The sequence below is a fragment of the Streptomyces sp. NPDC030838 genome (assembly GCF_055572035.1).
This window is the reverse complement of sequence record NZ_JBVIED010000017.1, coordinates 1-114,344: the sequence shown is the minus strand read 5'-3', so window position 1 is coordinate 114,344 and position 114,344 is coordinate 1. Positions and strand designations below refer to the sequence as shown.

The 114,344-nt window shown below is 70.9% G+C and carries 97 protein-coding genes, 2 pseudogenes and 2 CRISPR repeat arrays (1 of these 101 running past the window's edge); of the genes and pseudogenes, 38 read left to right on the top strand and 61 right to left on the bottom strand.

The annotated features are described in order from the left end of the window. From ACZ42A_RS33720 to ACZ42A_RS33650, 15 genes are all read right to left on the bottom strand, one after another. Nucleotides 1-774: the 5' portion of a rhamnogalacturonan acetylesterase gene (locus ACZ42A_RS33720; protein WP_468531114.1), read on the bottom strand. It extends 30 nt beyond the left edge of the window; only the first 774 of its 804 coding nucleotides appear in the window; its start codon is at nt 772-774; its stop codon lies beyond the left edge, outside the window. Nucleotides 775-892: 118 nt separating this feature from the next. Next, complete coding sequence (locus ACZ42A_RS33715) at nt 893-2,236, bottom strand: ABC transporter substrate-binding protein (RefSeq protein ID WP_468531113.1); 1,344 nt, start codon at nt 2,234-2,236, stop codon at nt 893-895. Nucleotides 2,237-2,337: 101 nt separating this feature from the next. Then, nucleotides 2,338-4,320, bottom strand: coding sequence for a pectinesterase family protein (locus ACZ42A_RS33710; RefSeq protein ID WP_468531112.1), 1,983 nt, complete (start codon nt 4,318-4,320; stop codon nt 2,338-2,340). A 33-nt stretch (nt 4,321-4,353) separates the two neighbouring features. Further along, nucleotides 4,354-5,868: a glycoside hydrolase family 43 protein gene (locus ACZ42A_RS33705; RefSeq protein ID WP_468531111.1), complete on the bottom strand. Its 1,515-nt coding sequence runs from the start codon at nt 5,866-5,868 to the stop codon at nt 4,354-4,356. Next, nucleotides 5,865-6,710 (bottom strand): DUF6807 domain-containing protein, encoded by an 846-nt coding sequence (locus tag ACZ42A_RS33700; RefSeq protein ID WP_468531110.1) that lies wholly within the window; start codon nt 6,708-6,710, stop codon nt 5,865-5,867. The genes ACZ42A_RS33705 and ACZ42A_RS33700 overlap by 4 nt, the downstream gene beginning before the upstream one ends. Continuing rightward, nucleotides 6,707-7,876 (bottom strand): Gfo/Idh/MocA family protein, encoded by a 1,170-nt coding sequence (locus ACZ42A_RS33695; protein WP_468531109.1) that lies wholly within the window; start codon nt 7,874-7,876, stop codon nt 6,707-6,709. The genes ACZ42A_RS33700 and ACZ42A_RS33695 overlap by 4 nt, the downstream gene beginning before the upstream one ends. Next, nucleotides 7,873-9,171, bottom strand: a complete 1,299-nt coding sequence (locus tag ACZ42A_RS33690; RefSeq protein WP_468531108.1) for a pectate lyase family protein — start codon at nt 9,169-9,171, stop codon at nt 7,873-7,875. The genes ACZ42A_RS33695 and ACZ42A_RS33690 overlap by 4 nt, the downstream gene beginning before the upstream one ends. Continuing rightward, entirely contained in the window at nt 9,168-10,064 is an 897-nt protein-coding gene (locus ACZ42A_RS33685) for a carbohydrate ABC transporter permease (RefSeq protein ID WP_468531107.1), read from the bottom strand. The genes ACZ42A_RS33690 and ACZ42A_RS33685 overlap by 4 nt, the downstream gene beginning before the upstream one ends. After that, complete coding sequence (locus tag ACZ42A_RS33680) at nt 10,061-10,996, bottom strand: carbohydrate ABC transporter permease (protein WP_468531106.1); 936 nt, start codon at nt 10,994-10,996, stop codon at nt 10,061-10,063. The genes ACZ42A_RS33685 and ACZ42A_RS33680 overlap by 4 nt, the downstream gene beginning before the upstream one ends. 97 nt (nt 10,997-11,093) lie before the next feature. After that, nucleotides 11,094-12,827, bottom strand: a complete 1,734-nt coding sequence (gene araD, locus ACZ42A_RS33675; RefSeq protein WP_468531105.1) for an L-arabinonate dehydratase — start codon at nt 12,825-12,827, stop codon at nt 11,094-11,096. Next, complete coding sequence (locus ACZ42A_RS33670; protein WP_468531104.1) at nt 12,824-13,732, bottom strand: dihydrodipicolinate synthase family protein; 909 nt, start codon at nt 13,730-13,732, stop codon at nt 12,824-12,826. Before ACZ42A_RS33670 ends, araD begins: the two co-directional genes overlap by 4 nt. Further along, on the bottom strand, nt 13,729-14,397 hold the full coding sequence (locus ACZ42A_RS33665) for a GntR family transcriptional regulator (protein ID WP_468531103.1): 669 nt from the start codon (nt 14,395-14,397) through the stop codon (nt 13,729-13,731). Before ACZ42A_RS33665 ends, ACZ42A_RS33670 begins: the two co-directional genes overlap by 4 nt. A gap of 119 nt (nt 14,398-14,516) precedes the next feature. Beyond that, complete coding sequence (locus ACZ42A_RS33660) at nt 14,517-15,272, bottom strand: MBL fold metallo-hydrolase (protein ID WP_468531102.1); 756 nt, start codon at nt 15,270-15,272, stop codon at nt 14,517-14,519. Between the two features lie 421 nt (nt 15,273-15,693). Next, a complete protein-coding gene (locus tag ACZ42A_RS33655; RefSeq protein WP_468531101.1) occupies nt 15,694-16,287 on the bottom strand; it encodes a TIGR03086 family metal-binding protein in 594 nt (197 codons plus the stop codon). Nucleotides 16,288-16,372: 85 nt separating this feature from the next. Then, on the bottom strand, nt 16,373-18,070 hold the full coding sequence (locus tag ACZ42A_RS33650) for a M4 family metallopeptidase (protein ID WP_468531100.1): 1,698 nt from the start codon (nt 18,068-18,070) through the stop codon (nt 16,373-16,375). A 193-nt stretch (nt 18,071-18,263) separates the two neighbouring features. Here ACZ42A_RS33650 and ACZ42A_RS33645 point away from each other — a divergent pair, with 193 nt between their 5' ends. Continuing rightward, complete coding sequence (locus ACZ42A_RS33645; RefSeq protein ID WP_468531099.1) at nt 18,264-19,532, top strand: MFS transporter; 1,269 nt, start codon at nt 18,264-18,266, stop codon at nt 19,530-19,532. A 118-nt stretch (nt 19,533-19,650) separates the two neighbouring features. Here the strand turns inward: ACZ42A_RS33645 and ACZ42A_RS33640 are convergent, their stop codons facing one another. After that, on the bottom strand, nt 19,651-20,832 hold the full coding sequence (locus ACZ42A_RS33640; protein WP_468531098.1) for a hypothetical protein: 1,182 nt from the start codon (nt 20,830-20,832) through the stop codon (nt 19,651-19,653). After that, complete coding sequence (locus tag ACZ42A_RS33635; RefSeq protein WP_468531097.1) at nt 20,829-21,770, bottom strand: 5-dehydro-4-deoxyglucarate dehydratase; 942 nt, start codon at nt 21,768-21,770, stop codon at nt 20,829-20,831. Before ACZ42A_RS33635 ends, ACZ42A_RS33640 begins: the two co-directional genes overlap by 4 nt. A gap of 259 nt (nt 21,771-22,029) precedes the next feature. Here ACZ42A_RS33635 and ACZ42A_RS33630 point away from each other — a divergent pair, with 259 nt between their 5' ends. From ACZ42A_RS33630 to ACZ42A_RS33595, 8 genes are all read left to right on the top strand, one after another. Further along, entirely contained in the window at nt 22,030-22,839 is an 810-nt protein-coding gene (locus ACZ42A_RS33630) for an NAD-dependent epimerase/dehydratase family protein (RefSeq protein WP_468531096.1), read from the top strand. 263 nt (nt 22,840-23,102) lie between these two features. Then, the gene (locus tag ACZ42A_RS33625) at nt 23,103-23,870 is read left to right on the top strand and encodes a DeoR/GlpR family DNA-binding transcription regulator (RefSeq protein ID WP_468531095.1); all 768 of its coding nucleotides are present in this window, start codon (nt 23,103-23,105) and stop codon (nt 23,868-23,870) included. A 129-nt stretch (nt 23,871-23,999) separates the two neighbouring features. Next, nucleotides 24,000-25,373, top strand: a complete 1,374-nt coding sequence (locus ACZ42A_RS33620; protein WP_468531094.1) for an ABC transporter substrate-binding protein — start codon at nt 24,000-24,002, stop codon at nt 25,371-25,373. After that, on the top strand, nt 25,370-26,305 hold the full coding sequence (locus tag ACZ42A_RS33615; protein ID WP_468531093.1) for a carbohydrate ABC transporter permease: 936 nt from the start codon (nt 25,370-25,372) through the stop codon (nt 26,303-26,305). Before ACZ42A_RS33620 ends, ACZ42A_RS33615 begins: the two co-directional genes overlap by 4 nt. Then, nucleotides 26,302-27,126 (top strand): carbohydrate ABC transporter permease, encoded by an 825-nt coding sequence (locus ACZ42A_RS33610; protein ID WP_468531092.1) that lies wholly within the window; start codon nt 26,302-26,304, stop codon nt 27,124-27,126. The genes ACZ42A_RS33615 and ACZ42A_RS33610 overlap by 4 nt, the downstream gene beginning before the upstream one ends. After that, nucleotides 27,123-28,112 (top strand): zinc-dependent alcohol dehydrogenase family protein, encoded by a 990-nt coding sequence (locus tag ACZ42A_RS33605; RefSeq protein WP_468531091.1) that lies wholly within the window; start codon nt 27,123-27,125, stop codon nt 28,110-28,112. The genes ACZ42A_RS33610 and ACZ42A_RS33605 overlap by 4 nt, the downstream gene beginning before the upstream one ends. A 374-nt stretch (nt 28,113-28,486) precedes the next feature. Beyond that, the gene (locus ACZ42A_RS33600) at nt 28,487-28,708 is read left to right on the top strand and encodes a hypothetical protein (protein WP_468531090.1); all 222 of its coding nucleotides are present in this window, start codon (nt 28,487-28,489) and stop codon (nt 28,706-28,708) included. A gap of 65 nt (nt 28,709-28,773) precedes the next feature. Further along, entirely contained in the window at nt 28,774-29,997 is a 1,224-nt protein-coding gene (locus tag ACZ42A_RS33595) for a TerD family protein (protein ID WP_468531221.1), read from the top strand. Nucleotides 29,998-30,045: 48 nt separating this feature from the next. On the opposite strand, the gene ACZ42A_RS33590 is transcribed toward ACZ42A_RS33595, so the two are convergent. The 3 genes and pseudogenes from ACZ42A_RS33590 to ACZ42A_RS33580 all read right to left on the bottom strand — a co-directional run bounded on the left by ACZ42A_RS33590 (nt 30,046) and on the right by ACZ42A_RS33580 (nt 35,056). Continuing rightward, nucleotides 30,046-31,629, bottom strand: coding sequence for a TROVE domain-containing protein (locus ACZ42A_RS33590; RefSeq protein ID WP_468531089.1), 1,584 nt, complete (start codon nt 31,627-31,629; stop codon nt 30,046-30,048). 355 nt (nt 31,630-31,984) lie between these two features. Further along, nucleotides 31,985-33,466, bottom strand: a pseudogene (locus tag ACZ42A_RS33585) (alkaline phosphatase PhoX). Between the two features lie 156 nt (nt 33,467-33,622). Next, on the bottom strand, nt 33,623-35,056 hold the full coding sequence (locus ACZ42A_RS33580; protein WP_468531088.1) for a hypothetical protein: 1,434 nt from the start codon (nt 35,054-35,056) through the stop codon (nt 33,623-33,625). A gap of 340 nt (nt 35,057-35,396) precedes the next feature. Between ACZ42A_RS33580 and ACZ42A_RS33575 the strand changes: the two genes are divergently transcribed. After that, complete coding sequence (locus ACZ42A_RS33575; RefSeq protein ID WP_468531087.1) at nt 35,397-37,226, top strand: endonuclease/exonuclease/phosphatase family protein; 1,830 nt, start codon at nt 35,397-35,399, stop codon at nt 37,224-37,226. A 15-nt stretch (nt 37,227-37,241) separates the two neighbouring features. Here the strand turns inward: ACZ42A_RS33575 and ACZ42A_RS33570 are convergent, their stop codons facing one another. From ACZ42A_RS33570 to ACZ42A_RS33555, 4 genes are all read right to left on the bottom strand, one after another. Continuing rightward, on the bottom strand, nt 37,242-37,934 hold the full coding sequence (locus tag ACZ42A_RS33570) for an antibiotic biosynthesis monooxygenase (protein ID WP_468531086.1): 693 nt from the start codon (nt 37,932-37,934) through the stop codon (nt 37,242-37,244). A 148-nt stretch (nt 37,935-38,082) separates the two neighbouring features. Next, nucleotides 38,083-38,394, bottom strand: a complete 312-nt coding sequence (locus ACZ42A_RS33565) for a DUF3618 domain-containing protein (protein ID WP_468531085.1) — start codon at nt 38,392-38,394, stop codon at nt 38,083-38,085. Between the two features lie 55 nt (nt 38,395-38,449). Then, nucleotides 38,450-39,130, bottom strand: coding sequence for a hypothetical protein (locus tag ACZ42A_RS33560; protein WP_468531084.1), 681 nt, complete (start codon nt 39,128-39,130; stop codon nt 38,450-38,452). Beyond that, nucleotides 39,127-39,282 (bottom strand): hypothetical protein, encoded by a 156-nt coding sequence (locus tag ACZ42A_RS33555; protein WP_468531083.1) that lies wholly within the window; start codon nt 39,280-39,282, stop codon nt 39,127-39,129. The genes ACZ42A_RS33560 and ACZ42A_RS33555 overlap by 4 nt, the downstream gene beginning before the upstream one ends. A 164-nt stretch (nt 39,283-39,446) precedes the next feature. Between ACZ42A_RS33555 and dapA the strand changes: the two genes are divergently transcribed. Further along, complete coding sequence (dapA, locus tag ACZ42A_RS33550) at nt 39,447-40,361, top strand: 4-hydroxy-tetrahydrodipicolinate synthase (protein ID WP_468531082.1); 915 nt, start codon at nt 39,447-39,449, stop codon at nt 40,359-40,361. 13 nt (nt 40,362-40,374) lie between these two features. Here dapA and ACZ42A_RS33545 read toward each other — a convergent pair whose 3' ends face one another. From ACZ42A_RS33545 to ACZ42A_RS33535, 3 genes are all read right to left on the bottom strand, one after another. Further along, nucleotides 40,375-41,592 carry a WD40 repeat domain-containing protein gene (locus tag ACZ42A_RS33545; RefSeq protein WP_468531081.1) on the bottom strand — a complete coding sequence of 406 codons (1,218 nt, stop codon included), beginning with the start codon at nt 41,590-41,592 and terminating at the stop codon, nt 40,375-40,377. Continuing rightward, nucleotides 41,589-42,164, bottom strand: coding sequence for a SigE family RNA polymerase sigma factor (locus ACZ42A_RS33540; RefSeq protein ID WP_468531220.1), 576 nt, complete (start codon nt 42,162-42,164; stop codon nt 41,589-41,591). Before ACZ42A_RS33540 ends, ACZ42A_RS33545 begins: the two co-directional genes overlap by 4 nt. A gap of 186 nt (nt 42,165-42,350) precedes the next feature. Beyond that, nucleotides 42,351-42,590 (bottom strand): hypothetical protein, encoded by a 240-nt coding sequence (locus ACZ42A_RS33535; protein WP_468531080.1) that lies wholly within the window; start codon nt 42,588-42,590, stop codon nt 42,351-42,353. A gap of 171 nt (nt 42,591-42,761) precedes the next feature. Between ACZ42A_RS33535 and ACZ42A_RS33530 the strand changes: the two genes are divergently transcribed. Together ACZ42A_RS33530 and ACZ42A_RS33525 are read left to right on the top strand one after the other, a co-directional pair. Continuing rightward, complete coding sequence (locus ACZ42A_RS33530) at nt 42,762-43,559, top strand: 8-oxoguanine DNA glycosylase OGG fold protein (protein WP_468531079.1); 798 nt, start codon at nt 42,762-42,764, stop codon at nt 43,557-43,559. A 21-nt stretch (nt 43,560-43,580) separates the two neighbouring features. Then, nucleotides 43,581-43,805, top strand: coding sequence for a cold-shock protein (locus ACZ42A_RS33525; protein WP_468531078.1), 225 nt, complete (start codon nt 43,581-43,583; stop codon nt 43,803-43,805). A gap of 104 nt (nt 43,806-43,909) precedes the next feature. Here ACZ42A_RS33525 and ACZ42A_RS33520 read toward each other — a convergent pair whose 3' ends face one another. Continuing rightward, nucleotides 43,910-44,581 (bottom strand): DUF6415 family natural product biosynthesis protein, encoded by a 672-nt coding sequence (locus tag ACZ42A_RS33520; protein ID WP_468531077.1) that lies wholly within the window; start codon nt 44,579-44,581, stop codon nt 43,910-43,912. 164 nt (nt 44,582-44,745) lie between these two features. Between ACZ42A_RS33520 and ACZ42A_RS33515 the strand changes: the two genes are divergently transcribed. The 9 genes and pseudogenes from ACZ42A_RS33515 (at nt 44,746) to cas2e (ending at nt 56,998) form a co-directional block, all read left to right on the top strand. Continuing rightward, complete coding sequence (locus ACZ42A_RS33515; protein ID WP_468531076.1) at nt 44,746-45,597, top strand: helix-turn-helix domain-containing protein; 852 nt, start codon at nt 44,746-44,748, stop codon at nt 45,595-45,597. A gap of 17 nt (nt 45,598-45,614) precedes the next feature. Further along, entirely contained in the window at nt 45,615-46,181 is a 567-nt protein-coding gene (cyaB, locus tag ACZ42A_RS33510) for a class IV adenylate cyclase (protein WP_468531075.1), read from the top strand. A 1,058-nt stretch (nt 46,182-47,239) separates the two neighbouring features. Then, entirely contained in the window at nt 47,240-52,009 is a 4,770-nt protein-coding gene (gene casA, locus ACZ42A_RS33505) for a type I-E CRISPR-associated protein Cse1/CasA (RefSeq protein ID WP_468531074.1), read from the top strand. Then, nucleotides 52,006-52,854 (top strand): type I-E CRISPR-associated protein Cse2/CasB, encoded by an 849-nt coding sequence (gene casB, locus ACZ42A_RS33500; protein ID WP_468531073.1) that lies wholly within the window; start codon nt 52,006-52,008, stop codon nt 52,852-52,854. The genes casA and casB overlap by 4 nt, the downstream gene beginning before the upstream one ends. Before the next feature lie 91 nt (nt 52,855-52,945). Then, nucleotides 52,946-54,151 (top strand): type I-E CRISPR-associated protein Cas7/Cse4/CasC, encoded by a 1,206-nt coding sequence (cas7e, locus tag ACZ42A_RS33495; RefSeq protein WP_468531072.1) that lies wholly within the window; start codon nt 52,946-52,948, stop codon nt 54,149-54,151. After that, nucleotides 54,148-54,933, top strand: a complete 786-nt coding sequence (gene cas5e / locus ACZ42A_RS33490; RefSeq protein WP_468531071.1) for a type I-E CRISPR-associated protein Cas5/CasD — start codon at nt 54,148-54,150, stop codon at nt 54,931-54,933. The genes cas7e and cas5e overlap by 4 nt, the downstream gene beginning before the upstream one ends. Continuing rightward, nucleotides 54,933-55,664, top strand: coding sequence for a type I-E CRISPR-associated protein Cas6/Cse3/CasE (gene cas6e, locus ACZ42A_RS33485; protein ID WP_468531070.1), 732 nt, complete (start codon nt 54,933-54,935; stop codon nt 55,662-55,664). The genes cas5e and cas6e overlap by 1 nt, the downstream gene beginning before the upstream one ends. Then, nucleotides 55,661-56,639, top strand: a pseudogene (cas1e, locus tag ACZ42A_RS33480) (type I-E CRISPR-associated endonuclease Cas1e). The gene cas6e and the pseudogene cas1e overlap by 4 nt, the downstream one beginning before the upstream one ends. Beyond that, nucleotides 56,636-56,998, top strand: a complete 363-nt coding sequence (gene cas2e, locus ACZ42A_RS33475; RefSeq protein WP_468531069.1) for a type I-E CRISPR-associated endoribonuclease Cas2e — start codon at nt 56,636-56,638, stop codon at nt 56,996-56,998. The pseudogene cas1e and the gene cas2e overlap by 4 nt, the downstream one beginning before the upstream one ends. 115 nt (nt 56,999-57,113) lie before the next feature. After that, nucleotides 57,114-59,096: direct repeats of the CRISPR family, unit length 29 nt; unit sequence GTGGTCCCCGCGCACGCGGGGGTGGTCCC. A gap of 90 nt (nt 59,097-59,186) precedes the next feature. Beyond that, nucleotides 59,187-59,460: direct repeats of the CRISPR family, unit length 29 nt; unit sequence GTGGTCCCCGCGCACGCGGGGGTGGTCCC. 353 nt (nt 59,461-59,813) lie between these two features. On the opposite strand, the gene dapD is transcribed toward cas2e, so the two are convergent. The 10 genes from dapD to ACZ42A_RS33425 all read right to left on the bottom strand — a co-directional run bounded on the left by dapD (nt 59,814) and on the right by ACZ42A_RS33425 (nt 67,918). Continuing rightward, entirely contained in the window at nt 59,814-60,803 is a 990-nt protein-coding gene (gene dapD / locus ACZ42A_RS33470) for a 2,3,4,5-tetrahydropyridine-2,6-dicarboxylate N-succinyltransferase (protein WP_468531068.1), read from the bottom strand. Nucleotides 60,804-60,952: 149 nt separating this feature from the next. Continuing rightward, nucleotides 60,953-61,273 (bottom strand): DMT family transporter, encoded by a 321-nt coding sequence (locus ACZ42A_RS33465; RefSeq protein WP_468531067.1) that lies wholly within the window; start codon nt 61,271-61,273, stop codon nt 60,953-60,955. 93 nt (nt 61,274-61,366) lie between these two features. Then, nucleotides 61,367-61,699, bottom strand: a complete 333-nt coding sequence (locus ACZ42A_RS33460) for a metal-sulfur cluster assembly factor (RefSeq protein WP_468531066.1) — start codon at nt 61,697-61,699, stop codon at nt 61,367-61,369. After that, nucleotides 61,696-62,160, bottom strand: coding sequence for a Fe-S cluster assembly sulfur transfer protein SufU (sufU, locus tag ACZ42A_RS33455; protein WP_468531065.1), 465 nt, complete (start codon nt 62,158-62,160; stop codon nt 61,696-61,698). The genes ACZ42A_RS33460 and sufU overlap by 4 nt, the downstream gene beginning before the upstream one ends. 11 nt (nt 62,161-62,171) lie before the next feature. Further along, the gene (locus ACZ42A_RS33450; protein WP_468531064.1) at nt 62,172-63,428 is read right to left on the bottom strand and encodes a cysteine desulfurase; all 1,257 of its coding nucleotides are present in this window, start codon (nt 63,426-63,428) and stop codon (nt 62,172-62,174) included. Next, the gene (gene sufC, locus ACZ42A_RS33445) at nt 63,425-64,189 is read right to left on the bottom strand and encodes a Fe-S cluster assembly ATPase SufC (RefSeq protein ID WP_468531063.1); all 765 of its coding nucleotides are present in this window, start codon (nt 64,187-64,189) and stop codon (nt 63,425-63,427) included. The genes ACZ42A_RS33450 and sufC overlap by 4 nt, the downstream gene beginning before the upstream one ends. A 7-nt stretch (nt 64,190-64,196) precedes the next feature. After that, nucleotides 64,197-64,514, bottom strand: coding sequence for a non-heme iron oxygenase ferredoxin subunit (locus ACZ42A_RS33440; RefSeq protein ID WP_468531062.1), 318 nt, complete (start codon nt 64,512-64,514; stop codon nt 64,197-64,199). Then, on the bottom strand, nt 64,511-65,695 hold the full coding sequence (gene sufD, locus ACZ42A_RS33435; protein ID WP_468531061.1) for a Fe-S cluster assembly protein SufD: 1,185 nt from the start codon (nt 65,693-65,695) through the stop codon (nt 64,511-64,513). The genes ACZ42A_RS33440 and sufD overlap by 4 nt, the downstream gene beginning before the upstream one ends. Nucleotides 65,696-65,756: 61 nt before the next feature. Further along, nucleotides 65,757-67,178: a Fe-S cluster assembly protein SufB gene (gene sufB, locus ACZ42A_RS33430; protein ID WP_468531060.1), complete on the bottom strand. Its 1,422-nt coding sequence runs from the start codon at nt 67,176-67,178 to the stop codon at nt 65,757-65,759. Then, nucleotides 67,175-67,918: a helix-turn-helix transcriptional regulator gene (locus ACZ42A_RS33425; RefSeq protein ID WP_468531059.1), complete on the bottom strand. Its 744-nt coding sequence runs from the start codon at nt 67,916-67,918 to the stop codon at nt 67,175-67,177. Before ACZ42A_RS33425 ends, sufB begins: the two co-directional genes overlap by 4 nt. A 173-nt stretch (nt 67,919-68,091) precedes the next feature. Here ACZ42A_RS33425 and ACZ42A_RS33420 point away from each other — a divergent pair, with 173 nt between their 5' ends. From ACZ42A_RS33420 to ACZ42A_RS33405, 4 genes are all read left to right on the top strand, one after another. Then, the gene (locus ACZ42A_RS33420) at nt 68,092-68,889 is read left to right on the top strand and encodes an AAC(3) family N-acetyltransferase (RefSeq protein ID WP_468531058.1); all 798 of its coding nucleotides are present in this window, start codon (nt 68,092-68,094) and stop codon (nt 68,887-68,889) included. 45 nt (nt 68,890-68,934) lie between these two features. After that, the gene (locus ACZ42A_RS33415) at nt 68,935-69,858 is read left to right on the top strand and encodes an ABC transporter ATP-binding protein (RefSeq protein ID WP_468531057.1); all 924 of its coding nucleotides are present in this window, start codon (nt 68,935-68,937) and stop codon (nt 69,856-69,858) included. Nucleotides 69,859-69,911: 53 nt separating this feature from the next. Further along, a complete protein-coding gene (locus ACZ42A_RS33410) occupies nt 69,912-70,628 on the top strand; it encodes an ABC transporter permease (protein WP_468531219.1) in 717 nt (238 codons plus the stop codon). 78 nt (nt 70,629-70,706) lie between these two features. Then, a complete protein-coding gene (locus tag ACZ42A_RS33405) occupies nt 70,707-71,714 on the top strand; it encodes a COX15/CtaA family protein (RefSeq protein WP_468531056.1) in 1,008 nt (335 codons plus the stop codon). Between the two features lie 18 nt (nt 71,715-71,732). Here the strand turns inward: ACZ42A_RS33405 and ACZ42A_RS33400 are convergent, their stop codons facing one another. From ACZ42A_RS33400 to ACZ42A_RS33390, 3 genes are all read right to left on the bottom strand, one after another. Then, nucleotides 71,733-72,839, bottom strand: a complete 1,107-nt coding sequence (locus ACZ42A_RS33400) for an amidohydrolase family protein (RefSeq protein WP_468531055.1) — start codon at nt 72,837-72,839, stop codon at nt 71,733-71,735. Nucleotides 72,840-72,951: 112 nt separating this feature from the next. Then, on the bottom strand, nt 72,952-73,284 hold the full coding sequence (locus tag ACZ42A_RS33395; RefSeq protein WP_468531054.1) for a hypothetical protein: 333 nt from the start codon (nt 73,282-73,284) through the stop codon (nt 72,952-72,954). An 85-nt stretch (nt 73,285-73,369) separates the two neighbouring features. Then, nucleotides 73,370-74,338 (bottom strand): heme o synthase, encoded by a 969-nt coding sequence (locus ACZ42A_RS33390; protein ID WP_468531053.1) that lies wholly within the window; start codon nt 74,336-74,338, stop codon nt 73,370-73,372. A gap of 424 nt (nt 74,339-74,762) precedes the next feature. Between ACZ42A_RS33390 and tkt the strand changes: the two genes are divergently transcribed. Genes tkt through pgl form a run of 5 tightly spaced genes read left to right on the top strand, consistent with a single transcriptional unit; the run spans nt 74,763 to nt 81,395 of the window. Beyond that, a complete protein-coding gene (tkt, locus tag ACZ42A_RS33385; RefSeq protein ID WP_468531052.1) occupies nt 74,763-76,850 on the top strand; it encodes a transketolase in 2,088 nt (695 codons plus the stop codon). A 34-nt stretch (nt 76,851-76,884) separates the two neighbouring features. Next, entirely contained in the window at nt 76,885-78,003 is a 1,119-nt protein-coding gene (gene tal / locus ACZ42A_RS33380) for a transaldolase (RefSeq protein ID WP_468531051.1), read from the top strand. 4 nt (nt 78,004-78,007) lie between these two features. Continuing rightward, entirely contained in the window at nt 78,008-79,543 is a 1,536-nt protein-coding gene (gene zwf, locus ACZ42A_RS33375) for a glucose-6-phosphate dehydrogenase (RefSeq protein WP_468531050.1), read from the top strand. After that, nucleotides 79,540-80,616 carry a glucose-6-phosphate dehydrogenase assembly protein OpcA gene (gene opcA / locus ACZ42A_RS33370; protein WP_468531049.1) on the top strand — a complete coding sequence of 359 codons (1,077 nt, stop codon included), beginning with the start codon at nt 79,540-79,542 and terminating at the stop codon, nt 80,614-80,616. The genes zwf and opcA overlap by 4 nt, the downstream gene beginning before the upstream one ends. After that, the gene (pgl, locus tag ACZ42A_RS33365) at nt 80,613-81,395 is read left to right on the top strand and encodes a 6-phosphogluconolactonase (protein ID WP_468531048.1); all 783 of its coding nucleotides are present in this window, start codon (nt 80,613-80,615) and stop codon (nt 81,393-81,395) included. The genes opcA and pgl overlap by 4 nt, the downstream gene beginning before the upstream one ends. Before the next feature lie 74 nt (nt 81,396-81,469). Here the strand turns inward: pgl and ACZ42A_RS33360 are convergent, their stop codons facing one another. The 5 genes from ACZ42A_RS33360 to ACZ42A_RS33340 all read right to left on the bottom strand — a co-directional run bounded on the left by ACZ42A_RS33360 (nt 81,470) and on the right by ACZ42A_RS33340 (nt 88,069). Beyond that, nucleotides 81,470-82,309: a carbohydrate ABC transporter permease gene (locus ACZ42A_RS33360; RefSeq protein ID WP_468531047.1), complete on the bottom strand. Its 840-nt coding sequence runs from the start codon at nt 82,307-82,309 to the stop codon at nt 81,470-81,472. After that, nucleotides 82,306-83,664, bottom strand: a complete 1,359-nt coding sequence (locus ACZ42A_RS33355) for an ABC transporter permease (RefSeq protein ID WP_468531046.1) — start codon at nt 83,662-83,664, stop codon at nt 82,306-82,308. Before ACZ42A_RS33355 ends, ACZ42A_RS33360 begins: the two co-directional genes overlap by 4 nt. Before the next feature lies 1 nt (nt 83,665). Then, complete coding sequence (locus ACZ42A_RS33350) at nt 83,666-84,991, bottom strand: ABC transporter substrate-binding protein (RefSeq protein ID WP_468531045.1); 1,326 nt, start codon at nt 84,989-84,991, stop codon at nt 83,666-83,668. Nucleotides 84,992-85,036: 45 nt separating this feature from the next. Next, entirely contained in the window at nt 85,037-86,659 is a 1,623-nt protein-coding gene (locus tag ACZ42A_RS33345) for a glycoside hydrolase family 13 protein (protein WP_468531044.1), read from the bottom strand. A 135-nt stretch (nt 86,660-86,794) separates the two neighbouring features. Further along, on the bottom strand, nt 86,795-88,069 hold the full coding sequence (locus ACZ42A_RS33340; RefSeq protein WP_468531043.1) for an ABC transporter substrate-binding protein: 1,275 nt from the start codon (nt 88,067-88,069) through the stop codon (nt 86,795-86,797). Between the two features lie 129 nt (nt 88,070-88,198). Between ACZ42A_RS33340 and ACZ42A_RS33335 the strand changes: the two genes are divergently transcribed. Genes ACZ42A_RS33335 through ACZ42A_RS33325 form a run of 3 tightly spaced genes read left to right on the top strand, consistent with a single transcriptional unit; the run spans nt 88,199 to nt 91,959 of the window. Further along, nucleotides 88,199-88,714 carry a PadR family transcriptional regulator gene (locus ACZ42A_RS33335; protein ID WP_468531042.1) on the top strand — a complete coding sequence of 172 codons (516 nt, stop codon included), beginning with the start codon at nt 88,199-88,201 and terminating at the stop codon, nt 88,712-88,714. Continuing rightward, a complete protein-coding gene (locus ACZ42A_RS33330; protein WP_468531041.1) occupies nt 88,711-89,463 on the top strand; it encodes an ABC transporter ATP-binding protein in 753 nt (250 codons plus the stop codon). Before ACZ42A_RS33335 ends, ACZ42A_RS33330 begins: the two co-directional genes overlap by 4 nt. A 51-nt stretch (nt 89,464-89,514) precedes the next feature. Further along, nucleotides 89,515-91,959, top strand: coding sequence for an ABC transporter permease (locus ACZ42A_RS33325; RefSeq protein ID WP_468531040.1), 2,445 nt, complete (start codon nt 89,515-89,517; stop codon nt 91,957-91,959). Between the two features lie 22 nt (nt 91,960-91,981). Here the strand turns inward: ACZ42A_RS33325 and ACZ42A_RS33320 are convergent, their stop codons facing one another. The 13 genes from ACZ42A_RS33320 to uvrC form a co-directional block, all read right to left on the bottom strand. Then, a complete protein-coding gene (locus tag ACZ42A_RS33320) occupies nt 91,982-92,962 on the bottom strand; it encodes a hypothetical protein (RefSeq protein ID WP_468531039.1) in 981 nt (326 codons plus the stop codon). A gap of 92 nt (nt 92,963-93,054) precedes the next feature. After that, nucleotides 93,055-94,710, bottom strand: a complete 1,656-nt coding sequence (gene pgi, locus ACZ42A_RS33315; RefSeq protein WP_468531038.1) for a glucose-6-phosphate isomerase — start codon at nt 94,708-94,710, stop codon at nt 93,055-93,057. Nucleotides 94,711-94,762: 52 nt separating this feature from the next. Then, complete coding sequence (locus ACZ42A_RS33310; RefSeq protein ID WP_468531037.1) at nt 94,763-96,007, bottom strand: MFS transporter; 1,245 nt, start codon at nt 96,005-96,007, stop codon at nt 94,763-94,765. Between the two features lie 157 nt (nt 96,008-96,164). After that, nucleotides 96,165-96,500 (bottom strand): RNA polymerase-binding protein RbpA, encoded by a 336-nt coding sequence (locus tag ACZ42A_RS33305; protein ID WP_003957010.1) that lies wholly within the window; start codon nt 96,498-96,500, stop codon nt 96,165-96,167. Between the two features lie 225 nt (nt 96,501-96,725). After that, on the bottom strand, nt 96,726-96,953 hold the full coding sequence (secG, locus tag ACZ42A_RS33300; RefSeq protein WP_468531218.1) for a preprotein translocase subunit SecG: 228 nt from the start codon (nt 96,951-96,953) through the stop codon (nt 96,726-96,728). Between the two features lie 128 nt (nt 96,954-97,081). After that, a complete protein-coding gene (gene tpiA, locus ACZ42A_RS33295; RefSeq protein WP_468531036.1) occupies nt 97,082-97,858 on the bottom strand; it encodes a triose-phosphate isomerase in 777 nt (258 codons plus the stop codon). A gap of 6 nt (nt 97,859-97,864) precedes the next feature. Then, entirely contained in the window at nt 97,865-99,076 is a 1,212-nt protein-coding gene (locus tag ACZ42A_RS33290) for a phosphoglycerate kinase (RefSeq protein ID WP_468531035.1), read from the bottom strand. A gap of 173 nt (nt 99,077-99,249) precedes the next feature. Beyond that, complete coding sequence (gene gap / locus ACZ42A_RS33285; RefSeq protein ID WP_468531034.1) at nt 99,250-100,257, bottom strand: type I glyceraldehyde-3-phosphate dehydrogenase; 1,008 nt, start codon at nt 100,255-100,257, stop codon at nt 99,250-99,252. A gap of 207 nt (nt 100,258-100,464) precedes the next feature. After that, complete coding sequence (locus ACZ42A_RS33280; protein ID WP_468531033.1) at nt 100,465-103,419, bottom strand: M14 family metallopeptidase; 2,955 nt, start codon at nt 103,417-103,419, stop codon at nt 100,465-100,467. 145 nt (nt 103,420-103,564) lie between these two features. Beyond that, nucleotides 103,565-104,554: a DNA-binding protein WhiA gene (gene whiA, locus ACZ42A_RS33275; protein WP_043499846.1), complete on the bottom strand. Its 990-nt coding sequence runs from the start codon at nt 104,552-104,554 to the stop codon at nt 103,565-103,567. Next, complete coding sequence (locus tag ACZ42A_RS33270; RefSeq protein ID WP_468531032.1) at nt 104,545-105,612, bottom strand: gluconeogenesis factor YvcK family protein; 1,068 nt, start codon at nt 105,610-105,612, stop codon at nt 104,545-104,547. Before ACZ42A_RS33270 ends, whiA begins: the two co-directional genes overlap by 10 nt. Beyond that, on the bottom strand, nt 105,609-106,628 hold the full coding sequence (rapZ, locus tag ACZ42A_RS33265) for an RNase adapter RapZ (protein WP_468531031.1): 1,020 nt from the start codon (nt 106,626-106,628) through the stop codon (nt 105,609-105,611). The genes ACZ42A_RS33270 and rapZ overlap by 4 nt, the downstream gene beginning before the upstream one ends. After that, entirely contained in the window at nt 106,625-108,703 is a 2,079-nt protein-coding gene (uvrC, locus tag ACZ42A_RS33260; protein ID WP_468531030.1) for an excinuclease ABC subunit UvrC, read from the bottom strand. The genes rapZ and uvrC overlap by 4 nt, the downstream gene beginning before the upstream one ends. Before the next feature lie 305 nt (nt 108,704-109,008). Between uvrC and ACZ42A_RS33255 the strand changes: the two genes are divergently transcribed. Beyond that, nucleotides 109,009-109,965 carry a hypothetical protein gene (locus ACZ42A_RS33255; protein ID WP_468531029.1) on the top strand — a complete coding sequence of 319 codons (957 nt, stop codon included), beginning with the start codon at nt 109,009-109,011 and terminating at the stop codon, nt 109,963-109,965. A gap of 22 nt (nt 109,966-109,987) precedes the next feature. On the opposite strand, the gene ACZ42A_RS33250 is transcribed toward ACZ42A_RS33255, so the two are convergent. Further along, nucleotides 109,988-110,413, bottom strand: a complete 426-nt coding sequence (locus ACZ42A_RS33250) for a Rieske (2Fe-2S) protein (RefSeq protein ID WP_468531028.1) — start codon at nt 110,411-110,413, stop codon at nt 109,988-109,990. A gap of 235 nt (nt 110,414-110,648) precedes the next feature. Here ACZ42A_RS33250 and ACZ42A_RS33245 point away from each other — a divergent pair, with 235 nt between their 5' ends. Both ACZ42A_RS33245 and ACZ42A_RS33240 read left to right on the top strand, forming a co-directional pair. Continuing rightward, nucleotides 110,649-111,725 carry a LacI family DNA-binding transcriptional regulator gene (locus tag ACZ42A_RS33245; protein WP_468531027.1) on the top strand — a complete coding sequence of 359 codons (1,077 nt, stop codon included), beginning with the start codon at nt 110,649-110,651 and terminating at the stop codon, nt 111,723-111,725. After that, nucleotides 111,722-112,639 (top strand): carbohydrate kinase family protein, encoded by a 918-nt coding sequence (locus ACZ42A_RS33240; protein WP_468531026.1) that lies wholly within the window; start codon nt 111,722-111,724, stop codon nt 112,637-112,639. Before ACZ42A_RS33245 ends, ACZ42A_RS33240 begins: the two co-directional genes overlap by 4 nt. A 34-nt stretch (nt 112,640-112,673) precedes the next feature. Here ACZ42A_RS33240 and ACZ42A_RS33235 read toward each other — a convergent pair whose 3' ends face one another. Further along, a complete protein-coding gene (locus ACZ42A_RS33235; protein WP_468531025.1) occupies nt 112,674-113,537 on the bottom strand; it encodes a helix-turn-helix domain-containing protein in 864 nt (287 codons plus the stop codon). 100 nt (nt 113,538-113,637) lie between these two features. Between ACZ42A_RS33235 and ACZ42A_RS33230 the strand changes: the two genes are divergently transcribed. Continuing rightward, complete coding sequence (locus tag ACZ42A_RS33230; RefSeq protein ID WP_468531024.1) at nt 113,638-114,207, top strand: YceI family protein; 570 nt, start codon at nt 113,638-113,640, stop codon at nt 114,205-114,207. Nucleotides 114,208-114,344 lie beyond the last annotated feature (137 nt).

Genomic DNA, 114,344 nt, shown 5'->3' with positions numbered 1-114,344 from the left:
GGACTCCGGGATCTCCTCGTCGAGCCGGCGCACGTCCTGCGGGCCCAGCACCCGCGTGCGCAGCAGCTCCCGCACCACCAGCCGTGCCACGGCGATCGCGCCCGGCGGGTTGAAGTGCGTGTTGTCCTGCTCGGTCGCCGTCCAGTTGAAGTACTTCTTGCTCTCCTCGACACCCAGCTCCTGCCACAGCGCGAGCGACAGCGCCTGCACGTCGAGCAGCGCCACCCCCTCCTCCTGGGCGAGCGCGCGCATGGCCGCGGGATACTCACCGTGGCTCGGCAGGGCCTTGCCCTCCGCGTCGAACCGCCGCCGCTCCACGGCGGTCGCCAACACGGGCCGGGCCCCACGCGCCCGGGCCCCGTCGACGTACAGCCGGAGATGGTCCTGGTAGGTGGTCCAGGGCTCGGTGTACCGGGCGGGGTCGCTGCTCTTCTCGTCGTTGTGCGCGAACTGGATGATCAGAAAGTCCCCCGGCCGGATCTCCCCGAGAATGACATCCAGCCGGCCCTCGTCGACGAAACTCTTGGAACTCCGCCCATTCACCGCATGGTTGGCGACGGGCCGGTCCTTGTGCAGAAAGAAGGGGAACGCCATCCCCCACCCGGTCTCCGGCGCCGCGTCCGCGTACTTCTGCGCGGCGGTGGAATCCCCGGCGATGTAGATGGTCCGACGACGCTGCCCAGAGGAGGAGGCCTGCGCCACACCGTTCGCGGCAAGTGCGAGAGGAACAGCGGCGAGCGCCGCAGAAGCAACCTGTCTACGAGAAATGGACACAAGGGTGCCTTTCAAACAGGGGGTGATGGTCCTACCTAGGGGCGCGGGGAACTGCGCGAGAAACCAGGGACGGCCCGCAGCCTGCAAAACACAGGCCGCCCCACGGCGAATCCCAGAACTAACCGTTCCGCTGCTTCCACTCAGCCTGAGCCTCGTTCAACTGCTCAGCCAACGTGTCCAGAAACTCCTTCGCCGACATGTCCCCCAGCAGCACCTTCTGGAAGTTCGGCTCGTTCTCCGCCTTGGAAATCGTGTTCCAGTCCGGCAGGTAGTACGGCAGCTGCACGATCGTGGTGGAACCGTCACTCAACGCCTCCGCGGCCAGCTTCGTCGGCTCCGCCTCCGAAACCCACGCATCCTTCGCCGCGTCCGTGTTCGCCGGCACCTGCCCCGCCGACTCGTTGAACTTCGAGTTCTCCTCGTGCGACAGCGCGAACTCGATGAACTTCCAGGCGGCTTCCTTGTTCTTGGAGCTCTTGAACAGCCCGAGCCCGTCGACGGGGTTGGACACCTGGACCCGCTTGCCGCCGGAGCCGACCGGCTGCGGAATGCCCCGGAACTTGTCGGTGCCGAGCGCCTTCACGTGGTCCTGGTACGACCCGAGGTTGTGGTTGAGCATGCCGATCGTGCCGGAGTCCCACTGCGCGACCATCTTGGTGAAGTCGTTGTTGAGGTCGGCGGACGGCGTGACCTTCTTGTACAGCGCCGCGTACTTCTCCAGCGCCTCGACGTTCTTCGGGTCGTTGACGGTGGTCTTGTCGCCGTTCCAGAACGAGGTGATCCCGCTCTGCCCGTACATCGCGTCCAGGGCCTGCGCGATGGACCCGGCGCCACCGCGGATGGTGTACCCGAACTCGTTCTTCTTCGCGTCGGTCAGCTCTTCGGCCGCCTTGTAGAAGGCGTCCCAGGTGGTCGGCTCCTCCAGGCCCGCCTTCTTGAACAGGTCGGTGCGGTAGTACAGCACACCGTTGTTCGCGGAGGTCGGGATGGAATACAGCACCCCGTCACCGCCACCGGCCGCCTTCATCGACTCGACCATGTCCTCGTTGAGCTTGCCGTTCAGCGAGGACTTGCCGAGCCGGTCGTCCAGCGGCTCCAGCGCGCCCTGGGCGGAGAACCCGGCGAGCATCGCCGCGCCGACACCGCCGACGTCCGGCAGGCCGCCGCCCTGGATGGCGGTGTCGACCTTGGACTGGTACTCGGTGGAGGAGATGCCGACATACTCGACGTCGATCTCCGGGTTGGCCTTCTCGAAGTCGGCGATGACCTCCTTCCAGATGTCGGTGCGGACACCGCCGTTGTTGTCCCAGAAGACGATCTTGCCCTTGCCGCTGCCCTCGGAGCCCTCGCTGCCGCCCCCACCGCTGCCGTCGTCGCCGCAGGCGGTGGCGGTGAGCGCGAGAACGGAGCCCAGGGCGACGGCGATGGCAGCGCGCCTGCTTCTGCGGATGCTGTTCTTCATTGGTCGGCTCTCTTCTTCTGGTTCCAGCGAGATATGAAGTTGTGGGGGGTCTGTCGAGGCTCCACCGGGCCTCAATGGCGCTGTCGAGGCTCCACCGGGTCTCAGTGGCGGGTGTGCGGCGCCCAGCCGTCCGTGCCCCGGAGGTAGTGCGCGACGGTGTGCGTCGCCGCGTCCGCGTCGCTCATCTGCGGCCGGTCGTCGGTCACGGCCGCCCCCGGGCCGACGTTCCGGTACTCGGCGAACCGGGCGTCCTTCCACGAGAAGCCGCTCATGTCGGTCCACGGGGAGGCCTTGATCGCGGCGGGCAGCTCGGTGTTCCGGATGAGCACCTGGGCGATCGCGTCCGGCTCACCGCCCGGGTGCCAGGGCCGTCCCAGGTGGAAGGTGCCGGCCGGCGCGTCGCTGACGATCCTCGAGTCGGTGATCAGGAACCCGTAGGGGTTGCCCTTCCAGGTCGAGGCGGCGGTGATGTACCCGTTGTTGGTCGCGGACCCCCGGCTCAGCGCGCGGATCACGGACCGCTCGATCACCGTGGTGGCCCGCCCGTAGACGAAGTCGACATCGCCCTCGATGTACGAGTCGCGGATGTACACCCGGCTGACGGTGGTCAGCTTGGGGCTGTCGGTCATCAGGGTGTCCTGGTTGCCCAGGAAGGCGGTGTCCTCGAAGACGATCCGGTCGCCGGTCGTCTTCACCGCCAGCGCCTGCTCGCCGTTCAGCTCGTGCGCGGCCTCGTCGAAGTCGTTGCTGAAGGTGAGGTTGCGCGCCGTGACGTCATTGGCGGAGATCCGTACGGTCGCGCTCCCGGTGGAGCCGCCGTACGCGGCGGGCGTGTCGTAGACGATGACGGTGTCGGAGCGGTCCTGTCCAGTCCCCTGCAGCACGATGTTCGGCTTGCTCGCGGGGATGTGGACCTTGGCGCGGTAGGTGCCGGGCGCGACGGCGATGGTCACCGGGACGTCGTTGCCGTCCGGCACGGCGTCCACGGCGGCCTGCACGGTCGGGTGGTCGCCGGGGACGTGCAGCACGGTCCCGATCTGCTGCTGCGGCCCGGAGAAGCGCTGCACGAGCGCCGGCACGGCGGCCGCCGGGTCCAGCCGGTAGTCGTAGAAGTCCCGGGGATCGAAGGCGGCACCCCACGCGTCGTGCCGCCCGGTGGTGTTCTTCAGGATCGACCCGCGCTGCACCAGCTCGGCGGTGGCGTCGGCCTGGTAGGGATGCTGGACGTCCTCGTAGTACGAGTTCTCGATGACCATCCTGGTCCTGCCGCGCGACCAGTTCCCGTACGTCCACACGGGGTCGCCGCGGTCCGCCTGGGCCGTCAGGTAGTTGTTGTACAGATGGGCGTAGGCGGCGTTGTCGACCGACGGGTTGCGCTGCTTGGTGTTGCGGAACCAGTTGTGGTCGATGGTGATCTGCGTCTTGACGTTGGTCGTCCAGCCCAGGCCGAACGTCTTGTTGTTGTTCTCGAACCGGTTGTAGGAGACGGTGACGTACTCGCTGTCCTTGCGGACGTCGAGCTGCCCGTCGCAGATGTTCGAGAAGCGGTTGTGGTCGACCCAGACGTGATGGACGGTGTCCATCTGGATGCCGTCGAAGTCGGTGTCCTTGCAGTCCCAGTTGCCTTCGACGGCCGAGTCGCGGATCGTCAGATTGCGGATGATCACGTTGTGGGTGCCGGGGCTCAGATGGAACTCGCCCTGCACCAGCTCGCCGGTCGCCCCGACCCCGAGGATGGTCTTGTCCGAGGCGACCTCGATGCTCGCCCCGAACGGCTGCGCGGTGATGCTGCCCTTGACCCGGATGATGTACGGCTCGGGCGCGGCGGCGTACTTCGCCAGCGCGGCCTGGTCGGTGACGGTGACGACCTTGCCGCCGGCCCCGCCGGTGGTGCCGCCGGCGAGGGAGGCGAAGCCGTGCGGGCGGTCGGTCCAGCGGGACGGGCTCCCCGTCTCGGCGGAGGAAGGGGCGGCGTGGGCCTCCCCGAGGGACCCGAGACCCAGCGCGGTGACCAGGCCGAGCACGGCGGCCACCACCTTGCCGTGCCCCGGTCTCGACAAGCGCTTGCCAGGGGGGTACGTCATTGCGGCTCCCAACAGGCGTACGGATGAGGTGGGTTAGAGCGTGGTGATACGGAATCGCGTGAAGGTGGCCGCGCCCGCGTGTCCCCGCCCGTCGTCGCCGGGCGCGAGCGCGAAGAGACCCAGCAGGGCGCCGACCCAGCGCCACGGGGTGGCGGCGAAGACCTGGCCGGACGGACGCGGGCCGTCCCCGACGTCGTAGAAGAAGCGGCAGCGCGCTCCCGGCCGGATCTCGATCCGCAGCGTCGCCCGCCCGTCCGGTGCGAGCCTCGGGTGATCCGCGTCCCGCTCCCGTTCGGCGACGGCCTCGGCGAACCGGTGCACCAGGTGGACCGTCCCGTCGGCCCCTCGTTGCAGTCCGATCCAGCCGAACGCGTCCCCGAGCACCGCCAGTCCGGCTCGGGCACCCGGTTCCTCGCTGTCGAGGCGCAGCTCGACCTCGACGACCGAGGGGATGCCGGGCAGTCGCTGGGTGAGGATGTTCGGCAGTCTGCGCAGGTCGTGCGCGTCGGCCGAGCGGACGCAGGTGAGCCGGAGCCCGTCACCGGAGTGCTGGGTGGCCCAGCCGTCGCGCGGGTTGGCGGTCCACTGCCACTGGCGGCCGTACCGTCCACCGGGGAAGTCGTCGTCGGTGGCGGGCGCGGCGGGCGGCTGCGGCGGCAGGTCGGGCCTGCGGTGTACGGCGACGGGTGCGCCCTCATCGCCCATCACCGGCCAGCCGTCGGCCCCCCAGCGCACGGGCTGGAGGTGGACGACCCGGCCGTAGGCGCCCTTCTGCTGGAAGTGCACGAACCAGTCCTCGCCGGACGGGGTGCGCACCCAGCCGCCCTGGTGGGGGCCGTTGACGTCGGTGTCCTTCTGTTCGAGGACGACCTTCTCCTCGTACGGCCCGAAGAACCCTCGCGAGCGGAAGGCGCCCTGCCAGCCGGTCTCCACTCCCCCGGCGGGGGCGAGGATCCAGAACCAGCCGTCGTGCTTGTAGAGCTTGGGGCCCTCCAGGGTGAACCAGCCGGGGATGCGGTCGGCGTCGACGATCAGTTTGCCCTCGTCGAGCAGGGAGGTGCCGTCGGGGTGCATACGGTGGCCGGTGAGGCGGTTCTTGACGCCGGAGCGGGACTTGGCCCAGGCGTGCACCAGGTAGGCCTCGCCGGTCTCGTCGTCCCACAGGGGGCAGGGGTCGATCAGGCCCCTGCCCTCCTTCAGAAGGTGCGGGCGGGTCCACGGGCCGCGGATCTCCGGCGCGTTGACCTGGAAGACGCCCTGGTCGGGGTCGCCCCAGAAGATCCAGAAGCGGTCGTCGTGGTGGCGGATCGACGGGGCCCAGACACCGCAGTCGTGGCGCGGCCTCTCGAACTCCTCCGCCGGTTCCAGGCGGTCCAGGGCGTGGCCGACCAGCGTCCAGTTGACCAGGTCGCGGGAGTGCAGCAGCGGCAGTCCGGGGACGCGGCCGAAGCTCGAGGCGGTGAGGTAGAAGTCGTCGCCGACGCGGACCACGTCCGGGTCGGACCAGTCGGCGTCGAGGATCGGGTTGGTGTAGGTCTCGTTCGTCACTGGCTGACCGCCTTTCGCACCAGGGCCGCCGCCTCGCCCCGGTCGAGGCGGCCGTCGGCGACGACGGTGACGATCCGCCGGACGACCGTCTCGCCGGCCGGTACCGGCAGCCGCGCGTCGTGGGCCAGGGAGGAGCCGACGCCCGGGTACTCGGCGGTGCGCACGAACCACGGGTCGCGGCGGGTGGCGCCGGTGGCTCCGGCGAAGACCAGGGTCCAGGCGGAGCCCGCCAGCGCCAGCCAGTCGGCGGACCGGCCGTGCACCGCCGTCTCGCCCTCGGTGTCGGCGGTGAAGACGTCCGGCGCGGCCGCCTCCTTGCGGGCCCGCCAGAAGAAGCCGCCGTACGCCGCGCCGGGGCGCCCGTTGGTGGCGGGGCTGCCGATGGTCAGCGGCCCCGCGGTGGGGTTGGTGAGGGCGAAGGTGAAGTCCAGCGCCCAGGCGGTGTCGGTGAGCGCGGTGGCGGCGACGGTACGGCGCTCGCGCAGCACCTCCGTGCCGCCGGCCACCCAGCGCAGCTCCTCGACGAAGCCGTCCGGGTCGCGCAGCTGGAAGCCCACGTGCCGCTGGGCGCCGTGGTTGTCCAGCTCGGTGGGGCCCTGGTCGCGGACGAAGGTGCGGCCGCCCCAGAAGTTGTGCCCCTCGACGTCGGGAACGGCGACACCGACGCCGAGGTGGTGCGGGTGGTCGGCGGGGCTCAGTTCGGTGACCGAGACGCCGGACAGGGTGGTGACGGGGTGAAGGTAGGGGCGCGGGGAGAGCCGGGCGGGCAGTTCCGGCCGGGTGACGTACCGGCCGACGGGCCTGCCCGCGACTCGCAGCACTGTGGTGTCCACGCTGGTCATCGGGTGCTCACCTCTCTCGGGGCGGCCCAGGGGGCCGCCAGCTCGGAGTACAGGGCGAGGGTGTCGGCGGCGGCCGCGACCAGCCCGTCCACCCCGGGCACGACCCGGCGGTCCTCGCCCGGCGGCCGGTGCCAGGCGGACTCCGGCAGCGGGGCGGGGTCGGGGGCCAGCCGGATCGCCTCGACGACCTTCATGAAGGCGCCGGTCCGCGAGGGCGGGACCAGCAGCTCGGTGCCGTTCGCCAGGTGGCCGGCGAGGTTCTCCAGCAGGTCGGTGCGGCCGTACTCGAACTCCTCGGGGCCGTGGTCGGCGCGCTGGAGCAGCACCCGGTCCTGCTTGTACCAGAAGGTGATCCGGCCGCGGCTGCCGTGCACCAGGACGTACGGCTCGTCCGGGTGCTCGGCGCACAGGGTCGCGGCGACCGTGACCGGGCGGCCCTCGGCGGTGGTGATCCGGACGCAGGAGGTGTCGTCCGACTCGATGGCGTTGGCGCGCCACAGCTCGGTCTCGATCGCGGCGACGTCCTCGGCGCGGGTGCTGCCGGCCAGGGCGAGGGCGGTGGCGACGGCGTGCGCGAGGGGGTTGGTGAGCGCCCCGTCGATCACGTCGACGCCGTTCAGCCGCCGCTTGCCCGCCCACAGGGCCCGGCGGTAGTACGCCTCGTCGCGGGCCCAGGCGCCCGCCCCGCCGACGCCGGTGAGCGTGCCGATCGCCCCCTCGGCGATCAGTTCCCGGATCGCGGGCACGGCGTGCGAGCCCAGCGACTGGAACCCGATCTGGCAGGCCACGCCCGCCTCGGCGACCCCGTCCGCCATCCGCCGGAACTCGGCGTAGGAGGGCGCGGGCGGCTTCTCGAGGAGCAGGTGCACCCCGCGCCGGGCGGCGGCCAGGGCCAGGTCGGTGTGGGTGGGGATCGGGGTGCAGATCACCGCGGCGCGGGCGCCGGTGGCGTCCAGCAGGGCGCCGAAGTCGGCGGACTGGGGCGGGAGTTCACCGCCGAACTCCTCCTCGGTGAGCGGATGCAGCTCGCAGATCCCGACGAGCCGTACGACGCCCTTGTCCTGGAGGCGGCGGATGTTCGCCACATGCCAGCGGCCGTGGCCGCGGGCGCCGGCGAGGACGAGGGGCAGGGGTTCGGTCAGGGCACCGGCCTTGGCATCGGTCATGGGATCCTCCCCGCTCCCGCACCGCGCGCCACCGCCCGGTCGGCCGCTTCCGCGCCGTCGATCGTGCCGTGCAGGACGGGCGTCCAGCCGACGTCCGCGGTCAGATCGCGCTCGCTGCCCGAGTTGTAGGCGTTGTGGATGGTGAGCAGGTCGACCGGGTAGCCGTTGAAGACGTTGCCGTCCGTGTGCAGGGCGCTGCCGTTCCAGCTCTTGACCAGGTCGGCGGCCTCGATGTGGCTCGGGGTGTGGAAGGCGTTGTGCTCGGCGTGGACGGCGGACTCGGTGCCGACGCCGATCGAGTAGCGGTAGTCGTGGGCGTCCTCGGGGACGACGTACCGGTTGTTGTAGACGTGCACCTGCCCGAAGCGGACGCGCGGGGCGCGCTGGACGACGGACTCGAACTCGTTGTGGTGCAGGGTGACGCGCAGCTTGCCGCGGTCGCCGGTGGCGGTGTCGCCGTTGCCGATGAGCATCGCCTTGTCGTGGTCGGCGAACCGGCTCCAGGAGACGGTGACCAGGTCGGAGCCGTTGGTGATGTCCAGCAGGCCGTCGTGGCGCAGGTGGTTGCGGGCGAAGTAGGCGGGCTCGTCCTCGTCCGGGTGGCCCTTGTCGCTCAAGGTGACGTGGTCGATCCAGACGTGGCTCGCGCCGCGCAGCCAGATGGTGTCGTAGGCCGCCTTCCAGTCGCCGAGGCCGCCGGAGTTGGGCTGCCACACGGGGAAGCAGTCGTAGGCGTCGCGGATCTCCAGGTTGCGGACGATGACGTTGTCCGCGTCGCTGATCTGGAGGCTCGCGCCCTTGAGCACCGCGTCGTCGCCGAGGCCGACGAGGGTGGTGTTGGAGCCGACGCGCAGCTCCACCCGCTCGGCCTGCTGCGCCGCCGACGCCCTGCGGGCCTCCTCCTGGGGGCCGCTCGGCTTGGCGGAGCCCCAGGTGCGGGGGTCGTAGGCGGCGAGGTACTTCTTCAAGTCGTAGCCGCCGGTCGTGTAGTCCTCGCAGTCGAGGCGGCGGCCCCGGTCGTCGGTGTTGGCGTCGATGGTTCCGGCGATGCGGATGATCTTCGGGGTGGCGCTGCCGCCGTCGAGGGCGCGGACCAGCTCCGTCCGGTTCGTGACCGTGAAGACATGCGCGTCGTCGGCCGCCGCGCCGCCGGTGGTGCCGCCGGCGGCGGCCGCCCAGCCGTCGTTCGGGGCGAGGGTGTCGCGGCTGATGTCGCGGGTGTCCGCGTCGGCGTGGGCGGGGACGCAGAGCACGCCCACGAGGCCGGCGGCCAGGGCCGCGTGACGGAGTCTCATCCCTTCACCGCCCCCGCGCTGAAGCCGGTGATCAGCCACTTCTGGATGAAGGCGAAGACGATGACGACCGGGACGGCGGCGATGATGCCGCCCGCCGCGAGGGCGCCGAGGTCGACGCTGTCCGCGCTCATCAGGGTGTTCAGACCGACCGGGATGGTCTGCTTGGCCTGGTTGTTGAGGAACATCAGGGCGAACAGGAAGTGGTTCCAGGAGTGCACGAAGGCGAAGGAACCGACCGCGATCAGCCCGGGGCGCAGCAGCGGCAGCACGATCACCCGGAAGGCGGTGAGCCGGTTGCAGCCGTCGACCCAGGCCGCCTCCTCCAGGGAGTACGGCACGTTCTTGATGAAGTTGCTGATGAGGATCATCGACAGCGGCAGCTGGAAGACCGTCTCGGCGAGGATGACACTGCCGAGGGAGTTGATCATCCGCAGCTCGGCGAAGATCTCGAAGAGCGGGACCAGCAGCAGCGCGCCGGGCACGAACTGGGAGCACAGCAGGGCGAGCATGAAGCCCCGCTTGATCTTGAAGTCGAACCGGGCGAGGGCGTAGCCGCCGGCCAGGGCGACGATCGTGGTCAGCACCAGGGTGGCGAGGCCGACGAGCACGCTGTTCTGGAAGTAGACGCCGAAGTCCCGCTCGGTCCACACCTTCTCGAAGTGGTCGAAGGTCATGGGCCAGGGCACGAGCGAGGTGGAGCCGGCCGGGCGCAGGGCGAAGAGCAGGATCCAGTAGAACGGGATCAGGGTGAAGACCAGGTAGATCGACAGGGGCAGGTAGATCTGCCAGCGGGGGACCTCGTCCCAGGCGCGGTGCTTGTTCACCGGGCGCTGCGGCTCGGTCGCGGTCCGGCGGGGTGCGGGGACGACCGGGGCCTCCTTGATGGTGCTCACTTGGACTCGCCTCCGAACTTGCTCAGCCGCAGATAGACGATCGAGCAGAAGAGCAGGATCACGAACGCGACCGTGGTCAGGGCCGACGCGTAGCCGAAGTCATGGGCGTCGACGCTGGTGTTGGCGATGTACAGCGGCAGGGTGGTCGTCTCGCCGGCCGGTCCGCCGCCGGTCAGGGTGTAGAGCAGGTCGACGTTGTTGAACTCCCACACCGCGCGCAGCAGCGTGGACAGGACGATGGCGTCCTTCAGGTGGGGCAGGGTGATGTGCCAGAACTGCTTGATGCGGCTCGCGCCGTCGACCTCGGCGGCCTCGTACAGGTCCTTCGAGACGGACTGGAGGTCGGCGAGGATGAGGATCGCGAAGAAGGGCACGCCGCGCCACAGGTCGGCGACGATCGCCGCCGGGAACACGGTCTCGGTGTCGGACAGCCAGCTGGTGCCGTAGGAGCCGATGCCCACGTCGGCGAGGTAGCGGGTGATACCGGTCTGGGAGTTGTAGAGCAGTACCCAGATCGCGGAGGTCAGCACGCCGGAGACGGCCCACGGGGAGAAGACCAGGGCGCGTCCCAGCGCCCGGCCGACGAAGGTCTGGTTGACGATCAGGGCCAGCGCGAGACCGAACAGCAGCTGGAGTCCGACCTCGACGACGACCCACTTGGCGCTGAAGACGAGGGTGTCCCAGAAGACCGGGTCCTCGGTGAAGGCGTGGACGAAGTTGTCGAAGCCCGCGAAACCGTTCCGCCATGGCTTGGTGGGGTTGTAGTCCTGCAGGCTGTAGTAGAAGACGCTGATCACGGGGTAGGCGATGAAGCCCAGCATCAGCAGGGCCGCCGGCGCGATCAGCAGGTACGGGAGCCTGCGCGGCGTGGCGGAGGCACGGCGCCGCCGGGGTGGCGCGGGCGGTTTCGCCACGGCTGCGGCTTGGGCCATGACTGTTCTCCGTTCGCTTGCGGTGGGTCGTGTTCGGGTGAAGCGCTTTCTCGACGTGCGGAGTGGTGCCGGGTTCGTGAGCCGTCGTGACGGGGGCTCAGCCCGCGTAGGGGTCCGCCACCTGGCCCGGCCGGGCCAGGAACTCGAAGTCGCAGCCGGTGTCGGCCTGGGTGATCTGCTCGTTGTAGAGCGCGCCGTAGCCGCGCTCGTAGCGGGTGGGCGGCGGGGTCCAGGCCTCCCGGCGCCTTCGCAGTTCCTCGTCGTCCACGTGCAGGTGCAGGCTGCGCGCCTCGACGTCCAGGGTGATCAGGTCCCCGGTGCGCACCAGCGCCAGCGGTCCGCCGATGTACGACTCGGGCGCGACGTGCAGCACGCACGCGCCGTAACTGGTGCCGCTCATCCGGGCGTCGGAGATCCGCACCATATCCCGCACGCCCTGCTTCAGCAGATGGTCGGGGATGGGCAGCATGCCGTACTCGGGCATGCCCGGACCGCCCTTGGGGCCGGCGTTGCGCAACACCAGCACGCTGTCGGCGGTGATGTTCAGCGCCGGGTCGTTGATGGTGCGCTGCATGGTCTTGTAGTCGTCGAAGACGACCGCGGGGCCGGTGTGCGTCAGCAGGTGCTGCTCGGCGGCGATGTGCTTGATGACCGCGCCGTCCGGGCAGAGGTTGCCGCGCAGCACGGCGACCCCGCCCTCCTTGGCCACCGGGTTGTTCCGGGGGCGGATGACGTCGTCGTCGTGGACGAGCGCGCCGTCCAGCTGCTCGCGCATCGTGTCGTACGACACCGTGGGCCGGTCCAGGTGGAGCAGGTCCGGGATGCGGGAGAGGAACCCGGGCAGTCCGCCCGCGAAGTGGAAGTCCTCCATCAGGTACGTCTGGCCGCCGGGCCGGACGTTGGCGAGGACCGGGACCGTGCGGGCGATGCGGTCGAAGTCGTCGAGGGTGAGTTTCACGCCCGCGCGGCCGGCCATGGCGATCAGGTGGATCACGGCGTTGGTGGAGCCGCCGAGACCGAGCACGGTGGTCACCGCGTCCTCGAAGGCGTCACGGGTGAGGATGTGGCTGAGCCTCCGGTCCCGGTGGACCAGTTCGACGGCGATCATGCCCGCCTTGGCGGCCATCCGGTCGTGCCCGGAGTCGACGGCCGGGATGCTGGAGGCGCCCGGCACCGTCACGCCGAGGGCCTCGGCGGCGGCGGTCAGCGTGGACGCCGTACCCATGGTCATGCAGTGGCCGGGCGAGCGGGCCAGGCCGCTCTCCAGCTCCTGCATCTCGCAGTCGCCGATGAGACCGGCGCGCTTGTCGTCCCAGTACTTCCACATGTCGGTGCCGGAGCCGAGGACTTCGTTGCGCCAGTGGCCGGGGAGCATCGGACCGGCGGGGACGAAGACCGCCGGGAGGTCGACGCTGGCCGCGCCCATGAGGAGGGCGGGCGTCGACTTGTCGCAGCCGCCCATCAGCACCGCGCCGTCGACCGGGTAGGAGCGCAGCAGCTCCTCGGTCTCCATGGCGAGCATGTTGCGGTAGAGCATGGGGGTCGGCTTCTGGAAGGTCTCGCTGAGGGTGGAGACCGGGAACTCCAGCGGGAAGCCGCCCGCCTGCCAGACGCCGCGCTTGACCGCCTGGGCGCGGTCGCGCAGGTGGACGTGGCAGGGGTTGATGTCGGACCAGGTGTTGAGGATCGCGATGACCGGCTTGCCCAGGTGCTCCTCGGGGAGGTAGCCGAGCTGGCGGGTGCGGGCGCGGTGGCTGAAGGAGCGCAGTCCGTCGGTGCCGTACCACTGGTGGCTGCGCAGGTCCTCGGGACGCTTTCTCGGCTCGCTCATATGGACCACCCGGCGGCGATGGCGGCGACCTCGGCCCGCTCGTTCTCCGGCAGCGGCCTGCTCGGCGGGCGCACCTCGCGGCGGCACAGGCCGAGCGAGGCCAGGGCCTCCTTGACGACGGTGACGTTGTTGGCGGAGCCGTTGGCGGCGCGCAGCTCCTCGAAGCGGCGGATCTGCTCCCAGACCTTCATGGCGGCCGGGTAGTCGCCGGATCGAAGCGCTTCGATCATGTTCAGCGAAACGGACGGGGCGACGTTCACCAGCCCCGAGGTGAAGCCGGTCGCGCCCGCGGAGAAGTACGAGGGGGCGTACGGCTCGGCGAGCCCCGCCACCCACACGAACCGGTCCAGACCCGCGTCCCGGGCGAAGGCGGCGAAGCGGGCGGCGTCCGGGACGGCGTACTTGACGCCGATCACGTTCGGGCAGGCGTCGGCCAGCTCGGCGAGCCGGTCGCCGTGCAGCTGCGCGTTGCGGATGTAGGGGACGACGCCCAGCTCGGGCACGGCCTCGGCGATCGCGCGGTGGTAGTCGACCCAGCCGCTCTGCGAGACGTACGGGTGGACGGGCTGGTGCACCATCACCATCTGCGCGCCGTGCTCGCGGGCGTGCCGGGCGGAGGCCACGGCGGTCGGCACGTCGTGGCCGACGCCGACCAGGATCACCGCGCGGTCGCCGGCCTCGTCGATGGTCAGCTCGGTCACGAGCTGCCGCTCGGGTGGCGTCAGGGCGTAGAACTCCCCGGTGTTGCCGTTGGGGGTGAGGGTGGTGATGCCCCCGTCGAGCAGACGACGCAGCAGGGCCCGGTGGGTGTCCTGGTCGACGGAGCCGTCCTCGGCGAACGGTGTCACCGGGATCGCGACCACGTCGGCCAGGGCCGCCCGCTGGGTCTCGAACGTCGTTGTCATGCCTGACCGTCCTCTCCCTGGGCCTCGCCCTGCGCGTCGGGGAAGGCCCGCTCGACGAAGGACGCGATATGGGCGTGGAGGGCGCGCGCCGCGCCGTCGGCGTCGCCGTCCAGGGCGAGCCGCAGGATCTCGCGGTGCTCGTTGGCCTCCCGCTCCCAGGAGGGATCGGCGGCCCAGGCCACGGCGGAGACGAGAGCCGCCTGGTCGCGGACCTCGTCGAGCATCCGGCCGAGCAGCGGGTTGCCGCACGGCACGTACAGGGCGCGGTGGAACTCCCGGTTGGCGAGCGACCGTTCGGCGGTGTCCGTGGCGTCGTCCGCCCTGGTCAGCGCATCACGGGCGGCGTCCAGGGAGGCGCCGCGGCGCACGGTGCGGCGCAGCGCCTCGGGCTCCAGGAGCAGCCGCACGTCGTAGACCTCGCGCGCCATGTCCGCGTCCACCATGCGCACCGTGACGCCCTTGTACTGGCTCATCACCACCAGTCCGGTGCCGGCCAGGGTCTTCAGCGCCTCGCGCACCGGGGTCTTGGAGACCCCGAACTGCGCGGCCAGCTCGGTCTCGACCAGGGCCTGACCCGGCGTCAGCTGTCCGGTGAGGATGCGGTGTTTGATCCCTTCCAGCACGTATTGCGTGCGGGAGGGGATCGGCGTGGGCACAGAGGTCATGCGCGCCTCTCGGATATCGCGTATCGCGTCTCATATATGACGTACGAAGTACGACGCGTTGAAGGTAGGAGTGGCCCCGTGTTTCGTCAATGCTTCTGACAAAGGAAGTTGAGGTTGCTTCAGAGGTGATGCGTGGCGCCCGCGCGTGCGGTGCGGGTGGGTCCGCCGAAGGCGGCACCGGCGCGGGCGGTCGCCGACTCCGGGGTGAGCGTGGGCCCGACATGGGTGACGAGCAGCTCCCGTACGCCGGCCGCGCGGGCGGCGGCACCGGCGTCCTCCGGGGTCAGATGCACCTGTTCGCCTTCGCGATGTGCGTCGATGTCGGCCTCGCAGAGGAACAGGTCGGCGGCACGGGCCAGTTCGGTGAGCGCGGGGCAGGGTCCGCTGTCGCCGGAGTAGGCGAGGGCGCGCCCGTCCGACTCGGCGCGCAGCCCGTAGGCCTCGACGTCGTGCACGACCGCGCGGGAGGTGAGGAGCAGATCTCCGTGGCGGGCGGTGTGGCCGTCGGACAGGGGACGGAAGTCGAAGACACCGCCCAGGAAGTCCGGGTCCGGGCGGCCGAAGAACCCGGCCAGCCGCTGTGCGCAGCCCGTCGGCGCATACACGGGGATCGGCGCGGGCGGGGTGAGACCGCCGTACGCGAGGGCGTAGAAGGCGGCCAGGAGATCGGCGTTGTGGTCCGCATGCAGATGCGAGATCCAGATCGCGCTCAGCCGCGCCGGATCCGTGTGCCGCTGCAACTCCGCGAAGGTTCCTGTGCCGGCGTCCACCCACACCTCGGTGCCACCCGGGGCACTCAGCAGATAGCCGGAGCAGGGGCGGCCGGGGGCGGGGTGCGGGGAGGCGGTGCCGAGGACGGTGAGGGTGAGAGACATGCGGGGAGGGTACGTTTCGGCAATCGAGCCTGCTTGCTGATTCCGGTGCCTGGGACTGGGTGGCACGGTGTCCGGCCGGGCGTCTGGTGTGCGGCGTCCGGCCCTGGCGGTTGGCTTGCGGCGTCGAGCCCGGGCGGTTTGGTTTGCGGCGTCAAACCCGGCGGTTTGGTTGATACGGCATCCCGCCCGGGGGCCGGCTCAGGGCGTCCAGCTCCGGCTTCTGATGTGCGGCGGCTGCCCCGGGCATCCGGCCTACGGCTCCCACCCCGGCGCTTGGCCTACGTCGCCCGGCCGGGCCGTGCGGCTTACGACACCCAGTCCCGGCTTCCGACCTACGGCGTCCAGCCCGGGCGTCCTGCTGACGAGCCCCCACCCGGGCGTCTGACTTACGTGGCTCACGGCATCCAGCCCGGACGTCGGCCTACGGCATCCAGCCCGGGTCCCGTCCGCTGAGGCCCACCGCCTGGTCCAGGAGGGGCGCGTCGGCCGGGACGGGTACGACGGGGCCGAAGATGTCGCCGCGGTCGGGGTCCTCGGCGGCCTTCGCGAGGAAGGCGTGGCAGGCCTCGAGCGCGGCGGGGTCGGGGGCGTAGTCCTGGCCGGTCGCGCGGGCCAGGTCCCAGCCGTGGATCACCAGCTCGTCGACGGCGACGAGGCCCGCGACCGCGCCGGGCAGGTCGACTCCCCCGGCGCGGGTCATACCGGTCCAGGCGGCCGGGTCGCGCCAGGCCTCGGCCAGTTCGCCGAGCAGCTCAGGGAGTTCCGTGCGCCAGCCGGGTCCGAGGACGGGCCCGGCAGAGTTCGGATCGGTGTCGGTCGTGACGCCCAGGTCCTTGCGGGCGGCGTCGCGGAAGGCGGCGGCCAGCCCCGCCAGGTGGCCGAGCAGGTCGCGCACCGTGTACCGCGGGCAGGGGGTGGTGTCCGCCAGTTGCCCGTCGCGGACGCCGACGGCGAGGCCGGCCAGGATCGCCGTCTGCGGTCCGAGGTCGAGGGTGGTGCCGGTCGGATCGGTCATCGATGCTCCTCAGGTGTGGTCCTGGGAGGTAGACCGGCGACGACGACGGGACTCATCGCCGCGGCCCCGCCCGGCTCAGGTCTCCTCAGCCGATGCCGACCTTCTGGTAGGCGTCGTCGATGGCGGTCAGCGTGGCTGTCCGTGCCGTGGTGTTCCCGGCGAGATAGGTCTGGGTCACGTCGTGCAGCGCCTGCCGCATGTCAGCGAAATCGGACTGCTTCAGCAGCCGCACGAGGGCGAGATAGATGAGCAGCGCCCATTCCTCGCCCTTCAGGACGGGGTTGCCCGCCTCGTCCACCGAGGTGAGCAGGTGGTGCATCGCCTTGTTGTGGATGTTGCTGTTGGTGTGCACGCCCCCGTAGTCCCCCGTGGTGCGCAGGTAGTCGCGCATGTGGGCGGGATCCCCGGTCCGGGAGGGATCGCTCATGTCGCGCAGCGGCACCCCCCGGCCGCGCAGCCCGGCTCCGATCTCCCAGTTCCATGTGCGCACATCGCCTCGGTCGGCCGCCTGGTACCAGTTGGCGATGATGACGCCCATGGTGTCGGCCAGCGACTCGTTCAGGGCGCCGGACTGGCTCTGGTAGATGAGGTCACTGGAGTGGTCGATCACCCCATGGGTCAGTTCGTGGGCGATGATGTCGAGGTGGCGGGCCAGACTGACCAGCCGCGTCCCGTCGGAGATCTGGCCGTACCACATCCGCCCGTTCATCCAGACGGCGTTGCGCCACTCGGGCCCCGGCTCGTCCCTCTGGTAGATGCAGTTCACCACGGAGACCAGAGCCATGCCGGCGTCGTCGATGCCGTCGCGGAACAGCTCCTCGCGGTAGAAGCTCTCCACGCGCTCCGCGTTGACGTGGGCCGAGACACCGGCGCGGTGGGCGGCACTGAAGTCCGCCTGCGCCGAGCCGATCGCCGAGGCGGGTAGCTGGGTCACTCGCTCCACGTCGGCGAAGCCGAGGTCGTAGGTGGCGATGTCCCGCCACCTGTCGTGGAGCAGGTAGGAGCCGTCCTGCCGACTGCCCCGGAACTGGTGGCGCGCATCGACCTCGTCCGCGCCCTCCAGCCGGGTGGGCACCGCGATCGTCGGCGTCATGCCGTACGACTGGAGGATCTCGCCGGAGTACGCATCGACGAGATAGCCCGTGAGCGGGAAGTCGTCGCGCGGGGATCGCCCGAGGCCGTGGCCGGGCAGGTCGCCACGGCGCGTCTCCGGCAGCTGGGCCGGCACGCCGCGCAGATGCCAGGCGAGGTGCCAGCGGTCGTCCTGGCTGACGTACGTCAGTGCCGGCGGCGGCAGTTCCTCGGCGGTGACCGTGCTCCCGGTCGCCTCCTTCACCCGCTCCAGCGCCTGGGTGCCCGACACTTCGGGCACGGAGCCGACGTCGGTCACCTCGCCGAGCCGGCAGTCCATCGAGACCAGCTGGTTGTTCTCGTCGACCTCGACCAGGGCCTCTGCGCCGAAGACGGGGATCTCCTTGCGGGTCTGCTCGAAGCGGACCAGGGTCGTGCCCGTGCCGGCCTGGCGGCGCGTCCCGCGCAGCGCGAGATCCGGGGCCTTCTCGGGACGGTCCTCCCGGACGGCGGCGCGCAGGCCGGGCACGTCCTGCTGGACGAGCTTCTCCTCCAGATAGAAACGGGCCGCGGACTCGGGCGAGTTGAAGGTGTCGTACCCCTCGGGCCCCTCATAGCCCTCCATGGCCCGGATCGCCGCCGGTCCCACGTGCGCGCCGGGAACCCGCGGGTCTTCCCCCGCGTGATAGTGGAACCGTTCCAGCTGTGACATGGCCATAACCTCTCGTCGCGGTCCCCCCCCCGGTGCCCTCTCGTCGAGCCCCCTCTGTGGCCGGCCCTGTTTTCGCACACGCGCGTACGCTCCCCTTCGATCGTCACGCGGGGCAGTGAGGGCTGCAACCGGGCCTCTTGTACGGCACCTTCCCGATCCCGGCCCCCGGTCCTTAGGCCCACGATGGCCAGGCATGACGAAGAAGACGACCGAGATGTCCGGGGCCTCCCGGAGGACTGCCTGGCCGCTGACCCGCGTCCTGCGCGACCGCAACGCGGCGCTGTATCTCTCGGGAGTGGTGGTGTCCGGCTTCGGCACCTCCGCGCTGTGGCTGGCGTCCGGCGTGTGGGTGAAGGACCTCACCGGCTCGGACGGGCTGGCCGCGCTGTGCCTGCTGGCGATGTGGGCCCCGACCCTGGCCGGCCCGCTCCTGGGCACGCTCGCCGACAGCACCCGCCGCAGACCTCTCCTGATCGGCAGCAGCCTGCTCCTGGCCGCCCTCCTGCCGACCCTCTTCACGATCGACGCGCCGCAAGACCTGTGGCTGCTCTTCGCGGTCCTGACGGTCTACGGCGCGGCGGGCGTCGTCCACGACGCGGCGGAGTCGGCGCTGGTCGCCGCCGCGATCGACGGCCGGCTGCTCGGCGACTTCAACGGGCTGCGCATGACGGCGACCGAGGGCATGAAGCTGCTGGCCCCCCTGGCGGGCGCGGGCCTGTACGCGGCGTACGGCGGGGCGGGCGTGGCCCCGCTGGACGCGGTGACCTTCGTGGTCGCCGCGGGGCTGTACGCGCTGCTGCGGGTGCGCGAGGAGCGGCCGGAGCCGCCCGTCGGCGGGCGCCGGGCGCGGACGGCCGAGGGCACGCGGTATCTGTGGTCACACCCCGGGCTGCGCCCGCTGGTGCTGGCGGGCGGGGCGACGATGCTCTGCGCGGGCCTGAGCGGGGCACTGCTCTACGCCGTGGTCGACGACCTCGGGCACTCGCCCGCGTACGCCGGGGTGCTGTACGCCGCTCAGGGCGCGGGCTCGGTCGCGGTCGGGCTGCTCTGCGGGCCCGCTCTGCGGCGGCTGGGCGAGCGCCGCTTCGCGGCGGCCGGTATCGCGCTGACGGCCGGTGCCGTGGCGCTGCGGGCGGTGCCGTCCGACCCGCTGGCCCTGGTGTGCGGCGTGGCGATCGGCGCGGGGCTGCCGGCCGTGCTGATCGCCACGCTGACCGCCGTGCAGCGCGGCACACCGGGGCCCCTGCTGGGCCGGGTCACCGCGACCGCCAACACGCTGGTGTTCACGCCGAACGTGGCCGGCCTGGCGGCGGGCGCGGCCCTGGTCGAGCTGGTCGATCACCGGCTGCTGCTGGCCGCCCTGGGGCTCGCCTTGGCGGCGACGGCGGCCCCGCTGTTCCCACACCCGGCGAGCACCGACCGCACCACCGCCAAGCCACCGTCCGACACCGACCCCGCGTGACGAAGCCGCGGTCCGGTCAAGCCCACCTCACAGCCCGGCGAGCGCCGAGCGCACCGCGGCCAGGTCGCCGTCCGACGCCAACCCCACGTGACCAAGCCGCGGTCCGGTCAAGCCCACCTCACAGCCCGGCGAGCGCCGAGCGCACCGCGGCCAGGTCGCCGTCCGACGCCAACCCGGCGTGGTACAGCCGCAGTTCCGTCGCTCCGAGGTCTCGGGCACGGGCGGCGTCCGTGGCGAGGGTGGCGGGGCTGCCGCCCATGCCGGAGACGACGGTGAAGTTGGCGGCGAGGACGGCGCCCGCGCGGCGCTGCTCCGCGAAGGGGGTGAGCAGGCCCGCGCCGCCCGTGCAGGGCACGACCACGCCGTCCGCGACGGACAGGATGTGCGCGGGTTCGACGCCCGCGTTGGCGCCGCAGTGGTAGGAGACCGGGTCGGCGTGGAGGAGGATCCGGAAGCCGTCAGGGGCCTCCGCGCGGACCGCCGCGACGGCCGCCTCCTGAAGCGTGCGGGCGGTTTCGTCGCGCCACGCGCGCGTGGCGTTCGCGGTGGTGTCGCCGAGCAGTTTCTCCACGGCCGTCCAGCCTCCGTCGTCCGCGGACGAGGACGAGGACGCCCCTTGCCACAGCGGCTCCAGCGCGGTGCGTACGGCGGCGGCCAGCTCGTCGGGGTCGAGGCCCTGGGCGGCGTATCCCGCGCGGCAGTCGGAGCAGAAGCACAGGGACATCAGGTACTGGCCCGCCTCGCCGAGGCCGACCCCGCCGGTCTTGTCGTGGGCGTGCAGATGGGCGAGGCCGTACCAGCCGAGGGACTCCAGCTCGGTGCCGCGTGCCCCGGGCCGTACCGCCGCCTCGGCGGCCAGGTCGACCAGGTACGCGCGCGTGGCGGGCTGCGCGATGCACGGCGCCCAGGGGTAGCGGTCGCCGTAGGCGTTGACGACCGAGGTCTCCGGATGTTCGGCGCCCAGGCGGGAGTTGTGCGCGAGGACGACCCAGGTGTGCGTCTCCAGGCCGGCGTCGGCGAGCGCGGCGGCGGCCTCGCCGTAGGCGTCCGCCTCGGGCGCCCAGGCACCGGCCGGGTAGGGGCGCAGGGTGCGGTCCGCCCAGCGGGCGCCGGTGGGGTAGAGCACGGCGGCGTGTTCCGCGGTGACGATGCGATGGGCGGGGTGGCGGGGCGTCAGGGCGCGCGTCGAGTGATAGGCGGAGGCCAGCGTCACCTGACGTACGCCCAGGTCCGCCAGGAGTGCCGGGGCCTGCGGGTCGCCGTTGACGTCCCAGGGGTAGACGAATGCCGACGCCTTCACTTGGTCTCCTCCAGCAGCGCATGTCCCCGCTCGATCAGCTGAGCGAGCTGCTTGACATGATCCTCGCTCGGCTCGTGCAGCGGGGGCCGCACCTCACCGACGTCCAGCCCGCTCAGCCGTACGCCCGCCTTGACGAGGGCGACGGCGTAGCCGCGGCCCTGGGCGCGCAGTTCGACGAAGGGCCGGTAGAAGCCGTCGAGCAGGCGGTGCGCGGTGGTGTCGTCGCCGGTGCGCAGGGCCCGGTGGAAGGCGAGCGCGATCTCGGGGACGAAGCAGAAGACGGCGGAGGAGTAGAGGGTGACGCCGATGCCCCGGTAGGCGAGCTGGGTCTGCTCGGCGGTCGGCAGGCCGTTGAAGTAGAGGAAGTCGCCGGGGACTTCGGTGCGCACGGCGCTGACGATCCGCTGCATGAGGTCGAGGTCGCCGAGGCCGTCCTTGAGGCCGACGATCCCCTCGGTGCGGGCCAGTTCGACGACGGTCGCGGGGGTGAAGACGGCGTTGTCGCGCTGGTAGACGATCACGGGCAGCGCGGTCGCCGCCGCGATCTCGCGGTAGTGCCGCAGCAGCCCCTCCTGTCCGGCGACGACGAGATACGGCGGCATGGCGAGCAGTCCGTCGGCCCCGGACTCCTCGGCGAGCCGCGCGTACCGTACGGCGAGCGCGGTGCCGTAGCCCGCCCCGGCGACGACCGGCACCCGCCCGGCGGTCTCCTCGACCGCTGCCCGTACGCACCGCTGGAACTCCTCGGGCGTGAGCGCGTGGAACTCCCCCGTCCCGCAGCAGGCGAAGACCGCCGCGGCGCCGGCCTCCACCCCGCGGCGCACATGCGCGCGGTAGACGTCGAGGTCGACGGCTCCGTCCGGGCCGAAGGCCGTGACGGGAAAGAACAGCGGGCCGCTGGGCAGGGTGAGGCGGGCGGCGAGAGGGGCTGACGTCACGGGCTCTCCCAGGGATCCATGAGGTCCTGCATATCTATATGCTTGATCTACGTCCACATTTCTGAACCCGCCCACGCTAAGCCGCCCCCAGGAGGCGGGTCAAGCACGCCAACCCCCGACACACCAGCGGATTTCGCGCTTCCGCGCGACACTTGACGGGCGGTGCGGCCCCTCTTAGCGTGTCCACGAATATGAATGCCGTACGCGCATGTGCACGACGCGCGCATGTGCACGGCTGGCGATGCAAGGAGACCCGAGGATGCCCGCTCCCCGCACCGTTCTGCTCACCGGCGCCGCCGGCGGGCTCGGCACCCTGATGCGGGACCTGCTCCCGGACTACGGCTACGAGCTGCGCCTGCTCGATCTGCGCCCCATCGAGGACGCGCCGGACGCGATCGTCGCCGACCTCGCCGACAAGGACGCCGTCCGGGAGGCCGTCCGGGGCGTCGACGCGATCATCCACCTCGCGGGCATCTCCCTGGAAGCCCCCTTCGAGAAGATCTTGAAGGCGAACATCGAGGGCACCTACCACCTCTACGAGGCCGCCCGCGAGGAGGGCGTCCGCCGGATCGTCTTCGCCTCCTCCAACCACGCGGTGGGCTACACCCCGCGCCCCCAGGGCGACGACCCCCTCATCCCCGTCGACACCCCGCGCCGCCCGGACACCTTCTACGGCCTGTCCAAGTCCTTCGGCGAGGACCTGGCGCAGTTCTACTGGGACAAGCACGGCCTGGAGACCGTCTCGGTGCGCATCGGCTCCTGCTTCCCCGAGCCGACCAGCGTGCGCATGCTGTCCGTGTGGATGAGCCCGGCCGACGGCGCCCGCCTCTTCCATGCCGCCCTGACCGCCGAGAACGTCGGCCACACCGTCGTCTACGGCTCCTCCGCCAACACCCGCCTGTGGTGGGACCTGTCCACCGCGCGGGCGCTCGGCTACGACCCGCAGGACGACTCCGAGCCGTACGCCGAGAAGCTCATCGCCGAGCAGGGCGAGCTGGACCCGGACAACCCGGCGCACGCCTGCCTGGGCGGCCACTTCGTGACCGAGCCGCCGATCTGGCCGTACTGACCGAAAGACATCGGCGGAACGGGCGGGCGGGCACGAAACGGGCCCGCCCGCCGCCATGTTCGGGCACCGCATCCGCCCGCTCCCACACCCGGCGCCGCGATCCCGCAGGTCCGAGGCGGGCACCCGGCGCGCCGAACGGGCACACACGGGCAGCATCACCCCCGCAACAGGCCTGGTCACCACCCCCCACCCGCTGTAGAACTTCACCCATGGCCCCACCGAGGGCCCGAACGGGCAGCACAGCGAGAAGGCGGGTGACGGCCATGAACAGAACCGCGGAAGAACGCCAGCGCGAGATCGTACGGGTCGCCCGCGCCACCGGCTCGGTCGACGTCACCGCGCTCGCCGCCGAGCTGGGCGTGGCCAAGGAGACCGTACGGCGGGATCTGCGCGTCCTGGAGGACCACGGCCTGGTCCGCCGTACGCACGGCGGGGCCTACCCCGTGGAGAGCGCCGGGTTCGAGACGACGCTCTCCTTCCGCGCCACCAGCCACGTCCCCGAGAAGCGCCGGATCGCGGCCGCCGCGGCCGAGCTGCTCGGGGACGCCGAGACGGTCTTCGTCGACGAGGGCTTCACCCCGCAGCTCATCGCCGAGGCCCTGCCCCGGGACCGGCCGCTGACCGTGGTCACCGCGTCCCTGCCGGTCGCGGGCGCGCTCGCCGGGGCGGACCACGTCTCGGTGCTGCTGCTCGGCGGCCGGGTCCGGGCCGGCACCCTCGCCACCGTCGACCACTGGACGACGAAGATGCTGGCCGGCTTCGTCCTCGATCTGGCGTTCATCGGCGCCAACGGCATCTCCCGCGAGCACGGTCTGACCACCCCCGACCCGGCGGTCGGCGAGGTAAAGGCGCAGGCGGTCCGCGCCGCGCGACGCACGGTCTTCGCCGGGGTGCACACCAAGTTCGGCGCGGTGAGCTTCTGCCGGTTCGCGGAGGTCGGCGCGCTGGAGGCGATCGTGACGAGCACCCTGCTGCCCGCGGCGGAGGCGCACCGCTACGCGCTGCTGGGCCCCCAGGTCATCCGCGTCTGAAAATCCAACTCACCCACTCACCACTCCCCACTCAGGTCTGAACTCAGGTCTGAAAATCCAACCCACCCCTATAGGGCACCCCCTTGCTTGCCATTGCCCTATATCTCCCCATACGTCCAGGAGCGATCCATGCGAACCCAGAGCCGACGACGGCCCGCGCGAGCCACGCTCGCCATGGCCGCCGCAGGGACGCTGCTCGCCCCGCTGCTCTCCGGCTGCTGGGTCGGAGCGGGCGGGGCCGGATCCGGCGGCGACGCCATCAACGTCCTCATGGTCAACAACCCGCAGATGGTGGAGCTGCAGAAGCTCACGGCCGCCCACTTCACAGAAGAGACGGGCATCAAGGTCAACTTCACCGTCCTCCCCGAGAACGACGTCCGCGACAAGATCAGCCAGGACTTCGCCAACCAGGCGGGCCAGTACGACGTCGCCACCCTGTCCAACTACGAGATACCGATCTACGCCCGCAACGGCTGGCTGAAGGAGATGGACTCATACGTCGCGAAGGATCCTTCGTACGACGAACAGGACGTCCTGAAGCCGATGCGCCAGTCCCTGACCGGCGACGACGGCAAGCTCTACGGTCAGCCCTTCTACGGCGAGTCGTCCTTCCTGATGTACCGCAAGGACGTCTTCGCCCGCGCGGGCCTGACCATGCCCGAACGCCCCACCTGGCAGCAGGTGGCCGAGCTCGCGGCCAAGGCCGACGGCGCCGAACCCGGCATGAAGGGCATCTGTCTGCGCGGACTGCCCGGCTGGGGCGAGGTCATGGCCCCGCTGACGACGGTGGTGAACACCTTCGGCGGCACCTGGTTCGACCAGGACTGGAAGGCCCGGCTCGACAGCCCCGAGTGGGAGAAGGCGACAAAGTTCTATGTCGATCTGGTCCGTGAGCACGGCCAGTCCGGCGCCGCCCAGTCCGGCTTCGCCGAGTGCCTGAACAACATGACCCAGGGCAAGGTCGCGATGTGGTACGACGCCACCTCGGCGGCCGGTTCCCTGGAGGCGGCGGGCTCCCCGGTCAAGGGCAAGGTGGGCTACGCCCCCGCCCCCGTCGAGAGGACGGACTCCTCCGGCTGGCTGTACACCTGGGCCTGGGGCATCCAGGACGCCTCCCGCAACCCCGACAAGGCGTGGAAGTTCGTCTCCTGGGCGTCGGGCAAGGAGTACGAGCGGCTGGTCGGCGAGGAGATCGGCTGGTCGAACGTCCCGGCCGGCAAGCGGGCGTCGACGTACGCGAACCCGGCGTACCGCGCGGAGGCCGCCGCCTTCCAGGAGATGACCAAGGAGGCCATCGAAGGCGCCCGGCCTGACGACCCCGGCGTCCAGCCGCGCCCCGCGCCCGGCATCCAGTTCGTCGGCATCCCCGAGTTCACCGACCTCGGCACCCAGGTCTCCCAGGAGATCAGCGCGGCCATCGCCGGACGCCAGTCCGTCGAGACGGCCCTGAAGAAGTCCCAGCAGCTCGCCGAGCGCATCTCCGAGGAGTACGAGGGACGATGACCGCGACGACGGCCCCCGTGGCCACGACTCCCGCACGCACCGCGGACGCGCCGCACTCCCGCCTCCGCGCCTGGGCGACCAGAGCCCCTCTGCTACCCGCCCTGATCTTCATGATCGTGGTGACCCAGCTGCCCTTCGTGGCCACCCTGGTGATCTCCTTCTTCGACTGGAACGCCCTCTACCCCGACGCCCGCCGCTTCACGGGCGTGGACAACTACCGCCAGGTGCTCACCGACGCGGACCTGCGCCAGTCGGTGGGGACGACGATCCTGCTGACGGCGACGGTGGTCCTGGTCAGCCTGGCCCTGGGCCTGCTGCTGGCCCTCCTCCTGAACCGCGGCTTCCGGGGCCGGGGCGTGGTCCGCACCCTGCTGATCGCCCCGTTCCTGGTGGTCCCGGTCGCCGCGGCACTGCTCTGGAAGCACGTCCTCTACAACCCCGAATACGGCCTGCTGAACGGCCTGTTGAGCTACGTCGGCGGCCCACAGCCGGACTGGGTCTCGAACACCCCGCTGCTCGCCGTCGAGGCCTCCCTGATCTGGCAGTGGACGCCGTTCATGATGCTGATCCTGCTGGCCGGGCTGCAGAGCCGCGACCCGCAGCAGCTGGAGGCCGCGCGGGTGGACGGCGCGAGCGACTGGCAGATCTTCGTCCACCTGACCCTCCCCCACCTGCGCCGCTACCTCGAACTGGGCGCCCTGCTGGGCTCGATCTACATCGTCCAGAACTTCGACGCGGTCTTCACGATCACCTCGGGCGGTCTGGGCACGGCCAACCTCCCCTACACCGTCTACCAGAGCTTCTACCAGGCCCATGAGAACGGCCTCGCCTCGGCCGCGGGCGTCCTGGTGGTGCTCGGCTCGATCGTCATCGCGACCTTCGCGCTGCGGGTCGTGTCGTCCCTCTTCCGCGAGGAGGCCTCCCGCGCATGAGCACCGTCCGCCGCATCGGCCCCGGCCTCCTGGCCTGGCTCGCCGGGATCACGTTCTTCCTGCCCATCGCCTGGATGGCCCTGACGTCCTTCCACTCGGAAGCGGACGCGGCCACCAACCCGCCGTCCTTCACGGCGCCGCTGACCCTGGACGGCTACCGCGAGTTCTTCGGCCTCTCGGGCGGCGCGAGCCCCTGGCCGGCGCTGATCAACTCGACGGTGGCGTCGCTGACATCGACGCTGCTGGTCCTGCTGCTGGCCCTGCCGGCGGCCTACGCGCTGTCGATCAACCGCGTCCGCAAGTGGACGGACGTCATGTTCTTCTTCCTGTCGACGAAGATGCTCCCGGTGGTGGCGGGCCTGCTCCCGATCTACCTCTTCGCGAGGAACGCGGGCCTGCTGGACAACATCTGGCTGCTGGTCGTCCTCTACACCTCCATGAACCTGCCGATCGCGGTGTGGATGATGCAGTCCTTCCTCGCCGAGGTCCCGGTGGCGGTGATCGAGGCGGCGCGGATGGACGGCGCCCGCCTGCCGACCATCCTCGCGCGGGTGATCACCCCCATCGCCCTGCCCGGCATCGCCGCGACCGCCCTGATCTGCTTCATCTTCAGCTGGAACGAACTGCTCTTCGCCCGGGTACTGACCGGCGTGGTGGCCGAGACGGCCCCCGTCTTCCTGACCGGCTTCATCACCAGCCAGGGACTGTTCCTGGCCAAGGTGTGCGCCGCGTCGCTCGTCATCTCCCTGCCGGTGCTCGCCGCGGGGTTCGCCGCCCAGGACAAACTCGTCCAGGGCCTGTCGTTGGGAGCCGTGAAATGAAGGCCGCCGTCATCGAGTCCGTGGGCCGGGCCGTCGTCGCCGAGGTCCCGGACCCGACGCCGGGTCCGCGCGACGTGGTGGTGGAGGTCGCCGCATGCGGCCTCTGCGGCACCGACCTCCACATCCTCCAGGGCGAGTTCGCGCCGAAGCTGCCAATCGTGCCGGGCCACGAGTTCGCCGGCGAGGTGGTCGCGGTGGGCACCCAGGTCACGGAGCTGTCGGTGGGCGACAGGGTGGCGGTCGACCCGTCCCTGTACTGCCACGAATGCCGCTACTGCCGCACCGGCCACAACAACCTCTGTGAACGCTGGGCGGCGATCGGCGTGACGACGGCGGGTGGCGCGGCGCAGTACGCGGTGGCCCCGGTGGCGAACTGCGTGAAACTGCCCGACCACGTGCGCACCGAGGACGCGGCACTGGTGGAGCCCCTGTCCTGCGCGGTACGGGGTTACGACGTACTGAACTCGAGGCTGGGAGCCCACGTCCTGATCTACGGCTCGGGCACCATGGGCCTGATGATGCTGGAACTGGCCAAGCGGACGGGTGCGGCGAGTGTGGACGTGGTGGACGTCAACCCCTCCCGCCTGGAGACGGCCCGCCGCCTGGGCGTCTCGGCGTCCGCCGCGACCCCGGACGAACTGGACCGCCCACAGGGCTGGGACGTGGTCGTGGACGCCACGGGCAACGCCGCGGCGATCCAGGACGGCCTGGACCGGGTGGCGAAGGCGGGGACGTTCCTGCAGTTCGGGGTGGCGGACTACGCGACCCGGGTGACGATCGACCCGTACCGCATCTACAACCAGGAGATCACCATCACCGGTTCGATGGCGGTCCTGCACAGCTTCGAGCGAGCGGCGGAACTCTTCGCGAACGGCGTCCTGAACCCGGAGATCTTCATCAGCGACCGCGTCCCGCTGGAGCGGTACCCCCAGGCACTGGAGCAGTTCGCGGCCGGGGTGGGCCGAAAGATCGTGGTGGTCCCGTAGCCGAGGCCTCCCCCTCAGCACGCCGACGTCCACTTCCCAGCACCGGCTGGCAAATCAGCCCGTCCGGCGTTTGAGGACGAGGCCCGTTCAGGCCCGAAGGGGGTCTGGGGCGCAACCCCAGTGGGGGCGCGGGAGGCCGAGCCCCCGCCGGGGGTCTGGGGCGCAACCCCAGTGGGGGCGCGGGAGGCCGAGCCCCCGCCGGGGGTCTGGGGCGCAGCCCCAGTGGGGGCGCAGGGGGCGAAGCCCCCGCCGGGGGGCTGGGGGCGGCAGCCCCCAGCGGGGCTCCGGGGCAGCGCCCCGGGATGGGACGGGTAGGGGCGGCGGGGGCGAAATCCGCTGGGCCCGCACGCCCCCGCGGCCGTAGCATCCGCGGCATGCCCCGACCCCACAGCTTCACCTACGAAACGCACCGCGACGGCACCGTCCACATCGCCCACCACGGCCGAACCGCCACCACCCTGCGCGGCCCCCGAGCGGACGCGTTCCTCGCCGAGGTGGAGTCCGGCGACCCCCAGCTGGTGATGGCCCGCTGGACGGGGAACTACCGCCGGGGCAACGAACGCCAGGCCCGGGACCACCCGCGCAACCGACGGTGACCCGATCGGCGGGTCGGTAAGGGAACGGTAAAACGCCCTCGCTCGTTCAACGGGGCATGACAGCTATGACCCCCGGCTCGAACATCCCGCTCTCCGCCGCCCGCGTGTCGGTGGACGTCGCCGCCCCGGTGCGGCTCGACGTTTCGGGCCTGCTGCTCACCGCCGACGGCAAGGTGCGCTCCGACGACGACTTCATCTTCTACAACCAGCCCAGCGGCCCGGGCGTGACGTACCGGTCCGGCGGCGGTATGGCCCCCGACGCGATCACGGTCGACACCACGGCCGTCCCGCCCGGCATCGAGAAGATCGTCGTCACCGCGAGCCCGGACGCGCCCGGTCAGACCTTCCAGGGCATCGAGCCGACGGCGACCATCCGCAACGCGGACGACAACAGCGTCCTGGCCACGTTCACACCCCCGCAGCTCGGCACCGAGACCGCGCTGGTGGTCGTGGAGATCTATCTGCGAGGCGGCCAGTGGAAGGCCCGCGCGGTCGGCCAGGGCTATGCCAACGGCCTGGCCGGCATCGCCACCGACTTCGGCGTCACGGTGGAGGAGCCCGCCGCGGCGCCCGCCGCCCCGGCCCAGCCGGTCACCCCGCCCCCGGCGCCCATGCAGCCCCCGGTCACCCCGCCGGCCCCGCCGATGGACCCGCGTCTGTCCGCGCCCCCGGCCCCGGCCGCCCCTCCGGCCGCCCCCGCGCCCGGCGCCGGGAAGATCAACCTGGACAAGGGCCGGGTCAGCCTCCAGAAGAACCAGACCGTCTCCCTGGTCAAGGGCGGCCGCCCGCTGCTCTCCCAGGTCAAGATGGGCCTCGGCTGGGAGCCGGCGTACCGCGGCAAGGACATCGACCTGGACGCCTCGGTCATCGCCTACGGCCCCCAGCGCAACCACATCGACAGCTGCTACTTCGGCAAGCTGACGATCGTCGGCGGCGCGATCCGCCACTCCGGCGACAACCTCACCGGCGAGGGCGGCGGCGACGACGAGGTCATCACCGTCGACCTCGGCCGCCTCCCGCAGGAGGTCACCGGCCTGGTCTTCACCGTGAACTCCTTCTCCGGCCAGAAGTTCACCGAGGTCGCCAAGGCGTACTGCCGCCTGATGGACGCCGCCACCGGCGAGGAGCTGGTCCGCTTCGACCTGACCAACGCCGAACCGCAGACCGGCGTGATGATGGCCAAGCTGATCCGTCAGTTCTCCGGCGAATGGGAGATGACGGCCATGGGCGACTTCGTGAAGGCCCGCACGGTCCGCAACATGGTCAAGCCGGCGGCGCAGGCGCTGTAGCGACGCGTACGAGCCCGTGGGCGCCCCCGTCCAGGGGCGCCCGGCGGCTCACGCCACCCACGGCCAGTCCGCGTTCCGCCCGGCCTCCAGCAGCGGCACCATGCGGAACGCCGCGTCCGAGAGGCCGCCGAAGGTGTGCCGGTTCCCCGTCCCGGATGGTCCGTGGCCCGCGCGGTACCCCGCGAGGTTCCAGGTGTAGACCGGGATGTCGGCCGGGATCTGGTCGGTCGGGGCGCCGTGGCGGCTGTGGGTGTACTGCTCGTCGGTGACGATCAGCACCCGGTCGTGCCCGCGGTAGTGCCGGCGCACGGCCTCGGTCGTGTCCGTGCCGCCCAGGTCGCCGAAGCGCTCCAGGATCCTCAGCACCGACTCGCCCTTGCGGAACCGCACCTCGTTGCTGGTCGTGCCGAACTCGACGAGGTCCGCGTGCGCCGCCCGCAGCGCGAGCGCCGTACCGAAGACCGCCGCCGCGTCGGCGCGGTTCAGCTCCGAGCGGTCGGACAGACGCGACCAGAACATCGAACCGGAGCGGTCGACGAGCACCAGCGTGCGGCCGGGCAGCGCGGGCACGTTGGCCAGCGAGTGGCCGAGCGCCTGCTCCAGCGGGTACGACCAGCGCAGCGAGGGCGCGTGCTGGTACGCGGCCAGGTACCGGAAGGGGAACTGCCGCGAGCGGCGCACCTCCTCCGGGTCGCTGATCCGCGCGGCGACCCGCGCCGCGACCTCGTCGGACACACCCGCCTCGTCGAAGTTCCGCAGGTTGCGGACGAGCGCCATGGTGCCCATCGACGGGATCACGGCCTCCCAGGCCGCCTTGTCCATCGGACCCTGCAGCCAGCCCGCCAGCGCCTCCCAGGTCATCCCGGCCGCCGCCAGCCGCTCCGCGCCGTCGGGCGCCGTCACGATCGCGCGCCGCTCCTCGACCGGCACCGCCATCAGCTCACGGTGCGCCGTCAGCGTCCGGTTGGACGCGGGCGGCACCGCCGTGTCCGGGTGGTGCCGGCGGTCGAGGGCGTACTGGAACAGCTCGCCCTGCCACGGCTTGTCCGGGTGCGGCGCCGCATGCACCAGGTTGAGGATGTCGCCGAAGCGGTAGCCCTTGGACGCGGTGTCGTACTTCAGCAGCGCCTTGCCGGTGTAGAGGCGGCGTACGGCGTCGGCGACGCCCCGCTTGACCGGCTTGGGGATCGCGCGGCCGTAGCTGGCCGTCCAGTACGCGAGGAGTTCGCCGGGCTCGTCGGGGCGCTGGAGCACCGAGTCCACCACCTGGCGGTTGGCCGGGCCGTCGGTCGTGCCCGCGTCGAGCCGTGCCTTCACATACTCGGCGGCGCCCACCAGGGAAGCCGTCCGCAGGTTTCCCTCGCCGCGCAGCCAGCCGAGCAGACCGGCTGTCCAGGCGGGGTCGGTGACGGCCAGTTCGCGCACGAGCGTCGCGAACCGGTCGTCGCGGGCGGCGCCGGACTCATAGAAGGTCTGCTGCGAGACGAAGTTGGCGACGGCGAGCAGGAAGAGCTCGGAGCGCGCGTCACGCTCGTGGCCCCGGCCGCCCTGGTGGGTGCGCAGTGCCCGTCCGGTCGTCGCGACCGGCGAGGTCGGCTGCGCCTTCGCGCGCCGGACGTTGAATCGCGCCATGCTGAATTCCCCCCGAATTCTTTCGTGTTACGGAGGGAGGCGCAGCAAAAGGAGGGTGCCCGAGATCAGGAGTCGGCGACGGAACTTATCCTGGTGCTCTTCCGATTGAGCTACACCGACCCGAAGTCGATGACGGGGCTCGAACCCGCAACCGCCAGATCAAATGAAGTAACCGTTGCCTGCGCACCGGGCACCCACCATGAGCTGCGCCTCCCGAGATCAAGTCGGCTGCGGCTGGGATTCTTTTGAGAGAAGAAGTAACCGCCGCCTTCGCACCGGGAGGTGCGTGACGTTGTGATCTCACTGTAGGAGGCGCAGCGGGAGCCGGGCGAGTGAATTAATCGGCGCCCATCGGTTACCGCCGCTGACGCTTCCACGGCCCGGTGATGGCGAGCATGATGCCGGGCTCCTGGATGTTGGCGTACAGCGTGCGGCCGTCGGGCGAGAAGGTGACGCCGGTGAACTCGCTGTACTCCGGCTCGGCCTCGGTGCCGATGTTGAGCTGGTTGCGGGCGATGGGGTAGGTACGGCCGCTGTCGGTGGCGCCGAAGAGGTGCTGGACGCCGTCTCCGTCCTCCGCGATGACGAGGCCGCCGTACGGGGAGACGGTGATGTTGTCGGGGCCGTCGAGGGCTCCGTCGCGGGAGGGGGCGGGGTTCACCCCGAGCAGCACCTTCAGGGTCAGGGTGCGGCGACGCGGGTCGTAGAACCAGACCTGGCCGTCGTGCGCGGGGCCGGGGCTCTCGTCGCGGGCGTAGGAGGAGACGAGGTAGGCGCCGCCGTCGGCCCACCACATGCCCTCCAGCTTGCGGGCCCGGGTGACCTGGCCGGGGCCGAACTGCTCGCGCACGGCGACGGTCCACGCGTCGCGGTCGGGGACGTCCACCCAGTCGACGCCGTAGACCGTGCCGGTCTTCACCGCGCGGGAGAGGTCGTCGACGAACCGGCCGCCGGAGTCGAAGCACCGGGGGGCCTGGAGGACGCCCGCGTCGTCGGCGAGGGTGCGCAGCCGTCCGCGGCCGTGGGTGAAGCCCTGCGGCGGGACCCAGCGGTAGAAGAGGCCGTTGGGCTCGTCGTCGTCCTCGGTGAGGTAGGCGTGGCCGCGCCTGGGGTCGATGACGACGGCCTCGTGGTCGTAGCGGCCGAAGAACTTCAGCGGCTTGGGGTCGCGGTTGGCGCGCCGGTCGGCGGGGTCGACCTCGAAGACATAGCCGTGGTCCTTGGTCATGCCGTTCTCGCCGGCCCGGTCGGAGTTCTCCTCGCAGGTCAGCCAGGTGCCCCAGGGGGTGCGGCCGCCCGCGCAGTTGTTGGCGGTGCCGGAGATGGCGACCCTTCCCCAAGCTCTCAACTACGTTCGAGCAGGGGAGACCCCAATCGCGACCTGTCCGTCGGGCCGTACCTCGACGACGGTGCAGCCGCCGGGCGCGGCCGGGTCGTAGACCAGGCCCTCGGCGAGCGGCACCGGGTACTCCTGCTCGGTGCGCGGTCCGTCCATCTCGTGGTTGTTGACGAGCAGGACCGTGCCGCGCGGCCCCTCGAAGGCGGCGGTGCCGTCGTGCTCGGCGGGGGTGAACTCGCCGGACTCCAGCCGGGTGCGGCCGGTGTGGGTGAGGACGCGGTACGAGAATCCGGCGGGCAGCGCGACGATGCCGTCGGGGTCGGGGAGCAGCGGGCCGTACCCGATGTCGTCGGTCCCCTGTGCGGAGCCGGCCGTCTCGGTCTCCGTGGTGGCGAGGGCGCCCGGCGCGCTGCCGAGCGCGGCGACGCTGCCGGTGAGTGCCACCCCGGCACCGGTGAGCGCGGAGGTTCTGGCGAAGTCCCTGCGGGTGAGCGACATGCCCCACAGACTCCCGGCCACCTCTGAACTCCGGTTGAACAACTCCCCAAGGGGCGCGGGGCTCCTGTCGACATGCGACTCCGCCGCGTGGGCGCCAACAGCCACACCAAACCCGAACCCGCACCCGCACCCGCACCCGCACCCGCCGAACAGACATCAACCCCCGTGCTGGGAGCGCGCCTTGAACGCGGCCTTCCGCGCCTCCTTCGCAATCCTCTTGTCGGGATGAATCCGCCCCATCGCCTCCAGCACATCCGCCGTCGCCGGATGCTCCACCCGCCACACCGCCGAGAAAAACCCGCTGTGCTGCTCGGCCAGCCCCTCGACCAGAGCCCGCAACTCCACGGAGTTCCCCTCCGCGGCCAGCTGCGCCGCCACCGTGTCGATGGTCAGCCAGAACACCATCGCCTCGGACGGCGGCGGTACGTCCACGGCACCGCGCTCACTGAGCCACACCCGGGCGAGCCCACCCAGCTCGGCGTCGTCGAGCACCTCCCGCAGCGCGGGTTCCGCCTCCGCCCCGACCAGCGACAACGCCTGCTGACACCGCAGCCGCCGCAGCGGCGCCCCCGCGTCGGAGCCGCGCGCGGCGGCCAGCAGCTCCCGGGCCGCGGCCAGCGGTTCGCGCCGGGCGAGCCACTGCTCGGTCTCGGCCTGCGCGGCGCGCGGCCCGAACCCGGCGGTGCCGTCGAGGAGGGCGTCGGCGCCCTTGTCGGCGAGTTCTCCGACGGCGGGCGCGTCGAACCCGGCCTCCAGCAGCCGGGCGCGCAGGCCGTACCGGCCGAGCGGGGTGAGCCGGACCATGCCGTAGCGAGCCACGTCGGTGTCGTCGACGGATGCCCCCGGCTCGTCATCGGCGTCGGCGTCGGCCATCAGCGCCTCGTCGACGGGCCGGTACTCGACGAGCCCGACCGGCTCCAGGAGCCGGAACTGGTCGTCGAGCCGCATCATCGCCTCGGAGACCTGCTCCAGGACGTCGTTGGTGGGTTCGCCCATGTCGTCGGGGACGATGGCGGACGCGGCGAGCGCGGGCAGCGGCACCGGGCCGTCGCCGGGGCCGTCCTCGCTGACGGTGAGCAGGTAGAGGTTGGCGAGCACGCCGTCGAGGAACTCGGCCTCGGCCTCGGGGTCCCAGTCGAGCGCGGAGAAGTCGACCTGGCCGCCTTCGTCGAGGGCGTCGACGAGGTCGTCGAGATCGGGCACGCTCGCGTCGGCGAGCACGGTCTCCAGGGCCCCCTGCCAGACGGCGAGGACGTCCTGCGGGGAGCCGCCGGTGAGCAGCGCCAGGTCCTCGCCGGCCACGACGGTGCCCTCTTCCTCGTCGACGATCTCGACGAGGCCGGTGTCGACGGCCACCCGCCAGGCCTCGCTCGCGTAGGCGGCGGCGTCGTCGCCGCTCAGGCCCAGCGCCTCGGCCGCGGCGGGCAGCTGCTCCTCGACCAGTCCGCCGCCGGCGTCGACCCGGGTGCCGGGTCCGGCCCAGCGGGCGAGCCGGGCGGCGCGGGAGAGCAGCGGGGTGGAGAGCGCGTCACGCGCCAGCTCCGCGTCGGAGGTCAGCCGTACCGGCGGCAAGGGGGAGCTGTCTGACATCGGCTGGTTCTCCTAGGGGCGCCTGGACGGCGTACGACCAGGCGTACGACCAATGGTTCAGCCACTCAGCCTAGACGGATTTCCACCCATGCCGCCCGGTTCATCTCCTCGTCGACGGCTGTACATGGCCGAAACCTTGACAACTGGCCGGACCAGGCAGGAGATTGACGCGCGTAGAAGTCGGCGGACATCTGTTCACCGATCGGGGGGCGACATATTCCTCTTTCCGGGCACACCGCTTCCCCTTTTCTACGCGCGTCGCCACCGCCCCACCGGTCGCGGCTCCGACCTTCCGTTCCACCCTCGTCCCGGCGCCCAGAACGTCCCCGGAGGGATCCCGTTGCCGAGCAAGTCTTCCGCGCGCCTCGCCGCGCTCACCGTCGCCGCCGTCTGTTCCGCGGCGTCCACCGTCGTCCTCACCTCCCCGGCCCACGCGGACAGCGTGCGCATCCGGGACATCCAGGGCACGACCCGGATATCGCCGTACGCCGGCAAGCAGGTCACGGACGTGGCCGGAATCGTCACCGGCATACGGACCTACGGCTCGTCGCGCGGCTTCTGGATCCAGGACCCGGACGCGGACGCCGACCCGGCCACCAGCGAGGGCGTCTTCGTCTTCACCAGCTCCACGCCCAAGGGTGTGGCCGTCGGTGACGCGGTGAAGGTGTCGGGCACGGTCTCCGAGTACGTCCCGGGCGGCACCTCCTCCGGCAACCAGGCCATCACCGAGATCACCCGGCCGACGGTGACCGTCGTCTCCAGCGGCAACCCGGTCCCCGCGCCGGTGGCGATCGACGCGGACTCGGTGCCGGACGCCTACACCCCGGCGGGCGACCCGGCCGCGAACGGCTCGGTCAACGGTCTGCCGCTCCAGCCGTCGAAGTACGCCCTGGACCACTACGAGTCCCTGGAGGGCATGAACGTCCGGGTCTCCGACGCCCGCGTGGTCGGCGCCACCGACCCGTACACCGAGCTGTGGGTCACGGTGAAGCCGGACGAGCACGCCAACCGGCGTGGCGGCACGGTCTACGGCTCCTACACGTCCCAGAACACCGGCCGGATCATGATCCAGTCCCTCGGCAAGGTGGCGGACTTCCCGGACGCGAACGTCGGCGACAGCCTCACCGGTGCCACCACCGGCCCGCTGGACTACAACCAGTTCGGCGGCTACACGCTCGTCGCCAACGAGATCGGCGCCCTGAAGAGCGCCGGTCTGGAGCGCGAGACCACCCGCAAGCAGAAGAACGGCGAGCTGGCGGTCGCGACGTACAACGTCGAGAACCTGGACCCGTCCGACGACACCTTCGCCGCGCACGCCTCCGCGATCGTGAACAACCTGCGCTCGCCCGACATCGTGTCCCTGGAGGAGATCCAGGACAACAACGGCGCGACGAACGACGGCACGGTCGCGGCCGACCAGACCATGACGAAGCTGATCGACGCGATCGTCGCGGCGGGCGGCCCGCGCTACGACTGGCGCGCGATCGACCCGGTGAACAACACCGACGGCGGCGAGCCCGGCGGAAACATCCGCCAGGTGTTCCTGTTCAACCCCGAGCGGGTCTCCTTCACCGACCGCGCGGGCGGCGACGCGAACACCGCCGCCGGCGTGACCCGGGAGCACGGCAAGGCCGCGCTGACGGTCTCCCCCGGCCGGATCGACCCGGCGAACGAGGCCTGGAAGAACAGCCGCAAGCCGCTGGTCGGCGAGTTCGTCTTCCGCGGCCGCACGGTGTTCGTGATCGCCAACCACTTCAACTCCAAGGGCGGCGACCAGGGTCTGACCTCGCAGTACCAGCCGCCGGCCCGCAGCTCGGAGACCCAGCGGCACCTCCAGGCGACGGCGGTGAACACCTTCGTCAAGGAGATCCTGGCCACCCAGAAGAACGCGGACGTGGTCACCCTCGGCGACATCAACGACTTCGAGTTCTCCGGGACCACGAAGGCGCTGGAGGGCGACGGAGAGCTGTGGTCGGCGGTCAAGTCGCTGCCGCGGAGCGAGCGCTACTCGTACGTCTACCAGGGCAACAGCCAGGTCCTGGACCAGATCCTGATCAGCCCGTCGATCCGGCGCGGCTGCGACTTCGAGTACGACAGCGTGCACATCAACGCCGAGTTCCACGACCAGATCAGCGACCACGACCCGCAGGTGCTGCGGTTCCGTCCGTAGCCGTCCCGGAGTCGGTCAGTCGGGCAGCAGGCCCACGGCATGCCGGTACCGGGCGCCGGTGAAGCTCTTCACTCCGGGGTACGCCCGCACCCGCATCCACTGCTCGGTGGGTGCGCCGGGTGCGGCGATGGCGTCGTCGTAGGCCTGCTCGCTCTCCCACTCGGCGTAGTTGAGGACGTGGCTGCCGTCCGTGCTGAGGTGGAAGTGGGCGGCGATCAGCCCCCGGTGGCCGACGGGGTCGTCGGCCAGGGCCCGGATCACGTGGCCGATCCAGTCGGCGCGCCGCTGCTCCGCGTGCGGTTCGAAGTCGATCCGCACGGTCACGATCAGGCCCGGCACCCGGGTGTCCCCGACGGCGCGCTCACGGCTGCGGTGGCGGCGGTAGCGGTCGAGCCGGAGGCGTTCGATGCCCGGGACGGCGGCGTCGATCTCGTCGACGCGTTCCTGGCGGTGGGTCGTGAGGAAGTCCTCGTAACCCTGTTCGCTCGTCCACTGCGAGTAGTGCATCAGGGTGGAGCCGTCGCGGCCGGTGTAGACGTGGTAGCCGAGCAGTCCGTCGTCCGGCCAGGGGCGGCGCTCCCAGGCCGCCGCGACCGCCTCGACGGTCGCCCGTTGCCGTTCGGGTGTGCCGACCCGCCAGGTACTGAAGAACGGCGCCCCGGCGTCCGGGCGGGTGAGGTCGGGGTGGGCGCCGGTACGGCGGGTCATGTCGGCCTCCGGAAAGGACTGGTCGGTGTGTGTACCGACCAGCCTTCAACCTCAACCAAGCTTCAGGTCAAGAGCGCTCCGGAGGAGCGAGCCGGAGGAGCGCGCCAGGGAGGTTCTCACCGCCCGTCGCACTCAGCGCCGGCCGCGCTCAGTGCCCGCCTCGCCGCCGGCGCAGCACCCCGGCCGCGACCATCGCCGCGCCCGCCGCCCCGGCGACGAACATGGGCCGCGGGTGCCGCAGGGCGGCCTGGGCGGCCCTGCGCACCGGCTGGGGCGCCCGGTGTTCCACGGCGTGGCCCGCCCGCGCGGCCCCGCCCTGCACGGCGTGTCCCGCCTGCGCCGCGCTGCTGCGCAGCTGGACGGTCATCGCGCCGGCCTTGTCCCTGAGATCGGCGGCACGGGCGAGGGCGCGTCCGCGGACGTCCGCCTTGGCGGCCGTTTCCCCGGTCCGGTGAGTCATCGGAGTTCCCTTTCCTGAGGTCTGCGGGGAACCCGGGTACCCTGACCGGCCGTCACTACCCCTGCGCCGTATCGCCCGCGCCGCCGCGCTCCTCCCCCAGCTGGGCCAGGCGGCTCTGGAGCACATCGAGCCGGGCCTGCAACAGGGCTGCCTCGGCGACGAGTTCGGGCAGGCCGAGATCCACCGTCGCCGGCGTTCCGCCGCGCCTGGCGACGACCCGCAGCCCGTCCCCGGCCAGCCGGGCGAAGGAGGCTAGGGAGACGGACGTACGGCCGCGCAGGCAGCCCGCGCACGAGGGGGCGAGCGCCCGCCACCCCGGCCGTCCCCAGCCGGCGTCGGCGAGGGCGGCGGCGGCCGCGCCGCATCCGCACGGGCCGACGGTCGCGGTGCGCACCCGCTGGCGGGCGTAGCGGAAGCCCCGCTCGAAGCGGATGTACCGGCCGAGGACGGAGACCTCGAGGAGCAGCGCCGTCCGGTGCTCGGCCGCGCACAGCAGCGCCTCGGCCGCGGAGCGGTCGTGCACGCAGTGGAAGCCGCAGTCGCAGCGGCGGTGCGGTGCCGCGTGCCGCAGCCCGTAGACGCAGGACGCGTCGGCCACGACTCCGTACGGCAGCGCGCCGCCCAGCGACACACCGGTGAACCCGGCCCGGCCGCCGTCCTGGGACAGCACCGGGTGGGCGATCTTGTAGCCGGTCGGCGGCTCCGTCGGGCGTTCCTCCGGAAGCCGCAGCCTCATCGGGCGGCCGGTACCTCTTCGGCCGCGGAACCCTCGACGGTCTCAACTGTCTCAACGGTCTCGACGCCCTCGGGCAGTTCGAGGGTGTCGTCGTCCCGGGTCCGCGGCTGTTCCTCGGCGACTCCGGTGGCCAGTGCCTTGCCGAGCTTCATGACGCCTCCCTGAGCGAGGATGCAGGACGGTCCCCGCCATGGTGACCCATAGGAGGCCGAGTTGGACATAGGGCACCCACCCCTCAGACCTCGAAGCATCCCTTACAGCTACGTCGTAGCAGATTTAAGTGGAGCTACACGATCTACCCGCCGACACTACTCCCATGACCTACGCAGCTCTCGTGCCCTCGCCCCCGCCCTTCGGCCGCGCCCTGTGCGCGATGGTCACCCCGTTCACCGAGGCCGGCACCCTCGACCTCGACGGCGCCCAGCGGCTGGCGGACCGACTGCTGACCGAGGGCTGCGACGGCCTGGTGCTGAACGGCACGACCGGCGAGTCGCCGACCACCACCGACGAGGAGAAGGCGGCGCTGGTACGGGCCGTCCGCGAGGCGGTGGGCGACCGGGCGACGATCGTGGCGGGCGTCGGAACCTTCGACACCCGGCACACCGTCGAACTGACCCGGCAGGCGGAGAAGGCGGGCGCGGACGGCGTCCTGGTGGTGACCCCGTACTACAGCAAGCCCCCGCAGGACGCCGTCGAGGCACACTTCCGCGAGGTCGCGGACGCCTCCGGCCTCCCGGTCGCGCTGTACGACATCCCCGGCCGCACCGGCACCCGCGTCGAGCCGGAGACGGTGCTCCGCCTCGCCGACCATCCGAGGATCGTGGCGGTCAAGGACTGCTCCTACGACTTTCTCGCCACCCAGAAGATCCTCGCGCGCACCGATCTCGCGTACTACGCGGGCTGCGACGAGCACAACCTCGCCCTGTACGCGGTGGGCGCCGCGGGCTACATCAGCACGGTGGGGAACGTGATCCCCGGTCGGCTGCGGGCGGTGCTGGACGCTTTCGACGCGGGCGAGACGGCGCGCGCGGCCCGCCTCCAGCAGCGGGCGACGCCACTGATCGAAGCGATGATGTCGGCGGGCCTGCCCGGCGCGGTCACCGCCAAGGCCCTGCTCGGCGAACTGGGCCTGCCCGGCGGCGGCCCGGTCCGCACACCGCTGCGGCCCGCCGGCCGGGAGGCGGTCGACGGGCTGCTGGCGGCGTACGAGGAAGCCGTCACCGGGATCTGATCAGCGCCGGGCGTCAGCGCTCGGCGAAGACCGGCTCCCACTCCGTACGGGCGATGGTCTGGTTGGGCTCCCGGACACCGGTGAGCGGGACGACCTTCTCGCTGCCGATGGTGACCAGGACGATCCGGGGCCGGTAGGTGTCCGTGCCCGAGCCGGGCAGACGCTCCCACGTGATCAGACGCCGGTCGTCGGCCCAGGCCATCGCCCCGCTGCCGCGCACCTCGCCGACCCGCTTCCCGGTGCGCGGATCGAGGAGATCGGTATAGGCCTTCTCACCCTTCTCGCGGCCCAGTCCGCCCGCGGCGAGCCGGCCGTCGGGCGAGAGCCCCGCGGGCGCGTCCCACACCAGATGCCGCTCGGCGGCGGGCGCGGCGATCTCGTCACCGTCCAGGTCGTGGTACTGCCGGACGGAGTTGCCCGGCACCACCCGCGACCACACGGTCGTACCGTCGGCGCCGAAGGCGAAGTCCTCGCGGAAGTTGACGTCGTCGCGGGGTTCGACCGCGCTCCAGGTGCTCTTCCCTGAAGGCAGCTGCACGATGTGAAAGCCGAGCCGGTTGGGCACGCCGATCCGCCCCATCCAGTCCTTGCCCTTCTCCCCGTACACCGGGTCCCGCAGGTCCGGGTTCTCCGCGTACGCCGTGGCGACGAGCCGCTTCCCGTCCAGCGAGAAGGCGAGCCCCCCAACCCCGTGATCGACGGGAATCCAGCTCTCCACTTCCCGGGTCGCGAGGTCGAGGAGCCCGATCCTCCGCGCGGGCAGCTCCCGCTCCAGCACGGCGGCCGTCTTCAGCCCGGGCGCGACGGCGACGAAGGACCACCGGTCGTCTTCCCGGTATCGTCCGGTGCCCGGGTCGAGCAGGTGATACGTCCGCTCGGCGACCCCGACCGACTCCGACCGCGGGACGACCTCGGTGGTGTAGTACGCGGCGAGGGCGACGTCACCGGCGGCGACCATGTCCCGCGGCGGAGACTGATCCGGATGGGCGTGGATGTCCTGCTGCCCGGTGACTCCGGCGGGCCGTACGTCGTCCTTCTTCCCGGAGTCCAGCAGCGGCACCCCCACCGAGACGGCGACCACGGCGGCGGTGGCCGCGGCGACGGCGGCGAACCGGCGGGTGCGGCGACGCCGGCGGGCGGCCAGCACCCGTTCAACGAACCCCGGCCCCATCGGCGTCTGCCCCTCGGCCTGCTCACGCAGCGCGTCCCGCACCAGTTCCTCGACGTTCACGGACGTACCTCCAGGGTCTCGACGGGCGCGAAGTCAGGGGCCGCCGGCCGGCGCCCGGCCTCCCCGTCGTGGCCGAGCCCGGCCAGCTCGGGGGCGAGGGCGCGCAGCCGGGCGAGGGAGCGGTGCGTGGTGGACCGTACGGTGCCCACGGAGCACCCCAGGATGCGCGCCACGTCGCCCTCCGGCAGATCCTCGAAGTACCGCAGCACCAGCACGGTCCGCTGCCGGGCGGTCAGCCGCGACAGCGCATCCCGCATCACCAGCCGCAGCTCGGCGGCGCCCGAGCCGTCGCTCGCGGCAGCCGCCGAATCGGGCGGCTCGGCCACACTCAGCTCCCGCCGAGGCCACTTCAGCCGCCACCGGCTGACCTGCTGCCGATACAGCACCTGCCGGACATACGCCTCGGGCTCATCGATCCGGTGCCAGCGCCCGGCCACCTTGATCAGCGCGTTCTGCAACAAATCCTCGCCCGCGTGCCGGTCGCCACCGGCGAGCAGAACCGCCGTCCTCAGCAGCGCGGACGACCGGTTGGCCACAAAATCCCGGAAGTCCTCCTGCGCCTCGGCATCCATCGTCACCTTCTCTTCCCCCGGGGCGGACCCGGTGTCGGCCCCTGTGCCCCTTGGGACGGGTGCGGGGCCCGGCCACTATGCCTGCTCCCGAAGAAAAGTCGTCCAGCGACGAGAACGGCCCGGGGCCCGTACCGCAGGTGGTCGCGGTACGGGCCCCGGACCGGACGGCGGGGTGGGCGGTGCCGACTACTCGGCAGCGGGCCCGGCGGCGTGCCCGCCGCCGAGCTGGAGGAAGTGCTGCAGCACGTCTTCCATCGGGTCGTCGACCTGCCCGACATTGACGAGCCCGATCCGGGGACCGTTGTGCGAGGCGGTGTTGGTCTCATCGGCATGCGCGGCTCCACCCGCCATGCCCCAACACACCGCCACCAGAACGCCCACCCCGGCCAGCCGGCGCACCGCACCCCTCGCCCGTTCGTTCCTCATACCTCAGCCCTCATCTCACCGTTCCGGCATCTGATCGGACAGAACTGCGTCCACCCGTTCATCTGCCGAATCGACCGCAAGGTCACGGCCGGTAATCCGTTTACGTGATCGTCGCGAAGACGGCCGAGCGCACGATGCGATACTTGCCGCAAACCAGGGGGGTGGGCTTCCATGCGGTTCGACCAAGGCCTGGCGGACAAGCTCGACGCGGCGATGTTCGATCAACTTCTGCCAGGAGACGCCGTGGAGTCACTGGTCGGTTGGCTGGCTGACCCGGGGAGAGGCGGGCGGTACGCGAACGGAAGTGGCCCGCACACCATTGCCTACACACCCTCCAGTTGGCCGGCTGCAACTCCCTGGCCCGCCACCTTCGCCGACCGGACGACGGCCGGTCCGGCCACCGTGAGCCGGGCCGACGTCGTGACCGCTGTCAGGGCTGCGAGGCAGTCGGAGAGCTGGGCGGAGGCGTTCGTGGCCACCCAGGTGTGGGGGTACGGCGTCACGGGATACGGCCCGTATCGCACGGGCCGGGTACTCACCCAGCCAGGCGCTGAGGCCGTCATCGCTGAAGCGGTGTCCTTGCTGGTCACCCAAGGGGCGATCGCGGCGTACGAGAGGCTGAACACACTGGACGGCCTCGGACCGGCGTTCCTCACCAAGTTCCTGTACTTCGCCGGCCTGGCGCTGCCAGAGGTACAGGGTCCGCGTCCGCTCATCCTCGACAGCGTGCTGGCCGGTGTTCTCCGTCGCCACGCCACGAAGGCCGGGCGGGCGGCAGGCCACGAGTGGTCCGAGACGATCGCCAACCGGATCTGGCGCGACGGAAACTGGACTCCACACCGTTACGACGTCTACCTCCGATGGATGTACGCAGCCAACGACCGTCTCAGAGCCGCGTCGGTGGACTGGCCCGCAGCCCCCGACGTCCTGGAACTGGCACTCTTCAGTCGAGCCTGGGATCCCGCGTGATCAACACTGTAAGGTGACCCCATGGTGACTGCGACCGTCCGCGAATGGCACGACGAGGAGGGGTGGGGCGTCCTCGACTCCCCCGAGACTCCCGGCGGTTGCTGGGGCCACTACTCCAACATCCAGACGGAGGGCTTCCACACCCTGTCGCCGGGCCAGCGAGTGGAACTCCAGTGGGAGGCGCCCGGCTTCGAGCAGGACGGGTACACGTACCGAGCGGTGAACATCGTGGCGCGGCCCGCCTGACAACCACCACACGTCACGTGCTGCGTCGGCGCGGCGTGTGGTGGTTGCGAATCTCCACGTTGCAGTCGGAGACCCGCGAGTAGTCTCCGCGCCGGGCCGCCTCCTCACGCTGCCTGGCGAGACCCTGGCACACCCACACTCCAGCGCGGCAGTCGCCAGACGAGCGGCAGAGCAACGTCGAGCGGCTGCTCCTGGAACGTCACAGCCGCCCCCCGCCTCACGCCGGTGGCGGAGGGATCATGCTGCGCTCGCCGATACACCTCGTAGAGCTGATCGGCAGCCGCGCACGGCAGGTTGGCATTGGCTCCGGTCTCATCCCTGGCCATGCAGGTCTCGCAGTGGATGCAGTGGTTCCCTAGAGCGAGGAGCGCTGCCCGCTCGGGGTCGAGGACGACAGGCTCCCCGCTGCTCAGGTTCTCGTAGTGGTCACACAGGGCGTTGACGGACTGGGCGAGGCGCTGGACATGCGCAACCTGGGCGGTCAGGGAGCGGCGGGGCTCCAGACGAAGTCGGGTGCGCGCCTCCATGATGGCGGCGTACGCGCAGGCACTGGGCACGTCGTCCTCGGGGAACTGGTCGGCCAGTGCCTCGACGACGGGGATGGCCAGTGCGAGGTGCCCGCGCAGCTGGAGCTTCAGCGTCCCCAACTCATCATCGGGCGGCAGCTCTGCGTCCTCCGCCAGCAGGCGATGCGCGGCTGCGCACATGGACCCGATGTCCAGCGGCGGACACTGCTTTTCCGTCGCAGCGGACGCTGCGACTGTACGGTGCGTCATGTCGGCTCCAAGCCCAGTCGGCCATCCCCGGGGTCGTCCACGCGACCGCCGGGGCTCGGCGATGCATTCAGGATCTTGTGACGCACCGTGTCGACACGATCCCTCAGCGGTAATCTCACGGTGAGATGACTTGCCATCCCATTCGTGGATACGGGGGCCGCGCCATGTCTACCGCACTGGCACCAATCGAGTTGCCGGACTGGGCCTGGGAGCGCGCTGAAGTCCGCCAGGCCCTCCGGGCCCGTGACATCGGCACGGTCTTCCGGCACGTCCAGCATTACGGAGGGGCGAGCCAAGCGCGCATCGCCACAGCCACCGGAATGACTCAGGCCCGCGTCAACGAGATCATCAACGGCCGCCGCGAGGTGTCGCGCCTCGATGTGTACGAGCGGATCGCGGACGGACTACGCATGCCCGATGACGCACGCCACCTGCTCGGGCTCGCAGCCGGCAAGGAGAAGCGCACCGGAGGGGCCGCGTTCGACCTCGCCGCCTTCCCAGAAGTCGTCCGCGTATACGCAGCCCAGAGTTCAGCGGCGACGGAGATCCAGCAGCAGGCCCGCGAGGCACACGAGCTGGATGTCCTGGCGGTGCGGGGCCTTGGGCTCCTCGGACTGAATGACAGCCTGCTGCGAGCCTGCTTACCGGGTGACCGGGGAGGGAAAGGCCTGCGCGTCCGGGTGGCGCTGCTCGACCCTGAGTCGCCTGCGCTCACGCGACGCGCAGCCGAGATCGGTGAGTCCCGCGAGTCGCTCGCCAACGGCGTGCGCTTGACCGAGGCCCGGCTGCGGGAGCTGGCCGACGTGTGCGACGTCGGCGTATGGCGCTACAAGATGCTGCCTACTTGGCGAGTGATCCGCACGGACGCCACGATGTTCGTCGGTGCCTTCGACGCGGGATGGGAGGGCCACGAGTCGGCCACCTACAAGGTGGTGGAGACGCCCCACGGACCCTTCTTCCGGGGGTTTCGGCGCATGTTCGAGGCGGTCATCGACGGTGCAGAGCGCACGGTGTGAACGGAGAGGGGAACGGCGTGATCGAGGCGGAGTTGAAGGCGCACGTAAACGCGCCGGAGGCGGTCATGCGGCAGTTGGACGTACGCGCGACCGCCCGGATCGAGGTGTACCGCGATACATACTACGACCGCCCTGACGGCTCTTTGGAGAAGGCGGACCAAGAGCTGCGCGTCCGCACAGTTCACGGCGCAGACAGCACCCGGACGGTGCTGACGTTCAAGGACGCCGCAGTCGACGAAGCCTCCGGCTCGAAGCCTGAGCACGAGACCATCGTCGAGAGCGCCGAAGCGGCACACGCGATCCTTCGCGGGTTGGGCCATGTCCCCGTCATCGCCTTCGAGAAACGGTGCCGCAACTACGAGTTCGAGGCACGCGGCCGGCGGCTGCTCGCCACGTTCGTGCGGGTGCCCGAGATCGACGGCACGTTCCTGGAGGTCGAAACACTCGTGGACGAGGCGGACATGAAAGCGGCATTGGACGACATCCGAGCCGTCCTCGCCGACCTCGGCATTGACGACGAAGACCTGACGAGGGAGACGTACACGGGGGCAGTCGCCGCACAACGCAGCTCACGCCGCGCGTGACCCAAGGCCCTCTCCCTCATGAGGGCGGAAAGGGGGGTCCTTCTTCTGGACGAAGAGGTCGTGGGTTCAAAACCCGCCGCCCTGACGGGGAAGTACCAGGTCAGAGCCTGATCCGCAGCGCGAGTCGGGCCCCTGAGTGGTTCCGGGGCCAATCTGGGAGCCATTAGGAGCCGAGCGGGATCCGGCTCCCGGGGGCTTTGTAGCCGTGATTCCCCCCCGGCTCCCGCAGCGGTGGTCCCGCTCAGCACGTTCTGCTACTTCGACCTGTAGCGTGGTCCCCGCGCCCGCGGGAGTGGTCCCCCTTCTGCCCCCTGTGGGGCGCTAAAGGTCGGTGCTCCCCGCGCCTGCGGGGGTGATCCTTGGGGATCCGCACCGCCAGCGTGGCTGTGAACGTGCTCCCTGCGTCTGCGGGGTTGGGAAGCTGCGGGCATCCATCTCCATCGGAGCGTAAGTGCGTGTGATTGACACTGCTTCGAGGGGCCAACTGGGGGTCCGCCCCTTCAACAACTCTCTTTATTCAACTGACGATTGCGGCTGAGCCAGCGCTGGTAGCGTGATGCCGCCTGGCCCCTCGGGGGACCAGGCGGCGTCAAAGAAGAATGGCCGGAACCCATGCACCCGCTGACAACGAGAAACACGGGTCCGGCCCTGCCAAGGCACCAGTGGTGACCAATGACAGGAGAATTCTACCTGTGAGTACCGCAGTCACATCAGGCCACTCATCCGAACCATCACCGACGCAGATCTGGCACAGCCTGTTGGTCGCCATGATCACCGTTTTCCCGTCCGCCTCCTCCCCCAACGCACGCTGGGTGTGGGGGTTGGTCGTAGTGATCGTGGTCTTGTTGCTTCGTTCGGAGGCGTTGAAGCAACGCTTCGCCTGACGTACGTGGTGTGGGTGTCCAGCGTCGGCCCTCATCCGAGCTGGTCACCCACTCCCTCGCTGCTCCCGCTCGCGTCGTCATCCAGTTACCACCTCGCCACGCGCGCCCAGACAGTTCTGCCATGCCGCGCAGGAAGGGTGAGGCATGCCTCATGCAGCCAAGGATTCAGGTTCTATGGATGTCGGACCACCGTTCGGCCAGTTGTCCGCTGCCACCAGGTCGGTGTGGGCGAAGTACGACCGGAAGACGAGCGGTTGGCTTCCCTTGTGGCGCCACATGGCGGACAGCGAGGCCGCCGCCGTCCGGTTGTGGGAGCAGTGGGTACCCCGTTCCATCAAGGAGTTGGTGGCCGAGGCTCTGCCCGGCGGAGATGCCGATGCTCACAAGCTCGTTGGGTTTCTGGCCGGCGTGCACGACGTGGGGAAGGCCACCCCTGCTTTCGCCTGTCAGGTCGAGCCGCTGGCCGTAGCGATGCGGGACGCGGGGCTCGATATGCCGCTCGCTCGCGAGTACGGGCAGGATCGGCGGATGGCACCGCACGGGCTGGCCGGACAGTTGCTGCTGCAGGAGTGGATGGCCGAGCGGTTCGGGCTCCGCGGCCGGGTGTCGGGGCAGTTCGCGGTTGTGGTGGGTGGCCATCACGGAACGTTTCCCGAGCACCAGCAGATCCACGACCTCCAGCTTCGTCCTCATCTGCTACGTCACGCCGGGCCGAGTGAGAGCGTGTGGCGCAGGGTTCAGTTCGAGTTGCTGGACAGCTGTGCCGCATCGGCAGGGGTGACGGACCGGCTGCCGCAGTGGGGGGAGGTTCGGCTGCCACAGTCGGTGCAGGTCGCACTGACGGCGGTCGTGATCCTTGCGGATTGGGTTGCCAGTTCGCCCGAGTTGTTTCCCTACGATCCCGAGACCTGGCAGCCCATTGGGCCCGTGGGCGAGCGGCGTCGGCTGGCAGCCGCCTGGAGTGGGCTCGACCTGCCACGCCCATGGGCTCCTCGGGAACCGGAGCAAGACGCCGACGAACTGTTCAGGCAGCGGTTCGCCAAGCTGCAGCAAGCAGTCATCCGGCCGGTTCAGGCCGAGGCGGTACATATGGCGCGGACCGTGCCGATGCCCGGGATCCTGGTGATCGAAGCGCCCATGGGCGAGGGGAAGACCGAGGCGGCGCTCGCCGCCGCGGAGATACTGGCGGCACGGTCCGGTGCAGGCGGTCTTCTCATGGCGTTGCCCACGCGCGCCACGGGGGACGCGATGTTCCCCCGGCTGCTGGACTGGTTGGACCGCCTTCCGGACGCTGAGGAGGAAGGAGACGGCCGGCGTTCTGTCGTGCTCGCCCATGCCAAAGCTGCGCTCAACGAGCTGTGGGCGGGGCTGCTGCGGCGCGGACGGCGGGCGATCGTCGCCGTCGACCCCGACGGGCGAGAAGAGAGCTCGGGGCGGCATGCCAAGCCGGCCGGATTCCATGCGCATCAGTGGCTGCGGGGACGCAAGAAGCAGCTGCTGGCCTCGTTCGCCGTGGGCACCATTGACCAGCTTCTCTTCGCGGGATTGAAGAGCCGGCACCTGGCGCTGAGGCATCTGGCGGTGGCTGGCAAGGTCGTGGTGATCGACGAGGTGCACGCCTACGACGCCTATATGGGGCGGTACCTGGACCGCGTGCTGGAGTGGCTGGCGGCCTACCACGTTCCGGTCGTTCTGCTGTCGGCGACGCTCCCGTCCGATCGCAGGCGCGCGCTCGTAGCCGCGTATACGGGTTCGTCGGGCGACGGTGTCGAGACGAGTGCCGATGCGTACCCGCTGATCACTGCTGCCTCCCCGGGTAACCCGGTCCTTAGTGCTCGTCCCAAACCGGCCTCCGGGCGGCGGGTCGAAGTAGTGCTGGAGCGGCTCGACGACGATGTCGTCTCGCTGGCGGACCGCTTGGAAAGAGAACTTGCCGACGGCGGCTGCGCGCTGGTCGTGCGCAACACCGTGGACCGGGTGCTGGAGACCGCCGATGTCCTGCGGGCACGGCTGGGGGACGGGGCGGTCACCGTTGCGCACTCACGGTTCCTCGCCGCCGACCGGACGGCTCGGGATGCCGACTTGCTGCGGCAGTTCGGACCGGACGACCAGCGGCGTCCACATCGGCACGTGGTGGTGGCCAGCCAAGTGGCTGAGCAGTCACTCGACATCGATTTCGATCTGCTGGTGACGGACCTGGCCCCTGTGGACTTGGTTTTGCAGAGGATGGGCCGATTGCACCGGCATGCCAGGCATAGGCCCTCACACCTCACGCAGGCCCGCTGCCTGATCACCGGTGTGGACTGGCAAGCCATGCCTCCCCAACCGGTGTGCGGAACACGTGCCGTCTATCGCAGTGAGTACACCCTGCTGCGCTCGCTGGCCGTGCTCGGCCCGTATCTGGACGGACGTGTGCTGGAGCTTCCTGGCTGTATCAGTCCGCTGGTGCAGGCCGCCTACGGAGACGAGCAGGTCGGCCCTCCGCAGTGGGCGCAGCGGCTCGCTGAGGCGTACGTCGTACATGAGCAACTGTTGGCCGAGAAGCGAGAGAAGGCCGAAGCCTTTCTGCTCGACCCGGCCCGGCGGGCTGGGCGGCCGGTGTACGGGTGGCTTGAGGCTGCGGCAGGTGATGTGGACGACAGTCCTGGGGGGCGCGCTCAGGTACGGGACAGTGCGGAGACGCTGGAGGTCCTGGTCGTCCAGCGGCATGCCGATGGACAGCTGACGACCGTGCCGTGGCTGGACAACGGGCGGGGTGGTCTGGAGCTGCCTGTCGACTTCCCGCCGAGTCAGCGCGCTTGCGAGGCAGTGGCCGCGAGTGCCCTCACTCTGCCAGGGCGCTTCAGCACGCCCTGGTTGATCGACCGAACTATTTCCGAACTGGAGGAGTTCCTGGTCCCGGCCTGGCAGGCGAAGGAGTGCCCATGGCTGGCGGGTGAGCTGATTCTCGTTCTCGGCCCGGATTGTCAGACCCGTCTGGCAGGCTTCGTGCTCACCTACAGCCGCGCAGACGGTCTGCGGGTGACGTCCCCTGACGCGCCCGCAACCAGCGCGGGTGCAGCTGGGCAGAGAGCAGTTGGGCTCGAGGACGGACGCACGGGGGGAGAGGGGAATCAGGGTGAGCACAACGAGCAGCCGATCCAGTCGGGCACCCGGACTCTTAGCCGAGCTCGTACGGGGCACACGGAGGAGAGCACGATGAGCGAGGAGCCCGCGGAGGCACCAGGGCCGCCCTCGTTCAATCTGGCCACCGAGCCGTGGCTGCCCATACAGCGCACGGACGGAACGGTCGACCTCGTCTCCCTGATCGGCCTCTTCGAGCAGGCAGATTCCGTGCGAAGGCTGGTGGGAGACGTACCCACGCAGGAGTTCGCGCTGCTGCGGCTGTTGCTCGCCATCCTCTATGACGCGCTGGCCGGTCCAGCGGAGGTGGAGGATTGGGAGGATCTGTGGCTGTCGGCCGAGCCGTTCGCCACTGTGCCGGAGTACCTCACTCGTCACCGGGACCGATTCGATCTGTTCGATTCGGAGCGCCCGTTCTACCAGGTCGCCGACCTTCGAACTGTGAAGAACGAGGTGGCGCCGCTCAGCCGGATCGTCGCAGACGTACCTGTGGGCGAGCCCTTCTTCGCCATGCGCCGCCCTGGTGTCGACTCGCTGTCGTACGCGGAGGCCGCCCGATGGCTCGTGCACGCCCACGCCTTCGACACCTCCGGGATCAAACCCGCCATGGTGGGCGACGAGCGGGGCAATGCGGGAAAGGTCTATCCCCTCGGGGTGGGGTCACTCGGTCATCTCGGTGGGGTGTTCGCCGAAGGATCCGTTCTCCGGGAGACCTTGCTGCTCAATCTCATTGCCTTCGAAGAGGCGTCGGCAGCGTTCGATGGATCGGCCGGGGAGGACGTACCTGTCTGGCGTCGGCCGGATCCCCTCGGATCCGGGGAACGCAAGGATGCCTCCGGCCAGGCGCGTCCTGCCGGGTTGCGGGACTTGTACACCTGGCAGTCCCGCAGGATCCGGCTGCATGCGGAATGCGGCGCCGTGACCGGGGTGGTCCTCGGCTACGGCGACCCCCTCACCCTCGCCGCCCCATGGAAAGTCGAGCCTATGTCGGGCTGGCGGCGCAGCGAAACGCAAGAGAAAAAGCAAGGCCGTACTCCCGTCTACACGCCGCTCAGGCATGACCCCAGCCGAGCGGCCTGGCGGGGACTGGGCTCGTTGCTTCCTGCCCGTCGGCAGCCACTGGACGACGCAAGGCGTGGTGAGCCGGCGCGCATCCTGCACTCTGGCATCGCACAGTGGTTCACACATGTGATCACGGCGAGCGAGATCGACCCGGGCACGTTGGTGCGGCTGCGTCTGGTCGGCGTGGTGTACGGCACTCAGCAGTCCGTGGTGGACGAGATCGTGGACGACTCCGTGGTACTGCCCGTGATCACCTTGCACGAGGCAAACCCGGTCTTCGGCGCCGCGGCGGTCGACGCCGTCAGTGACGCGGAGGGAGCCGTCAGCGCTCTCGGCCAGCTCGCCGGAAATCTGGCCCGAGCCGCAGGCACGGACCCGGCTACTCCGGTCACTGCCGCACGTGACCTGGGCTTCGGCACGTTGGACGGCCCATACCGGGCATGGCTGAAGGATCTGCTGGCCTTCGCTGACCTGGACACAGCACGCCGCGAGTGGCGGGCCACCGTTCGCCGCCACGTGCTACGGCTTGGCCAGCAGTTACTCGACTCCACTGGCCCCGCCGCGGACGAGGGCCGATTGATCGAAGTTCCCGGCGCCGGTACTCGGCTGATGGATGCCGGTCGCGCCGAGCAATTCTTCCGCATGCGGCTCTACAACGTCCTGGGCTCACCGACAGATCGGGCTGAAAGCAAAGCTTCTCTCCCGCATCAGCCTGGTCCCCGATCCGTTCTCAACCACCGTACGGGGAGCGCATCATGAGCACGACCGCGGAACCGACCGGCGCCAACCGTGCGGTACGGCAAGGCGACCGGCCCCATCCGTCTCTCGTCCGAACGGCTGCTCTGCGCACCATCAACCGGCTGCAAGGGGGATACCGGAAGGACAGTCCGGCGGCCGTGGCTGCGGTGGCTCGACTACGACGCGAGGCTGGACGTGAGGCCCACACGTCGCCCACAAGCTGGGGGCTAGACGATCTCGAAGCGCTCACCGAACTTCGGGAAGAGCACGGTCGGCAGAACAATGACACCGCCCGATTCCTGGTGCCGGAGGCGCGGCGCCGGCACGAACAGCGCGAGGAACGCGAGGATCGGGCGGTTCATCTGGCCGTGACCCTCTGGGCACTTCATCAGCAGTCGCTGCGCGACGAACCGATGCATGTCCCCGGCTGGTCCCTGGGCCGCGCCGTACGACGGCTGGCCCAGGAGAAGACCCAAACGCCCGAAGCTGCGACGCAGCGCACTGCGGGCGAAGCCACAAACGAAGAGGCGCGGGAGAACGAGAAGCCGAGAGCCGTAGAGGGTGTCAGTGCCACCATTCGCAAGCGCTTCGTACGCATCGGAACGTCGCCCGACGTCGAAACCTTGGGCCGTCGCCTGCGCGAGATGGTGCTGCTGCTTCGGAACGCCCGTATCCCGCTGGATTACGGGCTGCTCGCCGACCAGCTCAACCGCTGGCAGTACGAGGCGGGCCAGCCTGACGTCAGGCGCTCCTGGGGGCGTGACTTCCACCGTGCGTATGGAAGCACCGCGCCGGACGACGGTGAGAACGTGCCAGCGTCTCCTGTGCGCGCCCCGGACTATGCGGTCGAAGACGGGGGCGAATAACCCTCAATCCAGATCACTTCTTACTGCTGTTCACTGACGCCTGCCCGCCCTCCGTACAAGTGAATGCATCGCCGAGAAGAACGGAAGCACAGTGACCCGGACCATCTTCGACGTCCATATCCTCCAGGTCGTCCCGCCGAGCAACCTGAACCGCGATGACACAGGAACGCCGAAATCGGCATATTACGGTGGGGTCCGCCGGGCGCGCGTCTCAAGCCAGGCATGGAAGCGTGCTACTCGGCAGGCATTCAATGAACTCCTCGCTCCCGAAGAACTCGGCGTCCGCACAAAGAAGATCGCCGAGGCCCTTGCCGAGCGCATCATCGCTAGGAACGACTCGCTGCGGCCGGTTGCCATCCAGCTGGCCACGGAGACGCTGAGAGCAGCAACAGGAACGAAGATCGAAGCCCCGAAGCGTAGGGCGAAGGACGATGCAGAGACGTCCGCCGCGCCCGTGTCCTCGTACTTGATGTTCCTCAGCAGGCTACAGCTGGACGCTCTCGCCGATGTCGCAATCGAAGGCAGCGGACCCGGCGGGGATCTCAAGACGCTCCAGGACCACCTCAAGAACAAAGAGAACAAGGCCCGGGCTCGGCAGGCGGTGGACTCTCGGCACTCAGTGGACATCGCGCTCTTCGGGCGCATGGTCGCCGACTCCGCCAACCTGAATGTGGAGGCCGCTACACAGGTGGCGCACGCCATCAGCGTGCACAAGTCGGACATCGAGTCCGACTACTACACCGCGGTCGACGACCTCAGCTCCGACGGCGAGTCTGGCGCCGGCATGATCGGCACCATCGACTTCAACTCCGCGACTCTCTACCGCTACGCCGCCGTGGACGTCGACGAGTTGCAGCGCAACCTCGGACTCGGGCTGCGGGAGAACGAAGCACCGAGCGCCCCGGTCGAAAAGGCGGTCACCGCGTTCCTGGAAGCCTTCATCACCTCCCTCCCAACCGGTAAGATCAACACCTTTGGCAACCACACTCTGCCCTCCGCCGTGATCGTGAAGCTCCGCGACCGCCGACCGGTGAGTTTCGTCGGCGCCTTCGAGGAACCGGTGCCGCAGGGGCCGGGCGGCGGATATCTACGGGAAAGCTGCCGCCGACTTGCCGCGTATGTGCCCGACTTGGAAAAGCAGTACGGACTCGAATCGCGCGACCGGAGCTGGGTCTTCCGCGTCGGCAAGGAGACGGAAGAACTCGCCCTTCTCGGTCAGCAGGTCTCGCTGGACGTTCTGCTACGGGATGTGCGCGCGTCAGTAGCTCAGCGGTTGGCGCCCGGAGAAGACGCATGACTGTGCTGCTGTTGCGGCTCGCCGGCCCCATGCAGTCCTGGGGCTCGGCCGCCCGCTTCGCCCGCCGCAGCACCGAAAACGCGCCCACCAAGAGCGGTGTGCTCGGTCTGCTTGCGGCTGCCGAAGGCCGCCCCCGGAACGCAGACCTTTCCGACCTGGCCGCGCTGCGGTTCGGAGTACGAATCGACCAGCCCGGCTCCCGTCTGCGGGACTTCCACACCGCGCACCACGCCGACACCGGCAAGGCTATGCCCCTGTCTGAGCGGTTCTACCTCGCCGATGCGGTCTTCGTCGCCGGAGTCGAAGGGGAGACGGCACTGCTGCAACGCCTGTACGAGGCGTTGCGTGCGCCGCGCTTCCTGCCCTACCTCGGACGGCGCTCCTGCCCTCCATCAGGGCCCCTCGACATGGGCCCGCCACTACCGGAGGCCCGTCTGGAAGAGGCCCTACGCGACGCCCCCTGGCAGGCATCCACCTGGTACCAGCGCCGTAGCCACCGTGCCACGGACAGCGGCCAGGGACCGGTCGGTCCCCCTCCTCTGGACCTGCTGATCGACTGCCCACCGGGCGAAGTCCCGCATCTGTCTCTACGGGACACCCCAGTGAGCTTCGACCCACGACACCGGCAATTCGGGCTGCGGGGCGTTATCACCGGCCACGTCGACTGGCCTGCACGCGCGCCCAGGAGCGCTGCCGCACAGCACGACCCGACTGCCTCGCTCCGTGCCCTGACCTCGCCACCGGGCGTCAGCACGACAGACCACCTTCCGAGGACCATCTGATGTACCTGACCCGCTTCCGAATCAACACCGCGCGGTCCGGCGCGAGTCGACTGCTCGGATCACCGCACCTCATGCACGGCGCCGTGAACATGGCCTTCCCCGACCCACCACCTCGCGACGGGACCGAGCCACGCGTTCTGTGGCGAGTAGACGCAGCCACTGCCGGACGCGCCGATCTGTTCATCGTCAGCCCGGATCGCCCGGACCTGACTCACTTGGTCGAACAGGCGGGCTGGCCCGGCCTGGACCAGCCTGGATGGACTACTTTCGCCTACGGCGAGTTCCTCGACAGCCTGACAGCAGGCAGCACTTGGGGCTTCCGGCTCACCGCCAACCCGGTGCACCACATCCACAGGCCAGTTGACCCCAAAGGGACGCCGACGAAGCGGGCGGCACACGTCACCCCCCGCCACCAAATCGGCTGGTTGCTCAAACGGCAGGAACGCGCCGGCTTCGAAGTGGTGCGTACCCCCGCATCACGCCGATTGACCGATCACGGCCACGATCACGAAGTGATCGTGCACAATCGGATGCCTCTGGAATTCGTGAAGAGGGATAGGGATACGGTGAACTCCTCCCGTCACCAAGTCCGCTTCACCCGGGTCACCTTCGACGGCCGACTGCGCGTAACCGATGTCGACGCCTTCCGCCGCACACTTACCCACGGCCTTGGCAAAGCGAAGGCATACGGATGCGGCCTCATGACCCTCGCCCCCGTGAGGACATCATGAGCACCATCAGCCGTCGCAGCGCCTCTTCTCCCCGCGAACTCACTCGGGTCGGCGACCGAGTCTCCTTCATCTACCTGGAACGCTGCACGGTCCATCGCGAGGACAACGCGATCACTGCCTCGGACGCGGACGGCGTCACTCACATCCCCTCCGCCACCATCGGAACACTCCTCTTGGGCCCCGGCACCCGCGTGACCCACCAAGCCATGTCCGTGCTGGGGGAATGCGGGGCCAGGCGTGGTCTGGGTCGGCGAGCACGGCGTGCGCTTCTACGCGGGCGGCCGGGCCCTCACCCGCTCCTCTCGCCTCATTGAAGCGCAGGCCACAGCCTGGGCGAACCGCCGCACCCGCCTCGACGTCGCACGGGCCATGTACCAGCTACGGTTCCCCGAGGACGACCCCTCCACCCGCACCCGGCAGCAACTGCTCAACATGGAGGGTCGCCGGGTCAAGGAGTGCTACCGACGCGAATCAGCCCGCACCGGCGTCCCCTGGCGGCGACGCGAGTACCACCACGGCGACTTCTCCGCCGGCGACCCCGCAAACCAGGCCGTCACCGCTGCCGCCCAGTGTATGTACGGAGTGGCCCATGCCGTGGTGGCAGCTCTCGGCTGCGCACCAGGGCTGGGCTTCGTGCACTCCGGGCACGAACGCTCCTTCGTCCTCGACATCGCCGATCTCTACAAGACGGAGATCGGCATCCCGGCAGCCTTCGACGCAGTCGCCGAGGGCGAAGAAGACGTTGCAGTCCGCACCCGCCGCGCCCTCCGAGACCGTATCAACACGACCAGCCTGCTCGACCGCTGCGTACGAGACATCAAAGACCTGCTACTCGGACATGACGACCACGAGGGGGCAGACGAAACGAGAGACCAGGTGACCCTGCAATCGGACGGCGGCCTGCTCGTCGAAAGCGGCCGCAACTACGACCACTCAACAAACAGGGATCACTCCCAGGAGGAGCCCATCTGGTGACCGTCATCGTCCTCGCCAACTGCCCTTCGGGACTACGCGGATTTCTCACCCGCTGGCTCCTGGAAATCTCCCCCGGCGTCTTCCTGGGCGCTCCAACCGCCCGAGTACGTGACATCCTGTGGGAGGAAGTCCGCCAGTACCGCGGCAAGGGCCGAGCCTTGCTCGCTTACCAGACCAACAACGAACAGGGCTTCGCATTCGCCACCCATGAACACGCGTGGCAACCCACCGACCACGAGGGCCTCGTACTCCTGCATCGCCCATCCGCGCAGTCACCGGCGGCCGACACCAACTCTCCCAGCCCGCCGCGCCAAGGCTGGAGCAAGGCAGCCAAGAGACGACGCTTTGGAAGCCAGTGAAGGGCATCCCATCCGCTGTCCTCCGGCGTTCAATAAACCAATGGACAGAATGTCCGTTTACCCAGAAGCAGTCGAAATCCGCTCGCTGGCTCTATAAATGCCCAGGTCACCACCTGTGGTCCCCGCGCACGCGGGGGTGGTCCCTGGGCCGTCACGGCCGCCTTCCAGCCCACCACGTGGTCCCCGCGCACGCGGGGGTGGTCCCAAGATCGCGGGCGCGTTCGGCGCCCCGAAGCTGTGGTCCCCGCGCACGCGGGGGTGGTCCCGAGCCGCGCAGCTTCTCCTGCAGGTTGAACTCGTGGTCCCCGCGCACGCGGGGGTGGTCCCCTGCCCGTTGTCGCCGTCAGCCTCGGGCCAGGGTGGTCCCCGCGCACGCGGGGGTGGTCCCTATGACAACCCCTCCACCGAAGACACCGTGCAGTGGTCCCCGCGCACGCGGGGGTGGTCCCTCGACGAGAAGTCGGCCGGCGAGCGCCGGACCGTGGTCCCCGCGCACGCGGGGGTGGTCCCGGCGACGGCCGCCGCTGGAACTCTGGTTCCAGGTGGTCCCCGCGCACGCGGGGGTGGTCCCCGGCGTCCCGCACTCTCCCACAGCTCGGCCCGGTGGTCCCCGCGCACGCGGGGGTGGTCCCGCCTCCCAGGTGTCGGTGATGGGGCCGACGTCGTGGTCCCCGCGCACGCGGGGGTGGTCCCGGTGCGTCGGTCGGCGCGCACCCGAGCGGTCCGTGGTCCCCGCGCACGCGGGGGTGGTCCCCCGTGCCGCCGCCCGGCGCCTGAGCCAACCGCGTGGTCCCCGCGCACGCGGGGGTGGTCCCTGCACCTTCGTCACCCGCGTGAGCGAGGTGCTGTGGTCCCCGCGCACGCGGGGGTGGTCCCCGAGTCGTACGTGCCGGTCCGGTACGGACAATGTGGTCCCCGCGCACGCGGGGGTGGTCCCCTGTTCGCCTCCCAGTACCACCTCGTCCTCGGGTGGTCCCCGCGCACGCGGGGGTGGTCCCCCTCCGTGACGGCTCGGGGAGTTGGCCACCCGGTGGTCCCCGCGCACGCGGGGGTGGTCCCGGGGTGACCTGCACCCGGTACGCCGACCGCGAGTGGTCCCCGCGCACGCGGGGGTGGTCCCGACAGCTACCGGGCCGCCTACTACGGGTCGGTGTGGTCCCCGCGCACGCGGGGGTGGTCCCAGCAAGTTCTTCTCGGCATTCTCGGAGGCGCTGTGGTCCCCGCGCACGCGGGGGTGGTCCCGTGGCGCCGTCGAGCCGGGCCAAGTCGTCGACGTGGTCCCCGCGCACGCGGGGGTGGTCCCGACGTCAAATGGGTGCCGCCGTCCGCCGCCTAGTGGTCCCCGCGCACGCGGGGGTGGTCCCATCTCCGCGTCAATGGACAGGGACTCCGCCGTGTGGTCCCCGCGCACGCGGGGGTGGTCCCCCATGGCACTCCTTCGAAGGAGTCGTCAAGCTCGTGGTCCCCGCGCACGCGGGGGTGGTCCCTGATGGGCTACGAGTTGCGCCGCTGGTTCGAAGTGGTCCCCGCGCACGCGGGGGTGGTCCCTCCTTCGGGTCACCGCCGAAGTTCAGCGCATGGTGGTCCCCGCGCACGCGGGGGTGGTCCCAGGGCGCCGCCGTCGGCGTACCCGACCCGTAGGTGGTCCCCGCGCACGCGGGGGTGGTCCCTCGCGCTTCGGTGCCGGGGGGTTGTCGCGGTCGTGGTCCCCGCGCACGCGGGGGTGGTCCCGCGAACCCGACCTGGCCGGCCGGCTGCCCGACGGTGGTCCCCGCGCACGCGGGGGTGGTCCCGGGCCGAGGTGCCGTTCTTCCCCACCGTTTACGTGGTCCCCGCGCACGCGGGGGTGGTCCCCGGCACGCCAAGGCGTCCAAGGACGCCGAGATGTGGTCCCCGCGCACGCGGGGGTGGTCCCGCCTATCAGGCGTCCATCACCCAGGATGCCGAGTGGTCCCCGCGCACGCGGGGATGGTCCCGGCATCGCGGGCTGAGCCATGGCAGCACGCACGTGGTCCCCGCGCACGCGGGGGTGGTCCCCGGTAGCCTTTGTCCGTACCCATGACGGCGAAGTGGTCCCCGCGCACGCGGGGGTGGTCCCCCGGACCCCAGGGCCCGCAAGGCGAACCCGGGGTGGTCCCCGCGCGCGGGGGTGGTCCCGAGCGGGCGTCGATCCGATTGATCTCCTCTTCGTGGTCCCCGCGCACGCGGGGGTGGTCCCGCCGCGCCCTTGCCGGTCGAGTCGATGGCGTCGTGGTCCCCGCGCACGCAGGGGTGGTCCCTCCCGCGCCGACGTGGACACACCCACGGCCATGTGGTCCCCGCGCACGCGGGGGTGGTCCCCTGTCCGGCCTGCACGGTTTCCCGCTGTGGGCGTGGTCCCCGCGGACGCGGGGGTGGTCCCGAGATCGCTCCGGACCAGATGGTGCGGGGGATGTGGTCCCCGCGCACGCGGGGGTGGTCCCTGGTCCACCCTTCCGGACGTCCTTGGCCAAGGCCTTGGTGTGTTCCCCGCCCACGCGGGGTGGTCCCCACGCCCGTTGCCACGAACCGGAGCCGAGTGTGTGGTCCCCGCGCGCGGGGATGGTCGGGCGCTGCTCAACGGGCTCGAGGGCAGCATGCTGTTAGCAGCGTCGGCCCGCGTGGCCGTCCTCTCAATCGAACTCCCAATGCGATGCTCACGCACGAGCGCCCTCCCGGGCCTTCTTCGGGCCATGGAAGGGCGCTCAGCCATGACCAACGTCGACACTTGCCGACAGCTCAGCAGCAGATCAGTACGTTGGTCGATGAGGCGGCCGCAGATCACGACCGCCCATGATCAGTTGTGGCTGTGCAGGATCTCGTTCAGCCCGCCCCACTCCGCATTGTTGGGCCGGGCCTCGACCGTGCCCGTCACCGAGTTGCGGCGGAAGAGGATGTTGGACGCGCCGGAGAGTTCGCGGGCCTTGACGATCTGGCCGTCGGGGAGGGTGACGCGGGTGCCGGCGGTGAGGTAGAGGCCGGCCTCGACGACGCAGTCGTCGCCGAGGGCGATGCCGATGCCGGCCTCGGCGCCGATGAGGGAGCGCTCGCCGATGGCGACCCGCTCCTTGCCGCCGCCGGACAGGGTGCCCATGGTGGACGCGCCGCCGCCGATGTCGGAGCCGTCACCAACGACGACGCCCTGGGAGATGCGGCCCTCGACCATGGAGGTGCCGAGGGTGCCGGCGTTGAAGTTGACGAAGCCCTCGTGCATGACCGTGGTGCCCGAGGCGAGGTGGGCGCCCAGGCGGACACGGTCCGCGTCGGCGATGCGGACGCCCGCCGGGGCGACGTAGTCCGTCATGCGCGGGAACTTGTCCACGCCGAAGACGGACAGGTGCTGGCCGCGCGCCCGGGCGGCGAGGCGGACCGTCTCCAGGGTGTCCACGGCGACCGGGCCCAGCGACGTCCAGGCGACGTTGGCGAGGAGGCCGAAGATGCCGTCGAGGTTCGGCTCGTTCGGCTTGACCAGGCGGTGCGAGAGCAGGTGCAGCCGCAGGTAGGCGTCGTGGGTGTCGAGCGGCTTGTCGTCCAGGGACGAGATGACCGTGCGGACCGCCACGATTTCCACGCCGCGCACCTCGTCCTTGCCGAGGGCCGCGACTCCGTGCTCGCCGAGCAGCTCGGCGGTGCGGTCGGCGTCCAGGCGCTCGGTGCCGGCCGGGCCGGGCTCGGCGGTCAGCTCGGGCGCGGGGAACCAGGTGTCGAGAACGGTGCCGTCGGCGGCGATCGTGGCGAGGCCGGCGGCCACGGCGCCGGTGGTGCGGGGAGCAGTCGTGTCGGTCATGAGGGAAACCTAACGCGGCCCCGCCCACCCAAGCGAACCGGCCCGGCCCTCGTCTCACGTGCCGGGCGATCACCTCGGGTGTGTCTCAGGGCCGCTCGCTCAGGGTGTCTCAGTCACGGGGCCTCCGGGGGGCCCAGGGGTTCACGCCCTCAGTGCGCCCCTCCCATGTTCAGCACCACGACCCCCACGATGATCAGCGCGATCCCCGCCGCCTTGGCGATCGTCATCCCCTCGCCCAGGAAGACGATCCCGATCGTGGCGATCGCCGCCGTGCCCACCCCCGACCAGATCGCGTACGCCGTGCCCACCGACACCGTCTTCAGCGTCTGCGCCAGCAGGCCGAAGGACACCACATATCCCAGCAGCGTCAGCAGTGAAGGCCACAGCCTGCTGAAACCGTCGCTGTACTTCATGGCGGTCGTCGCCGCGACCTCGGCGGCGATGGCTCCGGCGAGCAGCAGGTATCCCATGCGGTGAGCCTAGCCAGGGCCGGACGCAGCACAGTGGCCCCCGGCCGGTTTTCCCGGCGGGGGGCCACTGTGACCGTCGTAGAGGCGGCGGCCTCAGACGTTGAACCCGAGCGCCCGCAGCTGCTCGCGGCCGTCGTCGGTGATCTTGTCCGGGCCCCACGGCGGCATCCAGACCCAGTTGATGCGCAGCTCGCTGACCAGGCCGTCCGTGGCGGACTTGGCCTGGTCCTCGATGACGTCGGTCAGCGGGCAGGCCGCCGACGTGAGGGTCATGTCGACCGTGGCCACGTTCGAGTCGTCGATGTGGATGCCGTAGATCAGGCCGAGGTTGACGACGTCGATGCCCAGCTCGGGGTCGACGACGTCCATCAGGGCCTCACGGAGCTCTTCCTCCGAGGCCGGCTTCATCTCCGCGATCTCGCTCATGCCGTCTTCCTTTCGGCCTCGGCGCCCAGCGCCTGGGCCGTCGCGTCCTTCCACGCCATCCAGCTCAGGAGGGCGCACTTGACCCGGGCCGGGTACTTGGAGACACCGGCGAACGCGACCGCGTCCTCCAGCACCTCCTCCATCGCGTCGTCGGGCTCGATCTTGCCCTTGGACTGCATCAGCTCCAGGAAGGTTTCCTGGATCTTCCGCGCCTCGGCCAGCTCCTTGCCGACGAGGAGTTCGTTCAGTACGGAGGCGGAGGCCTGGCTGATCGAGCAGCCCTGGCCCTCGTAGGAGACGTCGCTGATCGTCGTGCCGTCGTACTTCACGCGCAGCGTGATCTCGTCGCCGCACGTCGGGTTGACGTGGTGCACCTCGGCGTCGCCATCCCTCAGACCACGCCCGTGGGGGTTCTTGTAGTGGTCCAGGATGACTTCCTGGTACATCGAATCCAGCTTCACCGATCAGCCTCTCAGCCGAAGAAGTTCCGTACGTGCTCCAGGCCGTCCACCAGAGCGTCGATCTCGGCCGGCGTGGAGTACAGATAGAACGACGCTCGCGTGGTCGCAGGAATTCCGTACCGGAGGCAGACCGGGCGGGCGCAGTGATGACCGACACGCACCGCGATGCCCTGCTCGTCGAGGACCTGGCCCACGTCGTGCGGGTGGATGTCACCGAGCGTGAAGGAGATCGCGGCGCCGCGGTCCTCGGCCGTGGTCGGGCCGATGATCCGCAGGTCGGGGACCTCCGCCAGACGCTTCACCGCGTACTCGGTGAGCGCGTGCTCGTGGGCGAGGATCTTGTCCATGCCGATCGAGTTGAGGTAGTCGATCGCCGCGCCCAGGCCCACCGCCTGCGCGATCGGCGGGGTGCCCGCCTCGAACTTGTGCGGTGCCGGGGCGTAGGTCGAGGAGTGCATGGACACCGTCTCGATCATCTCACCGCCGCCCAGGAACGGGGGCAGGTCCTCCAGGAGTTCCTGGCGGCCCCACAGCACGCCGATGCCCGTCGGGCCGCACATCTTGTGGCCGGTGAAGGCCACGAAGTCGGCCTGGAGGGCCTGCACGTCGACCGGCATGTGCGGCGCGGCCTGCGAGGCGTCGACGCAGACCAGCGCGCCGACCTCCTGGGCGCGCCGGACTATCGCCTCGACGGGGTTGACCGTGCCCAGGATGTTGGACACCAGCACGAAGGAGACGATCTTCGTCTTCTCCGTGATGATCTCGTCGATGTTGGACAGGTCGAGGCGGCCGTCGTCCGTCAGGCCGAACCACTTCAGCTTCGCGCCCGTGCGCTGCGCCAGCAGCTGCCACGGCACGATGTTGGAGTGGTGCTCCATCTCCGTGATGACGATCTCGGTGTCCGAGTCCACCCGGTAGGGCTCGTCGGCCCAGCCCAGCATGTTCGCCACGAGGTTCAGCGACTCCGAGGCGTTCTTGGTGAAGATCACCTCGTCCCGCGAAGGCGCGTTGATGAACTCCGCGACCTTGTCGCGCGCGCCCTCGTACAGCGCCGTGGCCTCCTCGGCGAGCACATGCACACCGCGGTGGACATTGGCGTTGTAGCGCTCGTAGTACTCGCTCAGGGCGTCCAGCACCTGGCGCGGCTTCTGCGAGGTCGCCGCGTTGTCCAGGTACACGAGCTTCTTGCCGTCGTGGATCACGCGGTCCAGGACGGGGAAGTCCTTGCGGATCGCCTCGGTGTCGAGGAGGCCCGGCAGCTGTGTCACGCGGATGCGCCACCCTTCGTGTATGCCTCGTAGCCCTCGTTCTCCAGCTTGTCGGCGAGCTCGGCGCCGCCGGACTCGACGATGCGGCCGGCGGAGAACACGTGGACGAAGTCGGGCTTGATGTAGCGCAGGATGCGCGTGTAGTGCGTGATCAGCAGGGTGCCGACCTCGCCGGTCTCGCGGACGCGGTTCACACCCTCGGACACGATGCGGAGAGCGTCGACGTCCAGGCCCGAGTCGGTCTCGTCCAGGATCGCGACCTTCGGCTTCAGCAGCTCCAGCTGAAGGATCTCGTGGCGCTTCTTCTCACCGCCCGAGAAGCCCTCGTTGACGTTGCGCTCGGCGAAGGACGGGTCCATGTTGAGGCGCTCCATGGCCTCCTTGACCTCCTTCACCCAGGTGCGCAGCTTCGGGGCCTCGCCGCGGATGGCGGTGGCGGACGTCCGCAGGAAGTTCGACACGGAGACACCCGGGACCTCGACCGGGTACTGCATCGCCAGGAACAGGCCCGCGCGGGCGCGCTCGTCGACGGACATCTCCAGGACGTCCTCGCCGTCGAGGGTGACGGTGCCGCCGGTGATCGTGTACTTCGGGTGACCCGCGAGGGAGTAGGCGAGGGTCGACTTGCCCGAGCCGTTGGGGCCCATGATGGCGTGCGTCTCGCCCTGCTTCACGGTGAGGTCGACGCCCTTGAGGATCTCCTTCGTGGCGTTGTCGGCCTCGACGGTGACGTGCAGGTCTCGGATTTCAAGCGTTGCCATGGGTGCCTCAGGACTCCTGGGTGAGGGAGACGAGCACGTCGTCCCCTTCGATCTTTACGGGGTATACGGGGACGGGGCGCGTCGCGGGAAGGCCGGACGGCTTGCCGGTGCGGAGGTCGAACGCGGAGCCGTGCAGCCAGCACTCGATCTGGCAGTCCTCCACCTCGCCCTCGGAGAGCGAGACGTTCGCGTGGGAGCAGATGTCGTAGATCGCGAACACCTCCCCCTCGGTACGGACGACCGAGACCGGCGTGCCGTCGAGTTCCACCCGCTTCGGGGTGTCCTCCTCCAGCTCGCTCAGCCCACAGGCGCGTACGAACGTCATGCGACCGACGCCTCCAGCTCCTCTTCGATCTTCGCGATCAGACGCTCCTCGATGTCCGCGACGCCGATCTGCTGGACCAGCTCGGCGAAGAAGCCGCGGACGACGAGGCGGCGCGCCTCGTGCTCCGGGATACCGCGGGCCATCAGGTAGAAGAGCTGCTCGTCGTCGAACCGGCCGGTGGCCGAGGCGTGCCCCGCGCCGACGATCTCGCCGGTCTCGATCTCCAGGTTCGGCACCGAGTCGACCCGCGCGCCGTCCGTCAGGACGAGGTTGCGGTTCATCTCGTAGGTGTCCGTGCCCTCGGCCTTGGCCTCGATCAGCACGTCGCCGATCCACACCGCGTGGGCGTCGTCGCCCTGGAGCGCGCCCTTGTAGACGACGTTCGACTTGCAGTGCGGCACGTTGTGGGTGACCAGCAGACGGTGCTCCTGGTGCTGGCCGGCGTCGGTGAAGTACAGGCCGAACAGCTCGGCCTCGCCGCCGGGGCCCGCGTAGGTGACGCGCGGGTGCAGGCGTACGACGTCGCCGCCGAAGGTGACGACGACCGACTTGAAGGAGGCGTCGCGGCCGACCAGCGCGTTGTGCTGACCGACGTGCACGGCCTTGGCGTCCCAGTCCTGGACGGAGACGACGGTCAGCTTGGCGCCGTCGCCCAGCAGGTAGTCGACGTTGGCGGCGAGCACGGCGTCACCGGTGTGGTCGATGACGACGACGGCCTCGGCGAAGGCGCCCAGCTCGATGACCTGGTGGCCGAAGGCCACGCCGCCCTCGCCGTGCACGGCGATGCGGATCGGCTCGGTGAGGACGGTCTCCTTCGGCACGGTCACGACCGAGGCCTTCTCGAAGGCCGAGTACGCCTGGGCGGCGACGCGGTCCACCGGGGTGCCCGCCTTGCCGAGCCGCGCGTCGTCGCGGCCGACGGTCTCGACGACGACGCCCTCGGGGGCCTCGACGGTGACCTTCACGCCCTCGCCGTCGGCGACGGCGGTGCCGTCGTGCAGCCCGCGCAGGCGCTCCAGCGGGGTGAACCGCCACTCCTCCTCACGGCCGTGCGGGACCGGGAAGTCCGCGACGTCGAAGGACGGGGGCGCGCTCATGCGCGAGACGACGGTGGACTCGGCGGCCACCGCGATCGAGCCGGCGGTGGTGGAGCCCACCGGGATGTTCTGAGCCTCAGCCATGGCTGTCGTAATGCTCGCTTTCCGTTACGTAAGGGGCCTGATGGGAATCGCGGGCCGGTGGTTAGCCGACCGCGCCTTCCATCTGCAGCTCGATCAGCCGGTTGAGCTCGAGGGCGTACTCCATGGGCAGCTCCTTGGCGATCGGCTCGACGAAGCCGCGCACGATCATGGCCATCGCCTCGTCCTCGGAGAGACCGCGGCTCATCAGGTAGAAGAGCTGGTCCTCGGAGACCTTGGAGACGGTCGCCTCGTGGCCCATGGACACGTCGTCCTCGCGGACGTCGACGTACGGGTAGGTGTCCGAGCGGGAGATCGTGTCGACCAGCAGCGCGTCGCAGAGCACGTTGGACTTGGAGCCCGGGGCGCCCTCGCCGATCTCGATCAGACCGCGGTAGGAGGTACGGCCACCGCCGCGCGCCACCGACTTGGAGACGATGTTCGACGAGGTGTTCGGGGCCATGTGGACCATCTTGGCGCCCGCGTCCTGGTGCTGGCCCTCGCCGGCGAAGGCGATGGACAGGGTCTCGCCCTTGGCGTGCTCGCCCATCAGGTAGACGGCCGGGTACTTCATCGTCACCTTGGAGCCGATGTTGCCGTCGATCCACTCCATGGTCGCGCCCTCGTAGGCGACGGCGCGCTTGGTGACCAGGTTGTAGACGTTGTTCGACCAGTTCTGGATGGTCGTGTAGCGGCAGCGGGCGTTCTTCTTGACGATGATCTCGACGACCGCGGAGTGCAGCGAGTCCGACTTGTAGATCGGGGCGGTGCAGCCCTCGACGTAGTGCACGTAGGCACCCTCGTCGACGATGATCAGGGTCCGCTCGAACTGGCCCATGTTCTCCGTGTTGATACGGAAGTAGGCCTGGAGCGGGATCTCCACGTGGACGCCCGGCGGCACGTAGATGAAGGAGCCACCCGACCACACGGCGGTGTTCAGCGCGGCGAACTTGTTGTCACCGGCCGGGATGACGGTCCCGAAGTACTCCTTGAAGAGCTCCGGGTGCTCCTTCAGCGCGGTGTCGGTGTCGAGGAAGATGACGCCCTGCTCCTCCAGGTCCTCGCGGATCTGGTGGTAGACGACCTCCGACTCGTACTGGGCCGCGACACCGGCCACGAGGCGCTGCTTCTCCGCCTCGGGGATGCCGAGCTTGTCGTACGTGTTCTTGATGTCCTCGGGCAGGTCCTCCCAGGACTCCGCCTGCTTCTCCGTGGAGCGCACGAAGTACTTGATGTTGTCGAAGTCGATGCCCGACAGGTCCGAGCCCCAGTTCGGCATGGGCTTCTTCTCGAAGAGCTTCAGACCCTTGAGGCGCAGCTTGGTCATCCACTCCGGCTCGGACTTCTTGTCCGAGATGTCGCGGACGACAGCCTCGCTCAGGCCGCGCTTCGCTGCGGCACCGGCCTCGTCGGAGTCGGCCCAGCCGTATTCGTACTTGCCCAGACCCTCGAGCTCAGGGTGGGCAGTCTCCGTGGGGAGAGTCATGCGGGGTTCCTCCCGGCCGTGCTTGCAGGTGCGTTCTGAGTGGTTTTGGAAGTCTTCGGGATAAACGTCGTGCAGACACCGTCGCCGTGGGCGATCGTGGCCAGCCGCTGTACGTGAGTACCGAGCAGCTCGGCGAAAAATTCCGTCTCGGCCTCGCAGAGCTGCGGAAACTGCTCGGCTACGTGAGCGACCGGACAGTGGTGCTGGCACAGCTGCTCGCCGGTGGGCGCGCTGCGCGCGGTAGCAGCGTACCCGTCCGCGCTCAAGGCCTTGGCCAGTGCTTCGGTCCGCTGCTCGGGGCCGGCCTGCTCGACCGCCTTCCGGTAGGCGGCGGACTGGGCGGCGAACCGGGCGCGGGCGAAGGCGGCGACCGCCTCGCTGCCGCCCTCCCGCTCGGCGATCCAGCGCAGGGCGTCCATGGCCAGCGTGTCATACGACTGGTCGAAGGCGTCCCGGCCGCAGTCCGTCAGCGCGAACACCTTGGCGGGTCGCCCTCGGGTACGGGCGCCGTACACCCGCCGCTCGCGGGCCTCCACGACGCCGTCGGCGACCAGCGCGTCCAGGTGCCGGCGGACGGCGGCCTGGGTGAGGCCCAGCCGGCCGGCGAGTTCGGCGACGGTCGACTGACCGTGGTCCAGGATCGACCGCGCGACCCGGTTGCGCGTCGAGCGCTCCCCGGTCGCGAGCTCCTCCTGCGGGGCCCCCGTGGGGGTCTCCCGAGCCGTGCCGACGTTTTTCACAACGCCATTGTTGCGTAATTCCTCAGAGCGTGACAAGCGGCGTCCGGGCGGCCGGACGGTGCCCTACGTCACTTAGGCATACCTAATCTGACCTGCGGAAACGATCTTTGATCGATCAAACCACAGATCAAATCGGTGGCATGGCCCGACCGCATCCGGGACACTCCCGAACCATGCCCACACCCCCTCCGACCGGCCCTCTTGTCACCCGTGACGCCCTCTGCGCACAGCTGCGCGCATGCGGCGTCCGGCCCGGCGAGACCCTCCTCGTGCACTCCTCACTCAGCTCGGTCGGCTGGGTGTGCGGAGGCGCCGTCGCGGTCGTCCAGGCACTGCTCGACGCGCTCGGCCCGGAGGGCACTCTGGTCGTCCCCACCCAGACCGCCGACCTCTCCGATCCCGCCGTGTGGTCGAACCCGCCGGTTCCCGAGGAGTGGTGGCCGGCCATCCGGGCCACGATGCCCGCGTACGACCCGCTGATCACGCCCACCCGAGGGGTCGGGGTGATCCCGGAGACCGTGCGCACCTGGCCCGGCGCCCTGCGCAGCGCGCACCCCCAGACGTCCTTCGCGGCGGTCGGACCGCGCGCGGCGGAGGTGATCGAGGGCCACGCCCCCGACTGCCGGCTCGGCGAGCACAGCCCGCTGGCGAAGCTGGAGGCGATGGGCGCCCGCGTGCTGCTGCTCGGCGCCGGCTACGACTCCTGCACGAGTTTCCACCTGGCCGAGTACCGGATACCGTCCCCGCTCGTCGCGGTGGGCCGACCGGGGCCCGATGGCTGGGAGTCCGTGACCGAGGTGTCGATCTCCTCCGACCGGTTCGACGAACTCGGCCACGACTTCGAGCGGGACCGTCCCGTCGTACGGGGCACGGTGGGGGCGGCCGACGTACGGCTGTTTCCCGTGGCGGACGCGGTGGCCTACGCCGAGCGGTGGCTGTCGCTGCACCGTCCCCGTGCGGAGGAGTTCTGAACCCCCCGGTCTGAGACCCCGCGGCCGTACCTAGACTCTGGAGCCATGCGAAACGAGCCCGTGCTCCAGGTCCAGGCCCTGGTGAAGCGGTACGGCGACAAGACCGCGGTGGACGGCCTCGACCTGGTGGCCCGGGCGGGCGTCACCGCCGTCCTCGGCCCCAACGGGGCGGGCAAGACGACCACGGTCGAGACCTGCGAGGGGTACCGGAAGCCGGACTCCGGCACGGTGCGCGTCCTGGGCCTCGACCCGGTCCACCAGTCCCGCGAGCTGCGTCCCCGCATCGGCGTGATGCTCCAGTCCGGTGGCGTCTACTCCGGGGCGCGGGCCGACGAGATGCTGCGCCATGTCGCGAAGCTGCACGCCCACCCCCTCGACGTGGACGCGCTCATCGAACGGCTCGGACTCGGCTCCTGCGGCCGTACGTCCTACCGTCGGCTGTCCGGCGGGCAGCAGCAGCGGCTCGCGCTGGCGATGGCCGTCGTGGGCCGCCCGGAGCTGGTCTTCCTGGACGAGCCGACCGCCGGACTCGACCCCCAGGCCCGCCGCGCCACCTGGGACCTGGTCCGCGACCTGCGCGCCGACGGGGTCTCCGTCATCCTCACCACCCACTACATGGACGAGGCCGAGCAGCTCGCCGACGACGTCGCGATCATCGACGCGGGCAAGGTCATCGCCCAGGGCTCCCCCGAGGAGCTGTGCCGCGGCGGCGCCGAGAACACCCTGCGCTTCACCGGCCGCCCCGGCCTCGACGTCGCCTCGCTGCTCAAGGCACTGCCCGCGGACTGCGCGGCGGCCGAGCTGACGCCCGGCTCCTACCGGGTGGTCGGCAAGGTCGACCCGCAGCTGCTGGCGACGGTCACCTCCTGGTGTGCCCAGCACGGGGTGATGCCGGACAGGATCTCGGTCGAACGGCACACCCTGGAAGACGTCTTTCTCGAGCTGACGGGCAAGGAGCTGCGCTCGTGACCACCCCCACCGGGACCTACACCCCCAAGCCCGGCGCCGCCCCGCTCCCCCGCATGATCGCCGCGCAGGCCGCGCTGGAGACGAAGATGCTGCTGCGCAACGGCGAGCAGCTGCTCCTCACGGTGATCATTCCGACGCTGCTGCTGGTCCTGTTCGGCACCGTCGACATCGTCGACACCGGCGCGGGCGAGGCCGTCGACTTCCTCGCGCCCGGCATCCTGGCGCTCGCCGTGATGTCGACCGCGTTCACCGGCCAGGCCATCGCCACCGGATTCGAACGCCGCTACGGCGTGCTGAAGCGGCTCGCCTCCTCCCCGCTGCCGCGCTGGGGGCTGATGACCGCCAAGACGGCGTCCGTGCTGGTCACCGAGGTGCTCCAGGTGCTGCTGGTGACGGTGATCGCCTTCGCGCTGGGCTGGTCGCCGCACGGCAACCCGCTCGCCGTCCTGCTGCTGCTCGTCCTCGGCACGGCCGCCTTCTCCGGGCTCGGCCTGCTCATGGCGGGCACGCTCAAGGCCGAGGCCACGCTGGCCGCCGCCAACCTGGTCTTCCTGCTGCTGCTCGTCGGCGGCGGGGTGATCGTGCCGCTGGACAAGTTCCCGCCCGCCGCGCAGGACGTCCTCGGGCTGCTGCCGATCTCCGCCCTGTCGGACGGACTGCGCGACGTCCTCCAGCACGGGGCCGGCATGCCGTGGGGGAACCTGGGGATCCTCGCGGTGTGGGCGGTCGTGGGGCTCGCGGCGGCGGGGCGGTTCTTCCGCTGGGAGTAGCCGAGCGGACGGTTCCGGGAGGAGCCGAGCGGACGGTTCCACACCCCTCGTGAACGCGTGCACAAGCGGCCCCCTACGATGGTGCGCGTGCCAAAGTTGACCCGCGCCGACGCCGAAGCGGCAGTGCGCAACCCGCTCGCCTTCATCGCCGCACGCTGGACCCCCACCACCAGGACGGTTCAGCGGGCGGCCCTCATCGCGCTCGTCATGTCGGTGGTCATCGTGGTCACCGGCGGCGCGGTACGGCTCACCGGTTCCGGGCTCGGCTGCCCGACCTGGCCGAAGTGCACGGACGACTCGCTCACCGCGACGCGGGAGATGGGTCTGCACGGGGCCATCGAGTTCGGCAACCGCATGCTGACGTACGTGCTGTGCGCCGCCGTCGGCTGGGCGATCATCGCGGCACGCTCGCAGAAGCCGATGCGGCGCGGCCTGACCCGGCTGGGCTGGGCCCAGTTCTGGGTCGTCATGAGCAACGCGGTGCTCGGTGGCATCGTGGTCCTGGTCGGTCTGAACCCGTACACGGTCGCGGCCCACTTCGTGGCGACGTCGGCGCTCATCGCCATCGCCACGGTGATGTGGCAGCGCACCCGGGAGGGCGACGCGGCGCCCCGGCCGCTGGTCGGCACGTCCGTACGGCAGCTCGTGTGGTGCATGGTCGCCGTCACCGTCCTGCTGATCCTGGTCGGCACGGTCGTCACCGGCTCGGGCCCGCACGCGGGCGACTCCAGTGACGTGCCGCGTATGCCGGTGGACTGGGAGATGATCAGCAAGCTGCACGCCGTGCTGGCGTGGATCGTGGTGACGCTGACGTTCGCGCTCTGGTTCGTACTGAAGGCGGTCGACGCGCCGCGGGGGCCGCTGAACCGGACGCGGGAGCTGTTCGTGATCCTGCTGTTGCAGGGCGGGATCGGCTATGTCCAGTACTTCACGGACCTCCCCGAAATCCTGGTGGGCCTGCACATGCTCGGCTCGTCCGTGATGTGGATCTGGGTGGTGCGCGTGGTTCTGTCGCTGCGTGAACGGCCCGAGACCTCGCCGACGGATCTGCCGGAGCAGACGGACCGTGCGCTGACCAGCGCCTGAGCGGGCGTGTGCGGGCGCTCACTCCAGCCCGTACACCCGCCCCGCGTTCCCCGCCGCGATCATCCCCGCCACCCGCTGGGCGTCCGTGAGGGACCACGCGCCCTCGGCCACCCAGCCGCCGAGCACCCGGGCCAGGGCCTCGCGGAACAGCCGGGCGCCCACCACGTGCAGTTCGGGGAGCCCCTGGGCGCCGCTGGAGAAGAGGATCTTGCCGAAGGGGGCGAGTTCCAGGATCTCGGCGAGGACGGTGGCCGCCCGGGCGCCGGTGCGCACCAGGGCGGCGCCGGAGTCGGCGTAGACATGCGGGAAGACCCCGGCCAGGTGGGCCGCGTGCCGGTGGTAGGGGTAGCCGTGCAGCAGGACCAGGTCCGTGCCCAGGCCCGCCGTCGCCCGGACGAAGTCGGTGAGCAGCACCGGATCCGTGCGGTCGATCCGCAGCCCCGGCTCGCCGAGCCCGGCGTGCAGCTGGAGCGGCCGGCCGGTGGAGACCGCGATCCACAGCAGATGCCGTAGCAGCACCGGGTCGGTCAGCTCCCCGCCGACCGGGCGGGCCGCCAGCCAGCGTCCCGCGGCGCCGCGCACCTCCCCCGGGCCGGGCGGCTCGGGTGCGAGTGCGAGACCGTGCCGGACGCCGGCCACGGAGGTGAAGGCCACGGCGTTCGCGGCGGCGCCGTGCACCGACTCGGCGAGGTTGGCGAGAAACGACTCGACGGTTCCGGAGGTGTCGGCGACCTGCTCGGCCAGCAGTTCGAGACGGACGATCTCCCGGGCCTCGGCGGCGGATGCGGAGGCCAGCTCGGCGGGGCCGGTGAGGTCGCCGGGCAGCCCGGTGTCGACCAGGTAGGTGGTGATGCCGCTGCCGCGCAGCAGCCGCCGGCCGGCCTCCAGGACGCCGAGTTCACGGCGCCGGGCGAGATAGCGGGCGGGCGGGCAGTGCGGTTCCAGGCCGAGCAGGGGCGGGCACCAGCGCCGTACGGCGAAACCCGTCTGGGTGTCGAACAGGGTGGTGCCCGGGGCGGGCGGTCCCTCGGTCCGGGCCAGCTGAGCCTCGAAGGTGCCGAGGCCCAGCTCCGTTCTCAGGACGCCGTGGCAGTACTGGTCCACGAGGGACGGCGTTTCGATCATCCGGGCTCCCGTGACTGGACCGCGTACTCCTACGAGTCCTAACGGGTGAACCGGGTGTCGGGTACTGCGATCGCACACCCCGTGCGAACCGCCGACGACTGTCGGCCGCCGCTCAGTCGTTCGAGGGGCCGCCGATCTGGATGCCCGCCATCCGGGACCACTCGTAGGGGCCGGTCTTCACCTTGGCCGCGAACTCGCCGTCGAAGGCCTCGTGGACGGTGATCCCGGCCTTCGCCACGGCCTTCTCGGCGATCTCGTACGAAGGGGCCACCAGGTCGCCCCAGCCGCCGTCCTCGCCCACGAGGACGATCCGGGCGCCGCGCTGCCCGATGTACGCCACCTGGCCCTCGGCCCCGCCGTGTGCCTTGGAGAAGGCGCCGATCCGCTTCGCGAGCCGCGCCGCCGTGCGCTCGGCCTTCGCGTCAACCTGCTGCGTGTCTGCCATGGTCAGGATGCTACTCGCGGGTAGATCAAACGGCGACGGGCGGGGCGCGTGGCCTTGACCACGCACCCCGCCCGCCACGAGAAAGTCAGCGCAGGAAGGGGTCCACCGCCACTGCGACGAACAGCAGCGAGACGTACGTGATGGACCAGTGGAACAGCCGCATCTCCTTCAGCTTCGCGCCCGTGACCTCGGCCTTCGCCCGGTTCTGCAGCGCGTGCGCCTCCCACAGCCACCAGCCGCCCGCGGCCAGCGCGACCGCCGTGTAGAACCAGCCGGTGTAGCCGAGCGGGGTGAGCAGGAGCGAGACGGCGACCATCACCCAGCTGTAGATCACGATCTGCTTGGCGACGACCTTGTTGGAGGCGATGACCGGCAGCATCGGCACGCCCACGCGCGCGTAGTCCTCCTTGACCTTCATGGACAGCGGCCAGTAGTGCGGCGGCGTCCAGAAGAAGATGACCATGAAGAGGATGACGGGCGCCCAGGAGAGGGAGTCCTTCACGGCCGTCCAGCCGATCAGCACCGGCATACAGCCCGCGATGCCGCCCCAGACGATGTTCTGCGAGGTGCGGCGCTTCAGGATCATCGTGTAGACGACGACGTAGAAGAGGAGCGCGCCGAGGGAGAGCCAGGCGGACAGCCAGTTGACGGTGAGGCCGAACAGCAGGGTGGAGACCACCGCGAGGGTGATGCCGAAGGCCAGGCACTCGCGCGGGCTGACCATGCCGGTGACCAGCGGACGCTGCGAGGTGCGGTCCATCAGCGCGTCGATGTCGCGGTCGATGTACATGTTCAGCGCGTTGGCGCCGCCGGCCGAGAGATACCCGCCGATGCAGGTCAGCAGCACCAGACCCATGTCCGGCACGCCCTGCTCGGCGAGGAACATCACCGGCACCGTGGTGATGAGCAGCAGCTCGATGATCCGCGGCTTGGTCAGCGCCACGAACGCCTTCACACGGGCCCCGAACGGCCGGTGGGTCGGGCTCTGGCTCGTCCCGATAACTCCCGCAGGACGGGATTCAACGGCCGTCACGCACACCCCTGACAGAGACATCCCAGCAAGCCTCCCCGTGTGAAGTCCCGGTAAAGGCTCGCGCGTACCACGCCACTGTAGACGTTGCCCATACCTCGGCCTTCGCGGGGGTGGGGTCGTGTTGGGCGGCGTGCTCCGACGTGCGTACGAGGGTGCGGTCGCCGGGTCGGCCGGCGGTCGGATCCGACGCTCGGATGAGCGGCGGGTTACTCCGAAATGAGCAGCGGCTGAGCCGTCAGATGAGCGCCCTCGTATTCACTTGGCGAAGCCGGTCCGGCCCAGTCGGGAGGCGGATCCCCGAGAGTCCCGGCAGTCTGTAATGACTCGAAAAAATGCACGTTCTCACGGGGGTAGGCTCGACAGCGGCCGGTGGGCGCGGAGTGCACCGGCGGTCGGTGTACGCCCACACCGGCATTCGACATGTGGAGAGGAGCCCTGACCCAGGGTGAGCACCAAGCCGACCACCACAGACCTCGAGTGGACCGAGCTGGACCAGCGGGCCGTTGACACCGCCCGCGTCCTGGCCGCCGATGCCGTACAGAAGGTTGGCAACGGCCATCCGGGTACGGCGATGAGCCTGGCGCCGGCCGCCTACACCCTCTTCCAGAAGGTGATGCGGCATGACCCGGCGGACGCCGACTGGGTCGCCCGCGACCGGTTCGTGCTGTCCGCGGGCCACTCGTCCCTGACCCTGTACACCCAGCTGTACCTGGCCGGCTTCGGCCTGGAGCTGGACGACCTGAAGGCCTTCCGCACCTGGGGCTCGAAGACCCCGGGCCACCCCGAGTACGGCCACACGGTGGGTGTGGAGACGACCACCGGCCCGCTGGGCCAGGGTGTCGCCAACGCCGTCGGCATGGCCATGGCCGCCCGCTACGAGCGCGGTCTGTTCGACCCGGAGGCCCCCGCCGGGGAGTCCCCCTTCGACCACTTCGTCTACTGCATCGCCGGTGACGGCTGCCTGCAGGAGGGCATCTCCGCCGAGGCGTCCTCGCTCGCGGGCCACCAGAAGCTCGGCAACCTGATCCTGCTGTGGGACGACAACCACATCTCGATCGAGGGCGACACCGAGACGGCCGTCTCCGAGGACACCGTCAAGCGTTACGAGGCCTACGGCTGGCACGTGCAGCGCGTGGAGCCGCAGGCCAACGGCGACCTGGACCCGGCCGCGATCTACGCGGCGATCCAGGAGGCCAAGAAGGTCACGGACAAGCCGTCCTTCATCGCGATGCGGTCGATCATCGCCTGGCCCGCCCCGAACGCGCAGAACACCGAGGCCGCCCACGGCTCGGCGCTGGGCGACGAGGAGGTCGCGGCCACCAAGCGCGTCCTCGGCTTCGACCCGGAGCAGAGCTTCGAGGTCGCGGACGAGGTCATCGACCACACCCGCAAGGCGATCGAGCGCGGCCGCCAGGCCAAGGCCGAGTGGGAGAAGTCCTTCCAGGAGTGGCGCAGCAACAATCCGGAGCGCGCGGCCGAGTTCGACCGCGTCAGCGCCGGTGAGCTGCCGGCCGGCTGGGAGGAGAAGATCCCGGTCTTCGAGCCCGGCAAGGGCGTCGCCACCCGTGCCGCGTCCGGCAAGGTGCTCCAGGCCCTCGGCGAGGTCATCCCCGAGCTGTGGGGCGGCTCCGCCGACCTGGCCGGCTCCAACAACACCACGATCGACAAGACGTCGTCGTTCCTGCCCGAGGGCAACCCGCTGCCCGAGGCGGACCCGTACGGCCGCACGATCCACTTCGGCATCCGCGAGCACTCCATGGCCGCGGAGATGAACGGCATCGCGCTGCACGGCAACACCCGCGTCTACGGCGGCACCTTCCTGGTGTTCTCCGACTACATGCGCAACGCGGTGCGCCTGTCGGCCCTGATGCACCTGCCGGTGACGTACGTGTGGACGCACGACTCCATCGGTCTCGGCGAGGACGGCCCGACCCACCAGCCGGTCGAGCACCTGGCCAGCCTCCGTGCCATCCCGGGTCTGAACATCGTCCGCCCGGCGGACGCCAACGAGACGGCCATCGCCTGGCGCGAGATCCTCAAGCGCCACACCAAGGAGTTCGGCAAGGGCACGCCGCACGGCCTCGCGCTGACCCGCCAGGGCGTGCCGACCTACGAGCCGAACGAGGGCGCGGCCAAGGGTGGCTACGTGCTGTTCGAGGCGGATGGCGGCGAGCCGCAGGTGATCCTGATCGCCACCGGTTCCGAGGTGCACATCGCCGTCGAGGCCCGCGAGCAGCTGCAGGCCGCCGGTGTGCCGACGCGCGTGGTGTCCATGCCGTCCGTCGAGTGGTTCGAGGAGCAGGACCAGGGGTACCGGGACAGCGTCCTGCCGCCGCAGGTGAAGGCGCGTGTCGCGGTCGAGGCCGGTATCGGTCTCACCTGGCACAAGTACGTCGGGGACGCCGGCCGCATCGTTTCCCTGGAGCACTTCGGCGCCTCCGCCGACGGCAAGGTCCTCTTCCGCGAGTACGGCTTCACCGCGGAGAACGTGGCCGCCGTGGCCCGGGAATCGCTCACCGCCGCCCAGCGCTGACGCTCATATACGACACGTAGGAGATGCAATTTCCATGACAGACGCACTCAAGCGCCTCTCCGAGGAAGGCGTCGCGATCTGGCTGGACGACCTGTCGCGCAAGCGGATCACCTCGGGCAACCTCTCCGAGCTGATCGACCAGCAGCACGTCGTGGGCGTCACCACCAACCCGACCATCTTCCAGAAGGCCATCAGCAGCGGTGACGGCTACGAGCAGCAGCTCGAGGACCTCGCCGCCCGCAAGGTCACCGTCGACGAGGCCGTCCGCATGATCACCACGGCGGACGTCCGGGACGCCGCCGACATCCTGCGCCCGGTCTTCGACGCGACCGGCGGCCAGGACGGCCGGGTGTCGATCGAGGTCGACCCGCGCCTGGCGCACAACACCAAGGCGACCATCGCCGAGGCCAAGCAGCTCGCCTGGCTGGTGGACCGGCCGAACACGCTGATCAAGATCCCGGCGACCAAGGCGGGCCTGCCTGCGATCACCGAGGTCATCGGCAACGGCATCAGCGTCAACGTCACGCTGATCTTCTCGCTGGAGCGCTACCGCGAGGTCATGGACGCCTACCTGGCGGGCCTGGAGAAGGCGCGCGAGAAGGGCCTGGACCTCTCCCTGATCCACTCGGTGGCGTCCTTCTTCGTGTCCCGCGTGGACACCGAGATCGACAAGCGGCTCGACGGGCTCGGCACGGACGAGGCCAAGGCGCTGCGCGGCAAGGCCGCCGTCGCCAACGCCCGGCTCGCCTACCAGGCGTACGAGGAGGTCTTCTCCTCGGACCGCTGGAGCAAGCTGGAGAGCGCCGGCGCCAACAAGCAGCGTCCGCTGTGGGCGTCGACCGGTGTGAAGGACCCGGCGTACAAGGACACGCTGTACGTGGACGACCTGGTCGCCCCGAACACCGTGAACACCATGCCGGAGGCCACCCTGCTGGCCACCGAGGACCACGGGCAGATCTCCGGCAACACCGTCGCCGGCACCTACGAGCAGGCCCGCGCCGACCTCGACGCGGTCGCGGGGCTCGGGATCTCGTACGACGACGTCGTCCAGCTTCTCGAGGACGAGGGCGTCGAGAAGTTCGAGGCGTCCTGGAACGACCTGCTGGCGTCGACCGAGGCCGAGCTGAAGCGCCTCGCCCCCGTGGAGGGCTGACACCTTGTCTCCCTCTGTCACAGGAGCGAACCCGCTTCGTGACCCCGCAGACCGACGGCTCCCGCGTATCGCGGGGCCGTCGGGCCTGGTCATCTTCGGCGTCACGGGCGATCTGTCGCGCAAGAAGCTGATGCCCGCGGTGTACGACCTCGCCAACCGTGGTCTGCTGCCGCCGGGCTTCTCGCTGGTCGGCTTCGCCCGCCGCGAGTGGCAGCACGAGGACTTCGCGCAGGAGGTCCACGACGCCGTCAAGGAGCACGCCCGTACCCCCTTCCGCGAGGAGGTCTGGCAGCAGCTCATCCAGGGCATGCGGTTCGTCCAGGGCACCTTCGACGACGACGAGGCGTTCGAGAAGCTGCGCGCCACCATCGAGGAGCTGGACAAGGCGCAGGGCACCGGCGGCAACTTCGCCTTCTACCTGTCCGTGCCGCCGCGCTCCTTCCCCGTGGTCATCCAGCAGCTGAAGAAGCACGGGCTGGCCGAGCAGACGGGCGGCTCCTGGCGGCGCGCGGTGATCGAGAAGCCGTTCGGCCACGACCTGAAGTCGGCCGAGGAGCTGAACGCGATCGTCCACGAGGTCTTCGCCCCGGACCAGGTCTTCCGGATCGACCACTACCTGGGCAAGGAGACCGTCCAGAACATCCTGGCGCTGCGCTTCGCCAACACGATGTTCGAGCCGATCTGGAACCGGTCCTTCGTGGACCACGTGCAGATCACCATGGCCGAGGACATCGGCATCGGCGGCCGGGCCGGCTACTACGACGGCATCGGGGCCGCCCGTGACGTCATCCAGAACCACCTTCTCCAGCTGCTCGCGCTGACCGCGATGGAGGAGCCCGCCTCCTTCGACGCGGACGCGCTGGCCGCGGAGAAGACCAAGGTGCTCGGCGCGGTCAGGCTGCCGAAGGACCTGGGCCGCGACACCGTGCGCGCCCAGTACTCGGCGGGCTGGCAGGGCGGTGCCAAGGTCATCGGCTATCTGGAGGAGGAGGGCATCGACCCCGCCTCCAAGACCGACACCTACGCCGCGATCAAGCTGGGCATCGACAACCGCCGCTGGGCGGGCGTCCCCTTCTATCTGCGCACCGGCAAGCGCCTCGGCCGCCGGGTCACGGAGATCGCGGTGGTCTTCCAGCGGGCCCCGCACTCCCCCTTCGACACGACGGCGACGGAGGAGCTGGGCCAGAACGCGATCGTCATCCGCGTCCAGCCCGACGAGGGCGTGACGGTCCGCTTCGGCTCGAAGGTCCCGGGCACCTCCATGGAGATCCGGGACGTGTCGATGGACTTCGCTTACGGCGAGTCCTTCACCGAGTCCAGCCCGGAGGCGTACGAGCGGCTGATCCTGGACGTGCTGCTCGGCGACTCGAACCTCTTCCCGCGCACCGAGGAGGTCGAGCTGTCCTGGAAGATCCTCGATCCGATCGAGGAGTACTGGGACACGCACGGCAAGCCGGCCCGGTACCCGGCCGGTACCTGGGGTCCCGTCGAGGCGGACGAAATGCTCGAGCGAGACGGACGGAGCTGGCGCCGGCCATGAAGATAGACCTCACGGACACCACGGCCAGCAAGATCAACAAGGCGCTGGTGCAGGGCCGCCGGGCCATCGGCACCCCCGCCGTCGGCATGGTGCTCACGCTGGTCATCGTCACGGACGAGGAGAACGCGTACGACGCGCTGAAGGCCGCCAACGAGGCGTCCCGCGAGCACCCCTCGCGCACCCTCGTGGTCATCAAGCGCGTCTCACGCACCCCGCGCGACCGCACCCAGTCCCGGCTGGACGCCGAGGTGCGGGTCGGCGCGGACGCCGGCACGGGTGAGACGGTCGTGCTGCGGCTGTACGGCGACGTCGTCGACCACGCCCAGTCGGTGGTGCTGCCGCTGCTGCTGCCCGACGCCCCCGTGGTCGTCTGGTGGCCGGTCAACGCGCCGCTCGACCCGGCGAACGACCCGCTGGGCGCGCTCGCCCAGCGCCGGGTCACCGACACCTACGCGGCCGAGCAGCCGGTGCAGGAGCTTGCCGCTCGTGCCAAGACCTACACCCCCGGCGACACGGACCTGTCGTGGACCCGCATCACGCCCTGGCGTTCGATGCTGGCCGCGGCCCTGGACCAGGTCGTCTGCGAGGTGCGGGGCGTCGAGGTCGAGGGCGAGGAGTTCAACCCGAGCTGCGAGCTGCTGGCGATGTGGCTCGCGGACCGGCTGGACGTGCCGGTCCGGCGCTCGGTGTCCGCCGGGCCCGGTCTGACCGCGGTCCGCATGGACACCGACTACGGCCCGATCGTCCTGGACCGCGCCGACGGCTCGCTGGCGACCCTGTCCATCCAGGGCCAGCCGGACCGGGCGGTGGCGCTCAAGCGGCGCGAGACGGCCGAGCTGATCGCGGAGGAGCTGCGGCGGCTGGACCCGGACGACACGTACGCCTCGGCGCTGCGGTTCGGGGTGGAGCGGCTGAACGCGGCGCCTCCCGTGGCCGAGGAGCCGGAGGCCGTGGCGGACCCCGTCGCGACCGAGGAACCGATCGCGGTCCCCGAGCCCGTCGAGGAGGCCGCGAAGGCCCCCGCGAAGAGGGCCACCAAGAAGGCCCCGGTGAAGAAGGCGGCGGCGAAGTGAGTACTCCGCAGCTGGTCGTGCACCGCGACAAGGATCTGATGGCGCAGGCCGCGGCGGCGCGGCTGATCACGAAGATCGTGGACGCGCAGGCCTCGCGCGGCTCCGCGTCGATCGTGCTGACCGGCGGCCGCAACGGCAACGGTCTGCTCGCCGCGCTGGCCGCCGCGCCCGCGCGGGACGCGATCGACTGGTCCCGTCTGGACCTGTGGTGGGGCGACGAGCGGTTCCTGCCCGAGGGCCATCCGGACCGCAATGTCACCCAGGCCCGCGAGGCCCTGCTGGACTCCGTCCCGCTGGACCCGAAGCGGGTGCACGCCATGCCCGCCTCGGACGGCCCGTACGGATCCGACGTGGACGCGGCGGCCGCCGCCTACGCCGAGGAGCTGGCCCACGCGGCCGGCCCCGAGAACCACGGCGGGGTCCCGACGTTCGACGTGCTGATGCTGGGCGTCGGCCCGGACACGCACGTGGCCTCGCTCTTCCCGGAGCTGCCCGCGGTGCGCGAGACCGAGCGCATGGTGGTCGGCGTGCACGGCGCGCCCAAGCCCCCGCCGACCCGGGTCACCCTCACCCTCCCGGCCATCCGGGCGGCCCGCGAGGTGTGGCTGCTGGCGGCCGGCGAGGACAAGGCGAACGCCGCGGCGATCGCCCTCTCGGGCGCGGGCGAGATCCAGGCCCCGGCGGCGGGCGCGTACGGCCGCTCCCGCACCCTGTGGCTCCTGGACGCGGCGGCGGCTTCGCAACTGCCGCGCTCGCTGTATCCGCCGGCGTCACCCTGAGCACGTGAACACGTGAGCACGTGAACGAGGGGCGGCGGAGGTTCTCACACCTCCGCCGCCCCTCGTTGTTCCGGCTATTTCACCGACCCGGCCATCACACCCTGCACAAAGTGCCGCTGGAAGGCGAAGAACACCGCCACCGGCACCACCAGCGACAGGAACGCTCCGGGGGCCAGGACGTCGATGTTGCTGCCGAACTGCCGTATCTGCGACTGGAGTTCCACGGTGAGCGGCTGGGCGGTGCTGTCGGCGAAGAGCAGGGCGACCAGCATGTCGTTCCACACCCACAGGAACTGGAAGATGGCGAGGCTGGCAATGGCCGGCCGGCCGACGGGCAGGACGAGGCGGGTGAAGATGCGCCACTCGCTGCCGCCGTCCATGCGGGCCGCCTCCAGCATCTCCTTCGGGATCTCGGCGAAGTAGTTCCGCAGCAGGAACACCGCGAAGGGCAGGCCGTAGGCCACGTGGAAGAGGACCACGCCGGGGATCGTGCCGAACAGGCCCAGCTGGCCGAAGAGTTTGGCGACCGGCAGCAGGCCGATCTGCACCGGCACCACCAGCAGGGCCACCACCAGCAGGAACAGCGGCTCGCGCAGCGGGAAGTCCAGCCAGGCGAACGCGTACCCGGCGAGCGCGGCGACGACCACGACGAGGGCCGTCGCCGGTACCGAGATCAGCACCGTGTTCCAGAACGCCTGGGTGATGCCCGAGTTCTCCAGCAGCGCCGAGTAGTTGTCGAAGGACAGCTGCCCGGGGCTGGTGAACACCGTCCACCAGCCGCCCTGCGCGGTGTCCTCGGCGGAGCGCAGCGAGGACAGGAACAGTCCGGCCAGCGGCGTCATCCACACCAGGCCGATCACCACCAGGAAGGCCTGCACCAGGCCGTTGCCCAGGCCCCGCCTGACCGCGTTCATCGCTGACTCCTTCGGAAACGGCGGACGTTGAAGACCATCGCCGGGATCACCAGCAGCAGGAGCAGGACGCCCAGCGCGCTGCCCAGGCCCTGGTTGTTGCCGCCGCCGAACGACACCAGCCACATCTGGGTCGCGAGCACCGTCGCGTCCTCCTGCACGGGGCCCGGCGCGATGATGTAGACGAGGTCGAAGACCTTCATCACGTTGATCACGAGGGTCACGAAGACGACCGTCAGCACGGGCGCGAGCAGCGGGACCGTGATCCGGCGGAAGATCTGCCACTCGTTGGCGCCGTCCATCCGCGCCGCCTCCAGCGCGTCCCGGGGCAGCGTCGACAGGCCCGCGCCGATCAGCACCATGGCGAAGCCCGTCCAGATCCACAGATACGCCCCGATGATCGCGGGCGTGACGAGCGCCGGGCCGAGCCAGGAGACGCCCTCGTAGGGCGGGGCGAAGTTGGCCGCGGGCAGTTTCACGGCGTACGAGCCGTCGGCGAGGCCTTCGAAGCGGAACGAGCCGTCGGACGCCGTGGTCGTCGAGGCGACCACCTCGCCGTCGCGCACCGCCTCGACGTTCATCTCCGGCAGCCCGCTCTCCCGCGGGTCGACCCTGCCCTGCTCCCCTCCCCCGCCGGGCGTGAAGTCCAGGTAGACGACGCCGCGCAGTTCGCCGGGGGCCGCCTTGCGCTCGGCCGCCGCGTGGGCCGGCTCGGCGCCGCCGGGCAGGTCCTTCGGCTGGACGCCGACCAGGCCGAGCGTCACCGTGTCCCCGGGCGAGACCCCCGCACTCGTCCGGTACGAGCCGTCCGCCTCCTTCGTCAGCCCCTGGCCGTCGCGGGCCCGGGCCGTGGGATAGGAGGAGGTGCCCTGGAAGGCGTCGTGGACGGAGACCACGGCCGCGTTCAGCACGCCCTTGTCCGGATCCTCGTCGTAGGCGAGCCGGAAGATGATGCCCGCGGCGAGGAAGGAGACCGCCATCGGCATGAAGAGCAGCAGCTTGAAGGCGGTGGCCCAGCGGACCTTCTCCACCAGGACGGCGAGGATCAGACCGAGGCCGGTCAGCAGCGTCGGCGCGACGACGACCCAGATCGCCGTGTTGCGGACGGCCTTGAGGGTCGCGGGGTCGCGGAACATCTCGGCGTAGTTCTCGCCGCCCACGAACCGGGTCCCGGAGGCGTCGAAGAAGCTGCGGCCGATCGAGAACAGGACCGGGTACACGACCAGCGCGCCCAGCAGGAGCAGCGCGGGGAAGACGAACAGCAGGGCGATGATCCGGCCCCGCCGCCGCGGGCGCCGACGGACGTCGGCACCCGCGGCGGCCGGACGGCTCGCCTCCTTCACGAGGGTCGCGGTCATCTCAGCCCCGGTACGCCTTGGCCGCCGCGGCTTCCAGCTTCGCCGCGGTGCCCTTCGGATCCGACGAGTCGCGCAGGAAGTCCTGGAGGATCTTCCACTCGCCGCTGCCCTTGGTGCCGCCGAAGGCCGCGGGGGCCTGGTCGGACATGTCGAAGCGGACCGAATCTCCCGCCGCGACGAGGGACTTGGCGGTGGCCCGCGTCACGTCGTCGCCGTAGGAGGCGAGGTCGAGCTTCTTGTTCGGGGAGAGGAAGCCGCCGGCCTCCGCCCACACGGCCGCGGCCTCGGGGGTCGCCAGGTACTCCAGGAGCGCCATGGCGGCCTTCTGGTTCTTGCCGTCCTTCAGGACGACGGCCGCGTCGCCGCCGCTGACGACGGGCGCCTGGCCGTCACCGACCGCCGGGAACGGGAAGAAGTCCGCGTCCTCGCCGATCGTCCTGCCGAACTGGTCCTTGGCGACCCCGGCCACGAAGTCGCCCTCGTAGACCATGCCCGCCTCGGGCTTCGGGCCGAACACCTTCTCCACCGAGCCGGGGAAGTCGGTGTTCAGGGCGCCCTTCCGGCCGCCCGCGATCAGCTGCTTGTCCTTGAAGAGCTTGCCGAGCGTGGTGAGCGCCTCGACGACCGACGCGTCGGTCCACTTCATCTCGTGGGCGGCGAGGGCGTCGTACTTCTCGGGGCCGGCCTGGGAGAGGTAGATGTTCTCGAACCAGTCGGTGAGGGTCCAGCCGTCCTGGCCGGCGACCGAGAAGGCGGCGAGACCGGAGTCGGAGACGGTCCGACCGGCCTTCAGCATCTCGTCGTACGTCTTCGGCGGCTTGACGCCCGCCTGGGCGAGGGCGTCGGGGCTGTACCAGACGGTCGACTTGTGGGCGGCCTTGAAGTAGAGACCGTAGAGCTTGCCGTCGACGCTGCCGTACTCCTTCCAGACGGGCGCGAAGCCGGCGTCCACGGACTGCTCGGTCTTCTCCGACAGGGGCTTGAGCCAGCCCTGCTCGGCGAACTGCTTGAGCACGCCGACCTGCGGGACCATCACGACGTCGGGCGCGTTGCCGCCCTCGATCTTGCTGCCGACGACGGTGGAGACGTTGTCGCCGGTGGAGACGAACTGCGTCTTGGCGCCGGTCTTCTCGGTGAAGGCGTCCAGCACCTTCTGGAAGTTCTGCTGTTCGGTGCCGGTCCAGACACCGGCCACGGTGACCGTCTGGCCGCTCAGCGCCTGGTCGCCGACGCCGGCCGTGACGGGACCGCCGCCGCAGGCGGTCGCGCCGAGGGTCAGGGCGAGGGCGGTACAGCCCGTGAGCAGGGTGGTACGTCGTCGCATCATCGTTGATGTCCCTTCGCAGGTTGTCTCGGGAGGAGACGGGATGTCTCAGGAGGAGACGGGGAGGTCGTTGATCCACCAGGCCGCCGTCGAGCCGGGCAGCTCCCCGGCCGGACAGGGGCCGCTGGACAGCAGCGGGGTGCCGGAGAGCGGCGCGGGCACGGGGGCCGTACCGAAGTTGACGGCGCAGACGAGGTCGTCGCCGCGGACGAAGGCCAGGACGCCGGGCGGGGTGTCCAGCCAGCGCAGGGTGCCCTCGCCCAGCTGGGGCAGGGCGGCGCGCAGCTGGAGTCCGTCGCGGTACAGGTGCCAGAAGGAGCGGGTGTCGGCGAGGGCGCGGTCGGTGGCGTACTCGGCGAACCAGTCGGGCTGCGGCAGCCAGGGTTTGGCGTCCCCGGCGCCGGAGGTGAAGCCGAACGGCGAGGCCTGTCCTGACCACGGCAGCGGCACCCGGCAGCCGTCGCGGATCCGGGCCCGGCTGCCGGTGCGGTGGAAGATCGGGTCGGTGAGCACGTCGTCGGGCAGGTCGACGACCTCGGGCAGGCCCAGCTCCTCGCCCTGGTAGATGTACGCGGCGCCGGGCAGCGCCAGCATCAGCAGTGCGGCGGCGCGGGCGCGGGCGGCGCCGAGGCCGCTGCCGTGCGGGGCGGGTTCGCCGTAGCGGGTGACGGTGCGGACCTGGTCGTGGTTGTTGAGGACCCAGGTGACCGTGGACCCCGTGCCGGCTATGTCCTCCATGGCCTCGGAGATGACCTTGCGGAAGGCGTCCGGGTCCCAGGGGGCGCCGAGCAGGTCGAAGAAGAAGGCCTGGTGGAGTTCGTCCGGGCGGACGTACAGGGCGTGTTCACGGGCGGTGGGCACGGACACCTCGCCGACCAGCAGGCGTTCCCGGCCGTCGCGGGCGGCGTACTCCTCGCACACGGACCGCCAGTGCCGCCACACGTCGTGCACCTCGGGCTGGTTCCAGGCCAGCGGGTTGACCGAGTCGCGGGTGCGGGCGTCGGCCTCGGGGTCGTCCGAGTCGGGCAGCTCGGGGTGTTTGAAGAGGCCGGCGGCGACGTCGATGCGGAAGCCGTCGACGCCCCGGTCGAGCCAGAAGCGCAGGATCCGGTCGAACTCGGCGCGGATCTCGGGGTTGCGCCAGTTCCAGTCCGGCTGTTCGGGGGTGAACATGTGCAGGTACCACTGGCCGTCGGGGAGCCGGGTCCAGGCCGGGCCGCCGAACATGGCGTGCCAGTTGTTGGGCGGTTCGGCGCCGTCCGGGCCACGCCCGTCGGCGAAGTGGAAGCGGGCCCGGGCCGCGCTGCCGGGCGGCGAGGCCAGCGCCTCGCGAAACCACGGGTGCGCGCTGGAGCAGTGGTTGGGGACGATGTCGAGCAGCACCTTGATGCCGAGCCGCCGCGCGGCCCGCACCAGCTGGTCGAACTCGGCGAGGTCGCCGAAGAGCGGGTCGACGTCGCAGTAGTCGGCGACGTCGTAGCCGTGGTCGTGCTGCGGCGAGGGGTAGAAGGGGCTCAGCCAGATCCCGTCGACGCCGAGCTTCTTCAGATACGGCAGCCCTGCCCGGACGCCCGCCAGATCGCCGACGCCGTCACCGGTGCTGTCCAGAAAGCTGCGGACGTAGACCTGGTAGATCACCGCGTCCCGCCACCAGCTGTACTTACTCAACATGCATGCATGTTAGGTAGACGTTTCATCGAGGTGTCAATGAACAGGCGGTAAGCTACTGGGCAGTTGACCGGCTAAATCAGGACATAGAGGGTCAATGCGAGAGCAGATGAGATGTTGGCGTTACTTAACGAGTAACTAGCCGCGGGCGACGGCGGCCAGCTCGCGCGCCAGTCTGCGCACCGCGGCCTCGGGCGTCGCCCGCCCGGTCATCGCGTCCTGCACGGCCGCCTGCACCACCAGGCTGACCTGGTCGTAGTGCGGGCTCTTGGGGCGCGGCGCGGCCCTGAGCACGCTCTCGCGCAGGGTCGGCAGATACGGGAACGCGCGGACGAGTTCCGGATCGTCGTAGAGCGCGGCCCGGACCGGCGGCAGGGCGCCGCGGGTGAGGACCTGGCGCTGGACGGGCTCGCTGGTGAGGTACGCGATCAGGCGCGCGGCGGTGTCGGGATGCCGCGCATGGCTGCTGACGGCCAGGTTGGAGCCGCCGAGGACACTGGTCCCCGGCCCGTCCGGGCCCGGCAGCGGTACGGCGCCGACCTTGCCGGCGACCCGGGAGCCCTCGGCGGAGGCGGCGACGTAGGCGTACGGCCAGTTGCGCAGGAAGAGCAGCCGGCCGTCCTGGAAGGCCTGCTTGGACTCCTCCTCCTTGTACGTCAGGGCCTCTTTCGGTATCCAGCCCTCGGCGGCGCCGCGCGCCAGGAACCCGATGCCCTCGCGGGCCGCCGCGGAGTCCACGGTGACCCGTTCGCCCTCGTCGCCGAGGATCGTGCCGCCCGCCGAGTAGACGGCCTCGGCCGCGTTGACGGTCAGGCCCTCGTAGGGCAGGAACTGGCCGGCGTAGCCGTCGAGTCCGTGCTTCGGTGCGATGGTCTTGGCGTACCGCTCCAGTTCGGCCCAGGTGCGCGGCGGCGGGACGCCCTCCGCGGCGAGGACGTCCTTGCGGTAGAGCAGCAGGCCCGCGTTGGTGACGTACGGGACGGCGTACAGCCGCCCGTCGTAGGTCGCGGTGTCGACGACCGGCCGCAGGAAGCCGTCCAGCGCGAACCGCTCGCGCGGCAGCGGCCGTATCCAGCCCGCCGCGGCGAACTCCGGGGTCCAGTTGACGTCGATGTTGAGGACGTCGAACCGGCCGCGGCCGCCCGCGCGCAGGTCGGTGGCCATCTGGGCGCGGGTCTCGTCGGCCGAGTCGGGCAGCTCGACGAGGGTGACCCGCTCGCCGGGGTGGGTGCGGTTCCAGCCCTCCAGCAGGGGGCCGAGATAGCCGGTGAGGTCGCCGGCGGTGGCGAGGGTGAGCGGGCCGCGCCCGCCGTCGTCCCGCCCCTCCCGTGCCTGCGCGCCGGAGGTGACGTAACCGGTCAGCAGGACCACGAGAACGAGAAGGCCCCTACCCGCGGCACGCGTCCACCGCATAGGTTCCTCCCTGTACACCGGCCACGGGCGCCCTCGCCCGGGTCAGAGGCCATGTATACCTGTTAGGTATGGGCGATACTAGGGCCTGGAGCACATTACGCACATGGCGAGGACAGGAGGACTGCACGAGTGCGCCTGCCCCTCCTGGCACTCCTCGCGCGCGGCCCGGCCCACGGCTACGAGCTGAAGCAGGACCTTGAGCAACTGCTGGGGTCCGCGTACCCTCAGCCGAACGTCGGCCAGATCTACGTCACCCTCGGCCGCCTCGAGAAGCAGGGACTGATCGAGGGCGAGGACGTCGCGCAGTCCAGCCGGCCCAACAAGAAGGTCTACCACCTCACCGACGCCGGGCGGGAGGCGCTGCGCGCCTGGTTCGAGGAGCCCGAGGACGAGCCGCGGGTGCGGGACGAGTTCTTCATGAAGCTGGCGCTCGCTCCGCAGAGCGGTCTCGCCGACCAGATCGCCCTCATCAACAAGCAGCGGCGCCAGTATCTGAACACCATGCGGCAGCTGTCGAAGCTGGCCGCCGCCGAAGACCGGGACAACCGCATCGCCCATCTGCTGATCGAGGGCGCGATGCTGCATCTCCAGGCCGACCTCGACTGGCTGGAGAGGTGCCAGGAAGAGCTGGAGGAGCTGGAGTGAGCGACGGTTCGGCTCCCGTGCTGCGCGCCGAGGGCCTGGTGAAGACGCACCACGGCGAGGGCGCGCCCGCCCATGCCGTGCGCGGGGTCGACCTGTCCGTACGGCGCGGCGAGTTCGTGGCGATCACCGGGCCGTCCGGCGCGGGCAAGTCGACACTGCTGCATCTGCTCGGCGGGCTCCAGCGGCCGGACGCGGGCCGGCTCTGGCTGGACGGCGAGTGCGCGGACGCGTGGAGCGAGGCCCGCTGGGCGGTGGAGCGGCGCAGGCGGATCGGGATCGTCTTCCAGTTCTTCAACCTGGTGTCGAACCTGTCCGTGGCCGACAACGTCGAGCTGCCCGCCCTGCTCGCCGGGGTCCCGCCGAAGCGGGCGCGCGCCGAGCGGGAGGAGCTGCTGGCCGAGCTGGGGCTCGCGGGCAAGGAGCGCAGCATGCCCGGTGAGCTGTCCGGCGGCGAGCAGCAGCGGGTGGCGCTCGCCCGCGCCCTGGTCAACCATCCCCCGCTGCTGCTCGCCGACGAGCCCGCGGGCAGCCTCGACAGCAAGGGCACCCGCGAGGTGATGCGGCTGCTGTCCCGCTTCCACCAGCGCGGCCAGACGATCCTGCTGGTCACGCACGACGCCCGGCTGGCGAGCGCCGCGGACCGGGTGATCAGCTTCTTCGACGGGCGGATCGCCGACGACGCGGAACTGGACGGCGGCGCGCCGCCGCGCCGCTCGGGGATATCCGGCGTGCTGGAGCTGAAGGACTGAGATGCCGATGTACGACGGCCGCCTCCCGTCCGGGCCGAGGGGCTGAGGCCCGTGCGAGCCACCCTGCGCTGGGCGCACTCCGATCTGCGCACGCACCGCGGCGAGGCGGTGTTCCTGGTCCTCGCCACCGCGGGCATCGTCGTCTCGCTGCTGCTGGCCACGGCCCTGTTCGGGTACGCCACCAACCCCTGGCAGCGGGTCTTCACCCAGGCGCGCGGCGCGCATGTCTGGCTCCACACGGACAGCTCGGCCGACGCCCGGGACCTGGCCGGTCTCGACGGCGTCGAGTCCGTCGCCGGCCCCTACCCCACCGACTCCGTCACCGTCGCCTCGCGCGGCAGCCGGGCCTCCGTCGAACTGCGCGGCAGCTCCTCCGAGGTGCCGTCCGTCGGCCGCCCGCTGCTCGCCTCCGGGCGCTGGCTGGACCCGGCCGTCCCCGACGGCGTGGTCCTGGAGAGCCGCCTCGCCCGCGCGCTGCTCGCCGAGCCGGGCGACACCCTGACCGTGCCCGGCACCACCCGCAGGCTGACCGTCGTCGGCGTCGCCGACAGCGCCGAGCCGCGCTACCGGCCGGGCGAGCGGCCGGGCCTCGTCTGGGCACTGCCGTCCGCGCTGCCCGACCCGGACGCCCAGGTGATCGGGCTGCGGCTCACGGACCCCTCCGACACGGGGTACGCCGTGCAGCGCGCCGTGACCGTGCTGGGCGCCGGGGCGATCGGCGAGGTCTCCACCTGGCAGCAGGCCCGCGCCGAGGCGCAGGGCGACAACCGGCTGCTCGGGCAGGTGCTGGGGCTGTTCGGACTCGGTGCGCTGATCGCCGCCGGACTCGCCGTGCACGGCGCCATCGGCACCCGGATCCGCGGCCATCTGCGGGACATCTCCGTACTGAAGGCGATCGGCTTCACCCCCGGCCAGGTGGTCCGGGTCTTCCTGCTCCAGCATCTGGCGTACGCCGTGCTGGGCGCCGTGGCCGCCGCCGCGCTCACCGAGGCGCTGGGCAGCCGGATTCCGGGCCGGCTCGGGGACGCGGTCGGCGTGTGGCAGGGACTGCCCGGGCACACGGCGGCGCTCTTCGCGGTCCCGGTCGCCGCCGTCCTGTTCATCGGCGCGACCACCGGACTCGCCGCCTGGCGGGCGGGCCGGGTGCCGCCGGTACCGGTGCCACGGCCCGCGGCGTCGCCGGGCGGGCGGCCGACCGGGATGACGGGCCGGGGCGCGGGATCGCTGCCCACGACGGGCGAGCGGTCTCCGCGGACGGTGCACCGCCTCCCCGGTGCGGAGCCGGCGGTGCGCCGGTTTCTCCGGGCCCGGCGCGCGGAGCCGTCCAGCGGTCGGCTGTCGGGAATGGCGCGGCGCGCCCTCGGCGGTCGGGTGCTCGGAGTGCGGGTGTCTCCCGCGCTGGTGCTCGGCTGGCACCAGGCGTTCACCCGGCGCCCGCGGTCGCTGGGCACGGTCGCCCGGCTCGCGCTGCCGCTGCTGCTGATCGTGGTCGCGATGAGCGCGTGGACCACCATCGACCGCTTCCACCGCAGCCCCGAGCGGATCGGCCTGCCGACCGCGCTCACCGTCCGCGCGGACGCCGGTCTGAGCGACCGGGACGCCCGTGAGCTGCTGGAACGCGACCCGCAGGTCGCCGCCGCCTACCCGGGCGTCGAGGTGGCGGCCCTGGTCCCCGGCCAGACCGCGACCATCGCCCTGCGCGGCCTCGGCACGCGCGCGGAGCCCTACCCGTACACCCTCGCCGAGGGGCGCCCGGCCCGCGGACCCGACGAGGCGGTGGCCGGGCAGGGGCTGCTCGACCTGCTGGACGTACGCGTCGGCGACTGGGTGCGGATGACCGTCGGCGACCAGCCGCAGATCCTGCACATCGTGGGCCGCGGCATCGAGCCGGAGAACGCCGGCCGGGTCGTCTCCACGTCCCTCGACACCCTCCGCGAGAACGACCCCGGCCTGCGCCCGACCCTCTACCACCTGCGCCTGGACCCCGGCGCCGACCCGCACGAGGTCGCCGGCCGCCTGGCGGCCGCCGGGCGGGGCCACCTGGACGTGCACACGGTGACGAACCCGGCCGACGGTCTGTCGCCGTTGCGCGGGGTCATCCTGGGGCTGATCGCCGTGCTCGCCCTCATCGGGCTGGTCGAGCTGCTCACCGCGATCGGCGGCGCCGTCCGCGAGGGCGAGCGCGATCTCCTGGCACTGAAGGCGATCGGTCTGTCCCCGCGCCAGATCACCGCGATCACCGTGACGGCCACCGGCTGCACCGCCCTGGCGGCCGTCCTCGTCGGTACCGCCCTGGGTCTGCCGCTCGCGCACTGGCTGATCGACGCCCAGGGCAGGTCGAGCGGCATCGGCGCCGGGATCGCGCAGGGGCCCTCCCCCGGGCTGCTGGTGCTGCTCGGGGTGGGCGCCGTGCTGGGGGCGGCGGCGCTCGCCGCCCTGCCGGCGGCCCGTGCGGCCCGCCGACGGCTCGCGGACACGCTCAGCGCGGTGGCCTGAGCCGGGGCGGCATCCTCGCGGGTCAGCCGCCGTGGGAGCCGGGGCCGTAGGGATTGCCGTACGGGTTGCCCTGCGGGGGCGCGTACGGGGTGCCGTACGGATTCCCCTGGGGCGGCCCGTACGGATTCCCCTGGGGCTGCCCGTACGGGTTGCCGTGGGGGGTCCCGGGCGGCGGCGCATACGGGGCGTTGCCGTAGGGATTCCCCTGCTGCGGGATGTACGGCGGTGCCGTCGGCGGCATCGGGGGCGGCGGGCCCGGGACGCGGGGCAGGGTGCCCGGGTGGGCGGCCAGGCGGATGCCGTAGCGCTGCTTGAGGCGGCCCATCTCCAGCAGGGCGATACCGGTCACCGTCAGCGGGGCGCCCAGGATGAAGACGATGCCCATGGTGAGGCTCAGGCCGTGCAGGTCACCGGTGATCAGGTCGGGGATGGCCATCAGCCAGGTGGTCACCGTGGCCAGCAGCGGCGGCAGACAGCGGTGGACGCCTGCGGTGCCGAAGAAGTTCCCGGAGACGTGCACCGCCCCGCGGATCACGACGGCGGTCAGCCAGAGCGCCACCGGCGCGAGCAGCAGCACCAGGAACCCCGCCCCGCCCGCCAGCCGCCACACGAGCACGGTGCCGACGATCGTGCCGACGAACGCCAGCAGCAGCTTCAGCGAGTTGAGCAGCGGTGTCCTCAGCGCCCGCACCGTGCCGCCGCCGCGCCAGACGAAGAGCATCACACCGACCGTCAGCGGGGTGATGAACAACAGCACCGCGGACGCGGTGAGCATGTTCTCCAGCACCTCGTCGAAGGCGAACCCGCCCTCGACGAAGGTGTAGACGCCGACGGCGGCGATCGTCCCGGCGATCAGCCTTACCCGCTTGAGCGTGTCCACGGCCGGGTCCAGCGAGTCCGGGATCCAGGCCGGGTGGAAGACCGCCCGCGCGACCTCCTTCGGCCGCAGCCAGTCCCGTGGCGTCAGGGTGCCGTCCGTCCAACGGCCCTGTCCCATAGTCACGTTGTGCTCCCCCGAGCGATCGTGTTCATGATCGCCGGGGAGTCTACGGGAAGCGGGGACCCGCGCGCCGCCCGCTTCCCGTGGCCCGGGCGTCAGCTCCGGCCGCGCAGCTCCCGGTACTTGGCGACCAGGGCCTGCGTGGAGGGGTCGAGGCCCGGTACGTCGGCCCCTTCGGTGAGCGCGGGCTCGACACGCTTGGCGAGGACCTTGCCCAGCTCGACGCCCCACTGGTCGAAGGAGTCGATGTTCCACACGGCGCCCTGCACGAACACCTTGTGCTCATAGAGCGCGACGAGCTGGCCGAGCACCGACGGGGTCAGCTCCCGGGCGAGGATCGTGGTCGTCGGGTGGTCGCCCTTGAACGTCTTGTGCGCCACCAGCTCCTCCGGCACGCCCTCGGCCCGCACCTCGTCGGGTGTCTTGCCGAAGGCCAGCGCCTGGGTCTGCGCGAAGAAGTTGGCCATCAGCAGGTCGTGCTGTGCCTTGAGCTCGTCGTCGAGTTCGGCGACCGGCTCGGCGAAGCCGATGAAGTCCGCGGGGATCAGCTTGGTGCCCTGGTGGATGAGCTGGTAGTAGGCGTGCTGGCCGTTGGTCCCGGGCGTGCCCCACACCACCGGCCCGGTCTGCCAGTCCACCTCCTGCCCGCTCCGGTCCACGTACTTGCCGTTGGACTCCATGTCCAGCTGCTGGAGGTAGGCGGTGAACCTGGAGAGGTAGTGGCTGTACGGCAGCACGGCGTGCGACTGGGCGTCGTGGAAGTTGTTGTACCAGATGCCCAGCAGGCCCAGCAGGAGCGGCGCGTTGGCCTCCGGGGGCGCGGTGCGGAAGTGCTCGTCGACGAGGCGGAAGCCGTCCAGCATCTCCCGGAAGTTCTCCGGGCCGATGGCGATCATCAGGGACAGGCCGATGGCCGAGTCGTAGGAGTACCGGCCGCCGACCCAGTCCCAGAACTCGAACATATTGGCCGTGTCGATACCGAACTCCGCCACCTTCGCGGCGTTCGTCGACAACGCCACGAAGTGCTTCGCCACCGCCGCCTGGCCGGCGTCCAGCTCGCGCAGCAGCCAGTTGCGGGCCGAGATGGCGTTGGTGACCGTCTCGATGGTGGTGAAGGTCTTCGACGCGACGATGAACAGCGTCTCGGCCGCGTCCAGGTCACGGGTCGCCTCGTGCAGGTCGGCGCCGTCGACATTGGAGACGAAACGGACCGTCAGGTCGCGGTCGGTGTAGCTGCGCAGCACCTCGCACGCCATCGCCGGGCCGAGGTCGGAGCCGCCGATGCCGATGTTGACGACGTTCCGGATGCGCTTGCCGGTGTGGCCGGTCCACGCGCCGGAGCGCACTCTCTCGGCGAAGTCGGCCATCTTGTCGAGGACCGCGTGCACGGCGGGGACGACGTTCTCGCCGTCGACCTCGACCACCGCGTCGCGTGGGGCCCGCAGCGCGGTGTGCAGCACGGCCCGGTTCTCGGTCGTGTTGATGCGCTCGCCGCGGAACATGGCGTCCCGCAGCCCGAACACACCGGTCGCGGCGGCCAGCTCGCGCAGCAGCCGAAGCGTCTCGTCGGTGACGAGGTGCTTGGAGTAGTCGATGTGCAGGTCGCCGACCTGGAGCGTGTACCCGCTGCCGCGCCCGGGGTCGGCGGCGAACAGCTCGCGCAGCCGCACCTCGCCGAGCTCCTCGCGGTGCTTGGCCAGAGCGGTCCACTCGGGCGTCTGGTTGAGCCTGGTACGGCCGTCTGCGTTCATGTCCGACGTCAGCCTTCTTTCGTGCCTGTTCCAGCCGTTCCAACCTAATTGATCAGCGCGCGGCGTGAGCCGTCGTGGCGTCGTCGTCCGGCGCAACAACAGGTACGTCCGCCTTGCGCGCCGGTATCAGCGAGGTGACGGACAGGATGAAGAAGGCGGCGGCGAGCAGCGCGGGGGTGTTGAGTCCCCAGGCGGTGGCGACGGCTCCGCCGAGCAGCGCACCCAGCGGTGCCCCGGCGACGGCGAGGGTACGGAAGGCCGAGCTGACGCGTCCGAGCATCTCGGCGGGGCTGCGCCGCTGCATCAGTGTCGTGGTGTTGACGTTCCACACCATGCCCATGCATCCGAAGACGGCCATGGCGGCCACCACGGCGACCAGGCTGCGCACCGAGCCCATCACGACGAGCGCACCGATCTGCACGGCCCCGGCCAGCAGCACCGCGCGCATGCGTCCCACGCGGGCGACAAGCCGGCCGTTGACCGCTGCCCCGGCCAGGTTGCCGACGGTGTACGCCGTGGCCGCCGCCGCGTATCCCGCGGCGCCGGCGTCCAGCCAGCCGGTCACGAGGACCACCAGGGTGGCGATGAGCGCGCCCATGCCGATGTTGCACAGGGCCGTGGCGGCGCACAGCCCCCGCAGCGCGCCGTCACGCCAGAGGTGGCGCAGTCCGTCCGCGATCTCCCGGCGCAGGGTGCTGCCCGGGGGTCTCGGCTTCCGCTCGGGTGCGGTGGTCCGCAGTGAGGCCACCAGCGCGGCGGCGGCCAGGAAGGTCGCGGCGTCGGCGGCGAACGGTACGGCGGCCCCGGCCGTCAGCAGCAGCGGCGCGGCGGGCCCGCCCAGCAGGCCGCCCGCGATGCGCTGGCCGGTCATCAGGCGCGCGTTCGCGCCGTCGAGCTCCGCGTGGTTCACCAGGGCGGGCAGCAGGGCCGTGGAGGCGTTGTCGAAGAGGGTCTGCAGGGTGGTGAGGATGACGGCCAGTGCGATGAGCAGGGCGATCGAGGCATGACCGAGGGCGACGGCGGCCGCGAAACCCGCGACCAGCAGCCCTCGTACGGCATCCACCGTCCACATGGCGCGCCGCTGGTCCACGCGGTCGGCGACGGCGCCGCCGAGCAGCCCGAAGACGATCCACGGCAGATAGCCGCAGGCGGTGACCGAGGCGACCAGCAGCGGCCGGTCCGTCAGTGTCACGGCGAGCAGCGGCAGGGCGGCCGTACGCAGGGAATCCCCGAAACCGGAGAGCACGGCGGCGGTCCACAACCGCCCGAATCCCCCACGCCACGCGGGCGCACGCACGCCCACCGCCTCAGCCGTCGCCACAACTCCCCCTCGCGATTCGCCCGATGCACAAACCGTAGAGGGCACCACTGACAATCGGTCCGCGAGCGGTCGGCCACCCGTGGGGAAACGGCTCCGGCCAGGCACCTCGCGGTACCCGGCCGGTCGTCAAGTCCTAGATCTCGCCCCGGAGTTTGGCGAGCGCCTCGGCGAGAATGGCCTCGCCGTCCGCGTCGCTGCGCCGCTCCCGGACGTACGCGAGGTGCGTCTTGTAGGGCTCGGTGCGCGGCGGGTCCGGCGGATTGTCCCGGTCCTGTCCGGCCGGGAAGCCGCAGCGCGGGCAGTCCCAGGTGTCGGGGACCTGCGCGTCACTGGCGAAGCTCGGCTGCGTCTCATGCCCGTTGGAGCACCAGAAGGAGATGCGCAGACGCGGCGCGGACTCACCGCGCTCCGCCTCACCCATCGGCCCCGCCCCGACCCGGCTTCCTCGGATCGCGTTGCCACTTGCCACGGTCGTAACTCCCTGCGTGATGGTGCCGCGAAGCGCGTCGGCGTTTCGCTTCGCTGCGAGCGCCCCAGTCTACGTAAGGCCCAACGCGCGTCCAGTGATTGGAGTTACAGACCCCTCACATAGACGCAAGCCCCATGATAGGCCGCGCCCGAAGGTGCGTACCGAACATGGGGCGTTACGTGCGGAATCGTGCTGACCTGCGGGATGTCGGTCGGTCGCCGGACGTCAGCCGACCTTCATCAGGATGCCGAGTACGACAATGCACGCGAACCACAGCAGACCGACCACGATGGTGATCCGGTCGAGGTTGCGCTCGGCGACCGAGGAGCCGCCGACGGACGACTGCATACCGCCACCGAACATGTCGGAGAGGCCGCCGCCCTTCCCCTTGTGCATCAGCACCAGCAGCATCATCAGCAGGCTGAAGACGATCAGGGCGATCGAGAACCCCATAACCACGGCTGGACCAACTTCCTCGGCTTCGGATGAACGACGGGGGCCGGGCCTCGTCCTGTGAGCCTCACGCTCACTTTCTGAGCCCGACCCCCGCAAGGGTACGACGTATCGCCGCTACCGCATACTCACTGGTCGCGGAAGCGCACGATCTTGACGAACTCGTCGGCGTCCAGCGAGGCGCCGCCGACCAGGGCGCCGTCGATGTCGGCCTGCGCCATGATCTCGGCCACGTTGCCGGCCTTGACGGAGCCGCCGTACTGGATGCGGACCTTGTCGGCCACGTCCTGGGAGTACAGCTCGGCGATCTTGCCGCGGATGGCGGCGCAGACCTCCTGGGCGTCCTCGGCGCCGCAGACCTTGCCGGTGCCGATGGCCCACACCGGCTCGTAGGCGATCACGATGGTCTCGGCCTGCTCGGCCGGGAGGTCCTTCAGACCGCCCTCGACCTGGGCCAGGGTGTGCGGGACGGCGTTGCCGGCCTCGCGCACCTCCAGCTCCTCGCCGACGCACATGATCGGGGTGAGGCCGTGCTTGTAGGCGGCCTTGACCTTGGCGTTGACGATCTCGTCGGTCTCGGCGTGGTACTGGCGGCGCTCGGAGTGGCCGATCGCCACGTAGGTGCACTTCAGCTTGGCCAGCATCGGGCCGGAGATCTCGCCGGTGTAGGCGCCGGAGTCGTGCGCCGAGATGTCCTGGGCGCCGTACTTGATCTTGAGCTTGTCGCCGTCGACCAGGGTCTGCACGGAGCGCAGGTCGGTGAAGGGCGGCAGGACGGCGACCTCGACGGCCTCGTAGTCCTTGTCGGCCAGGGCGAAGGCGAGCTTCTGGACGTGGGCGATGGCCTCGAGGTGGTTGAGGTTCATCTTCCAGTTGCCCGCCATCAGCGGCGTACGGGTGGTCATGCGGGGTCAGTCCTCCAGTGCGGCGAGGCCGGGGAGCGTCTTGCCCTCGAGGTATTCGAGGGAGGCGCCGCCTCCGGTCGAGATGTGGCCGAATGCCTTCTCGTCGAAGCCCAGGGTGCGGACGGCCGCGGCGGAGTCGCCGCCGCCGACCACGGTGAAGCCCTGGGAGTCGACGAGGGCCTGGGCGACCGCCTTGGTGCCCTCGGCGTAGTCGGGGTGCTCGAAGACGCCCATGGGGCCGTTCCAGAAGACGGTGGCGGCGTCGGCGAGCTTCGAGGCGTACAGCTTGCGGGTCTCCGGACCGATGTCCAGACCCTCCTGATCGGCGGGGATGGCGTCCGCGGCGACGGTGGTGGGGTTGGCCGGGGCCTTGGTCTTGAGGTCGGGGAACTCCGGGGAGACCAGGACGTCCACCGGCAGGACCAGCTCGACGCCGTTCTTCTCGGCGCGCTCCATGTACTCGGTGACGGCCGGGATCTGGTCCTCCTGGAGGAGGGAGATGCCGACTTCGTAGCCCTTGGCCTTGAGGAAGGTGTAGGCCATGCCACCGCCGATGAGCAGGCGGTCGGCCTTGCCGAGGAGCTGGTCGATGACGGCGAGCTTGTCGGAGACCTTGGCGCCGCCGAGCGCGACGACGTACGGCCGCTTGACGTCCTCGGTGAGCTTCTTCAGGACGCCGACCTCGGTGGCGATGAGGTGGCCGGCGTAGTGCGGCAGGCGGGCCGGGAGGTCGTAGACCGAGGCGTGCTTGCGGTGGACGGCGCCGAAGCCGTCGCCCACGTAGACGTCGGCGAGGGCGGCCAGCTGGTCGGCGAAGGCGGCGCGCTCGGCGTCGTCCTTGCTGGTCTCGCCCGCGTTGAAGCGCAGGTTCTCGATGACGGCGACCTGGCCGTCGGCGAGGCCGGCGACGGTGGACGTGGCGGCGTCGCCGACCGTGTCGCCGGCGAAGGCGACGTCCGCGCCGAGCAGTTCGCCGAGCCGGGCGGCGGCCGGGGCGAGCGAGAAGGCCGGGTCCGGGGCGCCCTTGGGGCGGCCGAGGTGCGAGGCGACGACCACGCGGGCGCCCGCCTCGGCGAGGGCCTTGACGGTCGGCAGGACCGCGCGGATGCGGCCGTCGTCGGTGATGGTGGTGCCGTCCAGCGGCACGTTGAGGTCGGCGCGGACGAAGACCCGCTTGCCCGCGACCCCTTCGGCGAGGAGTTCGTCGATCGTCTTCATGTCAGGGGACTCCTGAGGAGGCTCGTTCTGCTCGTGACCGGATGGCTCGTGACCGGTGACCAGGCCTGATCCTAGAGAGGAGGGCCGGTCGCGACGTGAGTCAGGGCCCGGGCCGCGCGTCCCTGCGCCTGGCCCGAGCCCTGCTCTCACTTCAATGTGTCCGCTTCAGCCGATCAGAGCTGGCCGCCGACGAAGACCGTGAGGTCGACGAGGCGGTTGGAGTAGCCCCACTCGTTGTCGTACCAGCCGATGACCTTCACGTTCTTGCCCTCCTGGACCATGGTCAGGGAGGAGTCGAAGGTGCAGGACGCCGGGGCGTTGACGATGTCCGAGGAGACGATCTCGTCCTCGGTGTACTCGAGGATGCCCTTCAGCTCGCCCTCGGCGGCCTTCTGGAAGGCGGCGTTGATCTCTTCCTTGGTGACCTCGCGGGACAGCTCGACGACGAGGTCGGTGACCGAGCCAGTGGGGACCGGGACGCGCATGGCCATGCCGTCCAGCTTGCCCTTGAGCTGCGGCAGGACCAGGGCGGTGGCCTTGGCGGCACCGGTGGTCGTCGGAATGATGTTCTCGGCGGCGGCACGGGCGCGGCGCAGGTCCTTGTGCGGGAAGTCCAGGATGCGCTGGTCGTTCGTGTACGCGTGCACCGTCGTCATCAGGCCCTTGACGATGCCGAAGTTCTCGTCGAGAACCTTGGCCATCGGCGCCACACAGTTGGTGGTGCAGGAGGCGTTGGAGATGACGTGGTGGTTCGCCGGGTCGTAGGTGTCGTGGTTGACGCCCATGACGATGGTGACGTCTTCGTTCTTCGCCGGGGCGGAGATGATGACCTTCTTGGCGCCACCGTAGATGTGCTTCTCGGCGTCTTCCTTCTTGGTGAAGATGCCGGTCGACTCGATGACGATGTCGACGCCCAGCTCGCCCCACGGGATGTCGGCGGGGTTGCGCTCCGACAGCACCTTGATCGTCTTGTCGCCGACGGTGATGGTGTCCTCGGTGTGCGAGACCTCCTGCTTGAGGCGGCCGAGGATGGTGTCGTACTTCAGCAGGTGAGCGGTGGTCGCGGTGTCACCCAGGTCGTTGACAGCCACGATCTCGATGTCTGCACCCTGCTCCAGCAGCGCGCGGAAGTAGTTACGACCGATGCGGCCAAAGCCGTTGATGCCTACGCGGATCGTCACGAACCGATCTCCTCGTTGGTACGCCGGCTCCGTTGTCGCCGGCGAGCTCTATTTGGGATGTCCCCGACCGCCTCCGACCCTACCTCCCCGGAGCCTCCGGAGTGACATCGAGACGGCCCATACACGGCACGCCGGTCCGTACCCGCCAGTAGGGGTACGGACCGGCTCAACTGTGGCAGGTCCCGCTCAGGTGCGCTCAGTCGGTTTTCAGTCGTCGAGCGCGGTGAGCGCCCGGCCGATCAGCTTCGTGCGGTCGGCCGCCGCGGTGACGTGTTCCAGGCCGAAGCCCAGCAGCACGGTGTCGTCCGTGGTGACCGCGCCGTACGTCTTGAACAGCTCCCCGGACAGGCCCCAGTCCTTCACCACGGCGGGGCTGCCGGGGGGCGGGCCGGGGGTGCTCCAGGCGCCGAGCGACGTCTCGAAGCCGTCCGTCTGCCCCGCCGCGCCGCCGATGACGACAGTGGCGTTGTCGGCGAGCACACCGTGGCCGCCGGAGCCCGGGTCGGTGATGTAGCCGAGCGACAGCTCCACCGTCTTCCCGGCGTACGCGGAGAGGTCGAAGGAGACCTCCTGCCAGCCCGCGGAGGCGCCGGTGAAGCTGTTCCAGGAGCCGCTGGTGCCGGTGGGCGTACACCCGCCGTCGCCGAGCGTCAGATACCGCTTGAGGGCGGGGTGCGCCTGGATGAAGTACCCGGCCTCGCACTCGGCGGGCACGGCGGTGCCGGTGGCGCCGCCCGCCTCCGGGAGCGTGGTCCAGTCGTTCCCGCCGGCGGTACGGGCCTCCAGCACCGCGTGGTCGTAGCCCTCCTCGGTGTCCCACAGCAGGCGGGTGCGCAGGGTCGGCTTGTCGGAGGCGCTGACACCGGTGAGGTCGACGGTGCGGGTGAGGCGGTTCCAGGCGTAGTCGGAGTGCGTGACGGCCGCCATGGAAGTGCCTTCGTACGGCCCGTACGGGTTGACCGTGCCCGGGTACTGACCGGCGCCCGCGCTGTCGAACTGCGGGAACGTCTCAGCGGGCAGCGTGTCGGAGGTGACGCCGAACGAGCCGGCCGTGTTCAGCGGGTTGCCGGGCGCGTCGCCGAGCGAGGCCTTGAGGCCCGCGAGCGAGCCGGCGCCGTCGAAGCCGGTGACCTTCGGCAGGGTCGTACGGGTGTAGGCGCCCAGGTAGTACTGGCTGAAGTCGTTCGACAGGGTGCCGCCGCCGAGGTCGACGGAGCCGCCGGCCGTCTCGCCCGCCTCGATCAGCTTGCCGCCCTCATTGAGGTGGGCGCGCAGCTCCAGCTGGGTGGCGTTGCCGGGGCGCACGGCGCCCGTGTAGTGGACGACCTTCTCGAAGTGGCCGAGCACGCCGAGCGCGTCGGGCGCGCCCTGCGTGGCCACGTCCCAGACGACGGCCTTCTCGCCGTTGGCCTTCAGCGCGTCCACGTAGGCCTGGGCGTGGGTCGCGGTCTGGCCCTCCTCGGCGACGACGAGGACGTCCGCGCGGGGGCGTTCGGCGACGGTGTAGGTGAAGTGCTCGCTCTCGGTCGGCTTTCCGGACCTGGTCTCGCCGGTGAACCAGACCTCGACCTTGTCGCCCGGGTCGCCGTCGGCGACCTTCGCGCGGTACTCGTCGAAGTACAGGTTGTCCTCGCCGCCGTAGGTCTCGCCGCCCTTCCAGGGCCGCAGGGCCATGTCCTCGACGCGGCCGCCGTTGACGCGGTACTTCAGCTCCTTGTCGCGTACCGACCTGCGGACGACGACGGAGACCTCCTGGTCGGCGCCGCGCGAGTAGGAGGTGGTGAACGCCGCCGGGGTGAAGTCGGGGGCGGCCATGCCGACCGCGGACTTCGGCTGGTCGGGGCGCGCGGCGGACTCGGCGACGGAGAGCGCGAACGGGATGTTCTTCTCGAACTCCTGCTGGATCAGCTTCTCGTCGTCCGGGAAGGTGAAGATCGACGCGCAGTCCTCGGGCTTCCAGGCGTCGTTCGGGTCGGCGTTGGACGCGGTCTGGCAGGTCGACATCTCCGGGGTGAACATCGCGATGCCGTTGACGTTGGCGGCGTGGCCGTCCGCCTCGCCGTTGGTGGTGTACAGCTCGGAGGAGACCTGCGGGTGGTAGCCCGGGATCGCCGGCTTCTCGGGGGTGCCGGCGAGCGCCTTGTAGAGCACGTCGTCCGGGGTCTCGGTGGCGACCTGCCAGCCGACGCCGTAGAGGATCAGCTCGGCGGCGGAGTGGTAGTTGATGCCGTACTCGAAGCCGATGCGCTTCTGGAGGGCGTCCAGGGCCTGGGTCTCGGGCTCGGAGTTCGGGCCGGCGCCGCGGTAGGTCTGGCTGGTGGGGTACGGGGACGAACCCTCGTCGTCGTAGCCCCACTTGTAGGCGAAGTTGCGGTTGAGGTCGACGCCGTCGCCGATCGTGTGGGCGCCGTCGCCGTTGATGTCGCGCATGTTCTTGCGCCACTGGCGGTCGCCGTCGGGGGCGTGCGTGAAGTCGTAGCCGTCCGGGTTGGCGGAGATGACGAACCACAGTTCGGTGGTGTCGACGATCTTCTTGATGCGCTTGTCGGTGCGGTAGTTGTCCAGATAGTGGTGCATCAGCCGGCGGGTCATCTCCGGCGTGATCCACTCGCGCGCGTGCTGGTTGGACAGGTACAGCACGGCGGGCCTGGCGCCGTCCTTGGTCTTCCTGGCGTTCTTGGTGAGCTTCAGGGCGAGGATGTCCTGCCCCTGGAGGGACTTGCCGATGGAGACCACCTTGGTCAGGCCGGGGTGCTGCTGCCCCGTCCTGATGATCTCCTCCTTGATGTTGTCCGGTCCGCTGTACGGGCGGTAGACGCCGTCCCCGGCGGCGGCCACGCGCGCGCGTGCCGTGGCGGAGAGCGTGTGCTCCTCGAGGTCGACGCCCTTCTTCTCCAGCTGTGCGGCCTGTTTGTCGGTGAGGTAGACCTCGACGGAGGCGGTGCCCCGGTCGGGGGCCTGCTCGCCGAGTTCGTGGGCGTCCTGCCCGGCCGCGAGAAGCAGCGGGATCTGCTGCTTGGTGACCTCGGCGCGGAAGACCTTGACCTCCTCGGCGTCGGATCCGGAGGAACGTCCGTGCTGCGCCTGGGCGATGGGTGCGATGCTCGCTCCGCCGATGAGGAGCGTGCCGATAGCGAGGATCGATCTCGCTCTGTGTCTCATGAACCCCCCTGCTGGTGGTTCGCCACAGCGGCGAATAGGTGCCAGGCTCATGACACTTCATGATCGAGTCAAGGGTGCCGCAACGACGCGAACACGCCGGTGCCGACGCCCGTTCGGACGTCGGCACCGGTGTGTTGACGGAGGATCAGCCCGCGAGGTTGTCGGCCAGCTCCTCGGTGAGGTTGGCCTCCGTGCCCGGGATGCCCAGGTCGGCGGCGCGCTTGTCGGCCATCGCCAGCAGGCGGCGGATACGGCCCGCCACGGCGTCCTTGGTGAGCGGCGGGTCGGCGAGCGCGCCCAGCTCCTCCAGGGAGGCCTGCTTGTGCTCCATGCGCAGCCGGCCGGCGGCCGCCAGGTGCTCGGGGACGTCGTCGCCGAGGATCTCCAGGGCGCGCTGGACGCGGGCACCGGCGGCGACGGCCGCGCGGGCCGAGCGGCGCAGGTTGGCGTCGTCGAAGTTGGCCAGCCGGTTGGCGGTGGCCCGCACCTCCCGGCGCATCCGGCGCTCCTCCCAGGCCAGCACCGACTCATGGGCGCCGAGCCGGGTGAGCAGGGCGCCGATCGCGTCGCCGTCCCGGACCACCACGCGGTCCACGCCGCGCACCTCGCGGGCCTTCGCGGCGATCGACAGCCGGCGGGCGGCGCCGACCAGGGCGAGCGCGGCCTCGGGGCCCGGGCAGGTCACCTCCAGGGAGGAGGAGCGGCCGGGCTCGGTGAGCGAGCCGTGCGCCAGGAAGGCCCCGCGCCAGGCCGCCTCGGCGTCACAGGTCGCCCCGGAGACCACCTGCGGGGGCAGACCGCGGATCGGGCGACCCCGGCCGTCCACCAGGCCCGTCTGCCGGGCCAGCTGGTCGCCGCCCGCGACCACCCGCACCACGTAGCGCGAGCCGCGGCGCAGCCCGCCCGGGGCCATCACGATCAGCTCCGAGCTGTGCCCGAAGATCTCCAGGATGTCCCGCTTGAGCCGGCGGGCCGCCATCGCGGTGTCCAGCTCCGCCTCGATCACGATGCGCCCGCTGACCAGGTGGAGGCCGCCGGCGAACCGCAGAATGGCGGAGACCTCCGCCTTCCTGCAGCAGGTCCGGGTGACGGGGAGCCGGGAGATCTCGTCCTTCACCGCTGCCGTCATCGCCATGGGCCGATCCTTCCATGCATCCGAAAAATACGGTCGTACGCGGCGGCCAGCAGCTCGGGGTCGTGCCGCGGAGTTCCGTCCCTCCGGGCCACCGGCGCCAGCTCGACCGCGGCCCCGAAACGCTTGGCGGCGTCGGTCAGCGAGTCGCGGTCGGGCACGGCGGCCTCGTCGGCCAGCACCACGTCCAGGGCGAGTTTAGGGGCGTGTCGTCCCAAAACCTCCAAATGACGCTGCGGGGAGAAGCCGTCGGTTTCCCCGGGCTGCGGGGCGAGGTTCAGGGAGAGGACGCGGCGGGCCTTGGTCTCCATGAGGGCGTCCAGCAGCTCGGGCACGAGCAGGTGCGGGATGACCGAGGAGAACCAGGAGCCGGGGCCGAGCACCACCCAGTCCGCGTCCAGCACGGCCGCGACGGCCTCCGGGACGGCGGGCGGGTCGTGCGGGACGAGGTGCACGGACTGCACCTCGCCCGGGGTGAGGGCGACCGTGGCCTGCCCGCGGACGGTGTCGACGTCGTCCGGCCGGTCCGGGTCGTGACCCTTGACCAGGGCCTGGAGCTCCAGCGGTACGGCCGACATGGGCAGCACCCGGCCGTGCGCGCCGAGCAGCTTGCCGACCAGGTCGAGGGCCTGGACGTGGTCGCCCAGCTGCTCCCAGAGGGCGACGATGAGCAGATTGCCGACCGCGTGGTCGTGCAGCTCGCCCTGGGACTGGAAGCGGTGCTGGATGACCCGGGCCCAGGTCTGGCCCCAGTCGTCGTCCCCGCACAGCGCGGCCAGCGCCTTGCGCAGGTCGCCGGGCGGCAGCACGCCCAGCTCGTCGCGCAGGCGCCCGCTGGAGCCGCCGTCGTCGGCCACGGTGACGACGGCGGTGAGGTCGCCGGTGATCCGGCGCAGCGCGGCGAGCGAGGCGGACAGGCCCATGCCGCCGCCGAGGGCGACCACCTTGGGCTGGGCGCCCCGCCGGCGCGCCCTGCCGCCACGGGGCTCGGCGGACCGGCCGCCGCGCCCCTCGGGGAGCGCCCGGCGCAGCCTGCTCAGCCGCGGAGTACGTCCGGTCATTCGCGTCCCATGTCCCGGTGCACGACCACCGTCTCCACGCCCTCGGCCGCGAGGCGGGCGGCCAGCTTCTCCGACATGGCGACCGAGCGGTGCTTGCCGCCGGTGCAGCCGACCGCGATGGTCACGTACCGCTTGCCCTCGCGGCGGTAGCCCGTGGCGATCAGCTGGAGCAACTCGGCGTACCGGTCCAGGAACTCCTTGGCGCCGGGCTGGTTGAAGACGTAGCCCGACACCTCCTCGTTCAGACCGGTGAACGGGCGCAGCTCCGGGACCCAGTGCGGGTTGGGCAGGAAGCGGCAGTCGACGACGAGGTCGGCGTCGACGGGCAGGCCGTACTTGTACCCGAAGGACATCACGGTGGCCCGCAGCTCGGGCTCCTCCTCGCCGGCGAACTGGGCATCCATCTTGGCGCGCAGCTCGTGCACGTTGAGGCTGGAGGTGTCGATCACCAGGTCGGCGTCGCCGCGCAGCTCGCGCAGCAGCTCGCGCTCGGCGGCGATGCCGTCGACGATCCGGCCGTCGCCCTGGAGCGGGTGGGGGCGGCGCACCGACTCGAAGCGGCGCACCAGGGCCTCGTCGGAGGACTCCAGGAAGACGATCCGCCGGGTGACGCCCCGGGTGTCGAGGTCGGCCAGGGATTCGCGCAGATTGTCGAAGAAGCGGCGGCCGCGCACGTCGACGACGACCGCGATCCGCGCCACGTTGCCCTGGGAGCGGGCGCCCAGCTCCACCATGGTGGGGATCAGGGCGGGCGGCAGGTTGTCGACGACGAACCAGCCGAGGTCCTCCAGGCACTTCGCAGCGGTGGAGCGGCCGGCGCCGGACATGCCGGAGATGATCACCAGCTCGGGGATGGCCGCCTCGGGGACGCCGGTGGCCTCGGCGCCCGTGGTCGCCTGTGCGCCGTTGCCCTGGGCGGGCTCACGGGTCTGGTCGTCGCCGGTCTCCTGGCGCGTTTCCTGCGCGTCGGCCGTCTGTTCCGGCCGCGCGGTGGGTTGTGTCTCGTGCTCGGTCATGTCTCCTGCCCCCGTCGCTCGTCCGGGGCGCCCGTGGGCACGGGCTCCCCTGGGGCATCCGCCGTCGTCTCGGGTGCCCCGTCTTCCACGTCATCCATGATCTCTCCAGTCGCCGTGTTCACGGCGGGCGCGGCCGGAGCCGCCTGGGCGAGGGCCGCGGCGATCGTCTCGGCCGTCTTGCGGCCTATGCCGGGAACCTCGCAGATCTGGTCGATTGTCGCGGATCGCAGCTTCTTCACCGAACCGAAGTGCTTGATCAGCGCCTGTTTGCGTGTCGCGCCGAGGCCGGGCACGTCGTCCAGCGGGCTCGTCCGGATCCGCTTGGCCCGTTTGCTGCGCTGGTAGGTGATCGCGAACCGGTGGGCCTCGTCACGGACGCGCTGCAGCAGATAGAGGCCCTCGCTGGTGCGGGGCAGGACGACCGGGTCGTCCTCGCCGGGCAGCCAGACCTCCTCCAGCCGCTTGGCGAGGCCGCACACGGCGATGTCGTCGATGCCCAGCTCGTCCAGGGCCCGCTGGGCCGCCGCGACCTGTGGCTGCCCACCGTCGACCACGACGAGCTGCGGCGGGTAGGCGAACCGCTTGGGCCGCCCGTCGTCCTCGGTGAGCGAGGGCGCCTCGTCCGTACCGCCCGCGAGGGCGGGCTCACCGTCCTCGGTCCACTCCCCGGTCCTCTCCTTCTCGGCGAGGTAGCGCCGGAAGCGGCGGGTGATCACCTCGTGCATGGACCGGACGTCGTCCTGCCCCGCGAAGCCTTTGATCTGGAAGCGGCGGTACTCACCCTTGCGCTGCAGCCCGTCCTCGAAGACGACCATGGAGGCCACCACGTCCTCGCCCTGGAGGTGCGAGATGTCGTAGCACTCGATGCGCAGCGGGGCGCTGTCCAGGCCGAGGGCGTCGGCGATCTCCTCCAGGGCACGCGAGCGCGTGGTCAGGTCGGAGGCGCGCTTGGTCTTGTGCAGCATGAGTGCCTGCTGGGCGTTGCGCTGCACGGTCTCCATGAGGGCCTTCTTGTCGCCGCGCTGCGGGATGCGCAGCGAGACGCCGGAGCCGCGGCGGTCGGTGAGCCACTGCTGGACCGGCTCGACCGGGTCGGGCAGCGCGGGGACCAGGACCTCCCTGGGGACGGCGTCGCCGGTCTCCTCGCCGTACAGCTGCTGGAGGGCGTGTTCGACCAGGGCGCCGGTGGTGATCTCCTCCACCTTGTCGGTGACCCAGCCGCGCTGGCCGCGCACCCGGCCGCCCCGGACGTGGAAGATCTGCACGGCGGCTTCCAGCTCGTCCTCGGCGACCGCGATCAGGTCGGCGTCGGTCGCGTCCGCGAGCACGACCGCGTTCTTCTCCATGGCCTTCTTCAGGGCCTCGATGTCGTCGCGCAGCCGGGCCGCCCGCTCGTACTCCAGCTCCTCGGCGGCCTCCATCATCTGCTTCTCGAGACGGCGGAGGTAGGTGCCCGTGCGGCCGGCCATGAAGTCGCAGAACTCGTCCGCCAGCTCCCAGTGGTCGTCGGCGGAGATCCGGCCGACGCACGGGGCGGAGCACTTGCCGATGTAGCCGAGCAGGCAGGGGCGGTCGGTGCGGGCGGCGTTCTTGAAGACGCCGGCCGAGCAGGTGCGCACCGGGAAGACGCGCAGCAGCAGGTCGACGGTGTCGCGGATGGCCCACGCGTGCGCGTACGGCCCGAAATAGCGGACGCCCTTCTTCTTGTGGCCGCGCATCACCTGCACGCGCGGGAACTGCTCGTTCATCGTCACCGCGAGATACGGGTAGCTCTTGTCGTCGCGGTACTTGACGTTGAAGCGGGGGTCGAACTCCTTGATCCAGGAGTACTCCAGCTGCAGGGCCTCGACCTCCGTGGACACCACGGTCCACTCCACGGACGCGGCCGTGGTCACCATGGTGCGGGTGCGCGGGTGGAGGCCCGCCAGGTCCTGGAAGTAGTTGGCCAGGCGCTGGCGCAGGCTCTTCGCCTTTCCGACGTAGATCACCCGGCGGTGCTCGTCCCGGAACTTGTACACCCCGGGGGAGTCCGGGATCTGTCCCGGCTTGGGGCGGTAGCTGGAGGGGTCGGCCATGTCTCACACCCTACTGGCGAGGACTGACACTCCGGCGGGGCCGTGGCCGACACCCGCGGGTTCTCCGAGGTGACGTAGTAGAGGGCGTACTCGCACGGCAGGGGCGAACCTCGGCCAGGAGTGCACCGCGGTTGGGTTTCAGGTGTTGTCGGGGCCTGGTCAACACGCTTCAATGCGGGGGAACTCGGGGCCGTGCAACCACGGCGTACGGATGTGAAGAACCCCCGACGCCGACGGGGGTGGCCCCGCTCGAAACCCGCGCGAACGGTCTGACCACCCGTTGTGAGCCAGAGAAAGGCCCCTGCATGCCGCACGCCACACAGCACGCGGACGCCGCCCCCGACGTCGCCGCCGCGGACCTGGACACGGCCCTGCGAGGCGGCCCCTTCCACGTCGCGCTGCGCGCCGCGATCGCCGCCCGCGGACTGCCCCTGCAACGGGTGCAGCACCATCTGTCGCGGTACGGGGTGAAGGTCGGCGTCACCAGCCTCAGTTACTGGCAGCAGGGCGCCCGCCGGCCACAGCGCCCGGAGTCGCTGCGCGCCGTGCGCGCGCTGGAGGAGATACTCCAGCTGCCCGACGAGTCGCTGATCCGGCTGCTCGCCGAGACCGACGAGCGCTCGGCACGACGGCCCGTCGGCCGCTCCTACCGGTCCCTCGTCGAGGCCTCCGACGTCCTGGACCGGCTGCTGGCCGAGCTGGGCGCCCAGCTCGACGGCGGGCTGCACATGCTCGGCCACCACGAGCGGGTGCGGATCGGGGCGCGCCGCGAGCTGGCGGCGCGCGAGTCGCACCACATCGTCCGCGCGCACCAGGACGGCGTCGACCGTTTCGTCGCCGTGCACCACGGCGACCCGGGGTGCGCGCCGGAGCGGATGACGGTGCACGCCCTGGACAACTGCCGCACCGGGCGCGTGCGCTGGCACGGGGAGACCGGGGTTCTCGTCGCCGAGCTGCTGTTCGACACCCGGCTGCGGGCCGGCGACACCTTCCTCTTCCGGTACGGCGTCGAGGACGGCACCGCGGGGGTGTCGCGCGAGTACGTGCGCGGGTTCGGGCCGGCGGGCGGGCAGTACGCCCTCCAGGTGCGGTTCGACGAGCGTGCCCTGCCGGTGCGCTGCCACCGGTTCACCCAGCACTCGGCGGCGGCACCGCGCAGCGGCCGCCAGGAGCTGGCCCTGACCGGCCGCCACCACTCGGTGCACCTGGTGGAGCCCCGGGTGCGGTCGGGGATCGTGGGGATCGCGTGGGAGTGGGAGTGAGGGTCACGCCGTAAGGGAGGCGTCAGGCCTTCGGGCCTGCGACGATCCTGCCGTTCTCGCTCCTGACCGACAGCTCCGTCAGCGGCACCGTGGCCGGGGGCTGCAGTACCTCGCCGGTGACGGCGTCGAACTCGCTGCCGTGGCAGAAGCACGTCAGTCTGGTACCCGCCAGCTTGCTGATGGCGCAGCCCACGTGCGTGCAGATCGTGCTGTACGCCTTCAGGGCGCCCTTCTCGTCCCGGCTGACCACCACGTTGTGCTCCCGGTACAACCGGGCCACACCCTTCGCCACCTCGCTCTCCGCACCCAGGTCGACCGGCGCGGTGGGCGCGGCCGGGGCGCTGCCCGTCCCCTCCGGGGAGCAGGCGGCGAGGCCGAGCCCGGCGGCGGGGGCGAGCGCGGCTCCGCGCAGGATGGTGCGGCGGCTCGCGGAGGGGCGGGCGGGCATGGGGGGTCTCCACTGGTCTGGGCTGGTTCTGGGCTGGTCGGAAGGCGTGCGGAAGGCACTCGGAAGGCCTGTGGGGCGGTGGGGCCCGGGGCGCATGCCGACGATAACGGGGCCTGGTCCGGTGGTGGCGGGGTGGGGTGGGCGCTAGACGTAAACGCTTGCGCAAGCGTTTACGTCTGCCGTCGGATGGGATACCTTGCCGCGCAGTACGCGAGGAGGACGAGGAGGGGGCCGCATGCCGACCATGGCCGACGTGGCGCGCAGCGCCGGAGTCTCCGTGGCGACCGTCTCACACGTGCTGAACGGCACCCGGCCCGTGCTGCCCCACACCCGTCAGGCGGTCCTGGACGCGATCGACGAGCTCGGCTACACGCCGAACACCCTCGCCCGCTCCCTGGTGACCTCCCGAACCCGGTCCATCGGGCTCGCCGTCTCGGCCATCAGCAACCCGTACTTCACGGAGATCCTGCAAGGCGTCGAGGCCGGCGCCCTGGAGCACGGCTACGGCCTGCTCATCGCCGATCCGCACGAGGACCCCCGGCACGAGCGCAAGGTCGTCCAGCTGCTGCACGAGCGACGGGTGGACGGCATGATCGTCGCCCCGTCCGCCGACCCGCGCGAACTGGTCGCCTACCTGCGCCGCCACGACGTACCGGCCGTCTTCCTGGACCGCGTCGTCGACGACCGCGCGGAGGGTGCGCAGCGGTTCGACCAGGTCTGCGCGGAGAGCGCCGAGCCCATGGCCCGGCTGGTCACCCATCTCGCGGGGCTCGGGCACCGCCGGATCGGCCTGGTCGCGGGCCTGCCCGGGCTGAGCACAACCAGCGAGCGGATCACCGGCTACCGGCACGGCCTCGCGGCGGCCGGGCTGCCCTTCGACGAACGGCTCCTCGTGCACGGCGACTCCGAGTCGGCGGGCGGCGAACGGGCCACCGCGGCGCTGCTGGACCTGGCCGCGCCGCCCACCGCGCTCGTCACCGCCAACAACGCGATGACCATCGGCGCGCTGCGCGCCCTGCGCGAGCGGGGCCTCACCGTGCCCGGCGACCTCGCGCTGGCCTGCTTCGACGACTTCGCCTGGGCGGACCTGTTCTCGCCCCGGCTCACCGCGATCGCCCAGCCCAGCAAGGAGCTGGGCGCCGAGGCGGTGCGGGTGCTCCTGGAGCGCCTCGCCGCGCCGGACCGGCCCGCCCGCACCGTGCGGCTGCCCTGCACGTTCGTCCACCGCACCTCGTGCGGCTGTCCCGACCGGCCGCGGCGGCCGGATTCGTCCGAAGGGCCCGAGCGGCCCGAGAGAGGAGCCGACTCGTGATCGTCGTCGCCGGTGAGGCCCTGATCGATCTGGTACCGCAGGGCACGGGCGCCCTGGCGAGCCTGCGCCCGGCGCTTGGCGGCGGCCCGTACAACACGGCCGTCGCGCTCGGCCGGCTCGGCTCCCCCACCGCCTTCTGCTCCCGCGTCTCCTCCGACGCCTTCGGCGAGGCCCTGCTGGACGGGCTGCGCGGGGCCAGGGTGGACGTGTCGGGCGTGCAGCGCGGTGCCGAGCCGACCACCCTCGCCGTCGCGACGGTCGACGAGCACGGCTCGGCCGCCTACTCGTTCTACGTCGACGGCACCGCCGACCGGCTGTTCACCGCCCCGGCCGCGCTCCCGGCGGACACCCGCGCGGTGTCCTTCGGCACCTGCTCGCTGGTCCTGGAGCCGGGGGCGAGCGCGTACGAGGAGCTGATGCGGACCGCGGCCGGGCAGGGCGTGTTCACCGCGCTCGACCCGAACATCCGCGCGGGGCTGATCCCGGACGCGGACGCCTACCGGGCCCGGTTCCTGAAGTGGCTGCCGTCGGTGACGCTGCTGAAGCTGTCCGAGGAGGACGCGCGGTGGCTGGGCGGCACCCCGCGCGAGTGGCTGGCGGCCGGACCCTCGGCCGTCGTGATCACCCACGGCGGCGACGGGCTGACCGCCTTCACGCGGGACGGCGCCGAGTACTCCGTCCCGGGCGAGAAGGTCACCGTGGTCGACACGATCGGCGCCGGGGACACGGTCAACGCGGCCCTGCTGCACGGCCTGGCCGCCCAGGACGCCCTCTCCCCCGCCGCCCTCGCCGGCCTGGGGGCCGACGGCTGGACCCGGCTGCTGCGGTTCGCCGCGCGCGCGGCGGCGATCACCTGCTCGCGGGCGGGGGCGGAACCACCGTACGCGGACGAGCTGGACGAGCTGGACGGCTGACGTACGACGGCGGGAGGGCAGGAAGGCGGCAGGCTCAGCCCGCTCGGCCCACGGCTCGCAGGGCGCCCGGGTGGCGGCCGTTGAGGCGGTCCAGGGCGGTGGCCGTGGCCTCGTCGGCCGGCAGGTGGACCACGATCCGCTGGCCGTCGTCCGGCAGCGCCAGCGTCTCGTGCAGCAGGCGCAGCGGCCCGGCCTCCGGGTGCTCGACGCGCTGGCCGCCGACCCGCCGCGGGGCCATCGCCAGATCGGCGAACCGGTCGGCGAACTCGGCCCCCGCCGTCACCGTCAGCTCCTCGGCCAGCTCGGCGGCGTACGGGTCCCGCAGGGGCACGTCGTGCCGGAGCTGGGCGACCAGGTTGTCGGCCTCGCGCTCCCAGTCGGGGTAGGCGCCGCGGGCCCGGGGATCGGTGAACAGGTGCCGGAGCAGGTTGGGGTGCTCGCCGTCGAGCACCCCGATCGGGCCGAACAGCCGCGCGTAACCGGTGGTGTGGCCGAGGACGTCGCCGATCCAGTTGAGCACCACGGCCGGGGTGGGCTCCAGGCGTTCGAGGACCGCGCGCACGGTGGGGCGTGGCGTGCGGCTGAGCGGCGGAGCCGCGCCGCAGACCAGCGGGTCGCCGCCGTCCGCCTCCTTGGTCAGACGGCGCAGCACCATCCGGTCCCGCAGGGTGAGGTTCAGCGCGTCGGCGAGGGCGCCGAGGACCTGGGCGGACGGGTTGCGGTCCCGTCCCTGTTCCAGGCGGGTGAGGTACTCGACGCTGATGCCGGCGAGCGTGGCCAGCTCGGCGCGGCGCAGTCCGGGAGTACGGCGGCGGGGCCCGGCGGGGAGGCCGACCTCCTCCGGGGTCACGGCCTCGCGCCAGGTCCGCAGATAGGTGCCCAACTCGTTCTCGCTCACCCTGCGAACGTACCAACGCGCGTGGGCGGGAGGGTGGCCCTGCGACTACCAGGCTTCGCCCGGTCTCCCTGCCCTGCCGCGTGGCCCTCAGGGTGGAGGCATGACGAAGCACAACGACTTTTCGAACACGCTGGCCGTTGCCCCGCTGCCCCTGTCCCCCGGTGACTGGGAGCTGGACCCACTGCACTCGGCCGTCAACTTCACCATCCGGCATCTGGGGATCGCCAAGGTGCGCGGGCGTTTCACCGACGTGCGGGCCGCCCTCACCGTCGGTGAGGTACTGGACGACGTGCGGGTGACCGCCGAGATCGCCCTGGCGTCCATCGACACCGGCAACGCCGACCGGGACGCGCACGTCCGCGCGTCCGACCTGCTCGACGTGGAGAAGCGCCCCACGATGGCCTTCCGCTCGACCCGGGTGTCGGGCGAGGGCGAGGACTGGACCATGGAGGGCGAGCTGACGATCGGCGAGGTGACCCGTCCGGTGACGCTCGCCGTGGAGTTCGGCGGCCTGGTCGACGTGCCGGTCGACGGCAGCCGGCACGCCGGGTTCGAGGCGACGGGCGAGATCCGCCGCACCGACTTCGGCCTGGACTTCGCCCCGGGGCTGCTCGGCGACGTGGTGAAGATCCAGCTCGACATGCAGTTCGTGGAGCCCAAGGGCGCCTGAGGGCCCCGGAGACGCGGGGGGGGGGGGGGGGGGGGGGGGGGGGGGGGGGGGACGGGGGGGGGGGGGGGGGGGGGGGGGGGGGGGGGGGGGGGGGGGGGGGGGTGGGGGGGGGGGGGGGGGGGGGGGGGGAGGGGGTC

Coding starts and splice junctions, on each gene's coding strand:
- ACZ42A_RS33715 (WP_468531113.1), bottom strand. CDS start 2,236: ATGAAGAACAGCATCCGCAGAAGCAGGCGCGCTGCCATCGCCGTCGCC.
- ACZ42A_RS33710 (WP_468531112.1), bottom strand. CDS start 4,320: ATGACGTACCCCCCTGGCAAGCGCTTGTCGAGACCGGGGCACGGCAAG.
- ACZ42A_RS33700 (WP_468531110.1), bottom strand. CDS start 6,710: ATGACCAGCGTGGACACCACAGTGCTGCGAGTCGCGGGCAGGCCCGTC.
- ACZ42A_RS33695 (WP_468531109.1), bottom strand. CDS start 7,876: ATGACCGATGCCAAGGCCGGTGCCCTGACCGAACCCCTGCCCCTCGTC.
- ACZ42A_RS33690 (WP_468531108.1), bottom strand. CDS start 9,171: ATGAGACTCCGTCACGCGGCCCTGGCCGCCGGCCTCGTGGGCGTGCTC.
- ACZ42A_RS33680 (WP_468531106.1), bottom strand. CDS start 10,996: ATGGCCCAAGCCGCAGCCGTGGCGAAACCGCCCGCGCCACCCCGGCGG.
- araD (WP_468531105.1), bottom strand. CDS start 12,827: ATGAGCGAGCCGAGAAAGCGTCCCGAGGACCTGCGCAGCCACCAGTGG.
- ACZ42A_RS33670 (WP_468531104.1), bottom strand. CDS start 13,732: ATGACAACGACGTTCGAGACCCAGCGGGCGGCCCTGGCCGACGTGGTC.
- ACZ42A_RS33665 (WP_468531103.1), bottom strand. CDS start 14,397: ATGACCTCTGTGCCCACGCCGATCCCCTCCCGCACGCAATACGTGCTG.
- ACZ42A_RS33660 (WP_468531102.1), bottom strand. CDS start 15,272: ATGTCTCTCACCCTCACCGTCCTCGGCACCGCCTCCCCGCACCCCGCC.
- ACZ42A_RS33655 (WP_468531101.1), bottom strand. CDS start 16,287: ATGACCGATCCGACCGGCACCACCCTCGACCTCGGACCGCAGACGGCG.
- ACZ42A_RS33650 (WP_468531100.1), bottom strand. CDS start 18,070: ATGTCACAGCTGGAACGGTTCCACTATCACGCGGGGGAAGACCCGCGG.
- ACZ42A_RS33645 (WP_468531099.1), top strand. CDS start 18,264: ATGACGAAGAAGACGACCGAGATGTCCGGGGCCTCCCGGAGGACTGCC.
- ACZ42A_RS33630 (WP_468531096.1), top strand. CDS start 22,030: ATGCCCGCTCCCCGCACCGTTCTGCTCACCGGCGCCGCCGGCGGGCTC.
- ACZ42A_RS33625 (WP_468531095.1), top strand. CDS start 23,103: ATGAACAGAACCGCGGAAGAACGCCAGCGCGAGATCGTACGGGTCGCC.
- ACZ42A_RS33620 (WP_468531094.1), top strand. CDS start 24,000: ATGCGAACCCAGAGCCGACGACGGCCCGCGCGAGCCACGCTCGCCATG.
- ACZ42A_RS33615 (WP_468531093.1), top strand. CDS start 25,370: ATGACCGCGACGACGGCCCCCGTGGCCACGACTCCCGCACGCACCGCG.
- ACZ42A_RS33610 (WP_468531092.1), top strand. CDS start 26,302: ATGAGCACCGTCCGCCGCATCGGCCCCGGCCTCCTGGCCTGGCTCGCC.
- ACZ42A_RS33605 (WP_468531091.1), top strand. CDS start 27,123: ATGAAGGCCGCCGTCATCGAGTCCGTGGGCCGGGCCGTCGTCGCCGAG.
- ACZ42A_RS33600 (WP_468531090.1), top strand. CDS start 28,487: ATGCCCCGACCCCACAGCTTCACCTACGAAACGCACCGCGACGGCACC.
- ACZ42A_RS33595 (WP_468531221.1), top strand. CDS start 28,774: ATGACCCCCGGCTCGAACATCCCGCTCTCCGCCGCCCGCGTGTCGGTG.
- ACZ42A_RS33590 (WP_468531089.1), bottom strand. CDS start 31,629: ATGGCGCGATTCAACGTCCGGCGCGCGAAGGCGCAGCCGACCTCGCCG.
- ACZ42A_RS33580 (WP_468531088.1), bottom strand. CDS start 35,056: ATGTCAGACAGCTCCCCCTTGCCGCCGGTACGGCTGACCTCCGACGCG.
- ACZ42A_RS33570 (WP_468531086.1), bottom strand. CDS start 37,934: ATGACCCGCCGTACCGGCGCCCACCCCGACCTCACCCGCCCGGACGCC.
- ACZ42A_RS33565 (WP_468531085.1), bottom strand. CDS start 38,394: ATGACTCACCGGACCGGGGAAACGGCCGCCAAGGCGGACGTCCGCGGA.
- ACZ42A_RS33560 (WP_468531084.1), bottom strand. CDS start 39,130: ATGAGGCTGCGGCTTCCGGAGGAACGCCCGACGGAGCCGCCGACCGGC.
- ACZ42A_RS33555 (WP_468531083.1), bottom strand. CDS start 39,282: ATGAAGCTCGGCAAGGCACTGGCCACCGGAGTCGCCGAGGAACAGCCG.
- dapA (WP_468531082.1), top strand. CDS start 39,447: ATGACCTACGCAGCTCTCGTGCCCTCGCCCCCGCCCTTCGGCCGCGCC.
- ACZ42A_RS33540 (WP_468531220.1), bottom strand. CDS start 42,164: ATGGATGCCGAGGCGCAGGAGGACTTCCGGGATTTTGTGGCCAACCGG.
- ACZ42A_RS33535 (WP_468531080.1), bottom strand. CDS start 42,590: ATGAGGAACGAACGGGCGAGGGGTGCGGTGCGCCGGCTGGCCGGGGTG.
- ACZ42A_RS33530 (WP_468531079.1), top strand. CDS start 42,762: ATGCGGTTCGACCAAGGCCTGGCGGACAAGCTCGACGCGGCGATGTTC.
- ACZ42A_RS33525 (WP_468531078.1), top strand. CDS start 43,581: ATGGTGACTGCGACCGTCCGCGAATGGCACGACGAGGAGGGGTGGGGC.
- ACZ42A_RS33520 (WP_468531077.1), bottom strand. CDS start 44,581: ATGACGCACCGTACAGTCGCAGCGTCCGCTGCGACGGAAAAGCAGTGT.
- ACZ42A_RS33515 (WP_468531076.1), top strand. CDS start 44,746: ATGTCTACCGCACTGGCACCAATCGAGTTGCCGGACTGGGCCTGGGAG.
- casA (WP_468531074.1), top strand. CDS start 47,240: ATGGATGTCGGACCACCGTTCGGCCAGTTGTCCGCTGCCACCAGGTCG.
- casB (WP_468531073.1), top strand. CDS start 52,006: ATGAGCACGACCGCGGAACCGACCGGCGCCAACCGTGCGGTACGGCAA.
- cas5e (WP_468531071.1), top strand. CDS start 54,148: ATGACTGTGCTGCTGTTGCGGCTCGCCGGCCCCATGCAGTCCTGGGGC.
- cas6e (WP_468531070.1), top strand. CDS start 54,933: ATGTACCTGACCCGCTTCCGAATCAACACCGCGCGGTCCGGCGCGAGT.
- dapD (WP_468531068.1), bottom strand. CDS start 60,803: ATGACCGACACGACTGCTCCCCGCACCACCGGCGCCGTGGCCGCCGGC.
- ACZ42A_RS33465 (WP_468531067.1), bottom strand. CDS start 61,273: ATGGGATACCTGCTGCTCGCCGGAGCCATCGCCGCCGAGGTCGCGGCG.
- ACZ42A_RS33460 (WP_468531066.1), bottom strand. CDS start 61,699: ATGAGCGAGATCGCGGAGATGAAGCCGGCCTCGGAGGAAGAGCTCCGT.
- sufC (WP_468531063.1), bottom strand. CDS start 64,189: ATGGCAACGCTTGAAATCCGAGACCTGCACGTCACCGTCGAGGCCGAC.
- ACZ42A_RS33440 (WP_468531062.1), bottom strand. CDS start 64,514: ATGACGTTCGTACGCGCCTGTGGGCTGAGCGAGCTGGAGGAGGACACC.
- sufD (WP_468531061.1), bottom strand. CDS start 65,695: ATGGCTGAGGCTCAGAACATCCCGGTGGGCTCCACCACCGCCGGCTCG.
- sufB (WP_468531060.1), bottom strand. CDS start 67,178: ATGACTCTCCCCACGGAGACTGCCCACCCTGAGCTCGAGGGTCTGGGC.
- ACZ42A_RS33420 (WP_468531058.1), top strand. CDS start 68,092: ATGCCCACACCCCCTCCGACCGGCCCTCTTGTCACCCGTGACGCCCTC.
- ACZ42A_RS33415 (WP_468531057.1), top strand. CDS start 68,935: ATGCGAAACGAGCCCGTGCTCCAGGTCCAGGCCCTGGTGAAGCGGTAC.
- ACZ42A_RS33410 (WP_468531219.1), top strand. CDS start 69,912: ATGATCGCCGCGCAGGCCGCGCTGGAGACGAAGATGCTGCTGCGCAAC.
- ACZ42A_RS33405 (WP_468531056.1), top strand. CDS start 70,707: ATGGTGCGCGTGCCAAAGTTGACCCGCGCCGACGCCGAAGCGGCAGTG.
- ACZ42A_RS33400 (WP_468531055.1), bottom strand. CDS start 72,839: ATGATCGAAACGCCGTCCCTCGTGGACCAGTACTGCCACGGCGTCCTG.
- ACZ42A_RS33395 (WP_468531054.1), bottom strand. CDS start 73,284: ATGGCAGACACGCAGCAGGTTGACGCGAAGGCCGAGCGCACGGCGGCG.
- ACZ42A_RS33390 (WP_468531053.1), bottom strand. CDS start 74,338: ATGTCTCTGTCAGGGGTGTGCGTGACGGCCGTTGAATCCCGTCCTGCG.
- tal (WP_468531051.1), top strand. CDS start 76,885: ATGACAGACGCACTCAAGCGCCTCTCCGAGGAAGGCGTCGCGATCTGG.
- opcA (WP_468531049.1), top strand. CDS start 79,540: ATGAAGATAGACCTCACGGACACCACGGCCAGCAAGATCAACAAGGCG.
- ACZ42A_RS33360 (WP_468531047.1), bottom strand. CDS start 82,309: ATGAACGCGGTCAGGCGGGGCCTGGGCAACGGCCTGGTGCAGGCCTTC.
- ACZ42A_RS33355 (WP_468531046.1), bottom strand. CDS start 83,664: ATGACCGCGACCCTCGTGAAGGAGGCGAGCCGTCCGGCCGCCGCGGGT.
- ACZ42A_RS33350 (WP_468531045.1), bottom strand. CDS start 84,991: ATGATGCGACGACGTACCACCCTGCTCACGGGCTGTACCGCCCTCGCC.
- ACZ42A_RS33345 (WP_468531044.1), bottom strand. CDS start 86,659: ATGTTGAGTAAGTACAGCTGGTGGCGGGACGCGGTGATCTACCAGGTC.
- ACZ42A_RS33340 (WP_468531043.1), bottom strand. CDS start 88,069: ATGCGGTGGACGCGTGCCGCGGGTAGGGGCCTTCTCGTTCTCGTGGTC.
- pgi (WP_468531038.1), bottom strand. CDS start 94,710: ATGAACGCAGACGGCCGTACCAGGCTCAACCAGACGCCCGAGTGGACC.
- secG (WP_468531218.1), bottom strand. CDS start 96,953: ATGGGGTTCTCGATCGCCCTGATCGTCTTCAGCCTGCTGATGATGCTG.
- tpiA (WP_468531036.1), bottom strand. CDS start 97,858: ATGACCACCCGTACGCCGCTGATGGCGGGCAACTGGAAGATGAACCTC.
- ACZ42A_RS33290 (WP_468531035.1), bottom strand. CDS start 99,076: ATGAAGACGATCGACGAACTCCTCGCCGAAGGGGTCGCGGGCAAGCGG.
- ACZ42A_RS33280 (WP_468531033.1), bottom strand. CDS start 103,419: ATGAGACACAGAGCGAGATCGATCCTCGCTATCGGCACGCTCCTCATC.
- whiA (WP_043499846.1), bottom strand. CDS start 104,554: ATGGCGATGACGGCAGCGGTGAAGGACGAGATCTCCCGGCTCCCCGTC.
- ACZ42A_RS33270 (WP_468531032.1), bottom strand. CDS start 105,612: ATGACCGGACGTACTCCGCGGCTGAGCAGGCTGCGCCGGGCGCTCCCC.
- rapZ (WP_468531031.1), bottom strand. CDS start 106,628: ATGACCGAGCACGAGACACAACCCACCGCGCGGCCGGAACAGACGGCC.
- uvrC (WP_468531030.1), bottom strand. CDS start 108,703: ATGGCCGACCCCTCCAGCTACCGCCCCAAGCCGGGACAGATCCCGGAC.
- ACZ42A_RS33255 (WP_468531029.1), top strand. CDS start 109,009: ATGCCGCACGCCACACAGCACGCGGACGCCGCCCCCGACGTCGCCGCC.
- ACZ42A_RS33250 (WP_468531028.1), bottom strand. CDS start 110,413: ATGCCCGCCCGCCCCTCCGCGAGCCGCCGCACCATCCTGCGCGGAGCC.
- ACZ42A_RS33245 (WP_468531027.1), top strand. CDS start 110,649: ATGCCGACCATGGCCGACGTGGCGCGCAGCGCCGGAGTCTCCGTGGCG.
- ACZ42A_RS33230 (WP_468531024.1), top strand. CDS start 113,638: ATGACGAAGCACAACGACTTTTCGAACACGCTGGCCGTTGCCCCGCTG.